Source organism: Dokdonella fugitiva (genome assembly GCF_014138265.1).
Classification (GTDB): Bacteria; Pseudomonadota; Gammaproteobacteria; order Xanthomonadales; family Rhodanobacteraceae; genus Dokdonella_A; species Dokdonella_A fugitiva_A.
Genome location: NZ_JACGXL010000003.1, coordinates 1 through 112,219, shown reverse-complemented (window position 1 = coordinate 112,219; position 112,219 = coordinate 1). Strand labels below are relative to the sequence as shown.

Here is a 112,219-nt window from a genome sequence, read left to right as displayed (position 1 = left end):
AGGTCGTGTCGCTGCTCGTCGTCGAGCATGCAGCGGAACAGGTCGACGACGACGACGACGCGGGCGAGCCGATCGAAGGCGAGGCGCTCGTCGACGAGGTCGATTCGGCCGAAGCCTGCGTGCTGACCGCCACCGAGCGCGGCTACGGCAAGCGCACGCCGCTGTCGAAGTATCCGCGCAAGGGCCGCGGTATCCGCGGCGTCATCGGCATCCAGTGTTCCGAGCGCAACGGCAATCTCGTCGGCGCGGCGCTGCTCGACGACACGCACGAGGTCATGCTGATCTCGAACCAGGGCACGCTCGTGCGCACGCGCGCCGCGGAAATCGCCCGCGTCGGCCGCAATACGCAGGGCGTCACGCTGATCCGCCTGCCGGCCGACGAATCGCTCGTCGGCGTCGTCAAGGTCGACTCGTTCGGCGAGGGCGACGAGGACGATGCGGGTTCGGCCAACGACGGTGCGCCCGCGGAGTCCTGACGCAACCATTTTCCGTGGGGGCGGCGGAAGCCGCGATGCTCTTCAGCCTGCGAAGCATCGCGGCTTCCGTCGCGCCCACGGAGGACAAGCGCGGCCGAACGCTCAGCCCAGTGCAGCCAGCACCGCGTCCGCGCTCGAGACCTTGAACTCGCCGGGGGCTTCCACCGCGATGTGCCTGACGACGCCGTCTTCGGCGTACAGCGCGTAGCGTCGCCCGCGCATGCCCATGCCGTACTTCGTCGCGTCCATCTCCAGGCCGATCGCGCGCGTGAAATCGCCGTTGCCGTCGGCGAGCATGAGCATGCCGTCCGGCACGTCCTGCGCCTTCGCCCAGGCGCCCATCACGAAGGCGTCGTTGACCGCGATGCAGGCGACGTCGATGCCGCGCGCGTGGAAGTCGGCGTAGCGCTCGATGAAGCCGGGCAGGTGGCGCTCGGAACAGGTCGGCGTGAACGCGCCGGGGACGCAGAACAGCACGACCTTGCGGCCGCCGAAGATCTCGGCGGTGGTGATCGGCTGCACACCGTCCTTGAGGATGTTCAGGGTTGCCGCGGGAATGGGGTCGCCGACCTTGATCGTCATGGCTGGGGCTCTTCGTCGTGGGAGGTTCCGCGGCGGATGCCGCGACGCGTCGATGATACGTCCCGGCCGGTTGCACGGGCAGCTCTTGAAACCCCGGCGGGAAATCCTATCTATCCGCCATCGCGGCGCATCGAGCCGCCCTCATTTGCGGAGAGAGTCATGATCGTCACCCACTACAACCCCTGGTTCGTCCGCGGCAACGTGCACGCCAAGCAGGCGCTGGATCGCTTCTTCGGCGACAACGCGCCGGCGAGCGCGGAAGCGCACTGGACGCCGCGCGTCGACGTGCGCGAGGAAGCCGAGCGCTTCGTCATCCTCGCCGACCTGCCCGGCGTCGACCCCACGACGATCGAAGTGCAGATGGACAAGAACGTGCTGTCGCTGAAGGGCGAGCGCACCGCCGAGACATTGGCCGAGGACGCCAAGGCGACGCGCGTCGAGCGTGCGCACGGCCGCTTCGACCGCCGTTTCGTGCTGCCCGACAGTGCCGATGCTGATGGCATCAGCGCGAGCGGCAAGCACGGCGTGCTCGAGATCACGATCCCGAAGAAGGCGCAGTCGGCGCCGCGGCGCATCGCGATCAACGGCTGAACGCGACGGGCAGCTCGGCGCCCCAAGCGCGCGGCTTTGCTACGCTCGACCGTGCGGCGACGCCCGCGGTCTTCGATGATCGGCCCGCGGACGCGTCCGCGGGCCGTCTTGTTTTTCTGCGCGATCGGCCCGGGATCGCCGTTGGCGCGGTGATCCGCGCACGCCGACGATGTTCTCGTCGTCGGCGCGGATGCCCGGTACGCGCACGTTTCAGTGGCGGGGGAGCGGATGGAGTTCAAGGACTACTACGACACACTCGGCGTGAAAGCCGACGCGAGCGATGCCGAGATCAAGTCGGCGTATCGCAAGCTCGCGCGCAAGTACCACCCGGACGTCAGCAAGGAAGGCGGGGCCGAGGAGACGTTCAAGGCGGTCAACGAAGCCTACGAGGCGCTCAAGGATCCGCAGCGCCGGCGCGCCTACGACCAGCTGCGCGCGGGCGGCTACCGCGGCGGCGACGAGTTCCGCGGACCGCCGCCGAACTGGCAGCACGGTCCCGCGTTCGACGAGGGCGGCGCCGACTTCAGCGACTTCTTCGAATCGCTGTTCGGCGGACGCGCCGCGGGTGGACGCGCCTCGCCGCGGCGTGGCCGCGACGTGCATGCGCAGGTCGCCGTCGACCTGCGTACGGCGTACCACGGCGGGCGAGAACGCATCGGTCTGCGCGAACGCACGCTGGAGGTGAAGATTCCGGCCGGCATCCTGCCGGGCCAGCAGATCCGCCTCGCGGGGCAGGGCTCGTCGGGCGTGCACGGCGGGCCGCCGGGCGATCTCATCCTCGAGGTCGGATTGCGCGAGGACGATGCCTACGCGCTCGACGGCAACAACGTGCTCAGCACGCTCGCGTTGTCGCCATGGGAAGCCGCGCTCGGCGCGACGGTGACGGTGGCCACGCTCGGTGGCGACGTCGAGTTGCGCGTGCCCGCGGGTTCGGACAGCGGGCGAAAGATGCGCCTGCGCGGCCGCGGCTGGCCGGGAAAGGTCGTCGGCGACCAGATCGTCACGCTGGTCGTGCATGCGCCGAAGGTGGAGACCGACGAGCAGCGCGCGCTGTTCGAGCAGCTCGCGCGGGCATACCCGGCGTACGATCCCCGCGCCTGAGCGCGCTTTTTTGTGGGAGCGGCGGGAGCCGCGATGCTCTTGTTGTCGGAACGAAGAGCATCGCGGCTCCCGCCGCTCCCACAGACGTCGGCATTTGCGCCCTCGAACGGGCGCACGCGCTCAACCCGCCGGCAGGTATTCCTTGATGACCCGCGTGAGTTCGGCGTCGTCGATCGGCTTGGTCACGTAGGCCTTCGCGCCCTGACGCATGCCCCAGACGCGGTCCGTGTCCTGGTCCTTGGTCGTGACGAGGATGATCGGGATGTGGCTCGTCTTCGGATCCTTCGAGATCGTGCGCGTGGCCTGGAAACCGTTGAGGTTCGGCATCACGACGTCCATCAGGATCAGGTCGGGCAGCTCGCGCTTGGCGACTTCGACGCCCGCGGCGCCGTCCTCGGCGGTGATGACCTGATGGCCGAGCTTCTCGACGGTACGCTTCATACCAACGAGCTGCGACGGCGAATCGTCGACGATCAATACTCTGGACATGTTGCAGTTTCCCCTGTTGAAGGGTCCATTCTAGACGCCGGCGGGTCGCCGGCAAAGTCCGCTCAGGCGACCTTCACGACCGTCCGGCCGAGCGATCTCCCGGCCAGCATCGTATCGAAAACCGGGGGCAGCTCCGAGAGGGTGACCTCGCGGTTCGCGATGACGTCAAGATGCGCCGGTTTCCAGTCGCTCGCAAGGTGCTCCCAGACCTGCTCGCGGATCGGGCGCGCGGTGCCGGCCGAGGCGATGCCGAGCAGGCTGACGCCGCGGATGATGAACGGCATGACCGTGGTCGCGAGCTCGGCCGAGGCGGCGAGGCCGCAGCTCGCGATGTTGCCGTACGGGCGGATCACGCGGGTCAGCCCGGCCAGCATGTCGCCACCGACGTTGTCGATCGCGCCGGCCCAGCGCGCGGTCTCGAGCGGGCGCTGGCCCCAGTGCAGGCCTTCGCGCGCGATGCACTGCTTCGCACCGAGGCCGATCAGCCAGTCGAACTGCTCGACCTTGCCGGTGATCGCGTGCGCCTCGAAACCCGCGCGCGTGAGGATGTCGATCGCGAGCGAGCCGACGCCGCCGCTGGCGCCGGTGACGACGACCGGGCCCATGTCCGGCGCCTGGCCGTTGCGCACGAGCTGGAACAGCGACAGCGCCGCAGTGAATCCGGCGGTGCCGAGCGCCATCGATTCGCGCAGGGTCAGGCCCGCGGGCAGCGGGATCGCCCACTTCGACTCCAGCCGCGCGTATTCGGCGTAGCCGCCGTCGCGCGTCTCCGACAGGCCGCAGCCGGTGCAGAGCACGCCATCGCCTTCCTTGAACGCGGGATCGGTCGACGCGGCGACGTAGCCGGCGACGTCGATGCCGCCGTTGAGCGGGAACTGGCGCAGGATCTTGCCCTTGCCGGTGCCGGCGAGCGCGTCCTTGTAGTTGACCGACGACCACGCGACCTTGACCAGCACTTCGCCGGGCGAGAGGTCGTCCGCGCGCATCGTCTCGATGCCGGCGCGGTAGCCGGACTGGTCGTCGCGAATGCGGAACGCGCTGAAGGCTTGCGGTGTGCTCATGGGGTTCCTTGCGGTCGATCGGTGTGCAGGAGGACGATGCCCGACATCCGGCGATACGCATCGCGCGTGCGGCGCGGCTGCAGTCGCGCGAGCAATTGCCAGAACCACGCACCGCGCGCACTGCGCCCGAGGCGCAGCGACTCGTCCCAGCTCGAGCGGAATTCCTGTTCGCGCCAACCGTGCGGCGCGAAGAACGCGGTGCCTTCGGCGGGGCCGAAGCGGAATGCGGCGTCGGCATCGCGCAGGGTCGGCGACCAGCGCCGCTCGAGGAACTTCAGCAGCAGTGGCGAAGCGAGGTCGAACAGCCACCAGCGCGCGCGTGCGACGTCGTGCAGGTCGTGTGCAAGCGCGGCGACGTCGGTGGCATCGAGGTAGATCAGCAGCCCCTCGCTGATCGCGAGCACGGGACCGTGTTCCGCGGCGCGCGCGAACAGGTCGCGTCGCACCGTGGCATCGCGCAGGTCGGCCGGGGCGAATTCGAGCGCGCAACGCGGCGTTTCCGCGGCCATCTGCGTGCGGAAGTAGTCGACCATCGCCGGCATGTCGACGTGGATCCAGCGCAGCGTCGGCGGCAGGTCGAGTCGGTACGGCCGCGCGTCGAGGCCCGCGGCGAGGTTGAGCACGGTCGCGGCGCCTTCGCGCACGCGGCGCAGGACGATCTCGTCCATCACCGCCGTGCGCACGACCAGCGGCCAGCTCATCGAGCGTCCCTGCGGCAGCGCGTCGACGATCGCCTGGCCGCGTTCGCCGCCGAGGTGGCGCGCGTACGGATCACGGAACAGCGCGTCGGCGCGTTCGCTCTCCATCGCGCGATAGATCGCCACCCAGCGCGCGGTGTCGGACACGTCGCGGATCGGGTTCGACTCGACCATGGAAGGCCTCGGGGGGCGCGTCATGCGCATCGACGCGCGCACCACCGGCCGTCGCCGGCGGTGCGGACGGGGGTCAGTTGGCCTTGTGGATCGCGCGCTTGTCGACCGACATCGCGGCTTCGTGCACCGCTTCGGACAGGGTCGGGTGCGCGTGCACGATGCGCGCGAGGTCCTCGGCGGAGCCCTTGAACTCCATCGCGACGACGCACTCGGCGATCAGCTCGGACGCGTTCGCGCCGACGATGTGGCAGCCGAGGATGCGATCGGTTTCCGCGTGCGCGATCACCTTCACGAAGCCGGCCGGTTCGTTCATCGCGACCGCGCGGCCGACCGCCGCGAACGGGAAGCTGCCGGTCTTGTACGGGATGTTCTCGGCCTTGCACTGCGCTTCGGTCTTGCCGACCCAGGCGATTTCCGGCTCGGTGTAGATCACCCAGGGGATCGTGTCGAGGTTGACGTGGCCGGCCTTGCCCGCGATGAGCTCGGCGACCGCGATGCCTTCCTCGAAGCCCTTGTGCGCGAGCATCGGGCCGCGCACGCAGTCGCCGACCGCCCACACGCCGTCCACGCCGGCCCAACAGTGCTCGTCGACGACGACGCGGCCGCGCTCGTCGAGCTTGACGCCGGTGCCGTCGCCGAGCAGGCCGTCGGTGTACGCACGGCGGCCGACCGCGACGAGCAGCTTGTCGACGACGAGCTGCTTCTCGCCGTCCTTGCCCGCGTAGGTGAGGTGGACTTCCTTGCCCTTGACCTCGGCCTTCGACAGCTTCGCGCCGAGTTCGATCTTGAGGCCCTGTTTGGTGAACTCGCGCGCGGCGGTCTTGGCGACGTCGGCATCGGCGACGGCGAGGAAGTCCGGCAACGCCTCGATCACCGTGACGTCGCTGCCGAGGCGCTTCCACACGCTGCCGAGCTCGAGGCCGATCACGCCCGCGCCGATCACGCCGAGGCGCTTGGGCACGGCGTCGAACGCGAGCGCGCCCGCGTTGTCGACGATCGCCTTGCCGTCGAACTTCGCGAACGGCAGCTCGATCGGCGTCGAGCCCGTCGCGATGATGATGTTGGTGCCCGCGATCGTCTGCTTCGCGCCGTCCGGCGCGGTGATCTCGACCTGGCGGTCCTTGAGCAGCTTGCCCTTGCCGAGGAACGGCGTGATCTTGTTCTGCTTGAACAGCATCGCGACGCCGCCGGTGAACTGCTTCACGATCTTGTCCTTGCGGCCGATCATCGTCTTGATGTCGATCGCGGCGTCCTTGGTCGTGATGCCGTGCACGTCGAAGTGCTGGGTCAGGTTCCAGAACTGCTTGGACGAATCGAGCAGCGCCTTCGACGGGATGCAGCCGACGTTGAGGCAGGTGCCGCCGAGCGCGGCCTTGCCGTCGGCGCCGGTCCAGGCGTCGATGCAGGCGGTCTTGAGGCCGAGCTGCGCGGCGCGGATCGCGGCGTGGTAGCCGGCGGGGCCGCCGCCGATGACGATGACGTCGAATTGTTCGCTCATGTGCTTTCTCGCTTGTCCCCCTCTCCCGTGGGGAGAGGGCGCCGGAAGGGCGGGTGAGGGTACGGGTGGAGCGAGACGTTGCGGTATGGCCGAACCCTCACCCCAACCCCTCTCCCGGCGGGAGAGGGGTCACAGCATTCACATGCCGAGCAGCATGCGCTGCGGGTTCTCGAGCTGGTTCTTGATGTCGACGAGGAACAGCACCGCGTCCTTGCCGTCGATGATGCGGTGGTCGTAGCTGATCGCGACGTACATCATCGGCGCGGCGACGACCTGGCCGTTCTCGACGATCGCGCGCTCCTTGATCGTGTGCATGCCGAGGATCGCGCTCTGCGGCGGGTTGACGATCGGCGTCGAGAACAGCGAGCCGAACGTGCCGCCGTTGGTGATCGTGAACGTGCCGCCCTGCAGGTCGTCGAGCGTGAGGCCGCCTTCGCGCGCCTTCTTCGCGTAGCCGGCGATCGCCTTCTCGATCTCGGCGAAGCCCATGTTCTGCGCGTCGCGCAGCACCGGCGTGACGAGGCCCTTGTCGGTCGACACCGCGACCGAGATGTCCTGGTAGCCATGGTAGATGATGTCGCTGCCGTCGACCGAGCTGTTGATGATCGGATGGCGCTTGAGCGCTTCGCACGCGGCCTTGACGAAGAAGCTCATGAAGCCGAGCTTGATGCCGTTCGCCTTCTCGAACTGCTCGCCGAGCTCCTTGCGCATCGCGCTGACCTTGGCGAGGTTGATCTCGTTGAACGAGGTCAGCATCGCGATCGAGTTCTTCGACTGCATGAGGCGCTCGGCGATCTTCGAACGCATGCGCGTCATCGCCACGCGCTCTTCCGGACGCGCGCCCGGCGTCGGCTTGGCCGCCGGTGCCGCCGGGGCGGGCGTCGCCGCCGGCGAGCCGGTGCGCATGAAATTGACGAGGTCTTCCTTCGTCACGCGGCCGTCGCGGCCGCTGCCGGCGACCTGGGACGGATCGAGCTTGTTTTCGGTGGCAACGCGCTGGCCGGCCGGCGACAGGTCGCCCGACTTCGCCGGGGCGGATGCCGGAGCGGCGGCGGCTTTCGACGCCTCCGTCTTGGCCGGTTCCGCGGCCTTGGCCGCCGGCGCTGCGGCGGCAGCCGCCGCGCCTTCCTCGAGGATCGCGAGCACCTGCTGGCTGGTCACCGTCGCACCGCTGTCGAACCTGATCTCCTTCAGCACGCCGTCCGCCGGTGCCGGCACTTCGAGCACGACCTTGTCGGTCTCGAGGTCGACGAGGTTCTCGTCGCGCTTGACCGCGTCGCCGGGCTTCTTGTGCCAGGTCGCGATCGTCGCGTCGGAGACGGACTCGGGCAGGACGGGGACTTTGACTTCGATGGCCATGATTGGATTGTCCTTGGAAATTTTCTCGAGCCCCTCCCGCCGGGATCCGGGAGGGAGAAGGCACAAGCAGCGATATTACTCCGCGACGCTATCGGTACCGGTCGGCGCGACCAGGGCCTGCTCGAGCAGCGCCGCCTGTTCGGCGACGTGCGTCGACAGGTGGCCCGCGGCCGGCGCGGGCGAGCGCGCACGACCCGCGTACAGCAGGTTCTGCTTCGGTCCGACGACCTTCTGCAGGTGGTGCTGGATCTGGTACCACGCGCCCTGGTTCATCGGCTCTTCCTGACACCACACCACGTCCTGCGCGGCCGGGTACTTGGCGAGCTCCGCGGCGACTTCGATGCGCGGGAACGGGTAGAGCTGCTCGACGCGCACGATCGCGACGTCGTCGATCGTGCGCTTGGCCGCATCCTCGACGAGGTCGTAGTAGACCTTGCCCGAACACAACACGACGCGGCGCACCTTCGCGCCCTTCTTCGCGGTCGTGTCGCCGATCGCGAGCTGGAAACCGCCGTTGGCGAGTTCGTCGAGCGAGGACACCGCGAGCTTGTGGCGCAGCAGCGACTTCGGCGTCATCACGATCAGCGGCTTGCGGCAGTCGCGCAGCATCTGGCGGCGCAGCAGGTGGAACATCTGCGCCGGCGTGGTCGGCACGCACACCTGCATGTTGTCGAGCGCGCACAGCTGCAGGTAGCGCTCGAGGCGCGCGGACGAATGCTCCGGGCCCTGGCCTTCGTAGCCGTGCGGCAGCAGCAGCACGAGCGCGGACAGGCGATCCCACTTCGCTTCGCCGGACGAGATGAACTGGTCGATCACGACCTGCGCGCCGTTGGCGAAGTCGCCGAACTGCGCTTCCCACAGCGCGAGCGTGTTCGGTTGCGCGGTCGAGTAGCCGTATTCGTACGCCATCACCGCTTCCTCGCTGAGCAGCGAGTCGATGATCGTGACGTCGGCACCGTCGCGCACGCGCGTGAGCGGCACGTATTCGCCGCCGCTGCCTTGGTCGTGCAGCACCGCGTGGCGGTGGAAGAACGTGCCGCGGCCGGAATCCTGGCCGACCAGGCGCAGGTCGCAGCCGTCGGCGACGAGCGAGGCATAGGCGAGGTTCTCGGCGAAGCCCCAGTCCATCGGCTGGTCGCCGGCGGCCATCTTCACGCGATCCTCGTAGATCTTCGCGACGCGCGGCTGCAGGGTCAGGCCCTGCGGCAGGGTCAGGATCGTGCGGTTGAGCGCGGCGAGCGCGTCCTTCGCGACGCCGGTCTTGACCACCTGCGAGAGCTTGGCGCCGACGTGCGGGCGCCAGTCCACCGCGAACTCGTCCTTGAACGCGGGATCGAGCTCGGCGATCGGCGTGCCGGCCTCGAGCCGCGCGCGGTAGGCGTCGACGAGCTGCTGCGCGTCGCCGTCGGCGATCACGCCGTCGCCGACGAGCTTCTGCGCGTACAGCTCGCGCGCGGTCTTGCGCGCGCGGATGATCTGGTACATGAGCGGCTGCGTCGCGGCCGGCTCGTCCGCCTCGTTGTGACCGTGGCGGCGGTAGCAGACGAGGTCGATGACGACGTCGCGCTTGAACTTCTGGCGATAGTCGAACGCGAGGCGCGCGACGAACAGCACGGCCTCCGGGTCGTCGCCGTTGACGTGGAACACTGGCGCGTTGACCATCTTCGCGACGTCGGTGCAGTACAGCGTCGAGCGCGCGTCGTGCGGATTGGACGTGGTGAAGCCGACCTGGTTGTTGACCACGACGTGGATCGAGCCGCCGACGGCGAAGCCGCGCGCCTGCGACATGTTGAGCAGCTCCATGTTGACGCCCTGGCCCGCGAAGGCGGCGTCGCCATGGATGAGCACGGGCACGACATGCTCGCGTGCAGCGTCGCGGCGGTGCGTCTGGCGCGCACGCACCGAGCCGCACACGACCGGGTTGACGATCTCCAGGTGCGACGGGTTGAACGCGAGCGCGAGGTGCACGGTGCGGCCGGGCGTCTTCACGTCGGCGCTGAAGCCCATGTGGTACTTCACGTCGCCGGAGTGGGCCGGATCGTCCGGATGGTCGAACTTGCCGTCGAACTCGGCGAACAGCTTCTGCGGCGACTTGCCGAGCACGTTGACGAGCACGTTGAGGCGGCCGCGATGGGCCATGCCGATGACCATGTCCTTCATGCCGTCGGCGCCGCCGCGGCGGATCAGCTCGTCGAGCAGCGGGATCAAGCTGTCGCCGCCTTCGAGCGAGAAGCGCTTCTGGCCGACGTACTTGGTGTGCAGGTAGCGCTCCAGGCCGTCGGCCTGGACGAGCTTTTCGAGCAGGCGCTTCTTGTCGTCCGCGCTGAGGCCGTAGTTGCCCGACGCGCGCTCGAGCTGCTCGTGCACCCACTGGCGCTGCTCGACGTCGGAAATGTGCATGAACTCGGTGCCGATGCTGCCGGCGTAGGTCGCCTTCAGGCGCGCGACGAGGTCGCGCAGCTTGAGGCGCTGCGGGCCGGCGAGCGAGCCGGTGCTGAATTCGCTGTCGAGGTCGGCGGCGCCGAGGCCGTGGAAGGCCGGTTCGAGGTCGGGCGCCGACGGGCGCGGCAGCAGGCCGATCGCCTCGAGGTCGGCGTCGGGGAACGCGTGTTCCATGTCGAGCGGGTCGAGCTGCGCGGCGAGATGGCCGCGCGAACGGTAGGCGGTCACGAGCTTGAGCACGCCGGCCTGCTTCTGCGACGGCGCGTCGCCACCGGCGACCGCCGCCAGCGGCGCCGCGGCGCGCGGGCCGAGCTTCTGCGCGGCCTCGATGCGGGCGATCGCGGCCGAGTGCGGCACGTCGCCGGCCTCGCGGCCCTTGAGCGAGGCGAAATAGGCCTGCCAGCTCGTGCCGACACTCGCAGGATCGGCCAGCCATGACTCGTACAGGTCTTCGACGAACGCGGCATTGCCGCCGGAAATCGGCGAAGTCGCCTGGAATTGCTGGAGTAGGCTGGGCTGGGAAGGATTTGCGCTCACGCTGCCACCATGCAGACGAAAAAGCGCGCGGTTGCGCGCCTCGGGGTGTGCTCGCCGCGGCCGTCGTTCGGCCGCCCGACACAACGTCGGAAGTATAGCCCGTTCAGGCGGGTTTGTTGCAGGTGCACAAGCGATCAGGTGGGGCTTTGCGCTCAGATCGCAAGCACGCGCAGGTCCTCGCTCGGGGCCGAGCGCTCCCAGATCTGGTCGAACAGCGCGGTGAGCTGCGCGTGGCGACCCGGCGCGTAGGTCGAGCCTTCGCCGTCGAGCCGGTTGCCGAGCGGCCGGAACAGGTAGCCGCGGCGGTCGTTGAGCAGGAACGCGGCCGGATACTGCAGGTCCTGTTCCTCGACCGGGGTGCGGATCGCGATCGCGCTCGACAGGCGCTGCGCGAGCGTGACCAGGCGGTGGCCGTCGGCGACCGCCTTGCGCGGATCGTGCACGATGACGCGGATCCGCGCGTGCCGGCCGGACAGCGCGACGCGCTTGATCGCGTCGAGCGACGCGGCGACGTCGAACAGCGCCGCGTCGAGGTCGCGCGTGTAGATCGCCAGTTCGTACTTCGCGTCCGCGAGCAGCTCGCCGATCGCGGCGAGCGCCTGCTCGCGGTCCTCGACCACGAGCGTGCGCGCCTCGGGTATCGGCGCGAGCGGGGCCTGCTCGCGCGCGGCGACCGGTTCGAGCTGGATGCGCATCGTCTGGTGCGGGATGCCGCACTCGACGAACGGCTCGCCTTCGGTGCGGAAACCGAGCGCGGCGTAGAACGGGATCGCGTGCGCCTGGCTGTGCAGCTCGACCGCCGGATAGCCGAGCGCGCGCGCCTGCTCGAGCAGCACACGCATGATCGCCTGGCCGACGCCGCGGCCGCGCCAGTCGGCGAGCACGGCGACGCGGCCGATCGCGCGCGCGGTCGTGAGCCGGCCGGTGCCGATCGCGCGGCCGTCGCCGTCGCGCGCGACGACGTGGCGCGAGGTCGGGTCCTGCTCGTCGATCTCGTCCTCTCGCGGCACCGCCTGTTCGACCACGAACACCTGCTCGCGCACGCTGCGCAGGTCGTCGAAGTCGGCGTCCCAGGACGCGGGCTCGACGCGGAAATCGTCGCGGATCGTCGGCGGGGTCATCGGCGTGCTCCAGTCCGGCGTGCAGGCACCAGCGCGAAATGCCCGGCATCGACGAGCGTGCGCAGCAACGCGAGGTCGCGCGCGGCCATGCCCGCGAGCGTCGGGGCGTGGTCGCCGCCGAGCGCACGCGCGAGCGCGAGCGAACACGCATGCGCCTCGCCGGCGACGAACAACTGCGCGCCGCGCCCTTCGCGCATCCAGGCGCAGCGCGACCATGGGTTGCGTTGCACCGTCGCGCCGCCGGCGATCGCACGTGCGAACGTGGCGTCGCCGAGACGCCGCGGTGGCGGTGCGGCGAGCTGCGCGCTGCGGTAGCGCGTGATGAAGCGGCCGAACCACGTACGAAGCGACGACGCGGAAACGCTTCCCGAACAGCCGTCGATCTCTCGTTCGCGGTTTCCCGTCGCAGCCTCCGCCCCGGAAATGCGCTCGCGCGCCGACGCCTGCGCCGCGCCGGCGACAACGCCTTCGTCGATGCGCAACCACGGCATCGCCCTCGTCACCCGCGCGATCGCCGCATCGTCGATCTCGCCATCGCCGCGCGCGGGCGCGAGGTCGGCGTCGGTGTAGCGCGCTTCCTCGGGCAGCGTCTCGATCAGGTGGTCGACGAAATCGCCGAGGAGGTCGGCCTGCGACGGCGCGCGCATGCCGATCGAATAGGTCATGCAGGCGCCGAGCGCGACGCCGTGGTGCGGCACGCCGGGCGGCAGGTAGAGCATGTCGCCGGGCTCGAGCACCCACTCGTGGGTCGGCGTGAATCCGGCCAGGAGCTTGAGTTCGACGTCGCTGCGGAACGCGCGCGGCGCCGCCGGATCCGTGCTGATCTGCCAGCGCCGGCGGCCGAGCCCCTGCAGCAGGAACACGTCGTACTGGTCGACGTGCGCGCCGACCGAGCCGCCGTCCTCGGCGTAGCTGATCATCACGTCGTCGATGCGCCAGCTCGGCAGGAATGCGAATGCATCGAGCAGCGCGGCGACGTCGGCGTCCCACTTGTCGACATCCTGCACGAGCAGGGTCCAGTGCGTCTTCGGCAGCGTCGCGAAATCGTTCTCGACGAACGGGCCGGTGCGCAGCGTCCACGCCGGTTCGCGCCCGGCGGCCGGTTTTCCGCGTCCGGGCGGTCGTTCGATCACGATGCGCGACAGCGCGAGCTCCTCGCAGGCGAGCCCGGCGAGATCGTCCGGCGCGACCGGACTGGCGAAGCCGGGAAACGCGGCGCGAACGAGCAGCGGCCGCTTCTGCCAGTAGTCGCGCAGGAACGTCGCCGCGGGCATGCCGAGCGGCTGGTTCGCGCGGGCCTCGAGTTCGATCTTCATGGCGTCGTCGCTCCGCATTCCTTCGCGACGCGCGCGTCGAGGCGCAGCCATTGGTCGCTCGCGGCGTCGGTGCGAGCGAACGAGGCGGCGCGGAGCAGCGCGTCGATCATCGGAATCAGATTCCGCGGGCGAGCCCGGGCGCGAGCCCGACGTAGCCGCCGGGCACGAGCGCGAGCAGGCGCTGCTTCGCGTCGGCCGGCAGCTCGAGGCTGGCGACGAACCCGAGCAGCGCATCGCGCGTGATGCCCTGGCCGCGCGTGAGCGCCTTGAGCTGCTCGTACGGTTCGGGCAGGCCGTAGCGGCGCATCACGGTCTGCACCGCCTCGGCGAGCACTTCCCAGCTCGCGTCGAGGTCGGCGGCGAGGCGATCGGGTGCCGCGTTGAGCTTGCCGAGGCCGCGCTGCAGCGCGTCGAGCGCGATCTGCGTGTGGCCGAACGCGGTGCCGAGTGCGCGCAGCACGGTCGAGTCGGTGAGGTCGCGCTGCCAGCGGCTGATCGGCAGCTTCGCGCTGAAATGTTCGAACAGCGCGTTGGCGAGGCCGAAGTTGCCCTCGGCGTTCTCGAAGTCGATCGGGTTGACCTTGTGCGGCATCGTCGATGAACCGACTTCGCCGGCCTTGAGCTGCTGGCGGAAATACCCGAGCGAGATGTAGCCCCAGACGTCGCGCGCGAAGTCGACGAGGATCGTGTTCGCGCGGCGCACTGCGTCGCCGATCTCGGCGACGCAGTCGTGCGGTTCGATCTGCGTCGTGTACGGGTTGAACACGAGGCCGAGCGATTCGACGAAGCGGCGCGCGAACACGGGCCAGTCGACCTCGGGGTAGGCGACCACGTGCGCGTTGTAGTTGCCGACCGCGCCGTTGATCTTGCCGGTCAGCTCGACCGCGGCGATCTGCCGGCGCTGGCGCTCGAGGCGCGCGAGCACGTTGGCGATCTCCTTGCCGAGCGTGGTCGGCGACGCGGTCTGGCCGTGCGTGCGCGACAGCATCGGCAGCGCGGCGTGCTCGTGAGCGAGCGCGCGCAGCTTCGCGGCGACCGCGTCGAACGCGGGCAGCAGCACGCCGTCGCGCGCATCGCGCAGCATGAGCGCGTAGGCGAGGTTGTTGATGTCCTCGCTGGTGCAGGCGAAGTGGATGAACTCCTTCGCCGCGGCGAGCTCGGCGTGGCCGGCGACCTTCTCCTTGATGAAGTACTCGACCGCCTTGACGTCGTGGTTGGTCGTGCGCTCGATCTCCTTGATGCGCTCGCCGTCGGCTTCCGAGAACGCGTCGCCGATCGCCAGCAGCGCGGCGCGCGCCGCCGTCGACAGCGGCGGAACCTCGGCGATCTTCGGCTCGTCGGCGAGCGCGAGCAGCCAGCGCAGCTCGACCTGCACGCGCCGGTGCATGAGGCCGTACTCGCTGAAGATCGGTCGCAGCGCGGCGGTCTTGCCGGCGTAGCGGCCGTCCAGCGGCGACAGGGCGGTGAGGGTCGAGCTCATTGCGGTTCCTTGCGGTCGTTCGTGTCGGGAAGCCGGGGCTGCACGAGGATCGTCTTCGCGCGGGCACCCTGCATCGTGCGCACGGTGAGGTCGAAGCCGTCGAAGGCGAGCGTCTCGCCTTCCTGCGGCAGGCGTTCGAGGCGGTGGATGATAAGGCCGCCGACTGAGTTCACGTCGGCGGGTGCGTCGATGTCGCGCTCGAGCAGGCGCTCGAGGCGGTAGATCGGCGTGCCGCCGGAGATCGTGAATTCGGCGCCCTTCGGCCGCGGCGCGAGGCCGCCGCCGCTGCGCGCGTGCTCGTCCTCGATGTCGCCGACGAGCACCTCGAGGATGTCTTCGAGAGTGAAGAATCCGGCCACGCGGCCGGATTCCTCGACGCCGAGCGCGAGGTGGGTGTCGCCGGTGCGGAAGCGCTTGAGCACGTCGAGCACCGGCGCGTGCAGCGGCAGCAGGATCGGCGGCCGCAGCAGGCCGACCATGTCGGCGGCGTCGCCGTGCTCGGCCATCGCGCGCAGCAGGTCCTTCATGTGCAGCACGCCGCGCACGCGGTCGCCGTCCGCTTCGAACCACGGGTAGCGGCTGTAGCGGCTGCGGCGGAACTCGGCGAGCACCGCGTCGCGATCCATGCCGTCGCGGAACGACGCGAGCTGGTCGCGCGTGCGCAGCACGTCGCCGACGACGAGCTCGGGCAGGTCGAGCGCGTGCTGCATCATCGAGTATTCCTCGCCGGCGCGGCTGGCGTGCTTGGCGTGCACGATCAGGCGCAGTTCCTCGCGCGAGTAGTGGTGCTCGTCGCCGCCGTGGCCGGCGGCGCCGAGGCCGAACAGGGCGAGCATGCGGTTCGCGCTCGCGTTGAGCAGGCGGATCGCCGGGTACATGAGCCAGTAGAACGCGTACAGCGGCGCCGCGGTGAACAGCGAATAGCGCTCCGGCCGACGGATCGCCAGCGACTTCGGCGCGAGTTCGCCGAGCACGATGTGCAGGTAGGAGATCAGCGTGAAGGCGATCACCAGGGCGACGACCTGGGTCGTCTCCGGGCCGATGCCGATGCGCACGAACAGCGGTTCGAGCAGGCGCGCGAAGGCCGGCTCGCCGATCCAGCCGAGGCCGAGCGAGGCGAGCGTGATGCCGAGCTGGCAGGCGGACAGATAGGCGTCCAGATGGCCGTGCACGTCGGCGAGCAGGCGGCCGCGCCAGCCGTGGCCGTCGGCGAGGGTCGCCGCCTGGGTCTGGCGCAGCTTGACGAGCGCGAATTCGGCGGCGACGAAGAAGCCGTTGAGCAGCACCAGCAGCAGCGCCGCGCCGACGTAGAGCAGGTTCTGCAGCATGTGCCGGTCGGAAGGGACGGCCGGCGATTGTAGCATCCGGTCCCGCGCCGGCCGATCCGACCATCGTCGCCGTGCCGGCCGTCCGGCGGCGGTCGCGGCGACCCGCTATAATCGCGGATTCCATTTCCGCAGCGGAATCCTCGATGAGCCAGTACCGGATCGAACGCGACAGCATGGGCGAATTGAAGGTGCCCGCCGACGCGCTGTACGGCGCGCAGACGCAGCGCGCCGTCGACAACTTCCCGATCTCCGGCCTGGCGATGCCGCGCGAGTTCATCCGCGCGCTCGGCCTGATCAAGTCCGCCGCGGCGCAGGCGAATGCCGACCTCGGCCACCTGAAGAAGACCAGCGCCAAGGCGATCCGCAAGGCGGCCGAGCGCGTCGCCGCGGGCGAGTTCGACGCGCAGTTCCCGATCGACGTGTTCCAGACCGGTTCCGGCACCTCGTCGAACATGAACGCGAACGAGGTCATCGCGCACCTGTGCGCGGCCGCGGGCACGAAGGTGCATCCGAACGACGACGTCAACAACGGCCAGTCGTCCAACGACGTGATCCCGACCGCGATCCAGGTCAGCGCCGCGCTCACGGTCAGCGAGAAGCTGCTGCCCGCGCTGGCCCATCTGCGCAAGGTCGTCGACCAGCGCGCGAAGGAGCTGCGCAAGGTCGCCAAGACCGGTCGTACCCACCTCATGGATGCGATGCCGGTCACGTTCGGACAGGAGCTCGGCGGTTGGTCGGCGCAGATCCGCTCGGGCATCGAGCGCCTGCAGGACACGCTCAAGCGCGTGCGCAAGCTGCCGCAGGGCGGTACCGCGGTCGGCACCGGCATCAATGCCGACGCCCAGCTCGGTCCGCGCGTCGCGGCCGAGCTCGGCAAGCTCACCGGCGTGAAGTTCGAGTCGGCCGATAATTATTTCGAAGGCATCAGCTCGCAGGATGCCGCGGTCGAGCTGTCGGGCCAGTTGAAGGCGCTCGCCTGCACGCTCATGAAGATCTCCAACGACCTGCGCTGGATGAACTCGGGTCCGCTCGCCGGTCTCGGCGAGATCGAGCTGCCGGCGCTGCAGCCGGGCTCGTCGATCATGCCGGGCAAGGTCAATCCGGTCATCCCGGAAGCGATGGCGATGGTCTGCGCGCAGGTGATCGGCAACGACACGACGATCACGATCGCCGGCCAGAGCGGCAACTTCCAGCTCAACGTGATGCTGCCGCTGGTCGCGCTGAACCTGCTGCAGTCGGTCGAGCTGCTCGCGAACGCGTCGCGCCTGCTCGCCGACAAGGCGATCGCCGGCTTCAAGGTGCGCGAAGACAAGATCAAGGAAGCGCTCGACAAGAACCCGATCCTGGTCACCGCGCTCAACGCGGTGATCGGCTACGACAAGGGGGCAGCGACGGCGAAGAAGGCCTACAAGGAAGGCCGGCCGATCATCGACGTCGCGCTCGAGACGACCGGCCTGCCGCGCAAGAAGCTCGAGGAACTGCTCGACCCGGCCGCGCTGGCCAGGGGCGGCATCCACGGCGGCTCCGCCGGCGGCTGACACGACAAGAAAGGTAAAGGTGGGGGGCAGGCGTGGCGAACGGCACATGCCGTTGCGACGAACCGCTCAGCAGACTGCGTCGTTTGACGGGAAGCACTGGCCGCGAAGGAACGCATCGCGGCGATCGGTCGCAGGGGTGTTTTGACTTGAAATTCCGCGCGACGCGGACAACTGAGCCCAGCCCGAGCCCTCCGGATTTCCCAAGACGAGTACCGATTGGAGTTTTGACATGTTGAAGAGACTGATCCTCGCCTCGGCGCTGATGGCCGGCGGCAGCGCATATGCGCAGGAAAACACCGACATCAGCGGCGCGAACTTCCAGAGCGGCAAGGCCGACTCGACGCTCGCTGCGCTCGGCAAGCAGGCCGCCGCCACGGGCAACAAGCTCGTGATCACGGCTCCGGCCGAGTGGCACGCGAAGATCGCGGCTAAGGTCAAGGCCGGCGGCAACGCCGACGTCGTGCTGCGCGAGGGCTTCTACGAGAACGTGCTCGTGCGCATCGAGAACAAGGGCGCGGCCGCCGCGGCCGCGGCACCGAAGGTCGCCGACGCAAGCAAGGTCGACGCCGAGAAGGCGAAGGCCGAGGCCGCCAAGGCCAAGGCGGATGCCGAGCGCGTGAAGGCGGAGGCCGAGAAGGCGAAGGCGGAAGCCGAGCTCGAGAAGAGCCGTGCCGAGGCCGAGAAGGCGCGTGCCGAAGCCGAAGCCGCGAAGGCGCGTGCCGACGCCCAGCAGGCCGCCGCCGCGCGTGCGGCAGCCGCGCCGCCGGCACCCGCGCCCGCGGCTCCGGTCGCGGCTGCGCCGAAGGCCGCGCCGGCTGCCGACGCCGATGCGATCCGCGCGCGCTTCGAGAAGACGCTCAACGACGGTCGCACCGCGGATGGCAACCTCAGCGTCGCCGCGCTGCAGTCGGGCGACACGCTCTACGTCGACGGCCCGGTGCGTGCGGTCACGCGTCGTGAAGGCCGCCGCCTGGCGCTGTACTGGCTCGACGGCGACATCGACGTGCGTCGTTCGGAACTCAAGCCGCTCGCCGCGGACCGCTACCAGGTGCTCTCGTCGGTGCGTGGCGAAGGCACCCTGCGCAAGGAGTTCGCGGCCGGTGCGACGACGCTCGCGGCGCGCGAGCCCGCCGCGGGTGCGCCCGCGCGCACGGCGCTCGAGAAGAGCCTCAACGACGGCCATGCGATCAGCGAGACGATCGAGCCGTCCAAGCTCAAGAGCGGCGACGTGATCTACGTCAGCGGCGACGCCGCTGCGGTCGTGCGCCGTCTCGGCCGCGACATCGCGCGCTTCTGGCTGGTCGGCTCGCTCGATCTGCAGCAGGCCGGACTGCAGGCCGACGGCGCCAACAAGTACAAGGTGCTCAACGACACGCTGCGCTGAGCGCGTCGCACCGCCGGAAAGAAAAGGGCCGCGAAAGCGGCCCTTTTTCGTTGCACCGTGCGGCTGCGGCGTCAGACGTTCACTTCGATGCGGCGCCCGCGCAGCCAGACCGCCGCGGCGAGCAGGGCGAGGCCGGCGGCGACGCCGATCCACAGGTTCGCCGAGGTCATCACGTCGAGCAGGCGTTCCGGCGCGAGCAGGCCGGAACCGTTGGTGTCGCCCGCGTGCGGCATCCATTCGCGCACCACGCCGGCGGCGTCGAGGCTCATCCAGCCACCCGGCATCACGCTGAGCAGGAGGCGGCCGAGGATCTTCGCGACGTCGAGCACGCCGGCGAAGTGCGGTCCGCCGAGCACGCCGATCCACCAGTTCGCGAACACCACGAGGATCGGCAGCATCACGGCCCACAGGAACGGCTTGCTGCGCGCCCAGGCGGACCAGAACATGAGCCAGCCGATCGCCGGCAGTGCCCACAACGCGTCGACCGGGATCGTGAGGAACATGCGCCAGACGGTGCGGAACGGATGCGACGCGGCGATCGCGGGCAGCACGTTGAGGCCGTGCACGGACAGCCACAGGCCGACGATGACGAGGAAGGCGAGGTAGGCGAGCGTGGAGACCGCGAGCGCGATCAGCGGGGCGACGAACATCGCCGACAGCGCCTTCGAAGCCACCGTGGCGAGGTCCGACACCGGCAGCGATTTCCAGAACAGCACGCTGCGATCGCGGCGGTCGTCGTACAGCGCGCCGAGCAGGTAGAAGAACAGCACGAAGAACAGGCCGATGCACGGCAGCGCGCCGAACACGAACTGCACGACGTCGAGCCCGTAGCCGGCATTGGCCCAGTCCTTCGCGTCGATGTCCTGCCGCAGCATGTCGAGCGAGAAGCCGACCTGCACGTGCGCGCGGCTGCGGAATATCTCCGCGGTGACCAGGCCGAGCACGGTGAGCAGCAGCGTGATGCCGGTGACCCACACCGGCGTCCACAGGAAGCCGCCGCGATGTTCCCAGTATTCGCGCTTGACGAGGAGGGGGAGCGTATTCATGCGTAGGTTCCTTTCATCGTCGCGACGAACAGGTCGGCCACGCTCGGCTTGTGCAGTTCCCCGAGCTGGGCGAGGCGGGCGCGATCGACGCCGTCGAACAGGAAGATCGACTTGCCGAAGACCTGCCGTTCGTTGAGCGGCTTGAGCGAGCGCGCGGCGTCGGCTTTGTCCGGGTTGACCATGACCTCGGCGTAGCGGTCGCCGACTTCGTCCATCGTCGCGGCGAGCACGACCTTGCCGTCGCGGATGAACATGAGGTCGGTCAGGATGTGCTCGATCTCCTCGACCTGGTGCGTCGTCACGATGATCGTCTTCTGCTCGTCGAAGTAATCCGACAGCAGGCTCTCGTAGAACGCCTTGCGGTACAGGATGTCGAGGCCGAGCGTGGGTTCGTCGAGCACGAGCAGCCTGGCGTCGATCGCCATCACCAGCGCGAGATGCAGCTGCACGATCATGCCCTTGGACAGTTCGCGCACGCGCATGTCCTGGCCGACTTTCGTGTGCGAGAGGAAGGCGAGGCATTTCTCGCGCGAGAAGCGCGGATGCACGCCGGCGACGAATTCGATCGCCTCGCGCACGCGCAGCCAGCGCGGCAGTACCGCGACGTCGGCGATGAAGCAGACCTGCTCCATCAGCTGCGTGCGCTGCGTATGCGGGTCGAAGCCGAGCACCTGCAGCTCGCCCTCGTAGTCGGTCAGGCCGAGGATCGCCTTCAGCGCGGTCGTCTTGCCCGCGCCGTTCGGGCCGATCAGGCCGACGATGCGGCCCGCGTCGATCTCGAAGTCGACCGCATCGAGCGCCTTGGTCGTGCCGTAGCTCTTCGAGAGCTTGCGGGCGTGGACGATCGCGCTCATCGGCTCTCCTCCTTGCCCAACGCCGCCATCAGTTCCTTGAGGCTGAGGCCGAGGCGGTCCAGGCGCGCCGACAGGGTCGGCCATTCCTCGCGCAGGAAGCGTTCTCGCTCGGATTTCAGCAGCGCGTCGCGCGCGCCGTCGGTGACGTACATGCCAAGTCCCCTCCGCTTTTCCACCAGATTCTCGTCGACCAGTTCCTGGTACGCCTTCGACACGGTGATCGGGTTGATCTGGAAGTCACCGGCCACCTGGCGCACCGAGGGCAACGGGTCGCCCTGCTTGAGGACGCCGTCGAGGATCATCGCCACCACGCGGTCGCGCAGCTGGCGATAGATCGGCGTCGAATCGTTCCATGCGATGCTCATCAGCGTCATTCCTCGGTGCCGTGGCGCAGGGGCTTGCCGAAGGAATAGTAGGGCATGCCGAATCCCGTCCCGGCCGAGCCGGAGGCGAATGAGGTGACCGCGTGCACCGGCATGAAGCGCGGTGGCGCGGGCGCGCGATCGGCGCCGTAGGCGACCGCGTCGCCGGCGCGCACGGTGACCGTCGCCAGCGTCGGGATCTCCGGCTCGGCGTGCACGACCACGGTCGGCAGCAGCACGGGCGCGGCGTCCGCTTCGGCCGGCGTCGCGGCGAGCGGGGCGTCGGGCACGAGGCCGTGCGACAGGTAGGCGATCGTCGTGCCGGTCAGGGCCAGCGCGAAAGCCAGGGCCAGGAGATGGACGCCGCGACGCGGCAGGGCCGCGGCGGCCAGGTCCATCAACGGGTGGGAGCGGTGGTTTCTCATGACAGCCTCCGTGAGGCGCTCGATGAACTAGTGTTGTAGTTAACTATAACACCAAAAAGGCGAGCGTCAAGCGGCTGGACCCATGACCGATGGGGGAGGCGGACGGCCGGCCTCGGGATGACGGCGGGAGCCGCCGATTTCGGCCTAGTCGGACGTGACAGCGGCCTCGATCGCCGCGTGCGCGTCGAGCCAGGCCTGTTCGAGCGCATCGATCTCCTGCGCGAGCTGCCCCTGCCGGCGCACGCGGGCGGCGACCGCGGCGCCGTCCGCGGCCGCGTACAGCGCGGGGTCGGCGAGCTCGCGCTGCAGCCCGGACCGTTCGCCTTCGAGCGCGGCGAGTTCGCGCTCGATGCGCGCGACTTCCTTCTTCAACGGCGCGAGGCGCGCGCGCTGCCCGGCACGGTCGCGGCGTGCTTCGCGTCGCGGATCGCTGCCTGTGCCCGCGGACTCGACCGGCGCGCGCGCGCCGGCGAGTACAAGGCGTGCATAGTCGTCGAGATCGCCGTCGAACGGCTGCACACGGCCGCCGTGCACGAGCAGGTAGTCGTCGCAGACCGCACGCAGCAGGCCGCGATCGTGCGCGACCAGTACGACCGCACCGGCGAACTCCTGCACGGCCTCGGCGAGCGCTTCGCGCGTGTCGATGTCGAGATGGTTGGTCGGTTCGTCGAGCAGCAGCAGGTTCGGCCGCTCGAACACGATCAGCGCGAGCGCGAGGCGCGCCTTCTCGCCGCCGGAGAAACCGGCGACATCGGCGAGCGCACGCTCGCCGCTGAAGCCGAACGTGCCGAGGAAATCGCGCGCGGCCTGCTCGCCGAGCGCGGGATCGAGGCGCGCGAGGTGCTGCACCGGCGTCGCATCGGCATCGAGTTGCTCGACCTGGTGCTGCGCGAAATAGCCGATCGCGAGCCCCTTGTTGGCGCGCCGCTCGCCGCCGAGCACGGGCAGGGCGCCCGCGATCGTCTTGACCAGGGTCGACTTGCCGGCGCCGTTCGCGCCGAGCAGGCCGATGCGGTCGCCGGGGCGCAGCGACAGCCGCACGCGCTCGATAACGCGCCGCTCGCCGTAGCCGACCGCGACGTCGTCGAGCCCGAGCAGCGGGTCAGGCAGCGCGGCGGGCGCGGCGAACTCGAACTCGATGCCCGATTCGGCGCGCACCGCGGCGATCTCGGTCATGCGCTCGAGCGCCTTGACGCGGCTCTGCGCTTGCTTCGCCTTGGTCGCCTTCGCCTTGAAACGGTCGACGAAGCGCTGCAGGCGCGCGCGTTCGCGCTGCTGCCGCTCATGGGCGACCTGCTGCTGGGCGAGGCGCTCGGCGCGCTTGCGCTCGAACGCGCTGACGCTGCCGGCAAACAGCTCGGCGGTCGCATCGGCGATGTGCAGCACGTGGGTGACGACGCGGTCGAGGAACTCGCGATCGTGCGAGACGACGACGAGCGTGCCTTCGTAGCGGCGCAGCCAATCCTCGAGCCAGAGCACGGCGTCGAGGTCGAGGTGATTGGTCGGCTCGTCGAGCAGGAGCAGGTCCGAGCGGCACATGAGTGCCTGCGCGAGGTTCAGGCGCATGCGCCAGCCGCCGGAGAATTCCGCCACCGCGCGCGCCTCGTGGCCGGGCGCGAAACCAAGTCCGTGCAGCAGTTCGCCCGCGCGGGCGCGCGCCGCGTAGCCGCCGATCGCGTGCAGACGATCGTGCAGTACGGCCTGGCGTACCGCGTCGTGGGCGGCCTCCGCTTCGGCGAGCTCGCGTTCGAGGCGGCGAAACTCGGCGTCGCCGTCGAGCACGTGGTCGAGCGCCGTGTGCGCGTAGGCCTCGGCCTGCTGGCGCACGTGGGCGAGCACCCAGTCGCGCGGGCGGCCGAAGTCGCCGGCATCGGCGGCGAGTTCGCCGCCGATCAGCGCCAGCAGACTGCTCTTGCCGCTGCCGTTGCGCCCGGTGAGGCCGACGCGCCAGCCTGGATGAACGAGAAAGTTCGCGCCGTTCAGCAAAAGCCGGGAACCACGGCGCAGGTGGACGTTGTCAAAGCGCAGCATCCGGAGAGTGTAGGCGCAGCCGCTCCGCCCCGCCCAGGGGCCGGACCGGCGCTCCGGGCGCGGGGACGACCGCCGTTTGCCAACATCGGGTGCCGTGTTCACAATACGCGGCCCCGCATGATGGCCGGGTCCGGTCACGCCGTGACGCCCGTGGGCATTCACCGGCAAGACAATCGCAACCTTCAGGAGCAAACATGACGCGTTTCGTGCAGAAGACCCTCGTTGCCGCCCTCGCGGCCAGTTTCGCGATCGGCGCGATCGCGCAGGACAAGGACGCGCCCAAGGCCGAAGCCAAGCCGGCGGCCCCGACCGTCAAGGTCGACAAGAACAGCATCAGCACGATGGTCGGCATGGACGTCGGTCGCGGCCTCACGCAGATCAAGGACGACATCGACATCAAGGTCGTCGAGCAGGCGCTCGAAGCGACGCTCAAGGGCGAGAAGACCTCCCTGACGCAGGAAGAAGCGCTGCAGGTCCGCCAGGAATTCATGAAGACGCTGCAGGCCAAGCGCGTCGCCGAGCAGAAGGCTGCCGCCGACAAGAACAAGAAGGAAGGCGAAGCGTTCCTCGCCGCGAACAAGTCGAAGGCGGGCGTGAAGACGACCGCTTCGGGCCTGCAGTACATGGTCGAGAAGGAAGGCACCGGCGCGAAGCCGAAGGCGACCGACACGGTCAAGGTGAACTACCTCGGCACGAAGATCGACGGCACCAAGTTCGACAGCTCGTACGACCGCGGCCAGCCGGCGACCTTCCCACTGAACGGCGTGATCAAGGGCTGGAGCGAAGGCCTGCAGCTGATGCCGGTCGGCTCCAAGTACAAGCTGTTCGTGCCGGCCGACCTCGCCTACGGCGAGAACGGACCGGGCCAGATCGGTCCGAACGCGACGCTCATCTTCGAAGTCGAGCTGCTCGACATCGAAAAGGCGAGCGAGAAGGCCGAGAAGGCCGGCGAGGCGAAGCCGGGCGCCGCGATGAAGGCGACCCCGAAGCCGGCCGACAAGGCGGCCGCCAAGCCCGCCGCGAAGCCGACCGACAAGAAGTAATCGGTCCGCGACTCCGCACGAAAGGCGCGCCGGTCACCGGCGCGCCTTTTGCGTTTGTTGCAGGCCATTCGTCGCGGCCGATGCGTGGCGGGCACGACAGGCGACGCCTGATAAAATCCACGATCCAGCGAGAGAGCCCCGGGTCGCGTTCGGGGCTCCGCGTGCCGGGAACGGTGCGTTTTCACAGAGAACGGGCCAGAAGGGCCGAGGGGCCGCGCGCGGACCGTCGTCGCGCGTGGCGAGTCGGGGCGAGTCCCGCTGGACCTGCCCGGACCCAACCAAGAAGGGATTGCCGCATGCGCGTCACGATTTTCGGAACCGGCTACGTCGGTCTCGTCACCGGTACCTGCCTTGCCGAAGTCGGCAACGACGTCGTCTGCGTCGACGTCGACGCGAACAAGATCGCGCGCCTCGAGCGCGGTGAGATCCCGATCTACGAACCCGGCCTCGAGCCGCTCGTGCGCGCCAACCACGCGAGCGGGCATCTGCGCTTCACCACCGACGCGGCGAGCGCGATCGCGCACGCGCAGATCATCTTCATCGCGGTCGGCACCCCACCCGACGAGGACGGCAGCGCGGACCTCAGCCACGTGATCACCGTCGCGCGCACGATCGGCGCGAACCTGTCGCGCCACGCGGTCGTCGTCAACAAGTCGACCGTGCCGGTCGGCACCGCCGACGCGGTGCGCGCGGCGATCGCCGACGAACTCACCGCACGCGGCGCGAGCGTCGAGTTCGATGTCGTCTCCAACCCGGAATTCCTCAAGGAAGGCGACGCGGTGCAGGACTGCCTGCGCCCGGACCGCATCGTCATCGGCGCCGACAGCGCGCGCGCCGTCGACGCGCTGAGGACGCTGTATGCGCCGTTCAACCGCAACCACGAACGCATCGTGCTCATGGACGTGCGTTCGGCCGAGCTGACCAAGTACGCGGCCAACGCGATGCTCGCGACGAAGATCAGTTTCATGAACGAGATCGCAAACATCGCCGAGCAGGTCGGTGCCGACGTCGAGCAGGTGCGCCGCGGTATCGGTTCGGACCCGCGCATCGGCTACCACTTCATCTATCCAGGGGCCGGCTACGGCGGTTCGTGCTTCCCGAAGGACGTCAAGGCGCTCGAGTACACCGCGCGCGCGCATGCCTACGAGCCGCGCCTGCTCAGCGCGGTGGAGGCGGTCAACGCGGCGCAGAAGCGCAAACTGTTCGCGCTCCTCGAACGCCATTTCGGCGCCGCGCTGCGCGGTCGCACGATCGCGCTGTGGGGCCTCGCGTTCAAGCCGAATACGGACGACATGCGCGAAGCACCGAGCCGCACCCTGCTCGAGCAGCTGTGGGCGGCCGGCGCGAGCGTGCGCGCGTACGACCCGGAAGCGGCGGGCGAAACCGCGCGCATCTACGGCGATCGCACCGACCTCGTGCTCTGCGACCAGCAATACGCCGCGCTCGAGGGTGCCGATGCGCTCGTCATCGTGACCGAGTGGAAGGCGTTCCGCAGCCCGGATTTCGAGCGCATCCGCGCCTCGCTCAAGCAGGCAGTCGTGTTCGACGGGCGCAACATCTTCGAACCGAAGGCGGTCGAGGCCGCGGGCCTCGCCTACTACGGCATCGGTCGCGGCCGCAGCATCGCCGCGCAGTGAGCGCGAGGGGGGCGCCGAACCCTTGCGCCGCGGCTTTTGCGCTACCATCGCCCGCTTGTGGAATTCATAGCGTAGGGCAATGGAAAAGAAACGAGCGCTGGTCACCGGCATCACGGGTCAGGACGGGGCCTACCTGGCCGAACTGCTGCTCGCCAAGGGCTACGAGGTGCATGGGCTCAAGCGCCGCGCTTCGTCGTTCAACAGCGAACGCATCGACCACCTGCACCACGAACTCGACGACACGCGTCCCGGCGTGCGCCTGCACTACGGCGACCTCACCGATTCGCTGAGCCTGCTGCGCGTGATCCAGCAGGTGAAGCCGGACGAGATCTACAACCTCGCCGCGCAGAGCCATGTCGCGGTGTCGTTCGAGGAACCGGAATACACCGCGAACGCGGACGGCATCGGCACCCTGCGCGTGCTCGAGGCGATGCGCAGCCTCGGCCTCGGCGATCGCTGCCGCTTCTACCAGGCCTCGACGTCGGAACTGTACGGACTCGTGCGCGAGACCCCGCAGCGCGAATCGACGCCGTTCCACCCGCGCTCGCCGTACGGCGTCGCCAAGCTGTACGCGTACTGGATCACGGTGAACTACCGCGAGGCGTACGGCATCTACGGCTGCAACGGCATCCTGTTCAACCACGAGTCGCCGATCCGCGGCGAGACGTTCGTCACGCGCAAGATCACCCGCGGCCTCGCGCGCGTCGCCTGCGGCCTGCAGCACTGCCTCTACCTCGGCAACCTCGACGCCAAGCGAGACTGGGGCCATGCGCGCGACTACGTCGAGGCGCAGTGGCTGATCCTGCAGCAGGACCAGCCGGCCGACTACGTGATCGCGACGGGCCTGCAGCATTCGGTGCGCGAGTTCGTCGTGCTCGCTGCGCGCGAGATGGGGCTCGAGCTCGAATTCCGCGGCAGCGGCGCGGACGAGCACGCGGTCGTCGCGAAGGCGTCGAACGCGGCGCTCAAGGTGAAGGCCGGCGACGTCATCGTGCGCATCCACCCGCAGTACTATCGCCCGGCCGAAGTGGAGACGCTGCTCGGTGATCCGACCTTCGCGCGCGAGCGCCTCGGCTGGACGCCGAAGACGAGCTTCGCCGAGCTCGTGCGCGAAATGGCCGCGGCCGACCTCGCCCTCGCCGAGCGCGAGGCGAACGGCGCGATCGGCGCGCGCCACGGCCGCCACCTGATCGAGAAACTGCCCGGATAAGCCATGGCCGCCTCGCTGGAGGAACGCCTGACGGAACTGGAAGTGCGCCTGTCGTTCGTCGACGACACGATCGTCGCGCTCAGCGACACCGTCGCCGCGCACGATCGCCAGCTGCACGCGCTGCGCAACGCGCTCGACGCGTTGCGCGGCGACTTGCAGGCGGTGCGCGGTACGCTGGGCCAGGCGGCGCAGGACGAGCCGCCGCCGCCGCATTACTAGTGCGATCGTCCATGATCGCTGCACGCAGGAACGGTGCAAGGGCGTGAGGCGTGGGGCTCGGTGGGGTCCAGAAGCGGCCGTCCATGGCCGCACTTTTCATGAGAAGCACGTTCAATTGTTGATGTTCGGTGATTCGTTGTCGTAGGAGCGGCTTCAGCCGCGATCGTATGGACGAGATGGGTCGAAGCGGCCATCCATGGCCGCACTTTTCATGAGAAGCACGTTTCATCGTCGACGTTCGGTGATTCGATGTTGTAGGAGCGGCTTCAGCCGCGATTGCATGGACGCGATGGATCGGCACCGTGGATGCGGCCGCCGACCGGAATGGTGCGGGAGCGAATGCTCCGAGCTGTCGGGTCTTCTGTTCGAGTGTCAGAGTCATGTCCGATACCCTGCGTGACCAGTTGTTGAAGGCGGGCTTCGCGCCGCTGCCCAAATCCGATCCGCGTCCGAGGCCGCAGCAGCAACAGCAGCGGCCGGGGCAGGGACGGCCGCCCGGGAAACCCCACGGCAAGCCGCATGGCCAGCCACACGGCAAGCCGGCCGGGAACGCGTCGTCGCAGCCGCCGCCGGCGGGCAAGCGCGGCGAGATCGATCTCGCCAAGGCCTATGCCTTGCGCGATCGCAGCGAGCGCGAGCAGCGTGAACGCGACCAGCGCGAAGCCGAGCAGCGCGCGCGCGAGAAGCGCGAGCGCAAGCAGAAGATCACGGCACTGCTGCAGGGCGTCGCGCTCAACGACGCGGCGGCGGAGATCCCGCGTCATTTCCCGCACGCGAACAAGATCCGCCGCATCTACGTCACGGTCGAGCAGTTGCCGCGCCTCAATGGCGGCGAGCTCGCCGTCGTGCAGCTGGCCGGCCGCTACCTGCTCGTGAACCGCGAAACCGGGCTTGCCGCGCAGGCGATCGATCCGGACGCGCTGGTCCTGCTGTGCGACCCGCTGGCGCCGTCGCCGGAAGACGACATCCCCGCCGACCTCGTCTGGTAGCGCCGGCCGCTGCGACGCAGTGCGCGGAAATTCGTCTTCGCGCGGGCGAGGATGGGCACCATCGCGAGGGGAGTCCGATGCGCCGATCCACCGTTCTAGCCTGTGCCTTCTCGGCGCTGCCGGCGCTCGCCGCGGCCGCGCCGTTGCCGCGCTTCTCGCAGCCGACCGCGATCTGGAACGTCGACGTCAGCCACGCGACGTTGCGCTCGAACTCGGGCCCCATGATGACCCACCTCGCCGCGTTCTCGGCGTCGGGATGGGGCGACGATCGCGACTTCGATTTCCACATCGACTTCTCGTTCTACGTGCTGCACGCGAACGGATCGACGACGACGCGGCCGATCGTCGCGTGGCCGTCGGAAGGCGACTACTACAGCCCCGACTGCGACGCGCCGGGCGCGCCGTTTCCCGTTCCCGCCGGTGGTGGCATCGAGGGCACCAGCCCGCCGGCGTATGCGTGCGACGCCGGGAACGAGGATTGCCACCTGCTCGTCGTCAACGACGCGAGCAAGATCCTCTACGAGGCGTACGCGACGGAGTCCGCCGATGCGACCGGCGTGCATGCGATCTGCGGCCTGCGCTGGGACCTCGCGAAGACCTATCCGCGCCACGGCCGCGGCGAGCACTGCACGAGCGCCGACGGCGCGGGTTTCCCGATCGCGCCGCTGCTGTTCAATGCCGACGAGGTGTGGACCGCGGCCCAGGCGCACGGCGATCTCGGCCACGCGATCCGCTTCATCCTCGGCAACAACCGCATGGCGAACGACAAGTACGTGCACCCGGCATCGCACGGCACGCTGGCCACCTCGGACACGAACGTGAACGCGGTGCCGTACGGTTCGCGCCTCAAGCTCAAGCAGACGTTCGGCGTGAACGCATTCAGCACCAACGAATCGGTGCGCGTGATCCTGCGCACGCTGCAGAAGTACGGCATGTTCCTCTCCGACGGCGGCGGCGTGCCGCTGACCGCGGAGTCGGACGAGTTCACGACGCACAAGTGGACCGATGCCGACGTCGACATCGACTCGCACTCGCTGTACGGCATCCGCCCGACCGACTTCGACGTCGTCGAGGCGGGTGATCCGATGACGGTCACCTACGATTGCGAGCGCACGCCGGACGATTTCATCTACATCGACGGTTTCGACTTCTAGCGCGCGCGTGCCTCAGAAATCGATGAAGTAGCCGCCGTTGACCGGGATGTTCGCGCCGGTGATGAAGCCGGCGTCGTCGGCAGCGAGGAACTCGACCGTGCGCGCGATCTCGCGCGGCTCGCCGAGGCGGCCGACGGGGATGTTCGCGATGATCTGGTTGCGGATCTCTTCGGGCACCGCCTGCACCATCGGCGTGTTGCAGTAGCCCGGCGAGACGCTGTTGACGGTCACGCCTTTCTTCGCGACTTCGCGCGCGAGCGCCATCGTGAAGCCGTGCATGCCCGCCTTCGCGGCGGAATAGTTGGTCTGGCCGAACTGGCCGGTCTGGCCGTTCACCGACGAGATGTTGACGATGCGGCCGAAGCCTTGCGCGGTCATGCCGTCGACGACCGGACGGCACATGTTGAACACGCCGTCGAGGTTGACGCGCAACACGTCGCCCCACTGTTCGGCGCTCATCTTGCGCAGCGACGTGTCGCGCGTGATGCCGGCGGCGTTGACGAGGATCGAGACCGGACCGTACTGCGCGGCGATGCGCTCGACGAACGCGGCGCAACCGGCATGGTCGGCGACGTTGAGCGGTTCGAACACGATCGCGCCGTCGAACCCGGCTGTTTCGGCACGGAACGCCTCGAGCCGCTCGCTGCGCGCGGCGAGGTCGGCGGCGATCACCTGGCGACCGGCGCGTGCGAGGTATTTGCAGATCTCGCTGCCGAGTCCGCCGATGCCGCCCGTGACGACGGCGACGCGTTTGCTCATGGATTGCCCCTGGATCGTGCGATGCGGCATCGAACGCCGCTCGATTTTGCTGCGATGCGTCGCCCTGCCGCGAGCCGGCGGGGCGGTCCGGTCAGGACTTGCCGTCCTTCTTCTTGCCCGGGTCCTGCGTACCGCGCACGCTGTTCGCGGCGGCGGTGAGGAAGCCCTGCTGCAAGGACTTCCACATGTCCATGTTGCGCTCGGTGAGGTCGTTGAGCATCGACCACGGCCCTTGGCCGAGCATGTTGTTGAGCTGGCTGCGGAACTGCTGTTGCTGGTCGAGGAAGACCTGCAGGCTCCGTTCGAGATAGCCACCCATGAAACCCTGCAGCGAATCGCCGTAGAAACGGATGATCTGCGACAGCAGCTTGGTCGTGAACATCGGCTGCCCGCGTTCCTCGTACTCCGCGATGATTTGCAGCAGCACCGAGCGGGTCAGGTTCTCGCCGGTCTTGGCGTCGCGGACCTCGAATTCCTCGTCGTCGAGCACGAGCTGGCGGATCTCCTCGAGCGTGATGTAGCTCGAGATCTCCGTGTCGTACAGCCGGCGGTTCGGGTACTTCTTGATGATGCGGGGCGTGGTCATCGGCCAACGCTAGCAGAATGTGATGCGGCGCACCAGTTGGGGATGCTGCGCAGCAAAGGTCGCATGCCGACCCCGCTCCGGCTTCGCGGACGCGACCTTCCTCGTACCCTTCCGGAGGGCGTCGAATAAGCGCATCCGACGCCTCAAGGGCAAGCAAACCGGGCCAAGCAGGCATCCCTGCGCCGCTGCCCGTTCGACATCCTGTCTCACCTGGCGATGCGCGTATCCGACGCCGGAGGGCGTCGGATAAGCACGCACATCACCAACCCATGTACTGGCCGCCGTTGATCGCGAGGTTCGCGCCGGTGATCCAGCGCGCCTGGTCGTTCGCGAAGAAGCCGACCGCGTAGGCGATTTCGTCGGGCTCGCCGAGGCGACCGATCGGGATCTGCGCGACGATCTTCGCGCGTACGTCCTCGGGCACGGCCATCACCATGTCGGTGCCGACGTAGCCCGGCGACACGGTGTTCACGGTGATGCCGAACTTCGCGTTCTCCTGCGCGAGCGAGATCGTGAAGCCGTGCATGCCGGCCTTCGCGGCCGCGTAGTTGGCTTGGCCGTACTGGCCCTTCTGGCCGTTGATCGAGCTGATCTGCACGATGCGGCCCCACTTGCGCTCGCGCATGCCGTCGATGACCGGGCGCGTCACGTTGAAGCACGAGCCGAGGTTGGTCGCGATGACTTCCTGCCACTGCAGCGCGTTCATCTTGTGGAAGGTCGTGTCGCGCGTGATGCCGGCGTTGTTGACGAGGATCTCGACCGGGCCGAGCTGCTTCTCGACGTCGCGCACCATCGCCTCGGCGATCGCGGCGTCGGCGACGTCGCCCTTCGCGAGCGCGAAGTCGAAGCCGTCCTTGCGCTGGGCGTCCTGCCACGCCTTCGCCTTCGCCTCGTCACGGTAGTTCGTGGCGACCTTGTGGCCGAGCTTGGCGAGGTGTCTGCAGATGGCGGTGCCGATACCGCCGGTGCCACCGGTGACGAGGGCGACGCGTGCCGTCATGACATGTACTCCATTTCGAAAGGGTGGAGCGGGAGGCGCGCGAGGCGCCTGTCGCGATTGTGCCTGAGCCTCACGAGGTTGCATTGCGCGCTGCCGCAAACGCGGGTGGAGCCGTCGCCGTGCGTGGAATCCGCAGCGCATCGAACTCGCGTGAAGCCCGCGACAATAACATGTGCACATTGCGTTCCGTCGACGCGGGCTGGCCGAGGAAATGCAGCGCCGCGCGCAACGCCGGCAGCGGATCGCGCGCGTCGACCGCGAGCGCAGCCTCGTGCTTGCTGAGCTTGCGGCCGTCGGCGCCGAGGGCGAGCGGCAGGTGCGCGTAGGTGGGTAGGGGAAATCCGAGCAGGCGCTGCAGCAGGATCTGTCGCGGCGTCGAGTCGAGCAGGTCGGCGCCGCGCACGACTTCGCCGATGCCCTGCGCGGCGTCGTCGACGACGACCGCGAGCTGATAGGCGCAGGCGCCGTCGGCGCGCCAGATCACGAAGTCGCCGACCTCGTGCGCGAGGTCCTGGTGCTGCGCGCCCTGCACGCGGTCGTCGAAGCCGATCCGTGCCGAGCCGACGTGGAGGCGCCAGGCGGGCGAGCGGTCGCGCGCGGGCGCGACGCATGCGGGCGGATGGATGCCGCCGAACGGCTCGAGGTCGGTGCGGCTGCACCAGCATCGGTAGGCGTGGCCGTCGCGCTCGAGGCGGGCGAGCGCCGCGGCGTAGAGCGGCGTGCGAGCGCTCTGCGCCACGACCGGCTCGTCGCCGGCGAGGCCGAACGCGTCGAGCGCGGCGAGGATGCCCGCGGCCGCGCCGGCGACTTCGCGTTCGCGGTCGAGGTCTTCCATGCGCACGATCCACGATGCGCCCGCCGAACGCGCGAACAGCCAGCTGCCTAGCGCGGCGACGAGCGAGCCGAAGTGCAGGCGCCCGGTCGGCGACGGCGCGAAGCGGCCGCGCGCCGCCGTCACGGCGAACCCGTCGCGTGTTTCGCGGTCCAACACGGACTCCCGGATGCGCGGCGAAAGCGATAGGCTTCCAAACGCGGCGGGCGCCCCCATCTGGGAATTTCGAAGGATCCCGGCGTTCCCGTGGCACCCGGACGTGCCGCCCGCGATCCGGCGCGCGAGCGGCGGATCGGTGCAAGCGCCTTCCGGCGCACGCCGGGAACGCCAGGCCGGACAGCGGCGCGGAACGCCGCCGTCCAGTTGAGCAACAACGCGATCGGCGCCCCCATGCGGGGCCGATGCGGAACCCGACCGTAGTCGACATCGAGGAAGGCCATGCTGCGCATCGTACTGTTTGTCCTGACCAACCTGGCGGTGATGGCGCTGTTGACCATCGTCGTGAAGCTGACCGGGCTCGACGTCTACGCCTACCGCCGCGGCGGCCTCAACCTGTCGGGCCTGCTGATCATGGCTGCGGTGATGGGCATGGGCGGTTCGTTCATCTCGCTCGCGATGTCGAAGTGGATGGCGAAGATGTCCGTCGGCGCGCAGGTGATCACCCAGCCGCGCAACCCGAGCGAGCAGTGGCTGCTCGACACGGTGCGCTCGCACGCGCAGAAGGCGGGCATCGGCATGCCTGAAGTCGCGATCTACGACGGCCCCGAGATGAACGCGTTCGCGACCGGCATGTCGAAGAACAGCTCGCTCGTCGCGGTGAGCACCGGCCTGTTGCAGAGCATGGACCGCGAGCAGGTCGACGCCGTGCTCGGCCACGAGATCACCCACATCGCCAATGGCGACATGGTGACGATGGCGCTGCTGCAGGGCGTGCTCAACACCTTCGTGATCTTCCTCGCGCGCGTGATCGGCACGCTGGTCGACCGCGCGATCAGCGGCAACCGCGACGGCGGTGGCGGCGGCTTCGCCTACTTCGCGATCGTGATGGTGCTGCAGCTCGTGCTCGGCCTGCTCGCGTCGCTGATCGTGATGGCGTTCTCGCGCTGGCGCGAGTTCCGTGCCGACGCCGGCGGCGCTCGCCTTGCCGGCCGTGGCGCGATGATCTCCGCGCTCGAGCGCCTCGACGCCAACCACGGCGAGTCGACCCTGCCGAAGGCGATCCAGGCGTTCGGCATCTCCGGCGAAGGCGGCATCGCGCGCCTGTTCATGAGCCATCCGCCGATCGCCGAGCGCGTCGCGGCCCTGCGCGCGGCCGCCTGATCGGACGCAGCGGGAGCGGCTCAGCCGCGATGCCTTGCTCCGGTGGCTGCGTCATCGAAACGCATCGCGGCCGAAGCTGCCGCGAACGCAGCCGTCGACGATCGCTGCGGGAACGAAAAAGGCCCGGAATCCCGGGCCTTTTTGCTCGCGACACGGCGGGGCGTCACGCCGCGGCGTGGCTGAGGATCTTCTCCGGTTCCTGTAGGAAATTGCCCTGCACGAAGTTGACGCCGCAGCTGAACAGGATCGACATGCTCGCCGCGTCTTCGACGAACTCGGCGACCGTGAGCTTGCCCGCGTGGTGCGCCTGGTCGCAGATCTCCTTGATCTTCTCCTGGTTTTCCTTGTGCTTGGGCAGCTCCGCCATGAAGTTGCGGTCGATCTTCAGGTAGTTGACCGGGATGTGCTTGAGCAGCTGGAACGAGTTGAGGCCGGAGCCGAACTGTTCGAGCGCGAAGCCGCAGTGGATCTGCTCGAGTCCCTTGGCGAACGCGCGCGCCGGCTTGAGGCTCGTCACGACCTTGCTCTCGGGCATCTCGAACACGAGCGAGTCGCCGCGCTGGCGCGCGGTCTTGAGCTGCTGCGCGACCCACGGCAGCAGGGTCTGGTCTTCGAGCGACTGCGGCGTCAGCTTCACGAAGAACGTGGTCTTGTGGCCCGAGCGCTCGCGTTCGGCGATCGCGCGGATCGCGTTCGCGATGACCCAGCGGTCGATCGCCGGCATGCGGCCGTTGCGCTCGGCGATCGGCAGGAACTGCGCCGGCGGGATCTCGCCTTTCGGGCCGGCCATGCGCAGCAGGATCTCGTAGTAGTCGCCTTCGGCACCGTGCAGGCTGATGATCGGCTGGTAGTACAGCACGAAGCCATTGTGCGCGAGCGCGTGGTCGATCGCCTCGAGCCAGCGGCGCGTGCTCTCGACCGCGGCCTTGTCCTGCTCGGACGGATCGATCACGTTGAGGCGGTTGCCGCCTTCGTTCTGCGACGAGCGCAGCGCGGTCATGGCGCTGTTCATGACCGCGGACGCGTTCGCGTTCTTCTCGCCGAGCAGCGCGCCGCCGATGCTCATGGTCAGGCTGATCGACTGCTTGCCGACCTCGAAGATCTTCTCGCCGAACGCGTTGCGCAGCTTCTCGCCGAGCTTGCGCGTCGCGTCGACGTCGTGCGCGGGCAGCAGCAGGCCGAAGGTGTGCTCGGACACGCGCCCGGCGACGAGGTCTTCGCCGGCGTGCCGGCGCAGCATCGTCGCCATGTCGCCGAGCAGCACGTCGGCGTTGCCGAGCCCGACCGTGTCGAGCACCTGCTTGAAGTTGTCGGGCTCGAGCAGCAGCAGTGCCTGGTCGGTCTTGCCGTTGGCCGCGCGCGCGACCGCTTCCTCGAGCTGGGTCATCAGGTACTGGCGGTTGTACAGGTCCGTGACGAGGTCCTTCTGGCGCATCGCCTCGAGTTCCTGCGTCAGGTTCGGATCCACCGTCTGCAGGCGGAACGTGATCTGCTGGCAGGGCTCGCCCTCGTAGCTCGCCTCGGTGAACTCCATCGTCGCGTCGAACGTCGATCCGTCCGAACGCTGCGCCTTAAGGTTGAGGCGCTGCGGCGGCTTCTCGCCCTTGGAAAGGCGCTTGAGCAGCGACTTGAAGTCGTCGGCGTCCTGCGACGCGATCATGTCGAGGATCGACATGCCCTCGACGTCCTCGAACTCGTCGAAGCCGAACATCTCGAGGTAGGCCTTGTTCGCGCGCACGTGCATGCCTTCGTGCACGAAGGCGATCGGGTCGCGCGAGGAATCGAGCAGCGCCTCGCAGCGGCGTTCGGATTCGCGCAGGCTCGCCTCGAGGCGGCGCACGCTCCGGCGCATCGTCAGCGCCTCGAACTCGCGCCGCACGATCATCTGCACGTGCTCGTGCGAGTCGCGCAGCATCATCGCGCGCGCGCCTTCGCGGAACGCCTTGACGATCGCCGCTTCGGTCACGCCGCGGCCGAATGCGATCAGGGTGATGTCGCGCCCGCCGCGTTCGGCGAGCTCGTGCACGCGCTGCAGCGGCAGTTCCTTGCAGTTGAGGTCGGCGATGATGAGGTCGGGCGTCTGCTGCTCGAGCGCGGCTTCCAGCTCCGCCTCGTTGCTCGCGCGCGCCGGCCGCACGGCGATGCCGCCGTTGCGCAGGATGCTGATGGTCTGTTCGGCGTCGTCGACCGAGTCGTCGACGAGCAGCAGCTTGATGATGTTGTCGGATCGGGTCATCGGGGCGGCGGATCGGGTGCGGCGGTGGTGGGGCCTGCCGGCTCCGCGCCTGGGGCACGCGTTGCGACGGAGTTTCCGGAGGTGCGAGCCCACGGACGGCTGGTTGTTATTTACCGGATTCGGCTATTCATTTCCATGGGCCGTTCATCGGCCTTGCAACAGGCTTACAACGGGGTCTTGGACGGTTCACCAGCGACTTCGCGCACGAGCCGCGGCACGAGGTAGCCGGGCAGGCGCCGGCGCAGCGCATCGACCAGCGCCTGCGCCCGCGCGTCCGGGACCTCGAAATGCGCCGCGCCGGCGACCCGGTCGAGCTGGTGCAGGTAGTACGGCAGCACGCCGGCCGCGAACGAACGTTCGGACAGCCCGGCGAGGACGTCGACGTCGTCGTTGACCCCGCGCAGCAGCACGGCCTGGTTGAGCAGGGTGGCACCGGCGTCGCGCAGGCGCGCGCACGCGGCGTCGACGCCGGCGTCGATCTCGGCCGGGTGGTTCGCGTGCAGCACGACCACGCGCTGCAGTGGCAGCGCCGCGAGCCAACGGTGAAAATCGGTGTCGACGCGCTCCGGCAGCACGATCGGCAGGCGAGTGTGGATGCGCAGGCGGCGCACGTGCGGGATCGTCGCGAGCGCGTCGCCGAGCTCGGCGAGCTTGCCGGTCGACAACGACAGCGGGTCGCCGCCGGACAGGATCACCTCGCCGATCGAGCGGTCCGCACGCAGGTGCCCGACGGCTTCGCTCCAGCGGTTCGCCGCCGCAGTGTCGTCCGCGTACGGGAAATGGCGGCGGAAGCAGTAGCGGCAATGCACCGCGCACGAGCCGGTCGCGACGAGCAGCGCGCGCCCTTCGTACTTGTGCAACACGCCGTTCGCGCTGCGCGCGGCGAGGTCGCCGACCGCGTCGCGCGTGAAGCCGGGTACCTCGCCGAGCTCGGCCGCCTGCGGCAGCACCTGGCGCAGCAGCGGGTCGTCGGCGTCGCCGTGGCGCATGCGCGCGACGAAGCCGCGCGGCACGCGCAGCGCGAAGCCGGTATCGGCCGCGGGCAGCAGCTCGCCGGCCCGCTCGGCGAGGCCGAGCAGGGCGAGCAGTTCGCGCGGGTCGGTGACGGACTCGCGCCAGAGCTGCTGCCAGCGCACAGGCTGCGCCGGCAGCCGGTTAGCAGGTATCATGGGCGGATACGTCCGATGCGTTCGGTCGCAGGAACCGTCCATTGTAGCCGGTTTTGCCGAACGCCCTTGCCGACGATCGCGTCCGGAGTCCACCCGGCCCCGCGTTCGCCGGCCCGGGCGCCCCCGACAACATCCAGCAGGAGTGACCCATGGCCAGCTATGGCATGAACGACGTCAAGAACGGCCAGAAGATCATCGTCGACGGCTATCCGTGCACGATCGTCGACACCGAGTACGTGAAGCCGGGCAAGGGCCAGGCGTTCACGCGCGTGAAGTACCGCAACCTCAAGACCGGCCGCACCGTCGAAATGACGATGAAGTCGACCGACTCGGTCGAGGCCGCCGACGTGATGGATACCGACATGGAGTTCCTCTACGCCGACGGCGAGTTCTGGCACTTCATGCATCCGGACACGCACGAGCAGATCGCCGCCGACAAGAGCGCGGTCGCCGACGCGGCGAAGTGGCTCAAGGGCAACGAGGTGTGCATCGTCACGCTGTGGAATGGCGCGCCGCTGACGGTGACGCCGCCGGTGTTCGTCGAGCTCGAGATCACCGAGACCGATCCGGGCGTGCGCGGCGACACCTCGGGCGGCGGCGGCAAGCCGGCCACGCTCGAGACCGGCGCGGTCGTGCGCGTGCCGCTGTTCGTCGGCCAGGGCGAGAAGATCAAGGTCGACACGCGCACCGGCGAATACATGTCGCGCGTGAAGTGAAGCAGGACCGTCCAGCCGCTCGCGGCTGGACGGGAGGGCGTCCGTCCGCAGCGTGGACGGACTCGTGAGGACGGCGCTGCGCGCCTCGTGAGAACGGCAGCGCATCTGGCGAGCGAGTCCGCAGGACGGGCGACCTCACGAGGCCGCGCCAGCGGCCGACCCAACCCTCTCGCGATGCAAGGGCCGTCATGCAACCCATCGATCTCCTCATCGAAGCCCGCTGGGTCGTCCCGGTCGAGCCGCACGGCGTCGTGTTCGAGCACCATGCGGTCGCGGTCGACGGCGGGCGCATCGTCGCGTTGCTGCCGGTCGCCGACGCACGCGCGCGCTACGTGCCGCGCGAGCGCGTCGTGCTCGACGAGCATGCGCTCATCCCCGGCCTCGTCAACGCGCATACGCACAACCCGATGACGCTCATGCGCGGGCTCGCCGACGACCTGCCGCTGATGCGCTGGCTGCAGGAGCACATCTGGCCGGCCGAGGCGAAGGCGATCGGGCCCGAGTTCGTGCGCGACGGCATCGAGCTCGCGGTCGCCGAGATGCTGCGCGGCGGTACCACCTGCTGCAGCGAGAACTACTTCTTCCCCGACGTGCAGGCGGCCACCTACCGCCGCCTCGGCTTCCGCGCGATGGTCGGCCTGCCGATCATCGAGTTCCCGAGCGCATGGGCGGCGACGCGCGACGAATACTTCGACCGCGGCCTCGCCGTGCACGACGAATTCCGCGGCGAGCCGCTGCTCGGCACGAGCTTCGCGCCGCACGCGCCGTACACCGTGTCCGACGAGAGCTTCGAGCGCATCCGCCTGCTCTCCGACCAGCTCGACCTGCCGGTGCACCTGCACCTGCACGAGACCGCGCACGAGGTCGAGGACGCCAAGCGCGAGCGTGGCGCGCGCCCGTTCGCGCGCATGCAGTCGCTCGGCATCGTCAACGACCATCTCATCGCCGTGCACATGACCCAGCTCACCGACGCCGAGATCGCCGCGTGCGCGGAGGCGGGCGTCGCGGTCGTGCACTGTCCCGAATCGAACCTCAAGCTCGCCTCGGGCTTCTGCCCGGCCGAAAAGCTCCGCCGCGCGGGCGTCAAGCTCGCGATCGGCACCGACGGTTGCGCGAGCAACAACGACCTCGACATGTTCGGCGAAATGCGCACGGCGGCGCTGCTCGCCAAGGCCGTCGCCGAGGACGCGAGTGCACTCGATGCCGCGAGCGCGCTGCGCGCGGCGACGCTCGGCGGCGCGTTCGCGCTCGGTTGGAGCGAACGCGTCGGCAGCATCGAGGCCGGCAAGCAGGCCGACCTCGCCGCGGTGCGCCTCGACGACATCGAGACGCAGCCGCTCTACAACGTCGTCTCGCAACTCGTCTACGTGACCGGCCGCCAGCAGGTCAGCGACGTCTGGATCGCGGGTGCGCGCAAGCTGCGCGATCGCGTGCTGCCCGACGTCGACCTCGGCGAGGTGCGCGAGAAGGCGCGGCGCTGGCGTGAGCGAATTGCGGGCGCGGCATGAAATTCCTTTGTGCGAGGGCGGTGCAATGAAGGGAGCTGGATTCATCGTCGCATTGCTGGCTCCCATCGGTTTCGCACATGGCGCGAAGCAGCCCGCAATAACTGACGGACCGGCGATCGCACTCATGCGCTACGCGTGTCTCGGCCCGTGCCCAGCCTATTCGGTTACGGTCGATGGCGACGGGCACATCACGTACATGGGCGAGTCCAATACGGGTGCGCTCGGCGTGCGTACTGCGAAAATTGATGCGGCGGACTACGCGGAGCTCATCCGGTCGCTGAGTGCTTTGACGTCGTATCAGGACAGCTACCAGAACGAGAGCGACGGCTGCGAAGCGCGCTGGACGGACCATTCGCACTTCATGATCGCACTGCATTCCGCGACCGCGAACAAACAAGTCCGCGTCGATCTAGGCTGCGAAGGCAAGCGCGTGCAAGCCGACATTGAGGCCCTCACCAAACTCGCCAAGCGCATCGACGATTCGCTCTCGACTGACCGCTGGACGAGCTATTCGACGCAAACCGGCGGCTACCTTGCGGGTATGTCCGAGCCGAAGGAGTGAGCGGTATGACGAACGTCAACGCCGCCGAAACCGCGAAGTTCGACCGCCTCGCCGCGCGCTGGTGGGATCCGGACGGCGAATCGCGACCGCTGCACGACCTCAACCCGGTGCGCTTCGCCTACGTCGCCGAGCGCGTCGCGCTCGACGGCGCGCGCGCGCTCGACGTCGGTTGCGGCGGCGGCCTGCTCAGCGAGGCGCTCGCGCGCGCGGGCGCCAACGTCACCGCGATCGATCTCGCGCCCGCCGTGCTCGACGTCGCGCGCCTGCACTTGCACGAAAGCGGGGTGAAGGTCGACTACCGCGAGGTCGCGGTCGAGGCGCTCGCCGCGGACATGCCGGGCGCGTTCGACGTCGTCACGTGCATGGAGATGCTCGAGCACGTGCCCGATCCGGCCAGCGTGATCCGCGCCTGTGCGACCCTGCTCAAGCCGGGCGGCACGCTGTTCCTGTCCACGCTCAACCGCACGCCGTTCGCGTTCGGCGCGGCGATCCTCGGCGCCGAGTACCTGCTGCACCTGCTGCCGCGCGGCACGCACCAGTACGCGCAGTTCCTGCGCCCGAGCGAGATCGCGGGCGAACTGCGCGCGAACGGCCTCGTGCTCGACGACCTGCACGGGCTCGCCTACAACCCGCTCACGCGCCGCGCCTGGCTCACCGCGAACGTCGCGGTGAACTACCTCGCCTGCGCGAGCAGGCCCGCATGAGCGCTGCGGCGCCGCGCGCGCTGTTCTTCGACCTCGACGGCACGCTGGTCGATTCCGCACCCGATCTCGTCGCCGCCGTGCAGGCCCTGTGCGCCGAACTCGGTGCGCCGCCGCCGGACGCGCAGGCGGTGCGTCGCGTCGTCTCCGCGGGCGGCCGCGCGATGCTGCGCCAGGGCTTGCCCGGCGCCGACGACGCGATGATCGACCAGTGGCTGCCGCGCTTCCTCGACATCTACTCGGTCGCGATGACCGTGCACACGCGCCTCTACGACGGCGTCGCCGAAGTACTCGACCGGCTCGAGGCGAACGGCGTCGCCTGGGGCATCGTCACCAACAAGCCGGGCTGGCTCGCGCGGCCGATGCTCGAGCAGATGCAGTTCCATCGCGGCGCGGTCGCGCTCGTCACCGGCGACTGCCTGCCCGTGCGCAAGCCCGATCCCGCGCCCGTGCTGTTCGCCTGCGAGCAGGCCGGCATCGACCCGCAGTCCGCGGTCATGATCGGCGACGACCTGCGCGACGTGCTCGCCGGGCGCGCCGCGGGCACGCGCACGATCGCTGCGGCGTGGGGTTACCTCGACGGCGGCGACCCGCATGCATGGGGCGCCGACCTCGTCGTCGATCAACCGCTCGGCCTGTTGTCCGCGCTCGGGCTCGCCTGATGGACGACGCGTCGCGCGACGTGCCGCTCGCGAGCTTCGAGGCGAAGTGGGCGAGCGCATGTCCGGAATTCGAGCTCGCGCTGACCTTCGTGCCGGCCGCGCTGCGCGTGCCGTACGGCGCGTTCGCGTGCATCGGCTACGAGATCGAGCATGCCGCATTCGGCATCCGCGAAGCGCAGCCGGCCGCGCTGAAGCTGCAGTGGTGGGCCGAGGAATTCGCGCGCACGCGCGACCGCAGTGCGCGCCATCCGCTCACGCAGGCGCTCGCCGCGCTGCCCGGCGTCGCCGTGGCGTCGCTCGCGCAATGGCAGGACGTCGTCGTCGGTGCGTTCGCGCAGCGCGATCCCGAGCCGGCCGCGGACGCGGCTGCGCTGTTCGACGCCTACGCCGCGTTGTATCGCCCACTCGCGATGATCGAAGCCGCCCTGTTCGCACCGCTCGACGCGGCGACGCTCGCGCATGCACGCGCGCTCGCGCGCGCGGTGCGGGAGACCGCGACGCTCGGCGACGCGCTGCGCGACGGCCGCCTGCCCCTGCCGCTCGACCTGCTCGCGCGGCATCGGCTCGCGCGCGGCGACCTCGCCCACGCATCGCCTGCGCAGGCCGCGGCTTTGCGCGACTGGCTCGGCGTGCTGCGTGCGCGCCACGCGACGCTCGAAGCGACGAATGGCGGGCCGCTCGCCGCGGCGGGTGCGAGCGCGGACCGCTGGCGCCTGCGCTCCGCCGCCGCAGCCGACGATCCGCTCGCCGCGCTGCAGGCCGCGATGACGCGGTTGCCGCTGCGCGCCTCGTGGGCCGCATGGCGAGCGGGACGGCGATGGGCGCGCTGACTTCGCGCCGTCGGCACGGCGAGGCCATCGGGCAGGCCGGACGGGAGTCCGGCCTGCTGCTAAGCTATTGAACGTCCTGCGTGAAGACCCCAGCTCGTGGCGACGCATCCTCGCATCGCCGCCCGACCCGACCATGTCCATGACGCCCGAACCGCAGCGCCTGCTGCCCGACATCGCCAGCGAAGTACAGGCCGGTCATGCCGGCGCGCTCGACGGCGTCGGCATGCAGCGCATCCAGATGCCCGTGCTGCTGCTCGGCGCCGACGGCCACGCGCAACGCGCGAGCGCGCGCGTCGACGCGTTCGTCAACCTCGCGCGCGAGGACGCGCGCGGCATCCACATGTCGCGCCTGTACCTGCACCTCGATCGCCACCTTTCGGCCGAGCCGTTGACGCCGGCGAGCCTGCGTCGCCTGCTGCGCGATTTCCTCGAGTCGCACGCGGGCCTCGCCGATCGCGCCTGGGTGCGCGTGCGCTACGAGCACCTCGTGCGGCGTGCCGCGCTCGCCAGCGCGCACAGCGGCTGGCGCGCGTATCCGGTCGAGCTGCGCGCGAGCCTGCAGGGCGGCGAGTTCGCGCTCGAACTCGGCCTCGAGGTGCAGTACTCGAGCACGTGCCCGGCCTCGGCCGCGCTCGCGCGCCAGCTCATCCAGGATCGCTTCGCCGCCGATTTCGACGGGCGCGGGCCGCTGCAACGCGACGCCGTGCTCGCCTGGCTCGGCCGCAGCAGCGGCATCGTCGCCACGCCGCACAGCCAGCGCAGTGCGGCGACGCTGCGCCTGCGCCTCGTGCCCGGCTTCGAGCTGCCGGTCGAGGACTTGATCGATCGCGTCGAGCGCGCGCTGCAGACGCCGGTGCAGACCGCGGTCAAGCGCGAGGACGAGCAGGCGTTCGCCCTCGCCAACGGCCAGAACCTCATGTTCTGCGAGGACGCCGCGCGACGCATCCGCCGCATGCTCGACGCCGACGAGCGCATCGCCGACTACTGGCTGCGTGCGGAGCATTACGAAAGCCTGCATCCGCACGATGCGGTCGCGATCGCGACCAAGGGCATCCCCGGCGGCTACGCCACGTCGTAGCGGTTGCGCGCACGCGGTAGCGCGGCAAAAAGCCCGAAACGCGAGTCCCTCAACCCGCGCTGCGCAGCGGGGGAGCGAGCGTGAGGTCGGGGAAGCGGCGGCGGATCGACGCTTCGATGCCGGCGGCGTCGAGTCCGTCGCTCGCGAGCAGTTCTTCGCGGCTCGCGTGCTCGAGGAAGCGATCCGACAGGCCGAGGTGCAGCATCGGCACGGTGATGCCGTGCGCGGCGAGCGCTTCGGCGACCGCGCTGCCGGCGCCGCCCAGGATCGCGTTGTCCTCGGCCGTGACGAAGGCCGCGTGCGATTTCGCGAGTTCGAGCAGCAGCGCCTCGTCGAGCGGCTTGACGAAGCGCATGTTGACCAGCGTCGCGTCGATCGCGTCGGCGACCTTCGCGCACGGCGCGACCATCGCGCCGAAGGCGAGCACCGCGATGCCGCGGCCGCGACGGCGCAGGTCCGCCTTGCCGACCGGCAGCGGCAGCAGTTCCTTCGAGACGGCGGCACCCGTGCCGCTGCCGCGCGGGTAGCGCACGGCCGCCGGACCCTGGTGCAGGAAGCCGGTCGTGAGCATGCGGCGGCACTCGTCCTCGTCCGCGGGGGCCATCACGACCATGTTCGGGATGCAGCGCAGGTACGAGAGGTCGAAGCTGCCCGCGTGCGTCGCGCCGTCGGGGCCGACGAGGCCGGCTCGGTCGATCGCGAACAGCACGTCGAGATCCTGCAGGGCGACGTCGTGGATGAGCTGGTCGTAGGCGCGCTGCAGGAAGGTCGAGTAGATCGCGACGACCGGCTTGGCACCTTCGCAGGCCATGCCTGCGGCGAGCGTGACCGCGTGCTGCTCGGCGATGCCGACGTCGAAGTAGCGCTGTGGAAATTCCTTCGAGAAGCGCACGAGACCGGAGCCTTCGCGCATCGCCGGCGTGATGCCGTAGAGGCGTTCGTCGGCGGCCGCCATGTCGCACAGCCAGTCGCCGAAGATCTCGGTGTAGCTCGGCCTCGACGCGCCGCCCTTCTTGACGACGCCGGCTTCGGGATCGAACGGACCGACCGCGTGGTATTCGATCTGCTCGCGCTCGGCCGGCGCGTAGCCTTTGCCCTTGGTCGTGATCACGTGCAGCAGCTGCGGCCCCTTGAGGCCCTTGAGCGTGCGCAAGGTGGAGACGAGCTGCGGCAGGTCGTGTCCGTCGATCGGACCGGTGTAGTGGAAACCGAGTTCCTCGAACAGCGTCGACGGCACGAACATGCCTTTCGCGTGTTCCTCCCAGCGCTTGGCAAAGCGCCAGAGGAAGCCGCCGCGCTTCATCATCTGCTTGCCGCGCTCGCGGATGTTGTTGAGCGTGCGGCTCGCCATCAGGCGTGCGAGCATCTTGGTCAGCGCGCCGACGTTCTCGCTGATCGACATCTGGTTGTCGTTCAGGATCACGAGCAGGTCGGGTTCGACATCGCCGCCGTGGTTGAGCGCCTCGAACGCCATGCCCGCGGTCATCGCGCCGTCGCCGATCACGGCGACGATCTTGCGCGGGTCGCCCTTGCGCTGCGCGGCGATCGCCATGCCGAGCGCGGCCGAGATCGACGTCGACGAATGGCCGACGCCGAACGTGTCGTATTCGCTCTCGTCGCGCTTCGGGAACGGCGCGACGCCGTCCTTCTTCTTCACCGTCGTGATGCGGTCGCGGCGGCCGGTGAGGATCTTGTGCGGGTAGCCCTGATGGCCGACGTCCCAGACGAGGCGGTCGACCGGCGTGTCGTACAGCCAGTGCAGCGCCACGGTGAGCTCGATCACGCCGAGGTTCGCGCCGAAATGACCGCCCGAGGTCGACACCGACTCGATCAGGTACGCGCGCAGCTCGCGCGCGATGTCGCCGAGCTCGGATTCGGGGAAGGTGCGCAGGTCCGCCGGGGTTTCGATGCGGGCGAGGCGGGGATAGCGCTGCGGGTCGATCATGGGAACGCCAGTGTTCAAGCGTGATATTGTCGGCTACCGGCGTTTTTACGGCAAGAACGGGCTGAAATCGGGCCATTGCGCTGCTGACCGGCGCCCCCGCCGACACACGTGATTCCTGCCGAAGGCGGTGGAAGGGGCACCGTCGCGCCGGCCCCCGGGCCAGGCCCGCACCAGTGGGAGATCACGTCATGTGCAGCATGCGGACGCTCAAGGCGCTCGTCGTCTCGTCCATTTTTATCCTTGTCGCTTCGACCGCCCATGCGCAGACGCGCACGTGGGTCTCCGGCGTCGGCGACGACGTCAACCCGTGCAGCCGCACCGCGCCGTGCAAGACGTTCGCGGGTGCGATTTCGAAGACGGCCGCCGGAGGCATCATCAATGTGCTCGACCCCGGTGGCTTCGGTGCCGTCACGATCACCAAGGCGATCACGATCGAGGGGCCGGAGAAGTGGGGTGGCATCCTGAACACGCTCGTCAATGGCGTGATCGTGAACGCAGGCGCGAGCGACACGGTCGTCCTGCGCGGCCTTTCCATCGACGGCGCGGGCAGCGGCACGAATGGCGTGCGCTTCCTCGCCGGCGGCAAGCTCGTGATCGAGGATTGTTACATCGCCGGCTCGGCGACCGGCGTCGACTTCGAGCCGAGCGGCAATTCGAAGCTCGAGATGCTCGACACGACGGTCAACAACACCACCGCGAACGCAGTGCTGGTGCAAGCGGGCGCGAGCGGCAACGCCTCGGCGAGCATGGAGCGCATCAAGCTCACCAACGGCGCATTCGGCCTGAAGGTGGGCAAGGGCGTGGTTTCGGTGAAGGGGGCGATCGTCAGCAACATGTCGACGACGGCCGTGAAGGCGACCGCATCGACCGCGGTCGCCCAGATCACGCTCGTCGACGCGCTCGTCAGCGACAACGGCGGTGGCGTGAATGCGGCTGGCGCGCTCGGCAAGGTGTTCCTGTCCGATTCGACGATCACCAACAATACGGTCGGCGTGTCGAACGCGACCGGCGGCGCGGTGACTTCGTTCGGCAACAACAACATCGCCGGCAATGCCACCGACGGCAGCCCGTCGTCGACGATCGTCCAGCACTGAGGCCGATGCGGTGCGCGCAGGGTGCAACCCCGCGCGCATGCCGGGTCGCGCTCAGCGCGTACGGCCGCGCATGCGGATGTGGCGGGAAGCCTCGTTGGCTTCGCGCAGGCGTCGCGCGTGCGCGAGCAGGTCGCCGGCGTGAGGATGCCGACCATCGCGTGCGGTGCCTGTGCCGCGACGACGATCACGCGACCGACGTTCTCCGCGACCATGTGATCGGCTGCCTCGCGCAGCGAATGGTCTTCGCGCACGACGATCGGCGCGCGCCGCACCATGTCGCCGACGCGATGCTACTGCGGACGACGATCGCGCGGCAGGTGGTTGACCAGGAATTCCATCTGGTCGGCGAGGATGTTGCGGTTCGACAGGATCAGGTGCTCGACCCAGCTCGGCCGGTACGGCACCGCGAGCAGCGGCATGCCCGCCTGCTGCGGCGTGCGGTTGCCCTTCCTCACGTTGCACGACCAGCAGGCGGTGACCACGTTGACCCAAGTGTCGCGGCCGCCCTTGGAAACCGGCTGCACATGGTCGCGCGTGAGTTCGCCGCGGCTGAAATGCTCGCCGCAGTAGAGGCAGAGCATGCGGTCGCGCGCGAACAGCGCGGCATTCGTGAGCGCGGGCGCGGGATCGATCGCGTGCGGGCGCACGTGGCCGGTGCTGGCGACGATCGGGTGCAGGTCGAGCAGGCTCTGTTCGCCGCTGCGCTGGTTGTAGCCGCCGTGGATCGTCAGGCACGGGTCGCCGAGGGTCCAGGCGACCGCGCCGCGCACGTACAGACACACCGCGTCCTGCCAGCTCATCCAGTCGAGGATGCGCCCGGTGGAGTCCAGGGACAGGACGCGGGTGCTATGGATGTCGCCGGAAGTTCTGACTTCCGCAAGCATCGTGACCTCCGTTCTCGTGCACGAAACCGGTGGCATGCCCTCGCCGTGCGGGTCGTGGGCCGCCGCGAGCATAGAACAAAAGACAGATGGCGGGAAATTGACCGCTTCGTGAAACGGATGCAGGGGACCGTTCAGCGGAGTGGTTTGGCCATGCGCAGCACGTCGACGCCGTAGCCGTGCCGCTCGTACAACGCGCGGGCGCGCGTGTTGCCGGGGAACACGGCGAGGGTCAGGTGGCGGCAATGATGCGCGCGCGCCCAAGCGTCGGCGTACGCGAGCAGGGCGCCTCCGATGCCCTGGCCGTCGAAGCCGGGCGCGACGGCGAGATCGGAAATGTGGCAGTTCTGCGCGGAGGTGAAGTAGTCGGTCAGCACTTGCAGGTGCAGGAACGCGACGCGCTCGCCGTCCTTGTTCTCGGCGACGAATACGTGCGAGCCGGGCGGCTGTTCGGCGAGGTGGCGTTCGATGTCGCTGCGGATGCCTTGCGCGCATTCACCGCGCCGGCGCCAGGGCGGCAGCTCGAATTCGACGAAACGGCCGACCAGGCCGAGGATGAAATCGTCGTCATCGGCGGCGGCGAGGCGGATCGACAGGTCGGTGCGGACGTCGGGCGGCGAAATCATGCAGCGGTTCGGCGAACGATCGGCTGCAGCGGATGTTACGCCGCCGGCGGCTTTTCGTCGCCGGGGGCCGTGCCGGGGCGACCGGCGAGCGCGCGCTGGATCAGCAGGCCGGTTAGCATCGCCGGCACGAACCACAGCGCTTCGACCGACCCGGCGCCGAGGCCGGCCAGCGCCGGACCCGGGCAATAGCCCGCGAGGCCCCAGCCGATACCGAACACGGCGGCACCCGCGACGAGCGGTGCGTCGATGCGGCGCGACGCGGGCAAGCGGAACGCGTCGGCGAACAGCGGATGCGCGCGCGCGAGCACGAGGCGGAACGCGACGAGGGTGGTCACGACGGCGCCACCGAGCACGAACAGCAGGGTCGGGTCGAATTCGCCGGCTACGTCGAGGAAGCCGAGCACGCGCCGCGCGTCGGTCATGCCGGAAATCGCCAGGCCGACGCCGAACAGCGCGCCGGACGCGAGCGCGGAAAGGACGGCACGATTCATGGCAGGAGATGCCGCACGACGTACGTCGTCGCCATCGCGGTCGCGACGAAGGTCAGCACCGCCGCGAGCGAGCGCGGCGACAGGCGGCCGAGGCCGCACACGCCGTGGCCGCTCGTGCAACCGTTGCCGAGGCGCGTACCGAAGCCGACCAGCAGGCCGGCGACGACGAGCATGGCGCGCGGGAAGTCCGTGCGCGGTTGCGGCGCGCCGGGAACGAACAGGATGCACAGGCCGGCCGCGACGACGAGCCCGGCGAGGAACGCGATGCGCCAAAGCGCATCGCCCAGCCGCGGGCGCAGCACGCCGTCGACGATGCCGCTGATGCCGGCGATGCGCCCGTTGGTCCACAGCAGCAGCGTCGCCGCGAGGCCGATGAGGATGCCGCCGCCGAGCGCGGCGGGCCAGTTCGCGATCATCGCCTGCTCCGCGCCTCAGCCGAACTGCGCGTCGGCGAGTTCGAGCAGGTTCGCCGCACCGCTGCGCATCGCGGCCGCGTGCGCCTGCGTGCGCGGCAGGATGCGCGCGTAGTAGAAGCGCGCGGTCGTGCGCTTGGCCGCCTTGAAGTCGGCGGCGTGCGCGGATGTGTCGGCGGCGGCGACGCTGCGCGCCCACAGGTAGGCGAGTGCGACATAGCCCGAATAGAACAGGTAGTCGTAGGCGGCCGCGCCCATTTCCTCCGGATTCGCGGCCGCGCGCTTGCCGAGTTCGAGCGTGATCTCGCCCCATTCCTTCGCCGCCGCGCCGAGCGGCGCGACGAACTCGGCGAGCGCGGCGTCGGCGGCGTGCTTCGCGCAGAACGTGCCGATCTCGGCGAGGAAGTGCTTGAGCCCGACGCCCTGCAGCTGCATGACCTTGCGGCCGAGCAGGTCGATCGCCTGGATCTGCGTCGTGCCTTCGTACAGGGTCGTGATGCGCGCGTCGCGCGCGAACTGCTCCATGCCGTGCTCGACGATGAAGCCGTGCCCGCCGAACACCTGCAGCGCGTGGTACGTGCATTCGATGCCGGTTTCGGTGAGCAGGCCCTTGACGATCGGCGTGAGGAACGAGACCAGGGCTTCGGCCCGTTCGCGTTCGGCCGGGTCGGTCGAATGCTTGGCGATGTCCTCCTGCAGGTACGCGTACAGCGCGAGTGCACGTTCGCCTTCGGCGAATGCCTTCTGCGTGAGCAGCATGCGGCGCACGTCGGGATGCACGATCAGCGGATCGGCCGGTTTGTTGGGGAATTTCGCGCCCGACAGCGAGCGCATCTGCAGGCGATCGCGCGCGTAGGCGAGCGCGTTCTGGTACGCGCGTTCGGTCAGGCCGAGCCCCTGCAGGCCGACCGCGAGGCGCGCGGTGTTCATCATCGTGAACATCGCGGCGAGGCCCTTGTGCGGCTGGCCGACGAGCCAGCCTTCGGCGCCGTCGAAATTCATGACGCAGGTGACCGAGCCGTGGATGCCCATCTTGTGCTCGATCGACCCGCAGGCTAGCGCGTTGCGCTCGCCGACGCGGCCGTCCTTGCCGACCTTGAACTTCGGCACGAGGAACAGCGAAATGCCCTTCACGCCCGCGGGCGCGTCCGGCAGACGCGCGAGCACGAGGTGCAGGATGTTGTCGACGAAGTCGTGCTCGCCCGCGGTGATGAAGATCTTCGTGCCGCTGACGCGGTAGCTGCCGTCGCCGGCGGGTTCCGCGCGCGTCTTGAGCAGGCCGAGGTCGGTGCCGCAATGCGGTTCGGTCAGGCACATCGTGCCGGTCCAGGTGCCGGCGACGAGCGGCTTGAGGAACACCTCGCGCTGCCAGTCCTCGCCGTGGTGTTCGAGCGCGGACGACGCGCCGTGCGAGAGCATCGGGTAGTTGCCCCACGACAGGTTCGCCGAATCGACCATCTCCTTGAGCGCCGCGCCGAGCGTCTCGGGCAAGCCCTGGCCGCCGAATTCGGTCGCGGCGGTGAGGCCGATCCAGCCGCCATCGACGTACTTCGCGAACGCGTCCTTGAAACCCTTCGGCGTGCGCACGCTCTGCGTCGCCTTGTCGTAGCTGCAACCTTCGGCGTCGCCGCTCTGGTTGAGTGGCGCGAGCACCTGTTCGGCGAACTTCGCCGCTTCCTCGAGCACGGCATCGACGACGTCGCGCGTCGCATCCTCGCAGCCGGGCAGGCGCGCGTAGGTGGTCGTGACGTCGAGCACGTCGTGCAGCGCGAAGCGCAGGTCGGCGAGCGGGGCGGTGTAGCGGCTCATGGGCGGCGTTCCTTGATGGTGCTTCGCGCAACGCGGGCCGAAGCGGGGCGACGGAGGATTCGAACGATCGTTTGAATATGCCGATAGCCTAACCAAATGCGCGGGGCGCGCCTAGGTGGTCCATCGATCTTCGGTGGGTGCCAAGCGATCGCCGTCCCGGTTCGACGTGGTCGCGTCGATCGACGGGTTGCCGCGCTGCAGGAACGCCAAGCGGTCGGCAACGAGCGCGATCGGGCAGTGCGTTGGTTCAGCGGTAGGTGTTCGGAATGCCAGGTACCGGCGTGAGCCGGCTCGCGGTCTCGAACTTGAAGCTTTCCTTCGGCTCGCTCGTCTCGATCGTGCCCTTCAGGGCGTAAGCGACGTCGGTACCGAACGTCGTCTTCGCGTTCGGGCGGAACGTCGCCTCGACGACATCGCCGTTGTTGCCGACGATGTCGATGTCGGGCGTCGCCTCGAGCCGGCCGAGGTCCTTGCCGTCGATCGAGAGGCCTGCGTCGATGCGGCTGAAGTGCATCGAGAACGTGCTGTAGTTCTGGATGCGCAGCGTGAGTTTCCAGCTGCCGTCGGCCTGCACCGCGAGCTGCTGGATCGACGCGGTCGACGGATGCACCTTGCGCGGCGGACCGCCGCTGCCGCAGGCGGCGAGCAGGCCGCCGAGAAGCATCACGAGGCAGGCGTGGCGCAGCAGCATGGCGACCTCAGGCGCTCGTTCGATCGGACGCCTAGCCTAGCGAATCCGCCCGGCGGCGCCTAGCGCCGCGGCGATGGCTCAGCCCGCTTCGGCCGCGTGCGCGCGGCGCACGTCGAACTCGGCGATCGGCTGCTGGCGCACGACGCGGCCGGCGTCGATGCGCACGACTTCGTCGGCGAGCGCGGCGACCTCGTCCGCGTGATGGCTCACCAGTACGGTGAACACGCGCAGTTCACGCTTGAGCCGGCGCAGGTGGTCGAGCACTTGCGTGCGCGCCTGCGCGTGCAGGCCGGTCAGCGGTTCGTCGAGCAGCAGCGCGCGCGGATCGGCGAGCAGGGCGCGGCCGATCGCGACGCGCTGGCGTTCGCCGCCGGAAAGGCTGTCCGGCCGCCGTTCCAGCAACGCGCCGAGGCCGAGCAGTTCGACCATCATGGCGAATTGCGCATGCGGTCCCTCGACGCCGTAGAGCAGGTTCCGCCGCACGCTGAGGTGCGGGAACAGTCGACCGTCCTGGAACACGTAGCCGATGCGTCGCCGCGACACCGGCACCGCGACGCCGCGCGCCGTGTCGAGCAGCACGTCGCCGTCGATCGCGATGCGTCCCGACTGCGGCGCGAGCAGGCCGGCGATCGCGTTGAGCACGCTCGTCTTGCCGGCACCCGAGTCGCCGTACAGCGCGAGGGTGCGTGCGTCCGAGCGGAACGCGAGGTCGAGCTCGAGGTCGGCGTAGGCGTGATGCAGCGCGAGTTCGATCATGACGGCGCCTTCCGCCACGGCCCGCCGCCCGCGATGAGGGTCGCGGCCGCGCTCGCGCCGAGAGCGACGACGAGCGAGACGAGCGCGAGGCGATGCACGCCGGGCATGCCGCCGGGCGTGTTGAGCAGTTCGTAGATCGCGATCGGCAGCGTGCGCGTCTCGCCCGGGATGTTCGACACGAAGCTGATCGTCGCGCCGAACTCGCCGAACGCGCGCGCGAAGGCGAGCACGCAGCCGGCCGCGATGCCGCGCAGCGACAGCGGCAGAGTGATCGTCGCGAAGCGTCGCCAGGCGCCGGCGCCGAGCGTTTCCGCGGCCGCTTCGAGGCGGCGGTCGACATTGTCGAAGGCGACGCGCACGGTCAGCACGAGCAACGGAAAGCCCATCACTGCGGCGGCGATCACTGCTCCGGTCCAGCGGAACGCGACGACGATGCCGACCTGCTCGAGCAGGATGCCGAGCGGTCCGTGGCGCCCGAACAACGCGAGCAACGCGTAGCCGGTGACGACCGGCGGCAGGATCAGCGGCAGGAACAGCAGCGATTCGAGCAGCAGCCGGCCTGGAAAGCGTCGCCGCGACATGAGCCAGGCGAGCCCGAGCGCGAGCGGCAGCGAGGCGATCACGCTGAGCACGCCGACGCGCAGGCTCAGCGCGAGCGCCTGCCATTCGTCGGGCGCGAGCGCGGTCACGGCACCGGCTCGGTGCGGCGATCCTCGCGCAGCGCGTCCGCAGCGACTCGTATCGCGCGGTGGTGCGTCACCGGTTCAAGGTCAGCGTGGCGGCGCGTCGAATCCATGGTCGCGGAAGATCGCCTGTTCGGCCGGGGCGCGCAACAACTCGAGCAGTCTGCGTGCGGCCGGCGTGTCGTGCCCGGCGAGGATCGCCACCGGGTACACGATCGGCGCGTGGGTCGCGTCCGGGAACGTCGCGACGACGCGCACGGCCGGCTCCGACACCGCGTCGGAACGGTAGACGACACCGAGGGCCGCCTCGGCGCGAGCGACGAAGTTGAGTGCGGCGCGCACGTTGTCGGTGGAAACGACGCGCGCGGCGACCGCGTCCCACACGCCGAGGCGGGTCAGCGCGGTCTTCGCATACTTGCCCGCGGGCACGCTGTTCGGCTCGGCCAGCGCGAGGCGGCCGTCCTTGCCGAGTGCGGTCGCGAGCGCGAAACCCGCTGCGATGTCGAGTTTCACCGTGCTGTCCTTCGGCGCGACCAGCACGAGCGCGTTGCCGAGCAGGTTCGCGCGCGTGCCGTCGACGACGAGCTTGCGCTGTTCGACGTAGTCCATCCAGTCCCGGTCGGCCGAGATGAACAGCGCGGCCGGCGCGCCCGCCTCGATCTGCTTGGCGAGCTGCGAACTCGCCGCGTAGCTCGCCTTGACGCCGCCGAGCGCGGCCGCCTCGGGCGTCGCGAGGATCTCGTCGAGCGAAGGCTTGAGGCTGGCTGCGGCGAACACGAGCAGGCCGTCGGCGCGCGCCGCGAATGGCGTGAGCAGCGCGATCGCGAGAACGCCGTGCAGGGCCAGGTGGCGCAGGCGCGCCGTGTACGGGCGAACGCTCATCCGGCATACTCCTCGGCGATATTTCCGTATGAACATATCGCTTCCCGCGCCTGCACGCGAGTGGCGGCGAACGAGGAGCAGGCATGATCGGGCGGATGTCGATCGCGAAGGGCGTGCTCGCGTTGTGTTTCGCGCTGCAGTGGCCGCTCGCCGCGGCGGACGCGATGGCCGCGGTCGCGATCGGCGGCCGCGTCGCCGCGCGTTGCGCGTCGATGCGGCGAAACTCGCCGTGTCGCCGCGTCGCGCGCTCGACGCCGCCGACCACGGCACGCTCGCGCACTGGGAGGGCGTCGCGCTCGCGGACCTGCTGCGCGAGGCCGGTGTGCCGCTCGGCGACGCGCTGCGCGGCCGGCACCTCGCCACGTACGTGCGCGTGACGGCCGCGGACGGCTATGTCGCGGTGTTCTCGCTCGCCGAACTCGATCCGGCGATGCACGACGGCACGGTGCTGCTCGCCGATCGCCGCGACGGCGCCGCGCTCGACGCGAAGCAGGGGCCGTTCCGCCTCGTCGCCGCCGGCGACAGGCGCCCTGCGCGCTGGGTACGCCAGGTCGTCGCGATCGACGTGCTCGCCGCGCCCTGACGCGTGGACGCGCACGCAGCACGCGCGCATGATCGTTGCCGCGACCGCAACGAGCGCCGTGATGAACCGCAGCAGACAACCGCCTTCGATCCACCTGCGCGTGATGCCCGCGCCGGGCGTCGCGCTCGGTCCGGGCAAGTGCGACCTGCTCGCGGGCATCCGCGAGACGGGCTCGATCGCGGCCGCGGGGCGGCGCATGCACATGAGCTACCGGCGTGCGTGGCAGCTCGTCGAGGAACTCAACCGCAGTTTCCGTGGCCCGCTCGTCGAGGCAAGCAAGGGCGGCAGCGGCGGCGGCGGCGCGCGCCTGACGGCGCTCGGCGAAACCGTACTCGACCGCTATGCGCGCATGCGCACGGCCGCGGCCGCTGCGGTCGCGGCCGACGTCGCCGCCCTGCGGCGACTCGTCGCACGCGACGACTGACCACACCCCATCCACCCATGCGACATCCGGCCGCGGCCCGCACCGGCCCGCTTCGGCGTGCGCTTCGATATATCCATGCGAACATATCGACGAGGCGATCGGCCGGCATGTCGTTAGAACCAGCGGTCAGTTCCGCCGTGCCGCACCGCGCCCCAGCATCTTCTTCACCATCACGGGGACACCAAGCCATGAACCAGCGAAGCCTGCACGTGGCGACCGCGTTGCTGCTTGCCGCCGCGGCGGGACCGGCGAGCGCGTACGACCTCGAGGACTGGCCCGTCCACTACACCTTCAGCGACGGCACCGACGTCGGCCTGACCGGCGTCTACCGTTACGACGTCAACGCGTTCAACGACGAACGCAAGCCGGACGGCAGCGATGCGTTCGAGGATGCGCACACGAACCGGCGCAAGGAGCTCGGCATCACGCTGAGGAAGAAGGGCGTGTACGAGGCGATCGTCGATTACGAGTACCAGGGCAAGACCTGGCTCGACACCAACGTGCGCGTGCAGTCCAAGCCGTTCGTGGGTACCGACATCGGCGCGTTCCGCTTCGGCTACTCGAAGACGCCGGTCGCGTTCGAAGGCGTGACCGGGACCAAGGCGACCTCGTTCCTCGAGCTCGCATTGCCCGCGCAGGCGATCTTCGAAGGTCGCCGCACCGGCGTCGATTGGCAGTTCGAACGCGCCGCGTACATCGTCAACCTCGGTTACTACTGGGGCCAGGACCTGCTCGGCGACAACGACGGCACGACCGTCGCGGGCCGCGTCGCCTGGACGCCGCACAAGGCCGAAGGCGACGTGATCCATCTCGGCGTTTCGGCGTCGCGCGAAGATCGCGACGGCACCACCGACGGCCGTGGCGTCTACCACGATCCGAGCGCGCGCCTGTCGACGCCGCCGGAAACCGGGCTCACGCCGGTGCGCCTGGTCGACACGGGTCCATTGTCCAAGGCCGATCGCGTCGAACGCAGCGGGCTCGAGGCGCTGTGGATCGGTGGGCCATGGTCGGTGCAGGGCGAACTGCTGCGCGCGGACGTCTCGCGCTTCGGCGGCAATCCCGATTTCAGCGCGCGTGGCGGCTACGTGTTCGGCAGCTGGGTGCTCACCGGCGAGTCGCGCCCGTACAGCGGCGGCAATGTCGGCAACATCAAGCCGAAGGGCACGTGGGGCGCGTGGGAACTGCTGCTGCGCTACAGCGAGCTCGATCTCGACGACGGGCCTGTGCGGGGCGGCAAGGAACACGACTGGACGATCGGCGCGAACTGGTACCTGACTCAGCACTTCAAGTTCCAGGCGAACTACATCCAGGCGACGAGCGACAAGGGCAACCTATCGCTCGATCCAAAGATCTTCGAGCTGCGCGCACAGATCTACTTCTGAGCCCGGCACGCGCCGATCGCCGCGGCGAGGAGCGCGGGTTATCGATGCGTCACGGGGATCGACGCTGGCGAGGCGCGATCCACGGCCGAAGCTGCGCGTATACCAGCGGGCTCGTCAACAGGTCCATGTGGCCCATGCGCGTGAACACGCTTCGCTGCCCTTCGGGCAGCACGTCGCGTGGCGCATCGTCGCCTCGCGCGAGTGCGCTCGGCACCGGCACGAGGCCGTCGCCGATCCAGCCGGCGCGCAGGCCGTGCGCGCGGCTCGACAGGGTTGCGGCAACCAGCCGCCAGCGTACGCGCGTGCCGAACGGCAGCTGCGCCGGACTCGTGGCGTCGTGCGTTCCACGACGGTCGAGGTCGCTCGCCCAGCCGTGGCGCAGGTCCTTCACGCCCGCGCTGCGCGCGTCCGCGACCGCGGCGATCGCGCGCGTGTACGGGTTCGCCGCGAGCAGCTCGGCCAGCGATCCACCGAGGCGTTCGAGCGGCGCGCCGAGGTGCGGCGTGCCGAGGCAGATCACGCTGTCGAGGTCGTCGGCCCAGGCGAGTCCGTGGCGTTGCGCGTGCTCGCAGGCGCTGCGACAGACCAGGCCGCCCATGCTGTGGCCGACCAGTACGAGTCGTCGCGGCGTGCCCGCACGCGATTCGTGCAACGCCTGCAGCAGCAGCGAGAGGTCGCGGCCGTTGGCGGAAATACGTCGGCCGCTGTTGTAGCGCAACTGCAGCGCGCATGCGGCGCCGTCGCGTTCGAGGCGTTCGCCGAAACTCGCGCCGTCCGCGTCGCGCCATTGCAGGTCGCTCATGCCGAGGCCATGCACGAACAGCGCGAGGGTACCGCCCGCGCCGTCGATCGCGCGCTGCAGGGACGTCGATCGCGCCTCCAGCGCATCGCCGTCGCGGCACAGGCTCATGTCGATCGCCAGCGGGTTCGCGCTCGCTTCCAGGTGGTCGCCGATCGCCCCGTTGAGCGCGGCGAGCCACGCGAGGCCGCTCGCGTCGGCCCGCGCATCCGTCGCGGCGGGCAGGTGGCCGGCGAGCAGGCCGAGCACGCCGTCGCTGCCGCGACGCGCCACTTCGGCAATGTCGCGCACGCGCGCGTAGGCGAAACGCGTACCGCGCATCAGCAGCGCACCTCCCGGCAGCAGGCGCGCGATGTCGCCGGCGATCGCCAGGTGCATCCGTTCGACGGTTGCGATCGCGCCGAGCACGCCGTCGCCGGCGAGTCGGGTCGTGCCTTGCAGCAGGGTCATGCGTGATTTCACCCGTGTTGTATGCCATCGATGGCTGGAGCAATTGCACGAATCCGATCCAGGGCATGACTTCCGGCAGGGTGTCGCCGGTCACCCCGACCGACGGCACGCGCACGGGTTAAACCTTCGCGTGATCCTGCGCATCGAAGGGCCGACACCCGACTGGAGGATTGCGCATGTTCCGTTTCGCCTGCACCGCGGCGCTCGCGCTCGCCGGGCTTTCCGCCGCCCACGCCGAGGTCGACCTGCACGGCGCCGACTGCGGCCTGCACAGCGACTACTCGATGACGATCAAGCCGGACGCGCTCGTGTTCACGCGCAAGGACGGCACGCCGGGCGAAGTCGTCATCGCCAACGGCGCGCTGCGCGTCGACGGACGCACCGTCGACCTCGGGGCGGCCGATCGCCAGCGCGTGCTCGGCATCGAGCACGGCGTGCGCGACGCGCTGCCGGAAATCCGCGCGATCGTCCACGACGCGGTCACGATCGCGTTCGACGCGGTCGCCGAAGTGTCGGCGGCGTTCGCGCGGGACACCGATGCCGCGCGCGCGAGCGCCGAACGCCTCGCGCGCATGGCTGGCGACATCAACCGGCAGATCGACGCGAACGACAGCCTGGTCGACTGGAACAAGGACAAGATGGACCGCATCATCGAGCAGGCGGTCGGCACGCTCGTCGCCGAAGTCGTCGGCAACGTGGCCGGCCAGGCGGTCAGCGTCGCGCTCAGCGGCGACGAGCGCGCGGCCGCCGAACTCGAGGCGCGCGCGAAAGGCATCGACGCGAAGGTCGAGCGCCTCGTCGCCAAGCGCAGCAAGGACCTCGAAGCGCGCGCGGGCGGCATGTGCACGCGCTTCCGCAATCTCGCGCGCCTCGAAGCCGAACTCGAAGTGCGCCCGCTCGGACGCCGCCTCGACCTCGTGCAGGTCGACTGAGGTCGCGCGCATCGGCGGCGTCGCCGGGCACACGGCGACGTCGTCGCACGCTGCATCGCGCCGTCGCGCGAGCCGCGCCGGTGGATTCCTGCGCGTTGCGGCGCAATTACTTGATGCAACTTGGGGGGCATGGCACTAGCATTGCGCGATGGCATCACGCGCAGAGCAGGTCCTCCAGTCCGTCTTCGGTTATCCCGCGTTCCGCGGCGAGCAGCAGGCGATCATCGAACATGTCGCGGGCGGTGGTGATGCGCTCGTGCTGATGCCGACCGGCGGCGGCAAGTCGCTCTGCTACCAGATTCCCGCGCTGCTGCGCGACGGTTGCGCGATCGTCGTATCGCCGCTGATCGCGCTCATGCAGGACCAGGTCGACGCGCTGCGCCAGCTCGGCGTCGAGGCCGCGTTCCTCAATTCGAGCCTCGACGCGGCCGCGCAGCGCGAGGTCGAGCGGCGGTTCGCCGCCGGCGCGCTGAAGCTGCTGTACGTGGCGCCCGAGCGCCTGCTCACCGAGCGCTGCCTCGACCTCGTCGCGCGCACGCCGGTCGCGCTGTTCGCGATCGACGAGGTGCACTGCGTATCGCAGTGGGGGCACGACTTCCGTCCCGAATACCGCCAGCTCACGCTCCTGCACGAGCGGTTCCCGTCGATCCCGCGCATCGCGCTGACCGCGACCGCCGATGCGCCGACGCGGCGCGAGATCGTCGAGCGCCTCGCGCTCGAATCCGCGCACGAGTTCGTCGCGAGCTTCGATCGGCCGAACATCCGCTACCGCGTCGTCGAGAAGGACGACGCGCGACGCCAGCTCAAGGATTTCCTCGGGGCGCACGAAGACGCGTCCGGCATCGTCTATTGCCTGTCGCGGCGCAAGGTCGACGAGATCGCCGAATGGCTCGCCGGCGAGGGCGTCACGGCGCTGCCGTACCACGCCGGCATGGAGGCGAGCCTGCGCGCGCGCAACCAGCAGCGCTTCCTGCGCGAGGACGGCGTCGTGATGGTCGCGACGATCGCGTTCGGCATGGGCATCGACAAGCCCGACGTGCGCTTCGTCGCGCACGTCGACCTGCCCAAGAGCATGGAAGGCTACTACCAGGAAACCGGCCGCGCCGGCCGCGACGGCCTGCCGGCCGAGGCGTGGCTCTGCTACGGGCTCGCCGACGTCGTCACGCTCGCGCAGTTCATCGCGCAATCGGAGTCGGGCGAGGAGCGCAAGCGCGTCGAGCGGCGCAAGCTCGACGAGTTGCTCGGCTACGCCGAGACGACCGCGTGCCGGCGCCAGCGCCTGCTCGCGTATTTCGGCGAAACGCTCGCCGAAGCCTGCGGCAACTGCGACAACTGCCTCGATCCGCCCGAGACCTGGGACGCGAGCATCGTCGCGCAGAAGGCGCTGTCGTGCGTGTACCGCACCGGCCAGCGTTTCGGCGTCGGTCACCTCACCGCGGTGCTGCGCGGCGAAGCCGACGAACGCGTGCGCGCGCTGCGACACGACCAGCTGAGCACCTACGGCGTCGGCGCCGACCTCGACAAGCAGCAGTGGCGCGGCGTGTTCCGCCAGCTCGTCGCTGTCGGCCTGCTCACGCCCGACGACGAGGGTTACGGCACCCTGCGCCTGACCGCGGCGAGCCGCGCCGTGCTGCGCGGTGAACAGGCGGTGCACCTGCGCCGCCAGGCCGATCGCGGCGAACGCCGTGCGCGGCGCCAGCAGGCACGCGGCGAACGTTCGCGCGCGAGCCTCGACATCGCGACGCACGAGACGCCGATGTGGGACGCGTTGCGCGGCTTGCGCGCGCGCCTCGCCAAGGAGCAGGGCGTGCCGGCGTACGTGATCTTCCACGATGCGACCCTGCTCGCGATGCTGCGCGAGCGGCCGCAGACGCTCGGCGCGCTCGGTGCGATCAGCGGCGTCGGCGAGCGCAAGCTCGAGCGCTACGGCGAAGCGTTCCTCGATGCGCTGAACGCGCGCGCGGCCTGATCCGCGCGCCGCGTCGCGCGCTCGGCGATGTCCGAACCTCCGTTCCTGCGGCGTTTCCCGGGTTCGTCCACCCCTGGGAACAGCGTCCATGAACAGGAACCTTCATCCCGCTCCGTGCCGATCGCGCCTGCATCCGCTCGCGGCTTGCCTCGCCGCCTGCCTGTGCGTGGCCGCGCCGGCGCCGCACGCGGAGTCGCGCTTCGACGCGCTGCGCGCGCGCATCGCCGACGGCACGCTTCCCCTTTCGCCCGCACTGCTGCAGCGCGTGCTCGACGCGACCGCGCCAGCGGTGCCCGCCCCGGCGGCGACCACGCTCGTCGTCACCAACTGCGACGACGCCGGCGCCGGCAGCCTGCGCGACACGATAGGCGCGGCGAGCAGCGACGACACGATCGACTTGACCCAGCTCGCCTGCAGCCGCATCACGCTCACCAGCGGCGCGATCCTATTCGGCCAGACCAACCTCGCGATCAAAGGCCCCGGTGCGCATCGCCTCGCGATCGACGGCAACCTCCACGACGGCGTGTTCGTCGATCTCGGCACCGGCACGCTCAAGATCGAAGACGTGTCGCTCGAAAACGGCTTCAAGTACCGCTCGACCGACGACGCGCTCGGCGGCTGCGTGCACGCGCAAGGCAGCGCCATCCTCGACGGCGTGGTGATGCGCAACTGCAACGCGCTGAGTGTGGTCAATCACGGCGCGCTCGGCGGTGCCGTATGGGCGCAGGGAGAGGTCCTGCTGCAGAACAGCGTGATCAGCGGCTGCATGGCGAAGGCGACCGGCTACGGCTACGCGAGCGGCGGCGGCGTCTACGCGCGCGACGGCCTCGTCAGCATGTACAGCACGGTGTCGAACAACGTCGCGATCGGCGAGAGCGCGACGCCGTCGTTCGGCGGCGGGCTGTTCGTCTGGAACGGCGGGCTCGTCCTCGGCTCGACGATCTCCGGCAACCAGGCGACACGCATGGGCGGCATCGCGACGAAGGGCGCCTCGACCTACACGCTGACGATGATCAACAGCACGGTGTCCGGCAACGTCGCGAACCGGTTCGGCGGGATCTTCTCGGTCGGCAAGCTCAACCTCTACAACAGCACCATCGCGTTCAACACGTCGCACGAATGGGACGTCGGCGCCGGCTACTATCTCGGCGCCGGCGTGCACCTGAGCGTCTCCGGCGAGATGGACAGCACGATCATCGCCAACAACGTCAACACCGGTGCGCCCGCGCAGTACCCGACCGTCGACCTGACCGGCAAGCCCGGGTCCGGCTTCAACGGCGGCCACAACAACGTGATGCTGTGCGGCGCGCCGTGCCCGAACGACACCACGCACGAGGATCCCGGCCTGCATCCGCTGCAGGACAACGGCGGCCAGACGCGCACCCACGTGCCGACGCCGGGGCAATGGGACACCTTCGGGGGCAGCAACGTCCTCGGCTGGTCGTGGGAGCAGCGCGGCGTCGGATTCCCACGCCAGTCGCCGCCCGACTGGCCCGAGATCGGTGCACTGCAGATCAATTCCGACGTCATCTACGCGAACGGCTTCAACTGAGCCCTGTTTCGTTCGACCCTGCGCCCGCGGGGGCGTCGGCAGGCGCGGCGCGATCGGGCGCCGCGCCTGCCGCGCATCGCCGTGCGGCAGCGCGGTTCGGTTAGACTGGAGGCGGCCGTCGACGGCGGCCGCTGCCCGCAAGTCGACCGCTCCGCATGCCAGATCCCCGTACGCCGAACCCGCCGCGCACCTCGTTCCGTCGCCGTGCGTGGCTCGTTGCCGTGCTCTCGCTCGGCGGATGCGCGGTGGCGCCGTTGCCGACCCTGCAGCGCGACACGCCGGCGGCGTGGCAGCATGCGGAACGCGACGATGCGCCGGCGCCGGACCTGCACGGCTGGTGGAAGGCATTCGGCGACGCCGGGCTCGACCGGCTCGTCGACGCGGCGCTCGCCGACAACCTCGGCATCGCGCAGGCGCGCCTGCGCATCGAGGCCGCGCGCATGCTCGATGCGCACGCGAATGATGCCTCGCTGCCGCAGTTCGGTTTCCGCACCTACGCCGAACCGACGCCGGACAGCAGCGCGAGCTATTTCCAGGCCGGCTTCGACGCGAAATGGGAATTCGGCCTGTTCGGTCGCGCGCAGAGCCGTGCGCGCGTGAGCGCGGGCGAGCTCGGCATCGCCGAGAGCGAAGGGCTCGCGGCGCGCGTCAGCGTCGTCGCCGAAGTCGTGCGCGCGTACGTCGAGCTGCGCGGCGCCGAACGTCGCGCCGCGTTGCTCGAGCAGGTCGCCGCGCGTGCACGGCACAAGCGTGAATTGCTCGCGACGCGCGAAAGCCTGCGCCTCGCCGCCGCGCGCGAGGTCGCGCGCGCGCGCGCCGAAGAGGCGGTCGCGCAGGCCGCGCTGGCGGAGCCGCGCGCGGCGATCGTGCGCGCGCGCCGGCAGCTCGCCGCGTTGCTCGCGCGCGACGACGAGGACGTCGTCGGCAGCGGTGCGCCGCTCGTGCTCGGCGCGACGGCTGCGACGGCCGACGTGCTGCCGGCGGACCTGCTGCGCACGCGCCCGGAGATCCGCCGCGCGGAGTACGAGGTCGAGAAGGCCGCGGGCGAACTCGGCATCGCCGAGTCCGACCTGTATCCGCACGTCGGCCTCGGCGGCGCGTTGACCTATGCCGCGCGCGTGATCGGCCACACGCGCCTGTCGGACGCGGACGGCATCGTCACGTTCGGTCCGGCGATCGAAATCCCGCTGTTCGACTGGGGTGCGCGCCGCGCCGCGAAGGATGCGCGCGCGAACTCGCTGCAGGCGAGCGTGCTCGCCTATCGGCAGGCCGTGCTCGACGGCGTCACCGAAGTCGAAACCGCGATGGCCGCGCTGCACGAGCGCACGCGCGCCTCGCGCGCACTGCAGGACGGCGTCGTGGCGCTCGATGACGAGGCCCGATCGACCGCGACCCTGCAGCAGCTCGGCCTCGCGGACGGCCTCGACCTCGCCGCGTCCGACGCGGCCGTGCTGCAGGCGCGACTGGACCTGCTGCAGGCCGAGCAGGAGCGCAGCCTCGCGTTCGTCGCGCTGTACAAGGCGCTCGGCGGAGCGCCGTTGCCGCCCGCCGACGACGGTGCCGGCTGATGGTGCCGCTCGCGCGCAAGACCCTCGTGCACGAATGGCGGCGCTTCCTGCCGTCCGCGCTCGCGGTCGCGTTCTCCGGCCTGCTGCTGCTCGTGCAGGCGGCGCTCGTGTTCGGCATCTTCAACAGTTCCGCGGTGTACATCCGCAAATCCGGTGGCGAACTCTGGCTCGGCTATCCGGGCACGCAGAGCATCGAACTCGGCCGGCCGATCCCGCAGCAGGCGGAGATCGCTGCGCTGATGGACCCCGCGGTCGGGCGCGTCGAGCCGTTCAACTGGATCGACGGCGACTGGCGCGGCCCCGCCGACAAGGGTGGCGTGTCGGTGTTCGTGTCCGGCATCGACACGCGCGCCGACGCGCTGATGTTCGCCGATGCGCTCACGCCCGCGCAGCGCGCGCTGCTCGACGAGCCCGACGGCGTGATCGTCGATCGCGCCGACCTCGCCAAGCTCGGCCTCAGCGTGGGCGGGCAAGCCGTCATCAACGGTCATCGCGTGCGCATCGTCGGCGTCGGCAGCGGCCTGCGCGCGCTCGGTGGCGTCAACATCGTGACTTCGCTCGCGACCTCGCGCCGCCTCGACAACGGCGACAGCGGCGGGCGCGTCGCCTACTACGTGGTGAAGCTGCACGACGGCGCCGACGCGGCGGCGGCACGCAAGCGCCTGCAGCCGCAGGGGCAGGCGCGCACGTTCGAAGTGTGGACGCGCGACGCCTTCGCGCGGCGTGCGGTCACCTACTGGATGTTCGAGACGGGCGCGGGCCTCGGCGTGGTGCTGCTCGCGATCGTCGTGTTCGTGGTCGGTGCGCTGATCACGAGCCAGACGTTGATGGGTGCGGTCGCCGGTTCGATCCGCGAGTACGCGACGCTGCACGCGCTCGGCGTCGGTTTCGCGCAGTTGCGTCACGTCGTGCTCAAGCAGGCGGCGTGGGTCGGCGCGTTCGGCCTCGTCGTCGGCGGTGTCGCGACCGCGCTCGTCGTCCTGCTCGCGCACCGCCGCGACGTGCCGGTGCAGCTCGACCTCGTCACCATCGCCGTCTGCGCCACGCTCGTGATGGGCATCGCGCTGCTGTCCGGCCTCGCCGCGGTGCGCGCGCTGCGCCATGCCGACCCGGCCCTGCTGCTGCGCTGACATGAACGCCGCCCTCGTCGCCGACGCTCTGTCGAAATCGTTCACCACGGGCGCCGTGCGCACCGACGTGCTGCGCGACCTCTCGATCGAGATCGCCGCGGGCGAACTCACGCTCGTGTCGGGTCCGTCCGGTTGCGGCAAGAGCACCTTGCTGGCGATCCTCAGCGGGCTGTTGCGCCCGGACGGCGGGCGCGCGTTCGCGCTCGGCCAGGACCTCGCGCGCCTCAGGCCGGCGGAACTCGAACGCTTCCGCCTGCACCACACCGGTTTCGTGTTCCAGGGCTTCAACTTGTTTCCGGCATTGAGCGCGCTCGAGCAGGTGATGCTGCCGCTCGGCTATCTCGGCCTCGACGACGCGATCGCGCGCCGGCGCGCGGCCGATGCGCTCGCCGAAGTCGGCCTCGGCAGCCGCCTGCAGCTCAAGCCGGCGGAGCTGTCGGGCGGCGAGAAGCAGCGCGTGGCGATCGCGCGCGCGCTCGCGAAGGAGCCGCAGCTGCTGTTCGCCGACGAACCGACCAGTGCGCTCGACGCGGCCAATGGCCAGATCGTCATCGACACCCTGCATCGCATCGCGCGCACGCATGGGGCGACCGTGCTCTGCGTGAGCCACGACCCGCGACTGGTCGGCCACGCCGACCGCGTGCTCGCGATGGAGGACGGTCGCATCCTCGCCGATCGGCGCACCGGTGCGCCGATGCCGGCATGAACGCCGCCGCGGTCGGCCGGTTCGCGTCGGCGTTGTACGATCTGCCCTGCGCGGGTGTCGCGGATGCGCTCGTCGCAAGGGGCGCGCTCGTGCCGCCGGCGGCGCGAGCGTGCGGTGCTCGCTTCGTGAACGCTTGTATTTGCTCGGCAGGCGCATCCGCGCCGGCCGGAGGTGAGGTGGAATGATCATGAGGATGCGTGCAGGCTGGATGCCGCTGCTGTTGGCGCCGGTGCTGCTGCTCGCCGCGTGCTCGGATGACGCGTTCGACCGCAAGGCGTCGGCGGCACCCGCGAACGGCGCCTGGATTGCGATGGCGCGCGGCCAGGTCGACGTCGAAGGCGGGCTCATTCGCGTCGTCGCGCCGCGTGACGGACGCATCGAGGACGTACGCGTCGAGGACGGCGACGTCGTCAGGCAGGGTGACGTGCTCGCACGGCTCGACCAGCGCCAGGCGCGCATCGCGGTCGGCATCGCCGACGCCGGTGTCGCCCAGGCGAGTGCGCAGCTCGGCGTGCTCAAGGCGAAGCTCGCACCCGCGGCACAGGCGGCCGACCGTGCCGCTGCGGCCGCGAGCGCAGGTGCGGCGAGCGGCCAGTCCGCCGACGACGCGGGCACCGCGCTCGCCGTGCTGAAGGCCGAAGTCGCCGTCGCGGAAGCGGCCGCGAAGGCCGCGCACGCGCACCTGGAGGAGGCACGCGCCGAACTCGACGCCCGAACGATCACTGCGCCGTCGGCGGGGCGTATCGTGCGCCGCGCCGTGCACGCGGGAGACGCGGTGTCGGCGCAGGCGGCGACCGAATTGTTCCAGTTGCTGCCCGATCGCCCGCGCATCGTGCGCGCCGAACTCAACGAAGCCTACGTCGACCTGATCAAGCCCGGCATGCGCGCCGAGGTCGTGCGCGATTCGGACCAGGGCACGGCGGTCGCCGCCGAAGTGCTGCGCGTCGGCGACGTGTTCGGTCCGAGCCGCCTCACCGACGACCCGGTCGAACGTGCCGGCGCGCACGACGTCGAATGCGTGCTGCGTCTCGACGGCGATGCGTTCCGCATCGGCCAGCGCGTGCTCGTGCGCTTCGTCAAGCCGGGATGAGGCCTGGCTGCGCCGGCCCGATCGAGCGCGAAACCCGCCCGAAAGGCGCCCGCCGCTAGGCTGCGGACCGGATCGGCCCCTTCGGGCCGCTGGAAAGCGTTCCGTGTCCCACTGGACCATCCTCTGCGATTTCGACGGCACGATTTCGGTCGAGGACATCACCGACTCCCTGCTCGAACGTTTCGGCCGGCCCGGCTGGCAGGCGCTGGAGCAGGCGTGGAAGCGCGGCGAGATCGGTTCGCGCGATTGCATGGCGCAGCAGGTCGGCCTGCTCGACGCCAGCGACGCCGAACTCGACGCGCACCTCGACAACATGATGATCGATCGCGCGTTTCCCGCCTTCGTCGCGGCGACGCGCGAAGCCGGCGTGCCATTGACCGTGCTCAGCGACGGGCTCGACTACGCGATCCGCCGCGTGCTCGGCCAGCACGGCCTCGACGACCTGCCGATCATCGCCAACAGCCTCGAGGCGGTCGGCGAGAGCGGCTGGCGCCTCGATTTCCCGCACGGCCGGCCGAACTGCCGCAGCGGCAACTGCAAGTGCGCGAGCGCGGGCGACGCGCACGCCGAGCGCAAGCGCGTGCTGCTCATCGGCGACGGCACCTCGGATTTCTGCGTCGCCGGCGAAGCCGACCTCGTGTTCGCCAAGCATCGCCTGATCGAGCACTGCCGCTCGGCCGGCATCCCGTACGTGCCGATCACCGGTTTCGCCGACGCGCTCGAACTGCTGCCGACCCTGCTCGCGGGCGAACTGGCCACGCACGGCCGCGACGCGGCGCCCGCATCGTCGCAGCAGGTCGCCTGACGCCAGCGCGCGGACAACACCGGTCGCGGCTGAAGCCGTTCCTGCGGGATCCGCATGTCGCAGGAGCGGCTTCAGCCGCGATGTTGTCCAGACATCCCGACCAACGCCGCCGCGCACGCGCGGCCGAATCGCCCGGAGCCATCTCCTTGAACATGGATACCTCGAACCATCCTTCCGTCGCGCGCCTCGTCGGCGGTCTCGACACCGCGCGCAGCGCCGAGCTGTTCGATGCCGCCTGCCGGCTCATCCCGGGCGGCGTCAACAGCACCGCGCGCGCGACCTGGTCGGGCTGGAACCCGTATCCGCTGTTCGTCGAAGGCGGGCAGGGTTCGCGCCTGCGCGACGTCGACGGCAACGAGTACATCGACTACCTGCTCGGCCTCGGGCCGATGATCTTCGGCCATCGCCCGCCGCGCGTGACGCAGGCGGTGGTCGATTTCATCCAGCAGCGCGGCACCGTGTTCGCGCTGCCGACCGCCGACGAGGCGCGCCTCGCGCAGAAGATCGTCGATGCGGTGCCGAGCGTCGAGCGCGTGCGCCTGTGCAACACCGGCACCGAAGCGGTGCTGTACGCGACGCGCCTCGCGCGCGCGTTCACCCGGCGCAACAAGATCATCCGCTTCGAGGGCATGTACCACGGCTTCTCCGACGGCGTGTACTGGAGCAAGCACCCGTCGATCGAGAAGGCGGGTCCGGACGCGCGCCCGATCCCGGTGCCGCAAGGCCCCGGCATGCCCAAGGGCGTGGAAGAGAACCTCATCATCCTGCCGTGGAACGATCCGCAGGCACTCGCCGACGCGATCGCGCGCGAGGGCGACAGCATCGCTGCCGTGCTGACCGAGCCGGTGATGTGCAACACCGGCTGCATCCTGCCCAAGCCCGGTTACCTCGAGGCGATGCGCGAGCTCACGCTCGAGCGCGGCATCGTGCTGATCTTCGACGAGGTCATCACCGGCTTCCGCCTCGGCCTCGCCGGTGCGCAGGGGCGCCTCGGCATCCGTCCCGACCTGTCGGTGTTCGCGAAAGGCATCGGCGGCGGCTTCCCGGTCGCGGCAATGGGCGGCCGCGCCGACATCATGGCGCTGGTCGCCGACGGCACGGTGTCGATGGCCGGCACCTACAGCGCCAACGGCATCGCGATCGCGGCGGCGAATGCGGCGCTCGACGAACTGAACACGCCGGGCCTGTATGCGCAGCTCGACGCCGTCTCCGACGAACTGCGCGCGGGGCTCGGCAAGGTATTGGGCGACGCCGGCCTGCCGGCTTACGTGGTCGGCCTCGGCCCGCTCATGCAGGTGTGGTTCGCGAAGGAAGACATCCACAACTACCGCGATGCCGAACGCCACGCCGACCAGGAGATCTTCCGTCGCTGGTGGCAGGGGATGCTCGGCAGGGGCGTGCTGTTCCACCCGGGTGCGTACGAGAACCTGTTCGTCTCGACCGCGCACACGCGCGCGGACGTGGCCGCGACGCTCGACGCGGCGAAGCAGGTCGCGGCGGAACTCGCGCGCACGCTGTGACGCGCAGGCCGGACGCGCGCAGCGCGGCCGGTGGATGCGTCACGATTGGGTAACGGGGCCGGCCGACCTGCAGTCGTCCGGCCCAGCCGACGGCTGCGGCGCGTCCTAACCGAAACTTGACGCGTCGCGCCGCCGTTTCGGGAACACTCCGCGTCCCCTCGGATGGATTCGACTCGATGCGTCGTCTTGCGCTCCGCGTCTTCGCCGGCATGCTGCTCGCGGGAATGGCCCATGCAGCCGCCGTGGAACCGTCGTCGACGAACGGTTCGTCGCTCGAAACGATCGTCGTCACCGGCGAGCAGCCCGGCCCCGGCCTGTGGAGGGTGTCGAAGGACGAGCACGTGATGTGGGTGCTCGGCACGCTGTCGCCGTTGCCCCGGCGCCTCGAATGGCGCACCGCAGAGGTCGAGCGTCGCATCGGCGAATCGCAGCAGGTGCTGCTCGCGCCGCAGGTGAAGATGGAAGCGAACGTCGGCTTCTTCGGGCAGCTCGTGCTACTGCCGTCGTTGATCGGCATCCGCGACAACCCGGGCGGCGCGAAACTCGCGGACGTGCTGCCCGCGGAACTCTACGAGCGCTGGCGCGTGCTCAAGCAGCGCTACATCGGTCGCAGCGGCAAGGTCGAGCAATGGCGACCGATCTTCGCCGCGCGCGAACTGTACGAGTCGGCGATCGGCGGCGCGGGCCTCGCCGAGAAGCCGATCGTCACCGATGCCGTGCGCAAGGCGGCGAAGAAGGCCGGCGTGCCGCTCACGCCGGTGCTGCTCGAGATCGGCATCGATTCGCCGAAGGCCGCGCTCAAGGATTTCAAGAAGGCCGAACTCGACGACCAGGAATGTTTCCGCCGTACGCTCGAGCGCGTCGACACCGACCTCGCGCACATGGCCGAGCGCGCGAACGCATGGTCGACCGGCGACCTCGCCGCGTTGCGCGCGCTGCCGCACGTCGACGAGATGGGGCCTTGCCGCGCCGCGATCACGAAGCTCTCGATCATGCGCGAACGCGGCCTCGACGACATCGAGGCGAGATTGCGCGATGCGTGGCTCGAGGCGGCGACGAGCGCTCTCGCGCATGACGCGACCAGCTTCGCGGTGTTGCCGATGCATCTCGTCGTCGACGCCGACGGCTACCTCGCCGAGCTGCGCCGCCGCGGCTACGCGATCGAGGCACCCGACGACGGTGACGCGCCGCTCGCGTCGTCATCGCCGTGAAGCGAAACGGGCGGCCCGCTCGCGCGAACCGCCCGTCCGACGTTCAGTCACGCGGAAGGTGGCTCAACGTTCCCAGCGGCCGCCGTAGTAGCGCCAGCGATCACCGTCGCGATCCCAGCGCGACGGCACGTAGTGGTAGCCGCGGCGTTCGCGCGCCCAGTGACCGCGATTCCAGTGATGGCGATGGTGGCTCCAGCCCCAATAACCCGGCACCCAGACGTAGCCGTGGCGGGGCGCCGGCACGACCTCGTCACGCAGCGGCGGCGGGGCCACGTTCGCATAGATGTCGACGTGGACGCGCGCCTGCGCCGGCGTCGCGACCATCGCGCAGGTGCCGCCGAGGGCGAGCGCGGCGGCCAGCAGCAGTTGCTTGTGGACGTGCATGGTTTGACCTCCAGGTTGCGCCCGGCGGGCGCATCGAACCGGCCTCCACGCTAGCGATCGCGAGCTGAATGTGCGCCGAGTCCGTCGCGCGTCAACCGTGTCGTGTTGCCGCCCATTCACGTACCGCGAGCACGAAGCGCAAGCAGTCGATACGACGGTTGTACAGCGGCGTCGGTGCGGCGCGGATCACGTCCGGCTCGCGCCAGTCGACGACGATGCCGAGCCCGTGCAGGTGGTCGAACAACGAGCGTCCCGCCTCGCGCGGGCCCTTCACGCGCAACGACAGCTGGCAGCCGCGCCGCGCCGTCTCGCGCGGCGTGGTGATCGCGAGCACGTCGCCGACCTGCTCGCGCACGAGCGTGTCGAAGTACGCGGTGAGCGCTTCCGACTTCGCACGCAGCGCCGCCATGCCCGCACGGCGGAAGATCGACAGCGACACGCGCAGCGGCGCGAGCGCGAGGATCGGTGGATTGGACAACTGCCAGCCGTCGGCGCCCGGCGTGGCGTCGAACTCGGGTGCCATGCGGAAGCGCGTCGCCTGGTCGTGGCCCCACCAGCCGGCGAAGCGCGGCAGCGAAGCGCGCGCATGGCGCTCGTGCACGAAGCAGCCGGCGACCGCGCCCGGGCCCGAGTTGAGGTACTTGTAGCTGCACCAGACCGCGAAGTCGCAGCCCGCGTCGTGCAAGCGCAGCTCGAGGTTGCCCGCCGCGTGGGCGAGGTCGAAGCCGACCATGCAACCCTTCGCGTGCGCCGCGCGCACGATCGCGGCGAGGTCGAACGCCTGCCCGGTGAGGTACTGCACGCCCGACAGCATGACCAGTGCGATGCGTGAACCGTGCTGCTCGATCGCCTGCAGGATCGCCGCATCGGACAGCGTGCCGGCGGGTTCGTCGGCGTCGAGTTCGATCAGCGCGCTGGCGGGGTCGTGGCCGTGGAAGCGGATCTGCGACTCGACCGCATGGTGGTCGGACGGGAACGCGTTGCGCTCGATGAGGATCGCGTTGCGCGTCGCGTCCGGCCGGTAGAAGCTGACCATCATCAGGTGCAGGTTGACGGTCAGCGAATTCATCGCGACGACTTCGTGCGGCTGCGCGCCGACCAACGCGGCGAGATCGTCGCGCACGAAGCCGTGGTACGGCATCCATGGATGGCGGCCGCGGAAATGCGCCTCGACCGCGAGGCGGTGCCAGTCGTCGAGCTCATCGAGCAGCGCCGCGCGCGTCGCGCGCGGCTGCAGGCCGAGCGAATTGCCGCACAGGTAGGTCTGCTCCGAACCGTCGTCGTTGCGCGGGACGAGGAACTCGTCGCGGAACGCCGCGAGCGGATCGCGCGCGTCGAGCTCCAGCGCCTGCGCCTCGAGCAGGCTCGTCGCGTGGTCCGCCATCGTCAGTGCTTCAGCGAAGCGACGACCGCAGCGCACGCGGCGTCGAACTCGCCATTCCACGCAGCCGGCGTCGCCGCGAGCAGCGGCCGCTGGCAACGCACTTCGACCGCGATCGTGCCGCTGAGCTGGAAGCTGTCGCGCACGAGGTATTTGGTCTTGCCGCGCACGACGAAGTACTGGTGCACGGAACTGTCCTTGTTCGCGGGATCGGTTTCGTAGCCGCCCTGCGCCTTGGAGCGCTCGAATTCGTCCTGCACGGTCGCGGCGAACTCGCCGGCGTCCTTGAGCTGGCGCGTCTTCACGGTCACGTTGGCCGAATCCTCGCTGCCTTGCGCGGTCGCGTCGGGTACCTGGAACGCGACCGCCTGCGGATTGCCGTCGGCCTTCTCCATGATCGCGGTCCAGCTCGCCGGAACGTGGAAGCGGATCTGGTCGCCGTTGAGCGAGTAGTCGGTCTTCGCCTGCGCGTGCGCGGTGGAGGTGGCCAGCGAGGCAAGCAGGATGAGCAGGGTGGTCGGCTTCACGGGTCACTCCGTATCGTCGGCAAAACGCGAAAGGGGAAGGCCGAGCCATTCCAGGGCGGTGCCGTGGAACAGCCGGGCCTGTTCGGCGGGGGGCAGGCCGAGCGCGGCGATGCCGCTGCCCGGTTCCTGCTCGCCGAGCGGGAAAGGATAGTCGGTGCCGAGCATGACGTTGTCGACGCCGGCGACGTCGAGCAGGTAGCGCAGCGCGGCGCGATCGTGCACGCACGAATCGAAGTAGATGCGGCCGAGGTATTCGCGCGGGCCGCGCGCGTTGTCGGTCGCGACGAGGTCGGGCCGCATGCGGAAGCCGTGCTCGATGCGGCCGATCGTGTAAGGGAACGAGCCGCCGCCGTGCGCGAAGCAGACCTTCAGCCGCGGCAGGCGTTCGAGCACGCCGCCGAAGATGAGGCAGCACACCGCGCGCGACTGTTCCGCGGGCATGCCGACCAGCCACGGCAGCCAGTACTTCGGCATCGACGCCGCACCCATCATGTCCCACGGGTGCACGAGGATCGCCGCGCCGATCTCGGCGGCAGCCTCGAAGAACGGGAACAGCTCCGGCGCATCGAGATTCCAGTTCTCGCAGTGCGAGCCGATCTGCACGCCGGAGAGGCCCAGCTGCTCGATGCAGCGCTCCATCTCCTGGATCGCGAGTGTCGGCGATTGCAGCGGGACCGTGCCGATGCCCGCGTAGTGGCGCGGATAGCGGCGGCACAGCTCGGCCGTGTGGTCGTTGAGATGGCGGTGCAGTTCGAGCGCCTGGTTCGGCTTGGCCCAGTAGGAGAACAGCACCGGCACGGTCGACACGACCTGCACGTCGACGCCGAACTTGGCGTAGTCGGCGATGCGCACTTCGGGGTCGAATGCGTTCGCCCAGACTTCGCGGAAGAACTTGCCGTCCTTGTAGATGCGGTGGCGGCCTTCGGTGCGGACCATGACCGGGAAGCGGTCGTCGCCGTACTTCTCGGCGAGGTTCGGCCAGTCGGGCGGCAGGATGTGCGCGTGGGTATCGATCTTGAGCATGCGGGCGGGAGTTTAACCGCATGCGCGTCCGTGAACCGGATCGGAGCGACAAAAAAAGCCGCGGCCGTGACCGGCCGCGGCTTCGAGGCGTCACCGCTTCCGCGCGGGGCGGAAGCGGTGGGCGTTCACGGCGCGTCGAACCCGTTCGCGAAGATCGCGTCGGAGCAGGTCACGGCGACGTTGCCGACGTTGGCTGCGGCGATCGTGCCGGAGCCGTTCGCGACCGAACACACCAGGGACGGCGCGCTCGGCTGCGTCTGCACGGTGACCGCGTAGGCGGCTCCGCCGGCGAGCATCGTCGAGAAGGTGAACGAACCGTTGCTCGCGACCGGCAGGCTCTCGGTGCCGTTCAACGACAGCGTGACGCTGTTGCCGACCAGGCCGCTCACCGTGCCGCCGACCGAGTACGTGTTGTTCGCGCACGTCACCGCCACGTTCGTCACGTTCGCACCCGCGACCGTGCCGCTGCCGTTGGCGACCGTGCAGGTCTGGCCGGCCGGCTGCGTGCCGACGGTGACCGTGTAGGCCGTGCCGTCGGCGACCGCGGTCGGGAACGTGAACGCACCGTTGGTGGACACCGGCAGGGTCTGCGAACCTGCATTGAGCGAGAGCACGAGGCCCGCGCCGGACAGGCCGCTGACGGTGCCGCCGATCGTGTAGGTCGGCGTCGCCGCGCAGGTGACCGCGACGTTGGTGACGTTCGCGCCGCTGATCGTGCCGCTGCCGTTGGCGACCGAGCAGGTCTGGCCGCTCGGCTGCGTGCCGATCGTGACCGCGTACGCCGCGCCGTTGGCGAGGCCGGTCGGGAACGTGAACGCGCCGTTCGCCGCGACGGGCAGGGTCTGCGCGCCCGCGTTGAGCGAGAGCACGAGGCCGCTGCCGGTCAGGCCGCCGACGGTGCCGCCGACGGTGTACGTCGTCGGGCCGCCGCTGGTGGTCGGAATCAGGCACCACTCGGTCAACGTGCCGGTATCCTGGCCCGCGTTGTCGACGACCTTGAGGCTCCAGGTGCCGGCGAGCGACTGGCCGTTGAACGCGGTGCCGAGCGGTGCGTTCGGCTTGACGTTGCCCGACAGCGCCGGCGGCGTCGCGTTGCACTGGCCCTGCACGAGCGTCGAGGACGCGTCGTCGAGCGTGACGTCGATGTTGTCGCCGCTGCAACCGCCGCTGCCGTTGGTCGGATGGTTGATGACGATCACGCTGCTGCCCTTGGTGAGCGTGAAGGCGAGATCACCGACGTAGGTGTGGGTGGCCTTGATCGACAGCTTGAGGTTGGTGAGAGTCGAGCTGTCGCTGACGACGAGGTTGTCGGTCACGCCGGTCGTGTTGTTGTCGGGGATCGCCACATTCGGCGCGCGACAGATCATGTTCGCGGTGGTGAAGCTGAACACCGTCGAGGTCGTCGAGCCGCACGCGTTGAGCGCCTTCACGCGCCAGTAGTACGTCGTCGTCGGCAGCAGGCCGCTGACGGCGTAGCTCGTCGCCGTGATGCCCGGCGTCGTCTGCACGATGTTCGTGAAGCCGGCGTCGGTGGCGATCTCGAGCGTGTACGAGGTGGCGTTCGCGCTCGCGGCCCAGCTCAGCGTCGGTGCGGTGCTGACGCCGGTCGCGCCATTGGCGGGACCGCTCAGGACCGGCGCCGCGGGTGCGCCCGTGGTGAGCACGAGCTGGCTCGTCGCCGAGTGGCCGGCGCTGGATGCAGCGGTGCCGTTGACCGTGATCGTCGACGTGCCGGCGACGGCCGAGCCGTTCGCGGTGATCGTCATCACCGAGCTGCCACCCGGCACGACCGGATTGACCGAGAACGCCGCGCTGACACCGGCCGGAAGGCCGGTCGCGCTCAGCGTGACCGCGTTGGTGAAGCCGAGCTGGCTGCCGACGTTGATCGTGTAGGTCGTGTTGCCGGGCGCGCAGATGCTCTGGCTCGCCTCGGCGATCGCGAGCGTGAAGTCGGGCGCATCGGCGCTGCACACCGGGCGCGTGCCGCAGGCGATGCCGTGGGCGTTGAACGCGTCCCAGATGCGGCAGCCGTTCGGCGTGCCGTTGGCGAGGTTGCCGTCGTCGTCGTCGGAGGCGAGGAACACCGTGTACCAGTTGTTCGCGCCGCAGCCGTCGACGGTCGCCGCGGGATTGCAGGTGCCGCCGCTGACGACGCGATAGGCGCTCTTGCTCGGCGTGAGGCTGCCGTACCAGATGCGGTCCATTTCGCTCCAGCCCTGGTTCGTGCCGAAGTGCGTGAGCAGCGACTGCGCGAGATCCCAGTTGGCCGAGCTGGCGATGTAGCTCTCGCAGTGGCCCTCGTAGCCCATCGGGCCCTGGTACGGGAAGACGCCCTGCGACAGGTACGGGCAGGTGTAGCGGTCGCAGTTGATGCCGGCGTTGTCGGCGACGAGGTTCGGTCGCGCGACCGTGGCCGCGCCGTGCGTGCTGAACGCATTGACGTCGCGCACGCCGGTGCAGCTCGCCGCGCAGTTCGCGCACGCCTGGCCCGGGGTGAAGTTCTTGCCGATGCAGGCGTCCTTCGTCTCGAGGAACGCGAACGTGTCGCCGACCGCTTCGCCGCTGCCGTTCTCGCTGGCCGCGCCGCCGCTGTTGGTGTCCATGCCGTGGCCCCATTCGTGCAGGAACACCGCGGCGATCTCGCCCGTGTTGGAGCAGCCGCCGCCGGACTTGAAGAAGTTCAGCGTGCTGCCGTTCCAGCCGGCGTTGCACAGGTCGTTGATGTTCATGTTCGCCGTCACCGTGCCCTGCAGCCACGAGTTGGACGGGAAGAACGTGATCGCCTTCCGGTTGATGTTGGTCAGGTGGTAGAAGCCCGTGCGCGACGCGTGCGTGTTGCCCGCGCCGCCGACGCCCGGCGTGACGCAGTCGGTGCCGGCGCTGGTGCCGAAATTCAGGTTGCCGTCGGTCGAGTTGGACAGCGAGATCGCGCCGCAGTTGTCCGACATGTTGAAGAACTTGCCGTTCAGCGTGATCGTCGCCGTGCCGCCGCTGTAGTCGTAGATGCCGAGCACGTCGGTCACCTTGACGCCGCCGTTGCTGACGTTCGCGAACGGCATCGGGCGCACGACTTCGGTGTCGGAGTTCGTGGTCGGGTAGATGCCGCCGGTGACGGTCGCGTTGACCCAGTCGTTGAGGTCGCGCACTTCGATGACGCGGTTGGTGTGCGCGTCGAACAGCACCTGGTAGGTCGTCACGTCGCCATCGAGGCGGAACACGAAGCGCCATGCGAGCCGGTGGCGGTAACCCTGGCCGGTCTCGCCGGCATAGTTCGCCTTGGCCGCTTCACCCGCCGGCGCGACCGGCACGACGAGCAGTTCGCCCGCTTCGACGATCTCGGCGACGCGCGTGCCCGCCGGGAAATCGAGTTCGCGCAGGGCGAGGTCGAACGCGTTCTCGCGCGTCGACACCGGCTGCACGTCGATCGCGACCGGCGCGACCGCATTGGCGCCGAACTGCACGATGTTGCCTGCCGCGACACGGAAGAACAGGCCGGCGCCTTCGACGCGCACGCCGTCCTTGAGCTGCACGAATTCGACGAACCAGTGCGAATCATTCTTGCCGTAGGCGATGCTGCTGTTCGGGTCGAGCGCGAAGTCGAGGCCCTTGGTCCCGAGCAGGTCGGCGTTCGCGGCGATGAAGTCCTGCAGTCGCGTCTCGACCACGGCAAGATCGACGTGGTCGTTGGCGGCGAGGCCGAGCTGCGCCAGCGTGAGCGAGTTGCCGCGACCCGGCACGAGCGGAACGCCGCTGCCCTGGATCAGGTTCGGGCGATCGTTGCGACGGTCCCAGCGTGCTTCCCACGTGCCGCCGTAGCGCTGCGCGAAGGACGCGGCCGCGGCGCGCGTGCCGGCGCCGGCGACGAGCGATTCGGCGGCCTCGAGCTCGGGCTGCACGTCCAGTTCAGGTGCGATGAACGCACGCTGCAGCTTCGGGTGCCCGGCGCGCTGTTCCGGCGTCACCGGCTGGATCGCGAAGGCGAAGGTGGCGAGCGTCGTCAGGCACAGCGCCAGCAACGCGCGCACGAAGCCGGTCGTGCGCGCCTGCGTCGTGCCGCGGCGGTGTATCGGTATCATCGGAATGATCTCCCCAGCTGTGGGATCGGACGTCGATCGACTCGCCGTACAGCGGTCGCGTGCGATCGCTGCGGCGATGAACCGGCGTCCGAGTCGGTCTACGAAAGAATGGTTTTTCCCCTGGGCGCGCGAGCGCCGCCGGCAACGGTAGCACGCGAACGAGCGCGCGCAATCGCGTTTTGCGCGCGCCCGCGCGAATCGTTTCGTCGCTATGCCGTGCGGCGCAGGTTTCGATCCGCCTGCAGGATGAGATGCGCGAGCGTATCGATGCTGTCGGTCATGCGATCGAACGCTTCGACGACTTCGGCGGCGACGCCGGCATCGCGTTCGCCCACCGCCGCGTCGAGTCGCGCGGCGAACGCGCGCTCTTCCGTGCGCAGGTCCGCGGGTGCGACGACGGCATCGTCGCGCAGCGCGCCGGCGAGCGCCTGCAGGCTCGCGGCAATGCGGCCCGCGAATGCGGCGAGTGCGTCGCGTTCGGGCAGCTCGCGTGCGTCCTGCAGCACCGCCTCGAACGACATGCACGCGCGCACGAAGCGGTTCGCGTTGGCGAACAGGCCGTCGGCGAACGCGAGCAGGCGGCGGTCGGGCCGCGGTTCGCCGCGCAGGCGCGCGATCGACGCCTCCGCGTTGGTGCGCGCGCTGCGCGCGAGCGTGCGGGTGGCGACGTGCGCGGCGACGTCGTCCTGCAGCAAGGTCGCGAAGTAGCCGCGGTAGGCGTCGAGCATCGTCGCCAGCGCGGGTCGTACGCGGCGCCGCTCCCAGGTCGGCCACGCCGCGTAGGCGAGCAGGGCGACCGCACTGCCGATCGCGGTCGCGATGCCGCGCGCGACCATCGTCTCCCCCGGCGCGATGCCGCCGAACGCGAGCAGGATCACGACGACGCCGGTCAGCATCATCACGCCGAGCCCGTAGTGCACGGTGACGAGCATGCGGAAGCCGACGCAGAGCGCACCGAGCAGGACGAGTTCCTGCCACGGCCCGACGAACGCGTAGTGCACGAGCGCCGTCGTCAGCACGAGGCCGAGCAACGTGCCGGCGACGCGCAGCAGGCCGAACTGGAAGGTGCCGGCGAAGTCCGGCTTGAGCACGATCGCGATCGTCATCGGGATCCAGTAGCCGTGTTCGAGGCCGCCGATGCGTTCGGCCGCGACCGCGAGCGCGAGGCACGTGCCGCAGCGCAGCGCGTGGCGGAACGCGACCGACGACAACGCGACGTTCGCGCGCAACGTCGCGAGCCAGCTGCGCGGGCGCAGCGCGCGCGGCAGCTGCGCCTCGGCGATCTGCGCGCGCAGTTCGCCGCGGCTGCCGGCGAAGTTCGCGTTGCGCAGCATCGCGCGCAGCTGGCCGGCGAGGCCTTGCGCGCGCGCGAGCGCGATCACGAGTTCGCGCGGGGGGTGCGCCGCGCGGTCGCGCAACTGCGCGAGTGCGTCGAGCGTCGCCTCGAGGCCTTCCATCGCCGCGGCGCCGGCGAGCGGGCTGGTGCCGCGGTCGAGCGCGGCGGCGAGCGCTTCGAGCGTGCGCGCGGCGTATTCGAGCGTGCGGCCGAGGGTCGCGCTCGCGTCATGGTCGGCGAGGTCGACGCGCAGGTCGACCAGCGCGAGCAGTTCGAGGCGGATGCGTTCGACCAGTTCGGCCAGCACGCGGAACGTCTCCATGATCTGGCCGCGCGCGCGATGCTCGCCGTGCAGCATGTGTTCGACGTCGATCAGCGCCTGCGTGACCGGTGGCGCCTGCGCGCGGTCGGGCAGGCGGCGCGCGCTCGCAGCGAGCTGGCGACAGATCTCGGCAAGCGCGTGGCGTTCCGGCCGGTAGCGCTGCAGCGGCCACGCGGCGATCGCGAACAGCGTCTGCAGCATGCCGCCGGCGACGATCAGCCCGCCTGCGGCGAGCGCACCGGCGAGCGAACGCGGCTGCGCCGCGGTGATGACGAGCAGGATCATGCTCGTGAGTCCCGCGCGAGCGGCATCGGGTCCGAGGGCGACTAGCAGGCCGCCACCGACGCCCCAGACGAGGCTCGCGAGCACGAGCAGGAACGTGTGCGGGCCGATCAGGCTGCCGAGGAACGCCGACAGGCCCGCGGCGAACGCGGTCAGCAGCATGCGCTGCATGCGCAACCGGTACGGCCCGGGCTGGTCGGTGAACATCGTGTTGAGCGCGCCGGCGGCGATGCCGAGGCCGGCCTCGACGTGGCCGCTCGCGATGCCGGCCGCGAGCGGCAGCACGACCGCTGCCGCGTTGCGCAGTGCGACGCGTACCGGCACGTCGCGCGGCTTGATCTCGATCAGGCTGCGTAGCATGCGCGCATGATGCGGCAGGCGCGGCGCGCTGCACAGGGCGTCGGCGTAGCCCGCCGTCGTCGTGCGGGCCGGCGCATCATCCTTCGAACGCGTACTTCTCCGGCGCGGGATTCAGGTGCCCGCAGGCGTCGCAGGTGCGCGCCTCGACCGAACGGTAGAAGTGTTCGAACACGCGCGGGAAGTCGTTCTCGATGTCGAGCAGATGGAAGAACTCCTCGTACAGCTTGTGGTTGCAGCGCTCGCAGAACCACATGAGGCCGTCCTGCTCGTGCGCGAGGCGCTTGCGCTCGATCACGAGGCCGATCGAACCGGGCATGCGCTGCGGCGAATGCGGGACGTGCGGCGGAAGGTGGAACACCTCGCCGGCGCGGATCGGGATGTCGCGCACGCGGCCGTCTTCCTGGATCCTCAGCACCATCTCGCCTTCGAGCTGGTGGAAGAACTCCGGGCCTTCCTCCCAGTGGTAGTCGGTACGCAGGTTCGGCCCGCCGACGATCATCACGATGAAATCGCCGGCAACCATGCACTTGTTGCCGACCGGCGGCTTGAGCAGGTGGCGGTGTTCGTCGATCCAGGCTTGCAGGTTGAACGGAGCGGGCAGCATCGGCGGCGTTCCTAGGCTCAAGCTGCAAGTCTATCGCCGCCGGCGTGCCGGCGCGATGCCGCAATCTCCCCTGTGGGAGCGGCGGAAGCCGCGATGCCTCTTCGTTTCGACCTGCAGCAGCATCGCGGCTTTCGCGGCTCCGGCGCCCTCAGGCGCCGCGCGTGGCTTTCGACTGCGCGATGCACTTGAGCTCGATCGCGATCGGTGTCGGCAGCGCAGTGATGCCGAGTGTCGTGCGGCACGGCGCAGTGGCAGGGTCGGGGAAGTGCTCGGCGTAGACGCGGTTGTACGCGGCGAAGTCGCGCGCCATGTCGGTGAGGAACACGGTCACGTCGACGAGATCCTCCCAGCGCGCGCCACTCGCCTCGAGCACCGCGCGCACGTTCGCGAACACCTGCCGGCACTGCGCCTCGATGTCGTACGCGAGGAGTTTGCCGCCGGCGTCGTGCACGTTGCCGGGGATCGCGTTGCTGCCCGGCGTGCGCGGGCCGACGCCGGAGAGGAACAGCAGGTCGCCGACGCGGCGCGCGTGCGGGTACGCGCCGACCGGAGCGGGCGCGCTGTCGGTGCGGATGGTTCCTTCCATCGCGTCAGGCGCCCTGCTCGCAGGGTGCTGCGGCGTCTTCGCCGTGCGGTTGGGTCATGCCGGTGTAGCAGCTCGGACGCGCTTCGTTGTTGCGCCGGGCGACCTTGCCGTCGGCGCCGATCGTGAGGTCGCTCTTCGAGATCTGCCGATTGCTGTCGTCGCTCGCCGTCACGCGGTAGCGGCCCGGGCGCAGGTAGAGGATCCCGTGCACGACCGCCTGTCCCATCGACAGGCGGTCCTGCAGGCGTTCGGCGCTCTTGACCGGATCGAGCACGAGGCGGTCGGCCGGGATCGCGCCTTCGCCCTCGTCGGCGTAACGCGCTTCGACCAGGCACGGGAACTGGTTCTGGCAGACGCTGCCGTTGACGAAATACGGGAAGCGCAGGCCGTCGAGGTCGGCCCAGGTCGGGCGTTCGTCGCGGATCTCGTCGACCGGGAAGAACACGCTGACGTCGTACGCCTTCGGCTTGAGCGTCCACGGCGTGCCCTTGGCGTCCTCGAACACGATCGGCGTCTTCGGGTGCAGGCTGTCGACGACCGCGTGGTAGTACGGATGGTTCTCGGTGCCGGGCGGATGCTCGATCAGCATCGTCTGCTCGACCGTGAGCGGATCGATGCCGCTGAGCTTGCGGAAGTGCTGCGCCATGCTCTTGCCGCCGAGGTACTTGCCGTTCTCCTGGATGTGCGCGTAACCGGCGTTGACGACGAGGCGCGCGTTCGGGTCCGCCTTGAACACGCGCTCGTACAGGTTCTTCGCCTGGTCGTATTCGCGCACGTCGCCATTGCCTTCCTTCTCGCTTTCGTAGGCGACGATCCTGAAGCCGAGCTTGATCGCGGTGCGCACCATCTCAGCGCAGATCGGTTCCATCGTGTAGAAGCCGCTCTTGTCGGTCGGGTAGCCGCGCTTCTGCAGGTCCGGATCGCTCGCGTAGATCGTCTCCGCGGCGAAGGTGTCGTAGCCGTCCTCGCGCAGCTTCTGCAGCAGCTCCACCGTGAGGGTGCGCGTGAGAGGCACGTTGTGCGCCTCGTTGAAGAACACCGCCTTGCGTCCCTTCGCGAGCGCGGCGATCGCCTCGATCGCGGGTTGCGGCGTGTAGCCGCCCTTGAGCGGCGAGGGCGCGTCGTCGGAGCCGGGCAGCTGGCGGATCGAGTACGAATCGTGCGCGCCGACGTAGTCGCCGACGAAGCTCTGGTACCAGCTGAGGTACTGGCCGAACACGATGCGGAACGCGCGGTTGTTGTCGCTGCGGTAGGCGTCGCGCATCGCGCGGTACTGGGCGAGCAGGCCGGTGCGCTTGAGCGCCTCGGTGTACACCTTCTCGGATTTCTCGAACGCGGCCTTCTGCGCCTGCGCCCACTGGTAGGGCGACAGTGCTTCCTGTTCCGCGCCCTGCGCGAGGCAGGGCAGGAGAGCGGCGAGGGCGAAGATCGTGAGGGTGCGCATCGTCGGGGATCGTCCGTTCGGTTCGTGGAATCGTGATACCACCCGGGTCGCCCTTGCGCCAGCCCTAAACCTGCTCGTTGACGAGGGCGAGGGCCGCCGCGGCGGCGCGGGCGAGATCGTTGTTGCTCGCGACGTGCATCGCGAGGTCGCGTACGCGGCCGTTGCGAAGGCTGTAGATCCAGCCGTGCACGGTGAGGTCCTGGCCGCGGTCCCAGGCGTCGCGCACGACGGTCGTCTGGCACACGTTGATGACCTGTTCGAGCACGTTCAGCTCGCACAGTCTCGCATGGCGCTGCTGCGGGTCGTTCAAGCGCGCCAACGCTTCGGCGTGCTTGTGCTTCACGTCGTCGACGTGTCGCAACCAGTTGTCGACGAGGCCGAGGCGGCGCTCCTCGAGCACCGCGAGCACGCCGCCGCAACCATAGTGGCCGACCACGATGATGTGCTCGACCTTGAGCACGTCGACAGCGAACTGGATCGCGCTGAGGCAGTTGAGGTCGGTGTGTACGACGACGTTGGCGACGTTGCGGTGCACGAACACCTCGCCCGGCGCCATGTCGATGATCTGGTTCGCCGGCACGCGCGAGTCGGAGCAGCCGATCCACAGGTACTTCGGCGCCTGCTGCTCGGACAGGCGGCGGAAGAACTGCGGGTCGTTCGCGACGAGCGAATCGGACCAGGCGCGGTTGCGTTCGAGTAGATCCTTGAGGTCGTGCATGGTCAGCCCAGGCGGATGCAGATGTTCTTAGGTTCGGTGAAGAAGCGCAGCGCGTCGAAGCCGCCTTCGCGGCCGACGCCCGAATTCTTCACGCCGCCGAACGGCGTGCGCAGGTCGCGCAGCAGCCAGCAGTTGATCCAGACGATGCCGAACTCGAGCTTCGCGCCGACGCGGTGCGCGCGGCCGAGGTCGCGCGTCCACAGCGATGCGGCGAGGCCGTAGCCGGTACCGTTGGCGAGCGCGAGCGCTTCATCCTCGTCCCCGAAGGGTAGCAAGGTGACGACCGGGCCGAAGATCTCTTCCTGGTTGGTCGCGGCGTCGTTGCCGAGCCCTTCGATCACGGTCGGCGCGACGAACCAGCCGTCGGCGCAGCGACCGTCGACGTGCAGCGCGTGGCCGCCGAGCAGCACGCGGCCGCCTTCGGCGCGCGCGCGCTCGATGCAGCTGGTCACCTTGGCGAAGTGCGCCTGCGAGACGACCGCACCGAGGTCGCTGGCGTCGTCCTGCGGATCGCCGACGCGCAGCGCGCGCACGCGCTCGAGGTAGCGCGGCACGAACGCGTCCCAGATCGAACGCTGCACGAGCAGGCGCGAGCCGCACAGGCAGATCTCGCCCTGGTTGGCGAAGCCCGAGCGCACGATCGTGTCGAGGTTCGCGTCGGAGAGGTCGGCGTCGGCGAACACGATCGCCGGGTTCTTGCCGCCCATCTCGAGCGACACCTTGCGGAAGCGCGTCGCGGTCGCCGCCGCGATCGCCGCACCGGTGCGCGTGCTGCCGGTGAACGACACCGCCTTGATGCCCGCGTGCTCGACCAGCGGCTGGCCGACGCGCGGGCCGTCGCCGAGCACGATGTTGAGCACGCCGGACGGGAAGCCCGCTTCGATCGCGAGTTCGCCGAGCCGCGCGGCCGTGCACGGCGTCACCTCGGACGGCTTGGCGACGACCGTGTTGCCCGCGGCGAGCGCCGGCGCGATCTTCCAGGTGAACAGGTACAGCGGCAGGTTCCACGGCGAGATGCACGCGACGGCGCCGAGCGGCTGGCGCAGCGTGTAGTTCAGCGCGAGCGTGTCGGTCGCATGGGCTTCGCTCGCCCATTGAGTGATCGCCGCGGCGAAGAAGCGCAGGTTGGCGACCGCGCGCGGGACGTCGAGGCTGCGCGCGAGCTTGACCGGCTTGCCGCTGTCCCGCGATTCGAGCCGCGCCAGCTCATCGAGCTCGCGTTCGACCAGCGCGGCGAGGCGTTCGAGCAGGCGCGCGCGCTGTTCCGCGGGGGTCGCCGCCCAGCCCGGCGCCGCGCGCGTCGCCGCGGCGACCGCGGCGTCGACGTCGCTGGCGTCCGAATCAGGGCAGCGCGCGAACACGGCACCGGTGGCAGGCTCGAACACGTCGAGCCAGCGGCCGCTCGCGGCAGGCTGCAGGCGGCCGTCGATGAGGTTGGCGAGATCGTCCATCGGCGAGAGCTTAGCGGTTCGCGTCGCGAAATGAATCGCCGGTCAGCGCATGCGCACGCGTATGCGGCGTGGTCCCTTCAGTCGCCCGAGCGCGCATCGTCGTGGACGGGGCGCAGCGTGGGATCGAGCGCGACGCGCTCGTCGAACACTAAGCAGGCGCCGTCGTAGCCGTGGCCGCCGACCCGCTCGAAATAGCCGAGGATGCCGCCATCGAGCTGCCAGACGCGTTCGAAGCCGTTCGCCTGCATCCACAGCGCGGCCTTCTCGCAGCGGATGCCGCCGGTGCAGAAGCTCACGACGGTCGCGTCGGCGAGCGACGCACGCTGCGCTTCCATCGCCGCGGGCAGGTCGACGAAGTTGTCGATCGGCAAGGTGAGCGCACCGGCGAACGTGCCGTGCGCGACTTCCTCGCGGTTGCGCGTGTCGAGCAGGACCACGCGCCGGCCGTCGTCGTCGCGGCCGGCCTCGAGCCAGCGCGCGAGGCGTTCCGGTGCGAGCGACGGCGCGCGTCCGCGCGCGGGCCCGGCCTCGCGGCGGAACGCGATGATCTCGTGCTTGCGCTTGACCTTGAGGCGCGCGAACGGCGGTGCCGCGCTGCGACTGCGCTTGACCTCGATCGCGGCGAAGCGTGGGTCGGTGCGCAACGCCTCGACGAACGCGTCGACTGCACCCGGGGTGCCGGCGAGGAACAGGTTGATGCCCTCCGGCGCGACCAGCACGGTGCCGCGCAGGGCGCCGGCTTCGGCGCGTTCGCGCAGCTGCGCCGCGAGTGCGTCGGGGTCGTCGATCGGGGTGAACAGGTAGGCGGCGATATTGAGGATCACGGCGCGGATTCTACCGGGACCGGCGCTGCCGGCCTCGGATGCGGCCGAAGCGTGAGGTCGATCACGGTTTTGGCGGTGCGGGTCCGCGTCGACTTGTAAAGATATGTTAATAATTCCTTAGCAGCCGCCGCCGGGAGAGCGGCAGGCTGCCGCTGTTCCGAGAGCTTCTCGGACCAACGCCGGCCCAGCCGGCTTCGCATGGGGAGAGACTGCCTTGAACTACGCACACCCTGCGCGGCGCGCAGCCGCGCTCACGCGCAATGCACTCGCGATCGCCCTGCTCGTCGCACTGACCGCCCACGCCGACGAAACCACCACCGCCGATGCCGCCGCGCAGGACCCGTCGCAGGACGAGGCACGCAGCGCGCAGCAGCTCGGCACGATCACCGTGACCGGATCGCGCGCGAAAGGGCACACGGTGCAGGACTCGCCGACGCCGATCGATCAGATCGGCCGCGAGGCGCTGCGTTCGAGCGGCTCGCTCGAGGTCGGCAAGCTGCTGCAGACGCTCGAGCCGTCGGTGAACTTCTCGACGACCTTCATCAGCGACGGCACCGACATCATCCGCCCGGTCACGCTGCGCGGGCTCGGGCCGGACCAGGTACTCGTGCTCATCAACGGCAAGCGCCGCCATCAGCAGGCGCTCGTCAACGTGCAGCAGACGGTCGGCCGCGGTTCCGCCGGCACCGACATCAACGCGATCCCCGAGTCGATGATCGACCACATCGAGGTGCTGCGCGACGGTGCCGCCGCGCAGTACGGCTCCGACGCGATCGGCGGCGTGGTCAACATCATCCTCAAGAAGCAGACCGACGAGACGCAGACCTCGTGGCAGTGGGGCCAGACCTACGAGGGCGACGGCGAGACCTACAGCGGCAGCGTCAACACCGGCTTCAAGTTCGGCGACGGCGGCTACAACAACCTGTCGCTCGAATACCGCCACCGCGACGAAACCAATCGCGCCGGCAAGGACGAACTGCGCGTCGATCCGCCGCGCGTGACGCAGCGCATCGGTGACCCGATCGCCAAGGACCTCTACTTCTGGCTCAACGGCGGCCTGCCGCTCGGCCCGGGCGAGCTGTACTGGTTCGGCGGCGCGTCGCGACGCAAGGGTGACTCCTCCGGCTTCTTCCGCACCGCCGGCGACGGCCGCACGGTTCCCGACCTGTACCCGAACGGGTTCCTGCCGAACCTGCTCACCAAGACCACCGACGGCTCGCTCGCCGCCGGCTTCCGCGGCCCGGTCAACGACGCCTGGACCTACGACGTCTCGCTCAACTGGGGACGCAACAAGTTCGACTTCCACGAAGGCAACTCGGTCAACGTGAGCTGGTGGTACGAACCGAACCCGGCCGGCGGCATCTACGCGCAGTCACCGACGACGATGTTCACCGGCGGGCTTGCCTACGACCAGACCACCTTCGACGTCGACTTCAAGGGTTCCGCGGACTGGGGCATCGGCACCGGGCCGGTCTACATCGGCACCGGTTTCGAATATCGCGACGAGAACTACGAGATCACGCCCGGCGAACCCGCGTCGTGGGCCTACGGCCGCACCAACAACCGCGCGATCCAGATCCTCGACCAGACCGGCGGCATCGCCGCGCCGGGCGCTCAGGGCTTCCCCGGCTTCACGCCGGAGACCGCGGTCGACGACGGACGCGACAACGTCGCGCTGTACATCGACGCCGAGAACCAGCTCACCGATCGCTTCCTCGCGAGCGCCGCCGCGCGCTGGGAGCACTACTCCGACTTCGGCAGCACGCTGACCGGCAAGCTCACCGGTCGCTTCGACTTCACGCCGCAGTTCGCCGTGCGCGGCACGATCGCCAACGGCTTCCGCGCACCGGGTGTGCAGCAGGCGCTGTACAGCCAGGTATCGACCAACCTCAACGCCGCGGGCGTGCTCACCGACACGCTGACCGCGCGCCAGGACAGCGCGGTCACGCACGCGTTCGGCATCCAGCCGCTGCGCGAGGAAACGTCGGTCAACGGCAGCCTCGGCATCGTCGCCCAGCCGGCCGACCACACGCGCTTCACCGCCGACGTCTACCGCATCAACATCGACAACCGCATCATCTTCTCGAGCAACATCGCGCCCGAGGATGCGGCGACCTGCAACGCCGACCTGTCGAACTGCCCGATCCGCCGCATCCTCGATCCGCTGCACGTCGGCCAGGTGCTGTTCTTCACCAACGCGATCGACACGCGCACGACCGGCCTCGACCTCGTCGTCGAACACGACATCCCGTTCGACAACGGCGACGAGCTGACCCTGTCGGCCGACGCCAACTTCAGCCACACGAAGGTGACGCGGCGCAAGTCGCAGTCGTCGATCCTGCCACCGAACGTGCTGTTCGACGACACCCAGGTCACGCTCGTCGAGAAAGGCCAGCCGCGCGAGCACTACGTGCTCAGCGCCGACTACAAGCGCGGCGCGTGGGACGTGACCGGCCGCGCGAACTACTTCGGATCGGTGGAAGGGCAGGGTTTCACGCCGGGCATCATCCAGGAGTGGGGCGGCAAGTGGCTGTTCGACCTCAACGTCGCCTACAACTTCAACCAGAACGCGCGTCTGTCGGTCGGTGGCAGCAACATCTTCGACACCTACCCCGACAAGTGGGATCGCACGAACGGCTTTCCGTTCCCGCAACTCGGCTTCACCTACTGCTGGGAGACCTGCCCGTTCGGCATCAACGGCGGTTCGTACTACGTGCGCCTCGACTACGACTTCTGAGCGCGCCTCACGCCTTCCACCCGCGCTTGCCGCGGGTGGAAGGCGTGAAACGAAACACCATCACAGCGACAGCGTGCGGCCGCCGTCGACGGGGACGTTGACGCCGTTGACGTAGGCGGCCGCGGGCGAAGCGAGGAACGCGATCACCGCGGCGATCTCGGCCGGCTTGGCGAAGCGGCCCGCGGGCACGCTCGCGAGCATCGCGTGCTCGATCTCCGCGGCGCTCTTGCCGGTCGCGCGCGTGCGCTCGGCGAGGATCTGTTCGAGGCGCTGAGTCTGCGTGTAGCCGGGCAGCACGTTGTTGACCGTGATGCCGTGCGCACCGAGTTCGCCGGCGAGCGTCTTCGCCCAGCTCGCGGTCGCGCCGCGGATCGTGTTCGACACGCCGAGGTTCCTGATCGGTTCCTTGACCGAGGTCGAGATCACGTTGACGACGCGCCCGTAGGCGGCCGCCTTCATGCCGGGCAGCAGCGCCTGCAGCAGGGTCTGCGCGGCGACGAGGTGCTGGTTGAACGCGGCAAGGTAGTCGTCGATGCCGGCCGCATGCGCGGTGCCGCCCGGCGGCCCGCCGGTGTTGTTGACGAAGACGTGCACCGCGCGCGCGCCGGCCGCGGCTTCGACGTTCGCGCGCAGCGTCGCGTGGTCGCGCATGTCGGCCGCGATCGTCGCGTGCGCCTGCGCCGCGTGCGTCTTCGGCAGCGCGGCGACGGCCGCATCGAGTGATTCCTGCGTGCGCGCGAGCAGGGTCACGTCGGCGCCGAGCAGCGCGAGTTCGATCGCGGCGGCCTTGCCGATGCCCTGCGAGCCGCCGCAGACGAGCGCGTGCTTGCCGGTGAGGTCGAGGTTCATGTCGTCGTGCTCCGGTTTCTACGTGGGGAGCAGAAGCCTGAAACACGAAGGACACGAAGGACACGAAGAAAAATCAGATCAGACCATGGAGCGCCCGAAGGCGTAGCTGCGCGCGAATCCTTGCAGGCCGTTCGTCGATGGCTCTTCTTCGTGTCCTTCGTGTCCTTCGTGTTTCAATCTTCCGCTTTCGTCCTCGGCTTGCCTCGCGAAAGGATCAATGCCGCGGCGGGAGTTTCTGGATCATCCGGGTGAGCAGTTCCTCGTCGCTGTCGCCGCGCGGCGGTTCGATCTCGTCGAGGTCGAAGCCCATCGCCGCGGCATCGTCGGCGTCGATGCCGTCGAACGCGCGGAACTCGGCGTCGAGCAGGGCCATGCGCGCGGCGGTTTCGTCGTCGTAGCGCAGCACGCGCCCGTCGTTGTCGAACACTTCGGCGATGCCCGAGTCGAGCACGTCGAGGCGGGCCCAGATCAGTGTGTCGCCGAGCGCGGCGAGCCACCACTGCGAAGCGTCGGAACTCATGGCGAGGCTCCGGTCAGCGACAGCAGCTTGGCGATGACCGCGGCCGCAGCGCCAAGCACGATCGCCCAGGCGCCGAGGCTGCCCGGTGTGCCGAGCGCATTGAGGCCGTGGTCGCGCAGCGCGCGGTAGCGGCAGGCGAGGTACCAGCCGAACGCGTGCGGCGCGAACAGGAAGCCGCCGAGGCGCGCGTGTTCGGTCGGGTGGCGGTCGCGCAGGTGCACGGCGACGAGCATCCAGGTGATCAAGTAGGTCGTGAGCCCTGCGACGGCGGCGCCGAGGCCCAAGATGAATAAGAACTGATGCCAGGCGGAGGCGGGCACTAGACGGGTCCCCCGGGCTTTCCGCCGCGTGCGTCCGGTTGGGTGAATGCGGTCATCGGCGCTAGAACTCCGCCGAACCCGGCGCGCGCGGGTACGGGATCGCGTCGCGGATGTTGGCGAGGCCGCAGACGTAGACGACGAGCCGTTCGAAGCCGAGGCCGAAGCCCGCGTGCGGCACGGTGCCGTAGCGGCGGAAGTCGCGGTACCACGAATACATCTTCGGATCGAGGCCGAACTGGGCGATGCGCTTGTCGAGGATGTCGAGGCGTTCCTCGCGCTGCGAGCCGCCGATGATCTCGCCGATGCCGGGCGCGAGCAGGTCCATCGCCGCGACGGTGCGGCCGTCGTCGTTGAGGCGCATGTAGAACGCCTTGATCTTCTCCGGGTAGTTCTTCACGACCACCGGCCCGCCGACGTATTCCTCGGTGAGGAAGCGCTCGTGCTCGGTCTGCAGGTCCGCGCCCCATTCGACCGCATAGTCGAACTTGCGGCCGGACTTCTTCAGGATCTCGACCGCGTCGGTGTAGTCGATCTGCGCGAACGGCGCGGCGATGATCGCCTCGAGGCGCGAGATCGCCGTCTTCTCGACGCGCTCGGCGAAGAACGCCATGTCGTCGGGACGTTCGGCGAGCACCATGCGGAAGATGAACTTGAGGAACTCCTCGGCGACGCGCGCGTCCTCGGCGAGGTCGGCGAACGCGATCTCGGGCTCGACCATCCAGAATTCGGCGAGGTGGCGCGTCGTGTGCGAGTTCTCCGCGCGGAACGTCGGGCCGAACGTGTACACCTTGCTCAGCGCGAGGCAGTACGCCTCGACGTTCAGCTGGCCGGACACGGTGAGGAACGCTTCCTTGCCGAAGAAGTCCTTGCGGAAATCGACCGCGCCTTTGTCGGTCTTCGGCAGGTTCATGAGGTCGAGCGTCGAGACGCGGAACATCTCGCCCGCGCCTTCGGTGTCCGAAGTCGTGATGATCGGCGTGTTGACCCAGAAGTAGCCATGCTCGTCGAAATAGCGGTGGATCGCCTGCGCGATCGTGTGGCGCACGCGGCTGACCGCGCCGAACAGGTTCGTGCGCGGACGCAGGTGGGCGACTTCGCGCAGGAATTCCGGCGAATGCGGCTTGGGCTGGATCGGATAGGTTTCCGGGTCGTCGATCCAGCCGAGCACGGCCAGCGAGCTCGCCTGCACTTCGAACGACTGGCCCTTGCCCTGCGAAGCGACGAGCTCGCCCTCGGCGGTGATCGCGCAACCCGCGGTGAGGTGCAGCACCTCGCCTTCGTAGTTGGCGAGCGTGTTCGGCGCGACGACCTGGATCGGATCGAAGCAGGAGCCGTCGCTGAGGCTGACGAACGACAGCCCGGCCTTCGAGTCGCGGCGCGTGCGTACCCAGCCGTTGATGCGCACCTTGGTTCCCGGCGCGATCGCGCCCGACAGCGCATGCTTAACGTCCACCACTCTCACGTCGCCGTCGACGTCGGACATACCTTGAAACTCCCGATCGGAATACCCAGCTCGGCGGGGCCGAGAACGATCGGCGATGATAGCGGAATCGGTCGCAGGGCAGTGCGCCGCGCTATGATCCGCGGTGGATGCGATCCCTGCGGATCGCGACGGACGACGCGGCCGCGCCAGGGCCGCATGTGCGATACGAGACCCATGACGATCCAGCTCACCACCGCCGCGCGCGAACGCATGCAGGACTTCCTCGCGAAGGACCCGCAGGCGTGCGGCGTGCGCTTCGGCATCAAGCGCACCGGCTGCTCCGGCTTCGGCTACACGGTCGACCTCGCCACCGCGGTCGCCGGCGACGACACCGTGTTCGAGCAGGACGGCGTGCGGGTGATCGTCGACCGCAAGGCGTTGCCGTTCGTCGACGGCACCGAGATCGACTTCCAGCGCCAGGGCCTCAACGCGACGTTCGTGTTCCGCAATCCGAACGCGACCGGCGAATGCGGCTGCGGCGAGAGCTTCACGGTCGAGACGCCCGCTTGAGCGGCGCGGCGGAATCGCGGCCGCGCCTTCCGTCCGAGCTGCCGACCGTCGTTTCACCGCTGCGGAACGTGCTGCCGCACGTGTTCGACACGCTGCGGCGCGAGCCGGCCGTCGCGATCACGCTCGCCTACCTGCTCGTCGCGATGGCGGGCATCTTCTACAACTACTGGTTCTACCGTGCGTTCGGCATCCCGGTGCTGACGCTGTCGCAGATCAGCGACTTTCTCGTCGCCGGGCTGCAGCAGCCGATGGCCCTCGTGCTCGTGCTGTCGACGTTCCCGGCGTGCTGGCTCATGGACCTGTTCAACGCGCGCAGCCGGCGCAAGGACATGCGCAACCTCCAATTCCTGCGTTCGGTGGCCAGGCTCAGCGCATGGCAGCGCCTGCGGCTGCGCTTCCTCGAATGGCGCGTCGCCGAGATGTGGTACACCCAGCTCGGCTACCTCATGGTGGTCGTCGTCTACGGCTGGGCCTTCGTCGGCCTCTACGCGGGCTATCGGTCCGACGCGATCCGTCGCGGCGAGGGGCCGCGCGTCGAGGTCTGGATGAACGGCGAGGAGCACCCGCTGGCGGCCGGCGCGGGAGCCAGCTGGACCTACCTTGGCGCGGTCGCGAACTACGTGTTCGTCTACGACCGCAGCGCGCAGCGCGCGATGATCCTGCCGGTCAACGCGATCGCGCGGCTGCAGCCTTGGCCGGCCCCGCGGGACGGCGCCAGGGGCGCCGCGCCCGCGCCCGCGGGCTCCCCCGCGGCGGTTGCGCCAATCCCCTGATTCCATTAGTATCCGCGCCCCTTCGCCTGCATGGCGAAGGCCTTGCCTCACCGCGTTGCGGGAGGCTGCCGCCCGGAAATCCGTCCCGGCGGTACCCACAAGGAGCCACCATGCGTCACTATGAAATCGTGTTCCTGGTCCATCCGGACCAGAGCGAGCAGGTCCCGGCGATGATCGAGCGCTACAAGGCGCTGATCGAGGGCGACACCGGCAAGATCCACCGCCTCGAGGACTGGGGCCGCCGCCAGCTCGCGTATCCGATCCAGCATCTCGCCAAGGCGCACTACGTGCTCATGAACGTCGAGTGCAGCGCCGCCGTGCTGGCCGAGCTGCAGTCGGGCTTCCGCTTCAACGACGCGGTCCTGCGCCACCTCATCGTCACGCGCGAGAACGCGGTGACCGAGATGTCGCCGATCATGAAGAACAAGGACGACAAGGGCGGCCGCCGCCGCGACGACGAAGGCTTCGGCTTCGGCAGCGACGACGACGAGCCGCGTCCGCGCCGCGAGCGCGCGCCGCGCGAGGAAGCCTCGGCTCCCGCCGAAGCCGCCGAATAAGCCACCGCCCAGGTCCGAAGGAATATTCCCATGTCCAAGTTCTTCCGCCGCAAGAAGTTCTGCCGTTTCACCGCCGAGGGCGTGACCGAGATCGACTACAAGGATCTCAACATGCTGCGCCAGTACATCAGCGAGACCGGCAAGATCGTGCCGAGCCGCATCACCGGTACCAAGGCGCGCTACCAGCGCATGCTCGGCACCGCGATCGAGCACGCGCGCTTCCTCGCCCTGCTGCCGTACAGCGACGCGCATTGACGAAAGCCGAGAGGTCGGCCGCTTCGGTTCGCGCGGCGAACGATCTCTCCAAGCCGCGCAGCGGCTCGACGGGCGAGGCGGCGAAGCCGCCGGCCTCGCTCAAATTCGGACAGCGAAAGCTGCGCCGGAATCTCCGACGCTAACGAATAGGTAATCCCATGGAACTCATCCTCCTCCAGAAAGTGAAGAACCTCGGCGCCCTCGGCGACAAGGTCAAGGTCAAGCCGGGCTACGGCCGCAACTACCTCGTCCCGCAGGGCAAGGCGACGGCCGCCACGGCCGAGAACATCGCCGAGTTCGAGAAGCGCCGCGCCGAGTACGAGGCGAAGGCGAACCAGCTGCTGTCCGGCGCCGAAGCGCGCAAGGCGCAGCTCGACGGCGCGTCGGTCACGATCAAGGCGAACGCGAGCCCGGAAGGCAAGCTGTTCGGCTCGGTCGGCCCGCGCGACATCGCCGAGGCGTTCACCGAGGCCGGCATCGCGCTCGACAAGAGCGAAGTCGTGATGGGCGAAGGCCCGCTGCGCCACATCGGCGAATTCGACGTGCACGTGCACCTGCACGCCGACGTCGACACGACGGTCAAGGTCGTGATCACCGGCGAAGACTGATCGGGCTGTTCATCGCTTCGACGAAACGGGCGCCTTCGGGTGCCCGTTTTTTTTTTTGGAGCGAGGAGCGAAGATTGAAACACGAAGGACGCCAAGGAACACGAAGTGGAGCGATCATGGAGAAGGCTCGGATTGCATCGCATCACGATGGTGCGTTCGAGCGGGCGGCAGCCGCTGCCTGATCATGTCTTCCTTCGTGTTTCGGTCTTTGCGCGTCCGTGCTCTGCAAAGAGAACATCACACACAGGTTATCCACAGAGTTGTTGTCTCGACAGCTGAGACGGCGCCGCGGATGATTCACCGCCGAACGAACGCGCCGTCACCATGGCCCTGACCGAACGCAAGAACGTCTCCAGCATCGAAGCGCTGCGCGTGCCGCCGCATTCGGTCGAGGCCGAGCAGGCCGTGCTCGGCGGCCTCATGCTCGCGCCCGACTCGTGGGACCGCGTCGCCGACCGCCTCGTCGAGGACGACTTCTACCGCAAGGACCATCGCCTGATCTACCGGGCGATCGGCGAGCTGTCGGCGAAGAGCATGCCGTACGACGCGGTCACGCTCGGCGACTGGTTCCATGCGCAGAACCTGAGCGAGATGGTCGGTGGCGCGAGCTACGTGATCGAGCTAGCGAATTCCACGCCGAGCGCCGCGAACATCACCGCCTACGCGGACATCGTGCGCGAGAAGTCGGTGCTGCGGCAGCTCATCGACGCCGGCACCGAGATCGCCGGCGACGCGTTCCAGCCGGAAGGGCGCAGCAGCCAGGAGCTGCTCGAGGTCGCCGAGCAGAAGGTATTCCACATCGCCGAGGCCGGCGCGCGCGGGCGCAAGGGTTTCGTGCCGATGCGCACCGCGGTCAAGGAAGCGTTCCAGATCCTGCACCAGCGCTACGAGAACCGCGGCTCGGTCACCGGCCTGCCGACCGGCTTCATCGACCTCGACGAGATGACCGCGGGCCTGCAGCCGTCCGACCTGATCATCGTCGCCGCGCGCCCGTCGATGGGCAAGACCGCGTTCTCGGTCAACATGGCCGAATACGCCGCGCTGAAGACGAAGAAGGCGGTCGCGATCTTCTCGATGGAAATGTCGGCCTCGCAGCTCGCGTTCCGCCTGATCTCCTCGCTCGGCCGCATCAACCAGCAGCACCTGCGCACGGGCGACCTCGCCGAGGAGGAATGGCCGCGCGTGACCAACGCGATCACCCTGCTCAGCGAGGCGAAGATCTTCATCGACGACACGCCCGCGCTGAGCCCGAGCGAACTGCGCGCGCGCTCGCGCCGCCTCAAGCGCGAGCACGACCTCGGCCTCATCGTGATCGACTACCTGCAGCTCATGCAGGTGCCCGGTACGAAGGAGAATCGCGCCACCGAAATTTCAGAAATCTCGCGCAGCCTGAAGGCGCTCGCGAAGGAACTGAACGTGCCGGTGATCGCGTTGTCGCAGCTCAACCGTTCGCTCGAACAGCGTACCGACAAGCGCCCGGTGATGGCGGATCTGCGCGAATCGGGCGCGATCGAGCAGGACGCGGACGTGATCATGTTCATCTACCGCGACGAGTACTACAACCCGGAATCGGGCGAGAAGGGCGTCGCCGAAATCATCATCGGCAAGCAGCGTAACGGCCCGACCGGGCACGTGAAGCTCGCCTTCCTCGGTCACTACACGAAGTTCGAGAACCTCGCGAGCAACAGTTACGCAGGGACGTTCGAGTAACGACGACCGTCGAAGGACGGTCGGCGCGGCCGCCGCGGGATGCGAACGGCGGCAGCGCCTGGTCAGCCAGCAGGAGCGGCACCGGCCGGTGTCGCAGGGTGCTGCCAGCGCCACGACGAGGCTGCGGCGCCGTGTGCGGGCCGCTCCTGCGCGGCGTTGTGCAATCCGTACCGGGCGAAGCAGACGCTTCGTCCCGGACCTTCGACAAAGGAGCCTGCATGCGCGCGACCAGCGCGACGATCCACCTCGGCGCGCTGCGCGAGAACCTGCGCCGCGTGCGCGAACTCGCACCCGGTGCGCGCGTGATGGCGGTGGTCAAGGCCGACGGCTACGGTCACGGCCTCGAGCGCGTCGCGCGCGCGCTCGAGGGCGCCGACGCGTTCGGCGTCGCCGGCATCGCCGACGGCCAGCGCCTGCGCGCGGCCGGCGTATCGCAGCGCATCGTCGTGCTGTCCGGCCACGACGAGGCGGCCGATCTCGCCGAGATGCGCCGCCTGCGACTCGACACCGTCGTGCACAGCGATGCGCAGGTCGACCTGCTCGCCGCCGATGCCGACCCGCGCCCGCTCCGTGTCTGGCTCAAGCTCGACACCGGCATGCACCGCCTCGGCATCCCGCCCGAACGCGCGCGCGAGGTGCACGCTCGCCTGCGCGCGCTCGCCTGCGTGGATCGCGACATCGCGTTGATGACGCACTTCGCGAACTCCGACGTGTTCGACGACGCGATGACCACGCAGCAGATCGAACGCTTCGAGCGCGGCGTGTCGGGCCTCGACGGCGAGCGTTCGCTGTCGAACTCGGCCGGCGTGCTCGGCTGGCCGGAGGCGCAGGGGCAGTGGATTCGCGTCGGTGGCGCGCTGTACGGCATCTCGGTCGTCGCCGGCCGCATCGGCGCCGACTTCGGCTTCCGTCCGGCGATGACGCTGGCGACGCGGCTCGTCGCGGTCAATCGCGTGCGCAAGGGCGAGTACGTCGGCTACGCGGCGACCTGGCAGGCGCCCGAGGACATGCCGGTCGGCGTCGCCGCGATCGGCTACGGCGACGGCTATCCGCGCCACTCCGACGGCGCGACGCCCGTGCTCGTCAACGGCACGCGCGCGCTCGTGGTCGGGCGCGTGTCGATGGATCTAGTCACGATCGACCTGCGCCAGCATGCGGACGCCAAGGTCGGCGACCCGGTCGTGTTGTGGGGACGCGGCCTGCCGGTCGAGGAAATCGCCGCGCACGCCGACACGATCGGCTACGAGCTGACCTGCGGCGTGACGCGCCGCGTGCGCTTCGTCGAGGACGACGGCTGACGCAGCGGGTCGCCGTTGCGTGCGGGTTCCTGTCGCGACGACGCGATTCGCCGTCCGGCGCCTGCCCGGATTGCGCGCCGCCTTGCGTGTGGCACTCGATGCCATCCTCACGAGGCTCCCCGCCATGCGCCATCGCAGCACCGAACCCGCCCGTCGCGGCGTGCTCCTGCCGATCCTGTTCGTCGCGACGGCATTCATCGCCGACGCGCGCGCGGGTACCGTCATCGGTCATTGCGTGTCGACCGCCCAGCAATTGCAGAACGCGCTGACCTCCGCCTCGACCGGAGGGCAGTACAACGGCATGGACAATCGCATCAAGATCGTCCAGGGGCTCTACCAGACGCGCCTCGTCACCAACCCTTCGCCGGGAGCGTTCTACTACTCGAACACGGCGGCCACCGGCACGCTGTCGATCGAAGGCGGCTACAACGCGGATTGCAGCGCGCGCTCCGGCAATCCGCTGGCGACCCTGCTCGACGGCAACGGCCAGTACCAGGTCATGGACCTGCGCAGCCGGAAGGCCGCGATCCAGGTCAGCGGCGTCACGATCGAGAACGGCGAGACGTCCGCCGACGGTGGCGGCCTGAGCATCAACATCGAAGGAACCGACGACAGCGCGGCGACCGTGTTCGACACGATCATCCGCGACAACCATACGACCTCGGCCGGCGGCGGCCTGTACGCGGCCTCGGACGGCGCCGGCAACCGCACGGTCGTCCACAACACCCTGATCGTCGGCAACGTCGCCGAGCAAGGCGAATCCGCGGTCGAACTCGTCGGCGGCGGCGACGGCGTGGCGTTCTACGACAACACCGTCGCGGACAACAGCGTGCCCGGCAGCGACGATTCGCAGCGCTCGGTCTACATCGACGGCGCGAGCTGCGACGTCGCCAACAACATCGTCCAGCACAACGTCAACGGCGGCTTCTGGATGTCCTGCCCGACCGCGACGCTGTACTTCAACGACATCGGCCACATCCTCAACGACAGCGGCGCGGTACAGGCGGGCAACATCGCGGTCGATCCCGGCTTCGTCGACGCCGGCGGCGGCGACTACCGCCTCGGCGCCGATTCGCCGCTGCTCGGTCGCAGCCACTGGCTGACCGGCGGCACGGATCTCCTCGGCGCGGCCTATCCGCTGCACGGCCACCAGGACTTCGGCGCGTACGAGGACACCGTGTTCATCGACGCCTTCGACGAGTCCGTGCTGTTCTGACCGGTGGCGCCGTCTTGGCCCGTGCGACGCGATCACGGCATGATGCGGTGATCGACCCACGGGAGACCCCATGGCCAAGGCCAAGACCGCCTACGTCTGCGCCGAGTGCGGTGCCGAGCATTCGAAGTGGCAAGGGCAGTGCATCGAATGCGGCGCATGGAACACGCTCGCGGAAATCGTCGTGCAGCCGGCCGCGAAATCGGTCGCGGCGTCGCGCACGGGCTATGCCGGCGCGGCGGGGCCGGCGAAGATCACGCGCCTTGCGAGCGTCGCCGCGGAAGCGGAGCGGCGCAGCGACACCGGCATCGGCGAACTCGACCGCGTGCTCGGCGGCGGCCTCGTCGCCGGCTCGGTCGTGCTCATCGGCGGCGATCCCGGCATCGGCAAGTCGACCCTGCTGCTGCAGATGCTCGGCACGCTCGGCCAGCGCGTGCGCGGACTGTACGTGACCGGCGAGGAATCGCTCGCCCAAGTCGCCGGACGCGGCCAGCGCCTCGGCATCGCCCTCGACGGCCTCGACGCGCTCGCCGAAACGTCGATCGAGCGCATCCTCGCCGAAGCCGCGAATGCGAAGCCCGACGTGCTCATCGTCGATTCGATCCAGACGATCTGGACCGAGCAGCTCACCGCGGCGCCGGGCTCGGTGTCGCAGGTGCGCGAATCGGCCGCGCGACTCGTGCGCTTCGCCAAGGAATCGGGCACGAGCGTGTTCCTCGTCGGCCACGTGACCAAGGAGGGCGGCATCGCCGGGCCGCGCGTACTCGAGCACATGGTCGATGCGGTGCTCTACTTCGAAGGCGAGTCGGGTTCGCGCTTCCGCGTGCTGCGCGCATTCAAGAACCGCTTTGGCGCGGTCAACGAGCTCGGCGTATTCGCGATGGGCGACAAGGGCCTGCGCGAAGTGCCGAATCCGTCCGCGATCTTCCTCTCCGCGCACGCGCGACCGACCGCGGGCAGCGCGGTGATGGTCACGCGCGAGGGCACGCGGCCGCTGCTCGTCGAGGTGCAGGCGCTGGTCGACCAGAGCTCGCTCGGCAACCCGCGCCGCGTCGCGCTCGGCCTGGAGCAGAACCGCCTCGCGATGCTGCTCGCCGTGCTGCACCGCCACGGCGGCGCGGCAGTGTACGACCAGGACGTGTTCGTCAACGTCGTCGGCGGCATCCGCGTGCAGGAAACCGCGGCCGACCTGCCGGTACTGCTCGCGGTGCTGTCGAGCTTTCGCGACCGGCCGTTGCCGGACAAGACCGTCGCGTTCGGCGAAGTCGGCCTGTCGGGCGAGATCCGCCCGGTGCCGAACGGCGAGGAGCGGCTCAAGGAAGCCGCCACGCACGGCTTCCGCCGAGCGATCGTGCCGAAGGCGAACGCGCCGAAGAAGTCGCGCATCGGCGAGATGGAGATCCTCGCGGTCGATCGCCTCGCGGATGCATTGTCCACCGCGTGGGAGGCGTAGGGCGTTCAGCGCGGTCCCGCTGCCGTCCGCGTTTTGCGCGCGGGATTCACCGGCCGCGCGGTCGGCGCGATAGGCGCTCGAGTTGGAGTACGCGCAGCAGGACCAGCGCATGCGTGTGCGCGCTGTCCTTGGCGGCGTAGACGAGCGTGGCCACGCCTTCGGACGAGAGTCGGCGCAGTTCGGCGACGGCATCCGGTCGCTCGCGCAGTTCCGCCTCGTAGCGCGCGCGGAACTCGTCCCACTTCGCAGGATCGTGACCGAACCAGGTGCGCAGCGCCGCACTCGGTGCGACGTCCTTGAGCCAGACGTCGACCTTCGCGGCCTCCTTGCCCAGGCCCCGCGGCCACAGCCGGTCGACGAGGATGCGCAGGCCGTCGGTGTCGGAAGCCGGTTCGTAGGCGCGCTTCATCTGGACGAGGGCGGGTGCCTTCACGCCGCGAGCCGGCGCAGCAGTCCGCGAACCAGCACGGCGATCGCGACGATCGTGGCGACGATGCCCAGTTGCGCCAGAGCCGGCAGGGCGAGCAGCCAGCGTGCGAGTTCGGATGCCGAGCAGAAATCTTGCCGCGAGCCGAACAGATGCTCGCCGCACGCACGCCGAACCTGGTTGACCGCGACGAACAGGAACGGAATGCCGACGATCGCCGCGATGCCGAGCGCGTGCGCGAGGACCCGCAAGGGAATTGCCGTGGACGATCCCTTCATGTGGTCCTGTGCAGCACCAGTTCGAGCACGAACTTCGAGCCGAAGAATGCGAGCAGCAGGATCGCCATGCCCGCCAGCGTGAGGTTGACCGCGCGACGCCCGCGCCAGCCCCAGGCGCGGCGGCCGTACAGCAGTGCGCCGAACACGATCCAGGCGAGGATGGACAGTACGGTCTTGTGCGCGAGGTGCTGGGCGAACAGGTTGTCGACGAACAGGATGCCGGTCAGCAAGGTCAGGCTGAGCAGCACGAAGCCGGCCGCGATGAGGCGGAACAGCAGGGTTTCGGTCAGGGTCAGCGGCGGCAGCGAACGCAGCAGCGCGCCGAACTGGCGATGGCGCAGCGCGCGTTCCTGCAGCGCGAGCAGGATCGCGAGTGCGGCGGCGATCGACAGCACGCCGAAGGCGAGCAGGGCGACGCTCACGTGCAGCTTGATCTGCCAGTCGATCGGTTGCGGCGCGGTCGCCGGCGCCGCGTAGGCGTCGATCGCGAGCAGCAGCGCGGTGAGCGGGAACACGATGACGCCGAGCACGGCGACCGGGCGCGTGAGGTTGACGATGAGGGTCAGCGCCGAGACGACGCCGGCGACGAGCGACAGCGCCGAGAAGAAATGCAGATCGAGCGCGCCGCGATGTGCACCGAGCAGCACGCCCGCGTGCGCGAGCACGGCGAGGGTGGCGATCGCGAGCGGCAGTTTCGCCGGCGCGTCGCCGCGGCCGAGCAACGGTCGCGCCAGCAGGGCGCTGGCGAGGAGGTAGGCGAGGATCGCGAGCGCGGCGAGGATCGGGCTGAGCATGCCCACAAGTGTGGCACAGCGCGCCTGCCTGGATCGGCATCCTGGATCGGCATCGGGATGCAGCCGGCGCGAGGGCGCTATAATCGCCGCCTTTTCCGCTTGCCGGTCCGCCCATGTTCGAGTCGCTCAGCCAACGCCTGTCCGCCACCGTCCAGCGCCTGCGCGGCAAGGGGCGGCTGACCGAGTCGAACATCCGCGAGGCGCTGCGCGAGGTGCGCATCGCGCTGCTCGAGGCCGACGTCGCGCTGCCGGTGGTGCAGGCGCTGATCCAGCGCGTGCAGGTCAAGGCGCTCGGCCAGGACGTGCTGCGCAGCCTCACGCCGGGCCAGACCCTGGTCAAGGTCGTGCGCGACGAGCTGACCGCGGTCATGGGTACCGCGAACAGCGATCTCAACCTCGCCGCGGCACCACCCGCGGTCGTGCTCATGGCCGGCCTGCAGGGTGCGGGCAAGACGACCACGGTCGCCAAGCTCGCGCGCTTCCTCAAGGAGCGACGCAAGAAGAAGGTCATGGTGGTCAGCTGCGACGTCTACCGCCCCGCGGCGATCGAGCAACTGCGCACGCTCGCCGGCCAGGTCGAGGTGTTGTTCCATCCCTCCAGCGGCGAGCAGGACCCGGTCGCGATCGCGAAGGCCGCGCGCGACGCGGCGGCGCGCGCGTTCGCCGACGTGCTCATCGTCGACACCGCGGGCCGCCTGCACGTCGACCAGGACATGATGAACGAGATCAAGGCGCTGCACGCGGCGCTCGATCCGATCGAAACGCTGTTCGTGGTCGACTCGATGACCGGCCAGGACGCGGCCAACACCGCCAAGGCGTTCGCCGACGCGCTGCCGCTGACCGGCGTCGTGCTGACCAAGACCGACGGCGACGCGCGCGGCGGTGCGGCGCTGTCGGTGCGCTACGTGACCGGGCGCCCGATCAAGTTCATCGGCGCGGGCGAAAAGGTCGACGCGCTCGAGCCGTTCCATCCCGATCGCGTCGCGACGCGCATCCTCGGCATGGGCGACGTGCTGTCGCTGGTCGAGCAGGTCGAGCAGGGCGTCGACCAGGAGAAGCAGCGCAAGCTCGCCGAGAAGGTCATCAAGGGCAAGCGCTTCGACCTCAACGACATGCGCGACCAGCTCGAGCAGATGGTCAACATGGGCGGCATGGCGTCGCTGATCGACAAGCTGCCCGGTGTCGGCTCGCTGCCCGACCACGTCAAGTCGAAGGTCAACGACCGCGAAGTGCATCGCATGATGGCGATCATCGGCTCGATGACCAAGAAGGAGCGGCGCCATCCCGACCTGCTCAACGGTTCGCGCCGCGCGCGCATCGCGCGCGGTTCCGGCATGCAGCCCGCCGACGTCAACAAGCTGCTCAAGCAGTACCAGCAGATGGAAAAGATGATGTCCAAGCTCGGCAGCGGCGGCCTCAAGGGCCTCATGCGCCAGATGGGTTCGGCGATGAAGGGCATGGGCGGCGGCGGCTTTCCTCCGGGCGGCCTGCCCGGGCGCTGATCGCCGGCGATGGCCTTCGCGCGGTCGGGTGTCAACCGACCGCGCGTCCGCGCGTTCGCACCGGACGTCGATCTGCCATCACCGAGTGGGGCGATCGTCACAACCGCCGACGATCGCAACGGCTAAAGTGCGCCGCTCCGGTCACCGGACCACCGGCCACTCGTGGGGATGCGCGATGACTCGCTTCAGCAACGCATGCGGCGCGCTCGCCGTATTCGCTTCGATGGTCTGCACGGGCGCACACGCCGCCACGCACGACCGCCTGTTCGCCTACGGCTTCGATCCCGCGCCGGACGCGCCCGCCGACGCGAACGAGGCGTCGCGCTTCCTGACCCAGGCGACGTTCGGGCCGACCACGGCCGACGTCGCGCGCCTGACCGCGCTCGGCTACGACGCCTGGATCGAGGAGCAACTCGCCAGGGCGCCGACGCTCGGCGCGCCGGCCGTCGAACAGGTCGTCAACGCGCGTACCGCGGCGGCGCAGAGCGTGAGCCAGTCGCAGCGCATCCAGCGCTGGTACTGGCAGGCGGCCTACGCGCCCGACCAGCTGCGCCAGCGCATGGCGTGGGCGCTCAGCCAGATCTTCGTGATCTCGGACCAGAGCAGCGCGATCGGCAACTACATCGTGCCGATGGCCGGCTACTACGACATGCTCGCGAAGGACGCGTTCGCGTCGTATCGCACGCTGCTCGGCGACGTGACGTGGCATCCGATGATGGGCCGGTACCTGTCGTCGTTCCGCAACCAGAAGCCGAGCGCGACGACGAGCCCCGACGAGAATTACGCGCGCGAAGTCATGCAGCTGTTCTCGATCGGCCTGGTGCTGCGCGACATGGACTTCTCGCCGATCCTCTCCAACGGCGTCGAGATCCCGACCTACGACCAGACCACGATCACGCACACGGCGAAGGTGTTCACCGGTTTCACCTGGAGCGATGCACCGCTCAACCCGCCCAATTTCTACGGCGGCGGCTTGACGTTCGCCGCCCAGTACGCGCCGATGGAATGCTTCGGCACCGAGCATTTTCCGGCGAGCGGCAGCGGCAGCAACAACATGCGCCACGACATCACCGGCGACGACGGCACCACAGCGACGCCGAAGACGGTGGTCGGCGGCGTGACGATCCCGCCGAACCAGACCTGCGCGCAGGACGTCGGCGACGAACTCGACATCCTCGCCGCGCATCCGAACGTGCCGCCGTTCGTCTCGCGCCAGCTGATCCAGCGCTTCGTCACGAGCAACCCGTCCCCGCAGTACATCGAGCGCGTCGCGCAGGTTTTCGACGCGCCGGGCGCGAACCTCGGCGACGTGATCAAGGCGATCCTCATGGACGACGAGGCGCGCCATCCACCCGCGCTCGCGAGCGGCGACCACTACGGCAAGCTGCGCGAGCCGATCCTGCGCCTGACCGCGGTGTGGCGTGCGTTCAACGCACAGGCGCAGGCGCCCGACGCGTACGGCGAAGTGAAGATGAGCGCGGGCAACGGCCAGACCAGCTCGTTCGGACAGGGGCCGCTCGAATCGCCCACGGTGTTCAACTTCTACGAACCCGACTACCAGCAGCCCGGGCCGTTCGCCGACAACGACCGCTATTCGCCGGAGCTGCAGATCCTCAGCGAGGCGAGCGCGTACTCCACCGGCAACTCCTATTACAACTTCAGCGCGAAGGCCTACGTGGGCATGTCCAATCCGCCGACCGACCGGCCGCTGATCGACCTGTCGTCGCTGACCGCGAACGCGACCAGTCCGGCCGCGATGGTCGCGACGATCGACAAGAGCCTGCTGTACGGCACGATGTCGGCGAACATGAAGGCGACGCTGACCGGCATGCTGGCCAACCTCAACGGCGCGTCCGCGTCGGAGAAGGCGTGGTCGGCGATCTACGTGACGATGCTGTCCCCCGAATTCGCGACGCAGCGCTGAGGAGACGACGATGAGCCATTCACGCAACTCGCGCCGCGACTTCCTGCGCACGCTCGCGCTCGCTGCCTGCAGCGGCGGCACCGCCGCGATGTTCCCGCAACTGCGCATGATGGGCACGGCGCTCGCCAACACGCGTTCGCTGCCCGGCTACAAGGCGCTCGTCTGCGTCTATCTCGCCGGCGGCAACGACTCGTGGAACCTGCTCGTGCCGTTCGACACCGCGCGACACGACGTCTACGCGGACGCGCGCGGCGGCGTCTACAACGCGCAGTCGAACCCCGACGGCCTTGCCCTCGGCATCCCGGCCGGCACCGACGTCGCGTTGCAGAAGATCGTCGACGGCAACGATTCGAGCAGCGCGACGAACCAGTACTTCCTCCACCCGGAACTGGACGATCTCGCCGCGCTGTACCGCGCCAACAAGCTCGCGTTCGCGGTCAACGTCGGCACGCTGGTCAAGCCGATCGTGAAGGCCGACTACTCGACGCCGGCGAACCGCCCGCCTCAGCTGTACTCGCATTCAGACCAGGAAAACCTCTGGCACCAGGGCACCAGCGTGACCAACCGCGTGGTCGGCTGGGGCGGCCGCTGCGGCGACGTCGTGCATGCGTCGAACCCGAACCAGGATCTGTCGACCTGCATCTCGATCTCCGGCGCGAACCGCTTCGAAGTCGGCCTGTCGACCGTGCCGTACCGCATGTCGTCGAGCGGCCTGTCGTCGTTGAACGGCATGTGCAATCCGACGCCGTGCAGCGGCGTCAGTGCCACCAGCGTGCGCGACAACGCGCTCAACACGCTGCTCGCCGATACCTATGCGAACGATTTCGCGGGCGAATACACCAAGGTGTTCGGGCGCAGCCGCGACCTCTACAACCTGCTCAAGACCGGTCTCGACGGGACCACGCTCGTGCAGCCGTTCCCGGCCAACAATTCGCTCGCCTCGCAGCTGCAGATGGTCGCGAAGATGATCAAGCTGTCGAAGGCGCAGAACTATGCCGCGCGGCAGATCTACTACGTGCGCCTCGGCGGCTTCGACCTGCACTCGGGCCTGATGTCCGGCAACAACGACCACGGGGACCTGCTCAAGCTCGTCAACGACGCGATCTCGTCGTTCTGGCTCGCGCTCGCGCCGGGCGACGTCGACGCGCAGAACGAGGTCACGCTGTTCACCGCGTCGGAGTTCGCGCGCACGCTGCAGTCGAACGGCTCCGGTTCGGACCATGCCTGGGGCGGCGTGCAGTTCGCGCTCGGCGGCGCGGTCAACGGCGGCAAGCTGTACACGAATGGCGGGGGCCCGATCAGCGGATTCCCGGACCAGCACCTCGACGCGCCGAACAACTTCTCGCGCGGCCAGATGATCCCCGGCATCGGCGTCGACCAGTACGCGGCGACGCTCGCGCAGTGGCTGGGCGTGACCTCGCCGACCGACCTCGCGGCGATCTTCCCGAACCTCGCGAACTTCGCCACCGGCAACCTCGGCTTCGTCTGAGCCGATGCGGACGACGCCGGCCATCGCGGTCGCGGCCGGCATCGCACTGGCGTGCGCGTCCGCGTACGCGGGTGCGCCGCTCGGCTGCACGCGCATCGCCGACATCCCGCCGGACTATGCGATCACCTACGGCGCGGCGATCCAGGGGCTGTTCGACGACTACGCGACGAACGGCGGCAGCGCCGGCTGCATCGACTGCCACTTCGCGCCGCCGCCGATGCCGAGCGGCGGGCTCGATCTGAGCGCGGGCGCCTCGTGGGGCCATCTGGTCGGCGTGCCAAGCGGGGAGGACGCCAGCATCCTCTACGTCGTACCGGGACGGCCCGAGGAGAGCCTGCTGTTCCGCAAGGTCAACTGCGACACGCCCGGCGTCGGCGCACGCATGCCGCTCGACAACTACGGCGGCGGCCTGCTACCCGAGCAGCAGGCGTTGATCTACGACTGGATCGCGAACGGCGCGCTGCCGGGGACGAGCACGACGGTATTCCGCGACGGCTTCGACATCCGCGGCTTCGTGCCCTGAAGCGATCGCCCGCCGGAAGGGCCGGGTCGGGGGAGGGGCATGCCGCATATCGGCGGCCCCTCCGTCCAATGGCGGCCGGGCGCGGTTTTCGCCCGTGAGCCAGGGACAAGTCGTTGCAGGGCTTTATTTTTTCCTGATTCCCGCTAGAATGCCCGGCTCCCGACGCGCGACGGCCACTCACCGGCCCGGGTGCGACGTCGACGACTTCGCAAAATATCGAGCAAAAACAATGGTCAAGATTCGCCTTTCCCGTGGCGGTGCCAAGGGTCGTCCGTTCTACCACATCATCGTGACCGACGAGCGCAACGCGCGCGACGGCCGCAACATCGAGCGCGTCGGCTATTTCAACCCGATCGCGGCCGGCAAGGACGTGCGCCTCGAGCTGGACACCGCGAAGGTCAAGTCGTGGGTCGAGAAGGGCGCGCAGATGACCGAGAAGGTCAAGTCGCTCTACAAGGAAGCGAGCAAGAAGGCAGCCTGATCGCGTGAGCGGGTCGGAGAAATTCGTCCTGCTCGGCAAGGTTGTCGGCGTACACGGCGTGCGGGGCGAGCTCAAGCTCGAGTCGTACACCGAACCCCGGACGCAGATCTTCCGCTACAAGCCGTGGCGGATGCGGTCGACGGCCGGCGAAACGGTCATCGAGGAAGGCGGTCGCGGGCGAGCCCAGGGCAAGGGCATCGTCGCCGAGCTGCCCGGTGTGACGGACCGCGACGCCGCTGCGGCGCTGGTCGGCGCCGAAATCTGGGTCGCGCGTTCGGCGTTGCCGAAGGCGAAGCCCGGCGAATACTACTGGGCCGATCTCGAAGGACTCGAGGTCGTCACGGTCGAAGGCAGGCCGCTCGGCCGGGTGTCGCATCTGATCGCGACCGGGGCGAACGACGTGCTCGTGGTCAGGGACGCGGAACGCGAACGGCTGGTGCCGTTCCTGACCGGCCAGTTCGTGACCGAGGTCGATCTCGACGGTGGTCGTATCACCGTCGATTGGGATCCGGAGTTCTAGGTTGAAGAGTGCGGACAGGAGTCCGCTCTGGCTTTAGCGACCAGGACGGGCGCAAGGACAACATGCGGATCGATGTCATCACGCTGTTCCCGGATTTCATCGAAAGCTGTGCGCGGATAGGTGTCGTGGGACGCGCGCGCGAACGCGGGTTGCTGGAGATCGCAACCTGGAATCCGCGCGATTTCGCGAGCGACAACTACCGTTCGGCCGACGATCGCTGCTACGGCGGCGGCCCCGGCATGGTGATGATGATCGACCCGTTGCGGAAGGCGCTCGACGACGTGCGCGCCGCGGCCGGGTCGACGAAGGCGAAAGTGATTTACCTGAGTCCGCAGGGAACGCGGCTCGACCAGGCCAAGGTGGCGGAGCTCGCACAGCAGGAACACCTGGTCCTGTTGAGCGGTCGCTACGAAGGCGTGGACGAACGGTTTCTGGAGCGTGCGGTCGACGAGGAGATTTCCGTCGGCGACTACGTGCTCTCCGGCGGCGAACTCGCTGCGGCGATCGTGATCGATGCGGTCGGGCGCCTGCAGCAGGGTGTGCTGAACGATGCCATGTCGGCCGAACAGGATTCGTTCTCGAACGGCCTGCTCGACTGCCCGCACTACACGCGTCCCGAGCATCACGACTGGGGTGACGTGCCGGCGGTGCTGACATCGGGTGACCACGCGGCGATCGCGCGCTGGCGCCTGAAGCAGTCGCTGGGTCGCACTTGGCTGCGGCGGCCCGACCTGCTCGAACGGGTCGAGCTGGACAAGAAATCCCGCGCGTTGCTGGTCGAGTTCCAGCGCGAGCACGAACAGAACACGCCGGACCGCGAATCCGGCGAATGAAGACGGCCCGGCCAGTCCGGCGTCGACGAAAAAATCAGACCAGAGTGGTGAGTGTCATGAACCTGATCCAGCAATTCGAAGCCGCCCAGATGACCCGTTCGCTGCCGGAGTTCAGCCCGGGCGATACCGTGATCGTCAACGTGAAGGTCAAGGAAGGCAACCGCGAGCGCGTGCAGGCCTACGAAGGCGTCGTCATCGCGCGCAAGAACGCCGGCCTCAACTCGGCCTTCACCGTGCGCAAGATCTCGCACGGCACCGGCGTCGAGCGCGTGTTCCAGTCGCACAGCCCGTCGATCGACTCGGTCGTCGTGAAGCGTCGCGGCAAGGTGCGTGGCGCGAAGCTGTACTACCTGCGTGGCCTCGAAGGCAAGGCGGCGCGCATCAAGGAAGATCTTTCCGCGCACGCGAAAGACGAAGGCTGACGCCTGACCCACATCCGTCTTGGAGCATACGAGTCGCGTCTGTGCTCCTCGTCAGAGCGGCCGTCGGAAACGACGGCCGCTTTTTTCTTTGCGATCATCCCTGATCGCGGCCCGACGACGCGATCTGGCGGTCGGCCAGGTCGCGGGCGATGACGTCCAGAGCGGCCATCCACGGCCGCACTCCCCAATAGGAGCAGCTTCGTTGGGGTGAACACGGTTGGGCAGATCAAGCCATGGGGGATCAAGCCGCGTAGCGGCGGATCCGCCATGGCACGCGCGGCGGCTTCGGCCTTCGGTAGGGCGGTACGGCGGGGCGCGTGCCCGCCCGCCACACGCGCCACCCGAGCGCGCCGCTTGAAGCCCGCGCTCCCCGACTCCATTCTGGGGCGCAGCCAGATCTATGGAGGGAAATCCATGTCCACGACCGCCGAAACCCGCGCCTTCGAGGCCGAGGTCTCGCAAGTCCTGCATCTCGTCACGCACTCGCTGTACTCGCACAAGGAGATCTTCCTGCGCGAGCTCGTCTCGAACGCGTCGGACGCGTGCGACAAGCTGCGCTTCGCCGCGCTGTCGGATGCGTCGTTGACCGCCGACGACGCGGAGCTGCGCATCGAGCTGTCGTGGGACAAGGATGCACGCACGCTGACGATCCGCGACAACGGCATCGGCATGAGCCGCGAGGAAGTGATCGAGAACATCGGCACGATCGCGCGCTCGGGCACGCGCCGCTTCCTCGAATCGTTGTCGGGCGACGCACGCAAGGACACGCAGTTGATCGGCCAGTTCGGCGTCGGCTTCTATTCCGCGTTCATCGTCGCCGACCGCGTCACGCTGGTCACGCGCAAGGCCGGCGTGCCCGCGGGCGACGGCGTGCGCTGGGAGTCGGGCGGCAGCGGCGACTACACGATCGAGACGGTCGACGAGCCGCGTCGCGGCACGACCGTCACCTTGCACCTCAAGGCGGACGAAGGCGAGTTCCTCGACGGCTGGCGCCTACGCGAGCTGATCAAGCGCTATTCCGACCACGTCGCGTTTCCGATCCGCCTTCCGGTCGAGAAGGACGGCAAGCCGTCCGACGAATTCGAGACCGTCAACCACGCCGCGGCGTTGTGGACGCGCCCGAAGGGCGAGATCACCGACGAGGAGTACCAGGCGTTCTACAAGTCGCTTTCGCACGATTTCAACGACGCGCTCGCCTGGGCGCACAACCGCGTCGAGGGTTCGCAGAGCTACACCTCGTTGCTCTACGTTCCGGAGAAGCAGCCGTTCGACGCGGTGTTCAGCGGCCGTGACGAGCGCCACGGCCTCAAGCTGTACATCCGCCGGGTCTTCATCATGGACGCGAGCGAGCAGCTGCTGCCGGCGTACCTGCGCTTCGTGCGCGGTGTGGTGGACTCGGACGACCTGCCGCTCAACGTGAGCCGCGAGATCCTGCAGGAGAACCGCCTCGTCGCGCAGATCCGCAGCGCCTGCGTCAAGCGCACGCTCGACCTGCTCGAGAAGGTCGCCAAGGACGAGCCGGCGAAGTACCAGCAGTTCACCAACGCGTTCGGCAACGTGCTCAAGGAAGGCGTGGCCGAGGACGGCGCGAACCGCGAGCGCATCGCCCGGCTGCTGCGCTTCGCGTCCACGCACGGCGACGACGCGCAGAAGAGCGTCTCGCTCGACGACTACATCGGCCGCATGCAGGCGGGCCAGGACGTCATCTGGTACGTCACGGCCGACACGCACGCGGCGGCGAAGGGCAGCCCGCAGATCGAATCGCTGCGCGCGCGCGGCGTCGAAGTGCTGCTCCTCAGCGATCGCATCGACGAATGGATGATCGGTTATCTGGGCGAGTACGCAGGCAAGAAACTGCGCAACGCCGCGAAGGGCGAGATCGACGCCGCCGACGGTGCCGATGCCGAGCAGCGCAAGCAGGCCGAGGACGAAGCGAAGCCGATGCTCGACAAGCTCGCCGGGGTGCTCGGCGACGAGGTCGAGCAGGTGCGCGTGAGCCACCGTCTGACCGGGTCGCCGTCGTGCATCGTGCTCGGCGAATACGACATGGCGCTGCACATGCAGCGGCTGCTGCGCGAAGCCGGGCACGAAGTGCCCGCGGGCAAGCCCGTGCTCGAGGTCAATCCGCGGCATCCGCTCGTGCAGCGGTTCGCCGCCGAAGCCGACGCCGCACGCAGCGAGGATCTCGGCCGGCTGCTGCTCGAGGAAGCGCAGCTCGCCGCGGGCGACCAGCTCGCCGACCCGGCAGCGTTCATCGCGCGCATGAACCGCCTGCTCGCGGCCTGAGCCCGAGACGCTGGTCGCGGCCCGAGCCTCGCGTCGGTACGAATGAAAAACGGCGGCCGGTTCGCACCGGCCGCCGTTTGGTTTTCACCGAACTGCTCGTTACGGCGTATAGCTCGGCGTCAGCGTGACGCCCGAGAACGTCGAGTAGGCATTGATGCGCGCGTGGTACGTGCCGGCCGTCGGCGACGCGAAGGTGCAGGTCTCGCTGTTGCCGCTGAGGTACGGGCGGCACAGGTAGCTCGACGTCGTCGGTGCGGCGTTGAGCTGCACGTACAGGTCCGCATCCCCCGAGCCGCCGGAAATGACGAACTTGAGGTTGGTCGCGCCCGACGGTACGACGAGCGTGTAGTCGGACGTCCAGTTGCCTGCCGTCGCGGCGAGGCCGGTGACCGGCACGCCGTTCGACAACGCGGTGCCGCCACCGCCGCCGGTCGTGTAGCTGCCGGTCAGGCTCATGCCGCTGAACGTCGCGTAGGCATTGATCATCACGTAGTACGTGCCGGCCTGCGCCGTCGCGATGTTGCACGTTTCGGCATTGCCGGTCGCCCACGAGCGGCAGTCGTAGCTCGACGTGGTCGGCGCGCTGCCGAACTTCACGTAGAGGTCGCCGTCGCCGCTGCCGCCCGAGGTGACGAACTTG

General features: G+C 69.3%; 105 protein-coding genes and 2 pseudogenes (1 of these 107 cut by a window edge). 53 read left to right on the top strand and 54 right to left on the bottom strand.

The window, feature by feature from the left end; genetic code table 11:
* A protein-coding gene (gyrA, locus tag FHW12_RS10910; RefSeq protein WP_182531066.1) for a DNA gyrase subunit A crosses the window boundary here: on the top strand, positions 1-476 show its 3' end. Its footprint begins 2,188 nt before the window's first position; 476 of the gene's 2,664 nt are visible here — the last part of the coding sequence; its start codon lies off the left edge, out of view; its stop codon occupies positions 474-476.
* Positions 477-578: 102 nt separating this feature from the next.
* Here gyrA and FHW12_RS10905 read toward each other — a convergent pair whose 3' ends face one another.
* Complete coding sequence (locus FHW12_RS10905) at positions 579-1,058, bottom strand: peroxiredoxin (protein ID WP_182531065.1); 480 nt, start codon at positions 1,056-1,058, stop codon at positions 579-581.
* Between the two features lie 159 nt (positions 1,059-1,217).
* Here FHW12_RS10905 and FHW12_RS10900 point away from each other — a divergent pair, with 159 nt between their 5' ends.
* Both FHW12_RS10900 and FHW12_RS10895 read left to right on the top strand, forming a co-directional pair.
* On the top strand, positions 1,218-1,649 hold the full coding sequence (locus FHW12_RS10900; RefSeq protein ID WP_182531064.1) for an Hsp20/alpha crystallin family protein: 432 nt from the start codon (positions 1,218-1,220) through the stop codon (positions 1,647-1,649).
* Between the two features lie 228 nt (positions 1,650-1,877).
* Entirely contained in the window at positions 1,878-2,750 is an 873-nt protein-coding gene (locus FHW12_RS10895) for a DnaJ C-terminal domain-containing protein (protein WP_182531063.1), read from the top strand.
* A 120-nt stretch (positions 2,751-2,870) separates the two neighbouring features.
* On the opposite strand, the gene pilH is transcribed toward FHW12_RS10895, so the two are convergent.
* The 10 genes from pilH to FHW12_RS10845 all read right to left on the bottom strand — a co-directional run bounded on the left by pilH (position 2,871) and on the right by FHW12_RS10845 (position 16,253).
* On the bottom strand, positions 2,871-3,239 hold the full coding sequence (gene pilH / locus FHW12_RS10890; RefSeq protein ID WP_131994591.1) for a twitching motility response regulator PilH: 369 nt from the start codon (positions 3,237-3,239) through the stop codon (positions 2,871-2,873).
* 62 nt (positions 3,240-3,301) lie between these two features.
* The gene (locus FHW12_RS10885; RefSeq protein WP_182531062.1) at positions 3,302-4,300 is read right to left on the bottom strand and encodes a YhdH/YhfP family quinone oxidoreductase; all 999 of its coding nucleotides are present in this window, start codon (positions 4,298-4,300) and stop codon (positions 3,302-3,304) included.
* On the bottom strand, positions 4,297-5,172 hold the full coding sequence (locus FHW12_RS10880) for a class I SAM-dependent methyltransferase (RefSeq protein WP_182531061.1): 876 nt from the start codon (positions 5,170-5,172) through the stop codon (positions 4,297-4,299). The genes FHW12_RS10885 and FHW12_RS10880 overlap by 4 nt, the downstream gene beginning before the upstream one ends.
* Positions 5,173-5,245: 73 nt before the next feature.
* Positions 5,246-6,670, bottom strand: coding sequence for a dihydrolipoyl dehydrogenase (lpdA, locus tag FHW12_RS10875; RefSeq protein WP_182531060.1), 1,425 nt, complete (start codon positions 6,668-6,670; stop codon positions 5,246-5,248).
* Between the two features lie 138 nt (positions 6,671-6,808).
* A complete protein-coding gene (odhB, locus tag FHW12_RS10870; RefSeq protein ID WP_182531059.1) occupies positions 6,809-8,029 on the bottom strand; it encodes a 2-oxoglutarate dehydrogenase complex dihydrolipoyllysine-residue succinyltransferase in 1,221 nt (406 codons plus the stop codon).
* Between the two features lie 75 nt (positions 8,030-8,104).
* The gene (locus FHW12_RS10865; RefSeq protein WP_182531058.1) at positions 8,105-11,008 is read right to left on the bottom strand and encodes a 2-oxoglutarate dehydrogenase E1 component; all 2,904 of its coding nucleotides are present in this window, start codon (positions 11,006-11,008) and stop codon (positions 8,105-8,107) included.
* Positions 11,009-11,160: 152 nt separating this feature from the next.
* Positions 11,161-12,129: a GNAT family N-acetyltransferase gene (locus tag FHW12_RS10860; protein ID WP_182531057.1), complete on the bottom strand. Its 969-nt coding sequence runs from the start codon at positions 12,127-12,129 to the stop codon at positions 11,161-11,163.
* On the bottom strand, positions 12,126-13,445 hold the full coding sequence (locus FHW12_RS10855) for a cupin domain-containing protein (protein ID WP_259393007.1): 1,320 nt from the start codon (positions 13,443-13,445) through the stop codon (positions 12,126-12,128). The genes FHW12_RS10860 and FHW12_RS10855 overlap by 4 nt, the downstream gene beginning before the upstream one ends.
* Positions 13,446-13,560: 115 nt before the next feature.
* The gene (gene purB, locus FHW12_RS10850) at positions 13,561-14,925 is read right to left on the bottom strand and encodes an adenylosuccinate lyase (RefSeq protein ID WP_182531055.1); all 1,365 of its coding nucleotides are present in this window, start codon (positions 14,923-14,925) and stop codon (positions 13,561-13,563) included.
* On the bottom strand, positions 14,922-16,253 hold the full coding sequence (locus tag FHW12_RS10845; protein WP_182531054.1) for a hemolysin family protein: 1,332 nt from the start codon (positions 16,251-16,253) through the stop codon (positions 14,922-14,924). Before FHW12_RS10845 ends, purB begins: the two co-directional genes overlap by 4 nt.
* Positions 16,254-16,396: 143 nt before the next feature.
* On the opposite strand from FHW12_RS10845, the gene FHW12_RS10840 reads away from it, so the two are divergent.
* Complete coding sequence (locus tag FHW12_RS10840) at positions 16,397-17,791, top strand: class II fumarate hydratase (RefSeq protein ID WP_182531053.1); 1,395 nt, start codon at positions 16,397-16,399, stop codon at positions 17,789-17,791.
* Between the two features lie 229 nt (positions 17,792-18,020).
* Positions 18,021-19,175 (top strand): hypothetical protein, encoded by a 1,155-nt coding sequence (locus FHW12_RS10835; protein WP_182531052.1) that lies wholly within the window; start codon positions 18,021-18,023, stop codon positions 19,173-19,175.
* Between the two features lie 71 nt (positions 19,176-19,246).
* Here FHW12_RS10835 and FHW12_RS10830 read toward each other — a convergent pair whose 3' ends face one another.
* The 5 genes from FHW12_RS10830 to FHW12_RS10810 form a co-directional block, all read right to left on the bottom strand.
* Complete coding sequence (locus tag FHW12_RS10830; RefSeq protein ID WP_182531051.1) at positions 19,247-20,221, bottom strand: hypothetical protein; 975 nt, start codon at positions 20,219-20,221, stop codon at positions 19,247-19,249.
* Positions 20,218-21,075: an ABC transporter ATP-binding protein gene (locus FHW12_RS10825; protein ID WP_182531050.1), complete on the bottom strand. Its 858-nt coding sequence runs from the start codon at positions 21,073-21,075 to the stop codon at positions 20,218-20,220. Before FHW12_RS10825 ends, FHW12_RS10830 begins: the two co-directional genes overlap by 4 nt.
* A complete protein-coding gene (locus FHW12_RS10820; RefSeq protein WP_182531049.1) occupies positions 21,072-21,440 on the bottom strand; it encodes a GntR family transcriptional regulator in 369 nt (122 codons plus the stop codon). Before FHW12_RS10820 ends, FHW12_RS10825 begins: the two co-directional genes overlap by 4 nt.
* A 5-nt stretch (positions 21,441-21,445) precedes the next feature.
* Positions 21,446-21,862, bottom strand: a complete 417-nt coding sequence (locus FHW12_RS10815) for a hypothetical protein (protein ID WP_182531048.1) — start codon at positions 21,860-21,862, stop codon at positions 21,446-21,448.
* Positions 21,863-22,006: 144 nt separating this feature from the next.
* Positions 22,007-23,893 (bottom strand): ATP-binding cassette domain-containing protein, encoded by a 1,887-nt coding sequence (locus FHW12_RS10810; RefSeq protein ID WP_182531047.1) that lies wholly within the window; start codon positions 23,891-23,893, stop codon positions 22,007-22,009.
* 194 nt (positions 23,894-24,087) lie between these two features.
* Between FHW12_RS10810 and FHW12_RS10805 the strand changes: the two genes are divergently transcribed.
* From FHW12_RS10805 to FHW12_RS10780, 6 genes are all read left to right on the top strand, one after another.
* Entirely contained in the window at positions 24,088-24,936 is an 849-nt protein-coding gene (locus tag FHW12_RS10805) for an FKBP-type peptidyl-prolyl cis-trans isomerase (RefSeq protein ID WP_182531046.1), read from the top strand.
* A 296-nt stretch (positions 24,937-25,232) separates the two neighbouring features.
* Entirely contained in the window at positions 25,233-26,573 is a 1,341-nt protein-coding gene (locus tag FHW12_RS10800) for a UDP-glucose dehydrogenase family protein (protein WP_182531045.1), read from the top strand.
* Between the two features lie 79 nt (positions 26,574-26,652).
* Entirely contained in the window at positions 26,653-27,783 is a 1,131-nt protein-coding gene (gmd, locus tag FHW12_RS10795; protein ID WP_182531044.1) for a GDP-mannose 4,6-dehydratase, read from the top strand.
* 3 nt (positions 27,784-27,786) lie between these two features.
* The gene (locus tag FHW12_RS10790; protein ID WP_182531043.1) at positions 27,787-28,002 is read left to right on the top strand and encodes a SlyX family protein; all 216 of its coding nucleotides are present in this window, start codon (positions 27,787-27,789) and stop codon (positions 28,000-28,002) included.
* Between the two features lie 380 nt (positions 28,003-28,382).
* Complete coding sequence (locus FHW12_RS10785) at positions 28,383-28,991, top strand: DUF2058 family protein (RefSeq protein ID WP_182531042.1); 609 nt, start codon at positions 28,383-28,385, stop codon at positions 28,989-28,991.
* Positions 28,992-29,068: 77 nt separating this feature from the next.
* Positions 29,069-30,145, top strand: a complete 1,077-nt coding sequence (locus FHW12_RS10780; protein ID WP_182531041.1) for a hypothetical protein — start codon at positions 29,069-29,071, stop codon at positions 30,143-30,145.
* A gap of 12 nt (positions 30,146-30,157) precedes the next feature.
* On the opposite strand, the gene phbB (FHW12_RS10775) is transcribed toward FHW12_RS10780, so the two are convergent.
* The 4 genes from phbB (FHW12_RS10775) to gluQRS form a co-directional block, all read right to left on the bottom strand.
* A complete protein-coding gene (gene phbB, locus FHW12_RS10775) occupies positions 30,158-30,904 on the bottom strand; it encodes an acetoacetyl-CoA reductase (RefSeq protein ID WP_182531040.1) in 747 nt (248 codons plus the stop codon).
* A gap of 91 nt (positions 30,905-30,995) precedes the next feature.
* On the bottom strand, positions 30,996-31,490 hold the full coding sequence (phaR, locus tag FHW12_RS10770) for a polyhydroxyalkanoate synthesis repressor PhaR (RefSeq protein ID WP_182531039.1): 495 nt from the start codon (positions 31,488-31,490) through the stop codon (positions 30,996-30,998).
* A 259-nt stretch (positions 31,491-31,749) separates the two neighbouring features.
* Complete coding sequence (gene phbB, locus FHW12_RS10765) at positions 31,750-32,490, bottom strand: acetoacetyl-CoA reductase (protein ID WP_182531038.1); 741 nt, start codon at positions 32,488-32,490, stop codon at positions 31,750-31,752.
* A 70-nt stretch (positions 32,491-32,560) separates the two neighbouring features.
* Entirely contained in the window at positions 32,561-33,478 is a 918-nt protein-coding gene (gluQRS, locus tag FHW12_RS10760; protein WP_259393004.1) for a tRNA glutamyl-Q(34) synthetase GluQRS, read from the bottom strand.
* 282 nt (positions 33,479-33,760) lie between these two features.
* Between gluQRS and htpX the strand changes: the two genes are divergently transcribed.
* Positions 33,761-34,642: a protease HtpX gene (htpX, locus tag FHW12_RS10755; RefSeq protein WP_182531036.1), complete on the top strand. Its 882-nt coding sequence runs from the start codon at positions 33,761-33,763 to the stop codon at positions 34,640-34,642.
* A 163-nt stretch (positions 34,643-34,805) separates the two neighbouring features.
* Here htpX and FHW12_RS10750 read toward each other — a convergent pair whose 3' ends face one another.
* Entirely contained in the window at positions 34,806-36,878 is a 2,073-nt protein-coding gene (locus FHW12_RS10750; protein ID WP_182531035.1) for an EAL domain-containing response regulator, read from the bottom strand.
* Positions 36,879-37,042: 164 nt separating this feature from the next.
* Positions 37,043-38,047, bottom strand: coding sequence for an EF-P beta-lysylation protein EpmB (gene epmB / locus FHW12_RS10745; RefSeq protein WP_182531034.1), 1,005 nt, complete (start codon positions 38,045-38,047; stop codon positions 37,043-37,045).
* A 149-nt stretch (positions 38,048-38,196) separates the two neighbouring features.
* Here epmB and efp point away from each other — a divergent pair, with 149 nt between their 5' ends.
* From efp to folE2, 7 genes are all read left to right on the top strand, one after another.
* A complete protein-coding gene (gene efp / locus FHW12_RS10740) occupies positions 38,197-38,763 on the top strand; it encodes an elongation factor P (RefSeq protein WP_182531033.1) in 567 nt (188 codons plus the stop codon).
* A 188-nt stretch (positions 38,764-38,951) separates the two neighbouring features.
* Entirely contained in the window at positions 38,952-40,271 is a 1,320-nt protein-coding gene (locus tag FHW12_RS10735) for a TRZ/ATZ family hydrolase (protein WP_182531032.1), read from the top strand.
* Positions 40,246-40,833, top strand: a complete 588-nt coding sequence (locus tag FHW12_RS10730) for a DUF6438 domain-containing protein (protein WP_182531031.1) — start codon at positions 40,246-40,248, stop codon at positions 40,831-40,833. The genes FHW12_RS10735 and FHW12_RS10730 overlap by 26 nt, the downstream gene beginning before the upstream one ends.
* A 5-nt stretch (positions 40,834-40,838) precedes the next feature.
* Positions 40,839-41,537 carry a bifunctional 2-polyprenyl-6-hydroxyphenol methylase/3-demethylubiquinol 3-O-methyltransferase UbiG gene (ubiG, locus tag FHW12_RS10725; RefSeq protein WP_182531030.1) on the top strand — a complete coding sequence of 233 codons (699 nt, stop codon included), beginning with the start codon at positions 40,839-40,841 and terminating at the stop codon, positions 41,535-41,537.
* Entirely contained in the window at positions 41,534-42,196 is a 663-nt protein-coding gene (locus FHW12_RS10720; RefSeq protein WP_182531029.1) for an HAD family hydrolase, read from the top strand. Before ubiG ends, FHW12_RS10720 begins: the two co-directional genes overlap by 4 nt.
* Positions 42,196-43,026 carry a hypothetical protein gene (locus tag FHW12_RS10715; protein ID WP_182531028.1) on the top strand — a complete coding sequence of 277 codons (831 nt, stop codon included), beginning with the start codon at positions 42,196-42,198 and terminating at the stop codon, positions 43,024-43,026. Before FHW12_RS10720 ends, FHW12_RS10715 begins: the two co-directional genes overlap by 1 nt.
* A gap of 133 nt (positions 43,027-43,159) precedes the next feature.
* On the top strand, positions 43,160-44,104 hold the full coding sequence (folE2, locus tag FHW12_RS10710; protein WP_182531027.1) for a GTP cyclohydrolase FolE2: 945 nt from the start codon (positions 43,160-43,162) through the stop codon (positions 44,102-44,104).
* A gap of 49 nt (positions 44,105-44,153) precedes the next feature.
* Here the strand turns inward: folE2 and dxs are convergent, their stop codons facing one another.
* Positions 44,154-46,049: a 1-deoxy-D-xylulose-5-phosphate synthase gene (gene dxs, locus FHW12_RS10705; RefSeq protein WP_182531026.1), complete on the bottom strand. Its 1,896-nt coding sequence runs from the start codon at positions 46,047-46,049 to the stop codon at positions 44,154-44,156.
* Between the two features lie 188 nt (positions 46,050-46,237).
* Here dxs and FHW12_RS10700 point away from each other — a divergent pair, with 188 nt between their 5' ends.
* Positions 46,238-47,143: a right-handed parallel beta-helix repeat-containing protein gene (locus FHW12_RS10700; protein ID WP_182531025.1), complete on the top strand. Its 906-nt coding sequence runs from the start codon at positions 46,238-46,240 to the stop codon at positions 47,141-47,143.
* Positions 47,144-47,340: 197 nt separating this feature from the next.
* Here the strand turns inward: FHW12_RS10700 and FHW12_RS21600 are convergent.
* The 10 genes and pseudogenes from FHW12_RS21600 to modA form a co-directional block, all read right to left on the bottom strand.
* Positions 47,341-47,418, bottom strand: a pseudogene (locus FHW12_RS21600) (hypothetical protein); the annotation flags it as partial.
* A 15-nt stretch (positions 47,419-47,433) separates the two neighbouring features.
* The gene (locus FHW12_RS10690; protein ID WP_182531024.1) at positions 47,434-48,027 is read right to left on the bottom strand and encodes an HNH endonuclease; all 594 of its coding nucleotides are present in this window, start codon (positions 48,025-48,027) and stop codon (positions 47,434-47,436) included.
* Positions 48,028-48,158: 131 nt separating this feature from the next.
* The gene (locus tag FHW12_RS10685; protein ID WP_182531023.1) at positions 48,159-48,650 is read right to left on the bottom strand and encodes a GNAT family N-acetyltransferase; all 492 of its coding nucleotides are present in this window, start codon (positions 48,648-48,650) and stop codon (positions 48,159-48,161) included.
* A gap of 35 nt (positions 48,651-48,685) precedes the next feature.
* Positions 48,686-49,141, bottom strand: a complete 456-nt coding sequence (locus tag FHW12_RS10680) for a DUF6691 family protein (protein WP_182531022.1) — start codon at positions 49,139-49,141, stop codon at positions 48,686-48,688.
* Positions 49,138-49,557, bottom strand: coding sequence for a YeeE/YedE family protein (locus tag FHW12_RS10675; RefSeq protein ID WP_182531021.1), 420 nt, complete (start codon positions 49,555-49,557; stop codon positions 49,138-49,140). Before FHW12_RS10675 ends, FHW12_RS10680 begins: the two co-directional genes overlap by 4 nt.
* A gap of 15 nt (positions 49,558-49,572) precedes the next feature.
* Entirely contained in the window at positions 49,573-51,363 is a 1,791-nt protein-coding gene (locus tag FHW12_RS10670) for an acyl-CoA dehydrogenase C-terminal domain-containing protein (RefSeq protein WP_182531020.1), read from the bottom strand.
* Positions 51,364-51,610: 247 nt separating this feature from the next.
* Positions 51,611-52,054 carry an LEA type 2 family protein gene (locus FHW12_RS10665; protein ID WP_182531019.1) on the bottom strand — a complete coding sequence of 148 codons (444 nt, stop codon included), beginning with the start codon at positions 52,052-52,054 and terminating at the stop codon, positions 51,611-51,613.
* Between the two features lie 153 nt (positions 52,055-52,207).
* A pseudogene (locus FHW12_RS10660) lies at positions 52,208-52,810 on the bottom strand (ATP-binding cassette domain-containing protein); the annotation flags it as partial.
* The gene (gene modB / locus FHW12_RS10655) at positions 52,807-53,499 is read right to left on the bottom strand and encodes a molybdate ABC transporter permease subunit (protein ID WP_182531017.1); all 693 of its coding nucleotides are present in this window, start codon (positions 53,497-53,499) and stop codon (positions 52,807-52,809) included. The pseudogene FHW12_RS10660 and the gene modB, both read right to left, overlap by 4 nt.
* 81 nt (positions 53,500-53,580) lie before the next feature.
* Positions 53,581-54,375: a molybdate ABC transporter substrate-binding protein gene (modA, locus tag FHW12_RS10650; protein WP_182531016.1), complete on the bottom strand. Its 795-nt coding sequence runs from the start codon at positions 54,373-54,375 to the stop codon at positions 53,581-53,583.
* Between the two features lie 229 nt (positions 54,376-54,604).
* Here modA and FHW12_RS21595 point away from each other — a divergent pair, with 229 nt between their 5' ends.
* The 3 genes from FHW12_RS21595 (at position 54,605) to FHW12_RS10635 (ending at position 56,764) form a co-directional block, all read left to right on the top strand.
* Complete coding sequence (locus FHW12_RS21595; RefSeq protein WP_182531015.1) at positions 54,605-54,958, top strand: molybdopterin-dependent oxidoreductase; 354 nt, start codon at positions 54,605-54,607, stop codon at positions 54,956-54,958.
* Between the two features lie 61 nt (positions 54,959-55,019).
* Positions 55,020-55,382 (top strand): winged helix-turn-helix domain-containing protein, encoded by a 363-nt coding sequence (locus FHW12_RS10640; protein ID WP_182531014.1) that lies wholly within the window; start codon positions 55,020-55,022, stop codon positions 55,380-55,382.
* A 188-nt stretch (positions 55,383-55,570) separates the two neighbouring features.
* Positions 55,571-56,764, top strand: coding sequence for an OprO/OprP family phosphate-selective porin (locus FHW12_RS10635; RefSeq protein WP_182531013.1), 1,194 nt, complete (start codon positions 55,571-55,573; stop codon positions 56,762-56,764).
* Positions 56,765-56,813: 49 nt separating this feature from the next.
* On the opposite strand, the gene FHW12_RS10630 is transcribed toward FHW12_RS10635, so the two are convergent.
* On the bottom strand, positions 56,814-58,013 hold the full coding sequence (locus FHW12_RS10630; protein WP_182531012.1) for a lipase family alpha/beta hydrolase: 1,200 nt from the start codon (positions 58,011-58,013) through the stop codon (positions 56,814-56,816).
* 176 nt (positions 58,014-58,189) lie between these two features.
* Here FHW12_RS10630 and FHW12_RS10625 point away from each other — a divergent pair, with 176 nt between their 5' ends.
* The 11 genes from FHW12_RS10625 to FHW12_RS10575 all read left to right on the top strand — a co-directional run bounded on the left by FHW12_RS10625 (position 58,190) and on the right by FHW12_RS10575 (position 70,496).
* Positions 58,190-58,945 carry a DUF2884 family protein gene (locus tag FHW12_RS10625; RefSeq protein WP_182531011.1) on the top strand — a complete coding sequence of 252 codons (756 nt, stop codon included), beginning with the start codon at positions 58,190-58,192 and terminating at the stop codon, positions 58,943-58,945.
* A gap of 148 nt (positions 58,946-59,093) precedes the next feature.
* Positions 59,094-60,914 carry a DNA helicase RecQ gene (recQ, locus tag FHW12_RS10620; RefSeq protein ID WP_182531010.1) on the top strand — a complete coding sequence of 607 codons (1,821 nt, stop codon included), beginning with the start codon at positions 59,094-59,096 and terminating at the stop codon, positions 60,912-60,914.
* An 88-nt stretch (positions 60,915-61,002) separates the two neighbouring features.
* The gene (locus FHW12_RS10615; protein WP_182531009.1) at positions 61,003-62,466 is read left to right on the top strand and encodes a hypothetical protein; all 1,464 of its coding nucleotides are present in this window, start codon (positions 61,003-61,005) and stop codon (positions 62,464-62,466) included.
* A gap of 155 nt (positions 62,467-62,621) precedes the next feature.
* Positions 62,622-64,034 (top strand): TolC family protein, encoded by a 1,413-nt coding sequence (locus FHW12_RS10610; protein ID WP_182531008.1) that lies wholly within the window; start codon positions 62,622-62,624, stop codon positions 64,032-64,034.
* Positions 64,034-65,164, top strand: coding sequence for an ABC transporter permease (locus FHW12_RS10605; protein WP_182531007.1), 1,131 nt, complete (start codon positions 64,034-64,036; stop codon positions 65,162-65,164). The genes FHW12_RS10610 and FHW12_RS10605 overlap by 1 nt, the downstream gene beginning before the upstream one ends.
* Before the next feature lies 1 nt (position 65,165).
* A complete protein-coding gene (locus tag FHW12_RS10600; RefSeq protein ID WP_220484418.1) occupies positions 65,166-65,870 on the top strand; it encodes an ABC transporter ATP-binding protein in 705 nt (234 codons plus the stop codon).
* Positions 65,867-66,055, top strand: a complete 189-nt coding sequence (locus FHW12_RS10595) for a hypothetical protein (protein ID WP_182531005.1) — start codon at positions 65,867-65,869, stop codon at positions 66,053-66,055. Before FHW12_RS10600 ends, FHW12_RS10595 begins: the two co-directional genes overlap by 4 nt.
* Before the next feature lie 2 nt (positions 66,056-66,057).
* The gene (locus tag FHW12_RS10590; RefSeq protein ID WP_182531004.1) at positions 66,058-66,960 is read left to right on the top strand and encodes an HlyD family secretion protein; all 903 of its coding nucleotides are present in this window, start codon (positions 66,058-66,060) and stop codon (positions 66,958-66,960) included.
* 103 nt (positions 66,961-67,063) lie between these two features.
* Complete coding sequence (locus FHW12_RS10585; protein WP_310735211.1) at positions 67,064-67,765, top strand: MtnX-like HAD-IB family phosphatase; 702 nt, start codon at positions 67,064-67,066, stop codon at positions 67,763-67,765.
* A 152-nt stretch (positions 67,766-67,917) separates the two neighbouring features.
* The gene (locus FHW12_RS10580) at positions 67,918-69,285 is read left to right on the top strand and encodes an aspartate aminotransferase family protein (RefSeq protein ID WP_182531369.1); all 1,368 of its coding nucleotides are present in this window, start codon (positions 67,918-67,920) and stop codon (positions 69,283-69,285) included.
* Between the two features lie 176 nt (positions 69,286-69,461).
* Complete coding sequence (locus FHW12_RS10575; RefSeq protein WP_259392999.1) at positions 69,462-70,496, top strand: TraB/GumN family protein; 1,035 nt, start codon at positions 69,462-69,464, stop codon at positions 70,494-70,496.
* Positions 70,497-70,559: 63 nt separating this feature from the next.
* Here FHW12_RS10575 and FHW12_RS10570 read toward each other — a convergent pair whose 3' ends face one another.
* The 12 genes from FHW12_RS10570 to FHW12_RS10515 form a co-directional block, all read right to left on the bottom strand.
* Positions 70,560-70,880 carry a YXWGXW repeat-containing protein gene (locus FHW12_RS10570; RefSeq protein WP_182531002.1) on the bottom strand — a complete coding sequence of 107 codons (321 nt, stop codon included), beginning with the start codon at positions 70,878-70,880 and terminating at the stop codon, positions 70,560-70,562.
* 91 nt (positions 70,881-70,971) lie between these two features.
* Positions 70,972-72,264, bottom strand: coding sequence for a kynureninase (kynU, locus tag FHW12_RS10565; protein WP_182531001.1), 1,293 nt, complete (start codon positions 72,262-72,264; stop codon positions 70,972-70,974).
* Positions 72,265-72,266: 2 nt separating this feature from the next.
* Positions 72,267-72,788, bottom strand: coding sequence for a hypothetical protein (locus FHW12_RS10560; protein ID WP_182531000.1), 522 nt, complete (start codon positions 72,786-72,788; stop codon positions 72,267-72,269).
* Between the two features lie 3 nt (positions 72,789-72,791).
* On the bottom strand, positions 72,792-73,811 hold the full coding sequence (locus tag FHW12_RS10555) for an amidohydrolase family protein (protein WP_182530999.1): 1,020 nt from the start codon (positions 73,809-73,811) through the stop codon (positions 72,792-72,794).
* A gap of 125 nt (positions 73,812-73,936) precedes the next feature.
* On the bottom strand, positions 73,937-77,887 hold the full coding sequence (locus FHW12_RS10550; RefSeq protein ID WP_182530998.1) for a proprotein convertase P-domain-containing protein: 3,951 nt from the start codon (positions 77,885-77,887) through the stop codon (positions 73,937-73,939).
* A 209-nt stretch (positions 77,888-78,096) separates the two neighbouring features.
* Entirely contained in the window at positions 78,097-80,187 is a 2,091-nt protein-coding gene (locus FHW12_RS10545) for an FUSC family protein (protein WP_182530997.1), read from the bottom strand.
* A gap of 76 nt (positions 80,188-80,263) precedes the next feature.
* Entirely contained in the window at positions 80,264-80,791 is a 528-nt protein-coding gene (locus tag FHW12_RS10540; RefSeq protein ID WP_182530996.1) for a 3-hydroxyanthranilate 3,4-dioxygenase, read from the bottom strand.
* Between the two features lie 148 nt (positions 80,792-80,939).
* A complete protein-coding gene (locus tag FHW12_RS10535) occupies positions 80,940-81,377 on the bottom strand; it encodes a RidA family protein (RefSeq protein ID WP_182530995.1) in 438 nt (145 codons plus the stop codon).
* 4 nt (positions 81,378-81,381) lie between these two features.
* Entirely contained in the window at positions 81,382-82,821 is a 1,440-nt protein-coding gene (locus FHW12_RS10530) for a hypothetical protein (RefSeq protein WP_182530994.1), read from the bottom strand.
* Positions 82,822-82,885: 64 nt separating this feature from the next.
* Positions 82,886-83,539 (bottom strand): carbonate dehydratase, encoded by a 654-nt coding sequence (gene can / locus FHW12_RS10525; RefSeq protein WP_182530993.1) that lies wholly within the window; start codon positions 83,537-83,539, stop codon positions 82,886-82,888.
* Positions 83,540-83,541: 2 nt separating this feature from the next.
* The gene (locus tag FHW12_RS10520; RefSeq protein WP_182530992.1) at positions 83,542-84,990 is read right to left on the bottom strand and encodes an aldehyde dehydrogenase; all 1,449 of its coding nucleotides are present in this window, start codon (positions 84,988-84,990) and stop codon (positions 83,542-83,544) included.
* A 77-nt stretch (positions 84,991-85,067) separates the two neighbouring features.
* Positions 85,068-85,814, bottom strand: a complete 747-nt coding sequence (locus tag FHW12_RS10515; protein WP_182530991.1) for a sulfurtransferase — start codon at positions 85,812-85,814, stop codon at positions 85,068-85,070.
* A gap of 214 nt (positions 85,815-86,028) precedes the next feature.
* On the opposite strand from FHW12_RS10515, the gene FHW12_RS10510 reads away from it, so the two are divergent.
* Positions 86,029-88,551, top strand: a complete 2,523-nt coding sequence (locus FHW12_RS10510) for a TonB-dependent receptor plug domain-containing protein (protein ID WP_220484417.1) — start codon at positions 86,029-86,031, stop codon at positions 88,549-88,551.
* A 60-nt stretch (positions 88,552-88,611) separates the two neighbouring features.
* Here the strand turns inward: FHW12_RS10510 and FHW12_RS10505 are convergent, their stop codons facing one another.
* The 4 genes from FHW12_RS10505 to asnS form a co-directional block, all read right to left on the bottom strand.
* The gene (locus tag FHW12_RS10505; protein ID WP_182530990.1) at positions 88,612-89,400 is read right to left on the bottom strand and encodes an SDR family oxidoreductase; all 789 of its coding nucleotides are present in this window, start codon (positions 89,398-89,400) and stop codon (positions 88,612-88,614) included.
* A gap of 214 nt (positions 89,401-89,614) precedes the next feature.
* Positions 89,615-89,920, bottom strand: a complete 306-nt coding sequence (locus tag FHW12_RS10500; RefSeq protein WP_182530989.1) for a hypothetical protein — start codon at positions 89,918-89,920, stop codon at positions 89,615-89,617.
* Positions 89,917-90,165 (bottom strand): hypothetical protein, encoded by a 249-nt coding sequence (locus FHW12_RS10495; RefSeq protein WP_182530988.1) that lies wholly within the window; start codon positions 90,163-90,165, stop codon positions 89,917-89,919. Before FHW12_RS10495 ends, FHW12_RS10500 begins: the two co-directional genes overlap by 4 nt.
* 136 nt (positions 90,166-90,301) lie before the next feature.
* Complete coding sequence (gene asnS / locus FHW12_RS10490) at positions 90,302-91,702, bottom strand: asparagine--tRNA ligase (protein WP_182531366.1); 1,401 nt, start codon at positions 91,700-91,702, stop codon at positions 90,302-90,304.
* Between the two features lie 195 nt (positions 91,703-91,897).
* Here asnS and FHW12_RS10485 point away from each other — a divergent pair, with 195 nt between their 5' ends.
* The 9 genes from FHW12_RS10485 (at position 91,898) to radA (ending at position 100,100) form a co-directional block, all read left to right on the top strand.
* Positions 91,898-92,233, top strand: a complete 336-nt coding sequence (locus FHW12_RS10485) for a HesB/IscA family protein (protein ID WP_182530987.1) — start codon at positions 91,898-91,900, stop codon at positions 92,231-92,233.
* A gap of 68 nt (positions 92,234-92,301) precedes the next feature.
* Positions 92,302-93,006, top strand: a complete 705-nt coding sequence (locus FHW12_RS10480) for a hypothetical protein (RefSeq protein WP_182530986.1) — start codon at positions 92,302-92,304, stop codon at positions 93,004-93,006.
* A gap of 110 nt (positions 93,007-93,116) precedes the next feature.
* On the top strand, positions 93,117-93,563 hold the full coding sequence (gene rpsF / locus FHW12_RS10475) for a 30S ribosomal protein S6 (RefSeq protein WP_182530985.1): 447 nt from the start codon (positions 93,117-93,119) through the stop codon (positions 93,561-93,563).
* A gap of 30 nt (positions 93,564-93,593) precedes the next feature.
* On the top strand, positions 93,594-93,818 hold the full coding sequence (rpsR, locus tag FHW12_RS10470; protein WP_131994381.1) for a 30S ribosomal protein S18: 225 nt from the start codon (positions 93,594-93,596) through the stop codon (positions 93,816-93,818).
* Between the two features lie 158 nt (positions 93,819-93,976).
* A complete protein-coding gene (gene rplI, locus FHW12_RS10465; protein WP_182530984.1) occupies positions 93,977-94,426 on the top strand; it encodes a 50S ribosomal protein L9 in 450 nt (149 codons plus the stop codon).
* A gap of 324 nt (positions 94,427-94,750) precedes the next feature.
* A complete protein-coding gene (locus tag FHW12_RS10460) occupies positions 94,751-96,136 on the top strand; it encodes a replicative DNA helicase (protein ID WP_182530983.1) in 1,386 nt (461 codons plus the stop codon).
* Positions 96,137-96,354: 218 nt separating this feature from the next.
* On the top strand, positions 96,355-97,434 hold the full coding sequence (gene alr, locus FHW12_RS10455; protein ID WP_182530982.1) for an alanine racemase: 1,080 nt from the start codon (positions 96,355-96,357) through the stop codon (positions 97,432-97,434).
* A 124-nt stretch (positions 97,435-97,558) separates the two neighbouring features.
* Positions 97,559-98,650, top strand: coding sequence for a hypothetical protein (locus FHW12_RS10450; RefSeq protein WP_182530981.1), 1,092 nt, complete (start codon positions 97,559-97,561; stop codon positions 98,648-98,650).
* 70 nt (positions 98,651-98,720) lie between these two features.
* Positions 98,721-100,100, top strand: coding sequence for a DNA repair protein RadA (gene radA, locus FHW12_RS10445; RefSeq protein WP_182530980.1), 1,380 nt, complete (start codon positions 98,721-98,723; stop codon positions 100,098-100,100).
* 46 nt (positions 100,101-100,146) lie between these two features.
* On the opposite strand, the gene FHW12_RS10440 is transcribed toward radA, so the two are convergent.
* From FHW12_RS10440 to FHW12_RS10430, 3 genes are read right to left on the bottom strand one after another with little or no spacing between them, the layout of a single operon-like run.
* Positions 100,147-100,533 (bottom strand): DUF488 domain-containing protein, encoded by a 387-nt coding sequence (locus tag FHW12_RS10440; protein ID WP_310735210.1) that lies wholly within the window; start codon positions 100,531-100,533, stop codon positions 100,147-100,149.
* A complete protein-coding gene (locus tag FHW12_RS10435) occupies positions 100,530-100,805 on the bottom strand; it encodes a hypothetical protein (protein WP_182530979.1) in 276 nt (91 codons plus the stop codon). Before FHW12_RS10435 ends, FHW12_RS10440 begins: the two co-directional genes overlap by 4 nt.
* Entirely contained in the window at positions 100,802-101,599 is a 798-nt protein-coding gene (locus FHW12_RS10430; protein WP_182530978.1) for a cytochrome C assembly family protein, read from the bottom strand. The genes FHW12_RS10435 and FHW12_RS10430 overlap by 4 nt, the downstream gene beginning before the upstream one ends.
* Before the next feature lie 113 nt (positions 101,600-101,712).
* Here FHW12_RS10430 and ffh point away from each other — a divergent pair, with 113 nt between their 5' ends.
* The 9 genes from ffh to htpG all read left to right on the top strand — a co-directional run bounded on the left by ffh (position 101,713) and on the right by htpG (position 111,579).
* A complete protein-coding gene (gene ffh, locus FHW12_RS10425; protein ID WP_182530977.1) occupies positions 101,713-103,101 on the top strand; it encodes a signal recognition particle protein in 1,389 nt (462 codons plus the stop codon).
* Positions 103,102-103,276: 175 nt separating this feature from the next.
* Positions 103,277-105,025 (top strand): DUF1800 domain-containing protein, encoded by a 1,749-nt coding sequence (locus FHW12_RS10420; RefSeq protein WP_182530976.1) that lies wholly within the window; start codon positions 103,277-103,279, stop codon positions 105,023-105,025.
* A 10-nt stretch (positions 105,026-105,035) separates the two neighbouring features.
* A complete protein-coding gene (locus tag FHW12_RS10415; RefSeq protein ID WP_182531364.1) occupies positions 105,036-106,514 on the top strand; it encodes a DUF1501 domain-containing protein in 1,479 nt (492 codons plus the stop codon).
* Between the two features lie 4 nt (positions 106,515-106,518).
* A complete protein-coding gene (locus tag FHW12_RS10410) occupies positions 106,519-107,037 on the top strand; it encodes a hypothetical protein (RefSeq protein WP_182530975.1) in 519 nt (172 codons plus the stop codon).
* A 229-nt stretch (positions 107,038-107,266) separates the two neighbouring features.
* Entirely contained in the window at positions 107,267-107,518 is a 252-nt protein-coding gene (gene rpsP, locus FHW12_RS10405; RefSeq protein ID WP_182530974.1) for a 30S ribosomal protein S16, read from the top strand.
* Between the two features lie 4 nt (positions 107,519-107,522).
* Positions 107,523-108,038: a ribosome maturation factor RimM gene (gene rimM, locus FHW12_RS10400; protein WP_182530973.1), complete on the top strand. Its 516-nt coding sequence runs from the start codon at positions 107,523-107,525 to the stop codon at positions 108,036-108,038.
* A 62-nt stretch (positions 108,039-108,100) separates the two neighbouring features.
* Positions 108,101-108,871 (top strand): tRNA (guanosine(37)-N1)-methyltransferase TrmD, encoded by a 771-nt coding sequence (gene trmD / locus FHW12_RS10395; protein WP_182531363.1) that lies wholly within the window; start codon positions 108,101-108,103, stop codon positions 108,869-108,871.
* Between the two features lie 56 nt (positions 108,872-108,927).
* Positions 108,928-109,293, top strand: coding sequence for a 50S ribosomal protein L19 (gene rplS / locus FHW12_RS10390; protein ID WP_220484415.1), 366 nt, complete (start codon positions 108,928-108,930; stop codon positions 109,291-109,293).
* A gap of 414 nt (positions 109,294-109,707) precedes the next feature.
* Positions 109,708-111,579, top strand: coding sequence for a molecular chaperone HtpG (gene htpG, locus FHW12_RS10385; protein WP_182530971.1), 1,872 nt, complete (start codon positions 109,708-109,710; stop codon positions 111,577-111,579).
* A 99-nt stretch (positions 111,580-111,678) separates the two neighbouring features.
* Here htpG and FHW12_RS10380 read toward each other — a convergent pair.
* Positions 111,679-112,219, bottom strand: a 541-nt coding sequence (locus FHW12_RS10380) for a PPC domain-containing protein (protein ID WP_182530970.1), incomplete at its 5' end; no start/stop codon positions are given.

What these genes read in the sequence shown, in the direction of transcription:
- lpdA (WP_182531060.1), bottom strand. Translation starts at nt 6,670, where the DNA reads ATGAGCGAACAATTCGACGTCATCGTCATCGGCGGCGGCCCCGCCGGC.
- FHW12_RS10610 (WP_182531008.1), top strand. Translation starts at nt 62,622, where the DNA reads ATGCCAGATCCCCGTACGCCGAACCCGCCGCGCACCTCGTTCCGTCGC.
- FHW12_RS10570 (WP_182531002.1), bottom strand. Translation starts at nt 70,880, where the DNA reads ATGCACGTCCACAAGCAACTGCTGCTGGCCGCCGCGCTCGCCCTCGGC.
- dxs (WP_182531026.1), bottom strand. Translation starts at nt 46,049, where the DNA reads ATGATCGACCCGCAGCGCTATCCCCGCCTCGCCCGCATCGAAACCCCG.
- FHW12_RS10880 (WP_182531061.1), bottom strand. Translation starts at nt 5,172, where the DNA reads ATGGTCGAGTCGAACCCGATCCGCGACGTGTCCGACACCGCGCGCTGG.
- FHW12_RS10900 (WP_182531064.1), top strand. Translation starts at nt 1,218, where the DNA reads ATGATCGTCACCCACTACAACCCCTGGTTCGTCCGCGGCAACGTGCAC.
- FHW12_RS10780 (WP_182531041.1), top strand. Translation starts at nt 29,069, where the DNA reads ATGCGCCGATCCACCGTTCTAGCCTGTGCCTTCTCGGCGCTGCCGGCG.
- phbB (WP_182531040.1), bottom strand. Translation starts at nt 30,904, where the DNA reads ATGAGCAAACGCGTCGCCGTCGTCACGGGCGGCATCGGCGGACTCGGC.
- FHW12_RS10680 (WP_182531022.1), bottom strand. Translation starts at nt 49,141, where the DNA reads ATGAATCGTGCCGTCCTTTCCGCGCTCGCGTCCGGCGCGCTGTTCGGC.
- FHW12_RS10420 (WP_182530976.1), top strand. Translation starts at nt 103,277, where the DNA reads ATGACTCGCTTCAGCAACGCATGCGGCGCGCTCGCCGTATTCGCTTCG.
- htpG (WP_182530971.1), top strand. Translation starts at nt 109,708, where the DNA reads ATGTCCACGACCGCCGAAACCCGCGCCTTCGAGGCCGAGGTCTCGCAA.
- FHW12_RS10690 (WP_182531024.1), bottom strand. Translation starts at nt 48,027, where the DNA reads ATGCTTGCGGAAGTCAGAACTTCCGGCGACATCCATAGCACCCGCGTC.
- rplI (WP_182530984.1), top strand. Translation starts at nt 93,977, where the DNA reads ATGGAACTCATCCTCCTCCAGAAAGTGAAGAACCTCGGCGCCCTCGGC.
- FHW12_RS10815 (WP_182531048.1), bottom strand. Translation starts at nt 21,862, where the DNA reads ATGAGAAACCACCGCTCCCACCCGTTGATGGACCTGGCCGCCGCGGCC.
- FHW12_RS10435 (WP_182530979.1), bottom strand. Translation starts at nt 100,805, where the DNA reads ATGAAGGGATCGTCCACGGCAATTCCCTTGCGGGTCCTCGCGCACGCG.
- FHW12_RS10665 (WP_182531019.1), bottom strand. Translation starts at nt 52,054, where the DNA reads ATGCTGCTGCGCCACGCCTGCCTCGTGATGCTTCTCGGCGGCCTGCTC.
- FHW12_RS10715 (WP_182531028.1), top strand. Translation starts at nt 42,196, where the DNA reads ATGGACGACGCGTCGCGCGACGTGCCGCTCGCGAGCTTCGAGGCGAAG.
- FHW12_RS10805 (WP_182531046.1), top strand. Translation starts at nt 24,088, where the DNA reads ATGACGCGTTTCGTGCAGAAGACCCTCGTTGCCGCCCTCGCGGCCAGT.
- FHW12_RS10675 (WP_182531021.1), bottom strand. Translation starts at nt 49,557, where the DNA reads ATGATCGCGAACTGGCCCGCCGCGCTCGGCGGCGGCATCCTCATCGGC.
- FHW12_RS10810 (WP_182531047.1), bottom strand. Translation starts at nt 23,893, where the DNA reads ATGCTGCGCTTTGACAACGTCCACCTGCGCCGTGGTTCCCGGCTTTTG.
- FHW12_RS10885 (WP_182531062.1), bottom strand. Translation starts at nt 4,300, where the DNA reads ATGAGCACACCGCAAGCCTTCAGCGCGTTCCGCATTCGCGACGACCAG.
- FHW12_RS10505 (WP_182530990.1), bottom strand. Translation starts at nt 89,400, where the DNA reads ATGAACCTCGACCTCACCGGCAAGCACGCGCTCGTCTGCGGCGGCTCG.
- can (WP_182530993.1), bottom strand. Translation starts at nt 83,539, where the DNA reads ATGCACGACCTCAAGGATCTACTCGAACGCAACCGCGCCTGGTCCGAT.
- FHW12_RS10735 (WP_182531032.1), top strand. Translation starts at nt 38,952, where the DNA reads ATGCAACCCATCGATCTCCTCATCGAAGCCCGCTGGGTCGTCCCGGTC.
- FHW12_RS10415 (WP_182531364.1), top strand. Translation starts at nt 105,036, where the DNA reads ATGAGCCATTCACGCAACTCGCGCCGCGACTTCCTGCGCACGCTCGCG.
- FHW12_RS10535 (WP_182530995.1), bottom strand. Translation starts at nt 81,377, where the DNA reads ATGGAAGGAACCATCCGCACCGACAGCGCGCCCGCTCCGGTCGGCGCG.
- FHW12_RS10640 (WP_182531014.1), top strand. Translation starts at nt 55,020, where the DNA reads ATGAACCGCAGCAGACAACCGCCTTCGATCCACCTGCGCGTGATGCCC.
- pilH (WP_131994591.1), bottom strand. Translation starts at nt 3,239, where the DNA reads ATGTCCAGAGTATTGATCGTCGACGATTCGCCGTCGCAGCTCGTTGGT.
- FHW12_RS10540 (WP_182530996.1), bottom strand. Translation starts at nt 80,791, where the DNA reads ATGCTGCCCGCTCCGTTCAACCTGCAAGCCTGGATCGACGAACACCGC.
- ubiG (WP_182531030.1), top strand. Translation starts at nt 40,839, where the DNA reads ATGACGAACGTCAACGCCGCCGAAACCGCGAAGTTCGACCGCCTCGCC.
- FHW12_RS10530 (WP_182530994.1), bottom strand. Translation starts at nt 82,821, where the DNA reads ATGCGCACCCTCACGATCTTCGCCCTCGCCGCTCTCCTGCCCTGCCTC.
- purB (WP_182531055.1), bottom strand. Translation starts at nt 14,925, where the DNA reads ATGAGCTCGACCCTCACCGCCCTGTCGCCGCTGGACGGCCGCTACGCC.
- FHW12_RS10800 (WP_182531045.1), top strand. Translation starts at nt 25,233, where the DNA reads ATGCGCGTCACGATTTTCGGAACCGGCTACGTCGGTCTCGTCACCGGT.
- FHW12_RS10785 (WP_182531042.1), top strand. Translation starts at nt 28,383, where the DNA reads ATGTCCGATACCCTGCGTGACCAGTTGTTGAAGGCGGGCTTCGCGCCG.
- FHW12_RS10595 (WP_182531005.1), top strand. Translation starts at nt 65,867, where the DNA reads ATGAACGCCGCCGCGGTCGGCCGGTTCGCGTCGGCGTTGTACGATCTG.
- FHW12_RS10895 (WP_182531063.1), top strand. Translation starts at nt 1,878, where the DNA reads ATGGAGTTCAAGGACTACTACGACACACTCGGCGTGAAAGCCGACGCG.
- FHW12_RS10685 (WP_182531023.1), bottom strand. Translation starts at nt 48,650, where the DNA reads ATGATTTCGCCGCCCGACGTCCGCACCGACCTGTCGATCCGCCTCGCC.
- rpsP (WP_182530974.1), top strand. Translation starts at nt 107,267, where the DNA reads ATGGTCAAGATTCGCCTTTCCCGTGGCGGTGCCAAGGGTCGTCCGTTC.
- ffh (WP_182530977.1), top strand. Translation starts at nt 101,713, where the DNA reads ATGTTCGAGTCGCTCAGCCAACGCCTGTCCGCCACCGTCCAGCGCCTG.
- odhB (WP_182531059.1), bottom strand. Translation starts at nt 8,029, where the DNA reads ATGGCCATCGAAGTCAAAGTCCCCGTCCTGCCCGAGTCCGTCTCCGAC.
- gmd (WP_182531044.1), top strand. Translation starts at nt 26,653, where the DNA reads ATGGAAAAGAAACGAGCGCTGGTCACCGGCATCACGGGTCAGGACGGG.
- FHW12_RS10840 (WP_182531053.1), top strand. Translation starts at nt 16,397, where the DNA reads ATGAGCCAGTACCGGATCGAACGCGACAGCATGGGCGAATTGAAGGTG.
- alr (WP_182530982.1), top strand. Translation starts at nt 96,355, where the DNA reads ATGCGCGCGACCAGCGCGACGATCCACCTCGGCGCGCTGCGCGAGAAC.
- FHW12_RS10750 (WP_182531035.1), bottom strand. Translation starts at nt 36,878, where the DNA reads ATGACCCGATCCGACAACATCATCAAGCTGCTGCTCGTCGACGACTCG.
- FHW12_RS10410 (WP_182530975.1), top strand. Translation starts at nt 106,519, where the DNA reads ATGCGGACGACGCCGGCCATCGCGGTCGCGGCCGGCATCGCACTGGCG.
- FHW12_RS10625 (WP_182531011.1), top strand. Translation starts at nt 58,190, where the DNA reads ATGTTCCGTTTCGCCTGCACCGCGGCGCTCGCGCTCGCCGGGCTTTCC.
- epmB (WP_182531034.1), bottom strand. Translation starts at nt 38,047, where the DNA reads ATGATACCTGCTAACCGGCTGCCGGCGCAGCCTGTGCGCTGGCAGCAG.
- FHW12_RS10460 (WP_182530983.1), top strand. Translation starts at nt 94,751, where the DNA reads ATGGCCCTGACCGAACGCAAGAACGTCTCCAGCATCGAAGCGCTGCGC.
- FHW12_RS10450 (WP_182530981.1), top strand. Translation starts at nt 97,559, where the DNA reads ATGCGCCATCGCAGCACCGAACCCGCCCGTCGCGGCGTGCTCCTGCCG.
- FHW12_RS10635 (WP_182531013.1), top strand. Translation starts at nt 55,571, where the DNA reads ATGAACCAGCGAAGCCTGCACGTGGCGACCGCGTTGCTGCTTGCCGCC.
- FHW12_RS10720 (WP_182531029.1), top strand. Translation starts at nt 41,534, where the DNA reads ATGAGCGCTGCGGCGCCGCGCGCGCTGTTCTTCGACCTCGACGGCACG.
- trmD (WP_182531363.1), top strand. Translation starts at nt 108,101, where the DNA reads ATGCGGATCGATGTCATCACGCTGTTCCCGGATTTCATCGAAAGCTGT.
- FHW12_RS10790 (WP_182531043.1), top strand. Translation starts at nt 27,787, where the DNA reads ATGGCCGCCTCGCTGGAGGAACGCCTGACGGAACTGGAAGTGCGCCTG.
- FHW12_RS10430 (WP_182530978.1), bottom strand. Translation starts at nt 101,599, where the DNA reads ATGCTCAGCCCGATCCTCGCCGCGCTCGCGATCCTCGCCTACCTCCTC.
- rpsR (WP_131994381.1), top strand. Translation starts at nt 93,594, where the DNA reads ATGTCCAAGTTCTTCCGCCGCAAGAAGTTCTGCCGTTTCACCGCCGAG.
- rplS (WP_220484415.1), top strand. Translation starts at nt 108,928, where the DNA reads ATGAACCTGATCCAGCAATTCGAAGCCGCCCAGATGACCCGTTCGCTG.
- FHW12_RS10615 (WP_182531009.1), top strand. Translation starts at nt 61,003, where the DNA reads ATGAACAGGAACCTTCATCCCGCTCCGTGCCGATCGCGCCTGCATCCG.
- FHW12_RS10500 (WP_182530989.1), bottom strand. Translation starts at nt 89,920, where the DNA reads ATGAGTTCCGACGCTTCGCAGTGGTGGCTCGCCGCGCTCGGCGACACA.
- FHW12_RS10485 (WP_182530987.1), top strand. Translation starts at nt 91,898, where the DNA reads ATGACGATCCAGCTCACCACCGCCGCGCGCGAACGCATGCAGGACTTC.
- recQ (WP_182531010.1), top strand. Translation starts at nt 59,094, where the DNA reads ATGGCATCACGCGCAGAGCAGGTCCTCCAGTCCGTCTTCGGTTATCCC.
- FHW12_RS10845 (WP_182531054.1), bottom strand. Translation starts at nt 16,253, where the DNA reads ATGCTGCAGAACCTGCTCTACGTCGGCGCGGCGCTGCTGCTGGTGCTG.
- FHW12_RS10575 (WP_259392999.1), top strand. Translation starts at nt 69,462, where the DNA reads ATGCGTCGTCTTGCGCTCCGCGTCTTCGCCGGCATGCTGCTCGCGGGA.
- FHW12_RS10855 (WP_259393007.1), bottom strand. Translation starts at nt 13,445, where the DNA reads ATGAAGATCGAACTCGAGGCCCGCGCGAACCAGCCGCTCGGCATGCCC.
- FHW12_RS10905 (WP_182531065.1), bottom strand. Translation starts at nt 1,058, where the DNA reads ATGACGATCAAGGTCGGCGACCCCATTCCCGCGGCAACCCTGAACATC.
- FHW12_RS10835 (WP_182531052.1), top strand. Translation starts at nt 18,021, where the DNA reads ATGTTGAAGAGACTGATCCTCGCCTCGGCGCTGATGGCCGGCGGCAGC.
- FHW12_RS10580 (WP_182531369.1), top strand. Translation starts at nt 67,918, where the DNA reads ATGGATACCTCGAACCATCCTTCCGTCGCGCGCCTCGTCGGCGGTCTC.
- kynU (WP_182531001.1), bottom strand. Translation starts at nt 72,264, where the DNA reads ATGGCGGACCACGCGACGAGCCTGCTCGAGGCGCAGGCGCTGGAGCTC.
- FHW12_RS10605 (WP_182531007.1), top strand. Translation starts at nt 64,034, where the DNA reads ATGGTGCCGCTCGCGCGCAAGACCCTCGTGCACGAATGGCGGCGCTTC.
- efp (WP_182531033.1), top strand. Translation starts at nt 38,197, where the DNA reads ATGGCCAGCTATGGCATGAACGACGTCAAGAACGGCCAGAAGATCATC.
- FHW12_RS10830 (WP_182531051.1), bottom strand. Translation starts at nt 20,221, where the DNA reads ATGAATACGCTCCCCCTCCTCGTCAAGCGCGAATACTGGGAACATCGC.
- phbB (WP_182531038.1), bottom strand. Translation starts at nt 32,490, where the DNA reads ATGACGGCACGCGTCGCCCTCGTCACCGGTGGCACCGGCGGTATCGGC.
- FHW12_RS10670 (WP_182531020.1), bottom strand. Translation starts at nt 51,363, where the DNA reads ATGAGCCGCTACACCGCCCCGCTCGCCGACCTGCGCTTCGCGCTGCAC.
- FHW12_RS10520 (WP_182530992.1), bottom strand. Translation starts at nt 84,990, where the DNA reads ATGGACGATCTCGCCAACCTCATCGACGGCCGCCTGCAGCCTGCCGCG.
- FHW12_RS10860 (WP_182531057.1), bottom strand. Translation starts at nt 12,129, where the DNA reads ATGACCCCGCCGACGATCCGCGACGATTTCCGCGTCGAGCCCGCGTCC.
- FHW12_RS10600 (WP_220484418.1), top strand. Translation starts at nt 65,166, where the DNA reads ATGAACGCCGCCCTCGTCGCCGACGCTCTGTCGAAATCGTTCACCACG.
- FHW12_RS10820 (WP_182531049.1), bottom strand. Translation starts at nt 21,440, where the DNA reads ATGAGCATCGCATGGAACGATTCGACGCCGATCTATCGCCAGCTGCGC.
- modA (WP_182531016.1), bottom strand. Translation starts at nt 54,375, where the DNA reads ATGAGCGTTCGCCCGTACACGGCGCGCCTGCGCCACCTGGCCCTGCAC.
- FHW12_RS10825 (WP_182531050.1), bottom strand. Translation starts at nt 21,075, where the DNA reads ATGAGCGCGATCGTCCACGCCCGCAAGCTCTCGAAGAGCTACGGCACG.
- rpsF (WP_182530985.1), top strand. Translation starts at nt 93,117, where the DNA reads ATGCGTCACTATGAAATCGTGTTCCTGGTCCATCCGGACCAGAGCGAG.
- FHW12_RS10555 (WP_182530999.1), bottom strand. Translation starts at nt 73,811, where the DNA reads ATGCTCAAGATCGATACCCACGCGCACATCCTGCCGCCCGACTGGCCG.
- FHW12_RS10550 (WP_182530998.1), bottom strand. Translation starts at nt 77,887, where the DNA reads ATGATACCGATACACCGCCGCGGCACGACGCAGGCGCGCACGACCGGC.
- FHW12_RS10700 (WP_182531025.1), top strand. Translation starts at nt 46,238, where the DNA reads ATGTGCAGCATGCGGACGCTCAAGGCGCTCGTCGTCTCGTCCATTTTT.
- phaR (WP_182531039.1), bottom strand. Translation starts at nt 31,490, where the DNA reads ATGACCACGCCCCGCATCATCAAGAAGTACCCGAACCGCCGGCTGTAC.
- radA (WP_182530980.1), top strand. Translation starts at nt 98,721, where the DNA reads ATGGCCAAGGCCAAGACCGCCTACGTCTGCGCCGAGTGCGGTGCCGAG.
- FHW12_RS10590 (WP_182531004.1), top strand. Translation starts at nt 66,058, where the DNA reads ATGAGGATGCGTGCAGGCTGGATGCCGCTGCTGTTGGCGCCGGTGCTG.
- folE2 (WP_182531027.1), top strand. Translation starts at nt 43,160, where the DNA reads ATGTCCATGACGCCCGAACCGCAGCGCCTGCTGCCCGACATCGCCAGC.
- htpX (WP_182531036.1), top strand. Translation starts at nt 33,761, where the DNA reads ATGCTGCGCATCGTACTGTTTGTCCTGACCAACCTGGCGGTGATGGCG.
- FHW12_RS10545 (WP_182530997.1), bottom strand. Translation starts at nt 80,187, where the DNA reads ATGCTACGCAGCCTGATCGAGATCAAGCCGCGCGACGTGCCGGTACGC.
- FHW12_RS10630 (WP_182531012.1), bottom strand. Translation starts at nt 58,013, where the DNA reads ATGACCCTGCTGCAAGGCACGACCCGACTCGCCGGCGACGGCGTGCTC.